Here is a 115,343-nt window from a genome sequence, read left to right on the forward strand (position 1 = left end):
GGCTCGCGTGGGCTTCTTCCCACCAGCGCCTGTCGCTGGGGTTGGACGTGTCCGTCAATCGACGAGGCCGTGGCGGGGCGAGCGCTGCGACGGCCTCGACGCGCGGTCCCTCCCGTCAGGCGGTGTTCCGTTCCCGGCGGCTGTTGGCCTCGTCCCTGATGATCGCGCTGGCGGTGGGCGTGGCCCTGCCGGCGACGGCCTCGTGGGGGCCGGTGGGCCGACGGATCGTGGCCCGCGAGAAGGTGGAGCCGCCGTTTAACGTGCGTCAGTACCCGTCGCCGCTGTCGGCGTTCCGCCATTACAAGAAGGACCTGGCGGAGCAGACGGTCATGACGGTGCGTGGGCTGCCGGCGCGCACGCGCGTGCGCTTGGCGGCGTTGGACGTGTACGACGGGACGACCTTTACGATGAGCGCCCCGAAGAGCCAGGTGTCCACCTCGGTCGCGGCCCAGTCGGATGGGCAGGCGTCGACGGTGAGCGTGCGTAACGGCTACGTGTCGGTTGGCTCGACGATTCCGCGTACTCGGTCGCAGGGCAGCGACGGCTCGTTCACGGCGACGATCGAGACCTCGGGCATTGTGGGCCCGTGGGTGCCGGTGGCCGGAGACGTCCGCTCGGTGACCTTCGGCGGGGAGAACGCTCGCGCACAGCAGGAGGGCCTGCGCTTTGACATGTGGGCGGATGCGGCGCTGACGACGGGCCTGCCCGCCCAGCCGCAGACGGTGACGATCAGCGCGGACTCGATCGTGACGCCGACGGATTCGCAGTTCGCGGGCGCGACGCCGGTGAAGTTCCATTCGGATACGGACGAGCCCTACCCGAGCGGCCTCGACACGTTCATGGCGAGCATTGTGGGCTCGGCGTCCTCGCCGATTGAGAAGGCGCGCGCGATCGAGCAGTACCTGCACAATGAGGGTTACTACTTGACGGAGAACACGGATCAGTCGCGCCCGGGTCATCACCTCAATCGACTGTCCGCGATGGTGTCGGATAGCGGCCAACTGATCGGCGACGACGAGCAGTATGCGGCCCTGATGGCGCTCATGCTGCACCAGCTGGGCTGGAACGCGCGCGTCGCGATCGGCGCGTACCCGTCGGGCGAGTCGGCGGACGCGAGTACGCTCGTGGGCACCGACATGCACGTGTGGGTCGAGATGGAGTTCGAGGGCATCGGCTGGGCCGTGTTCGATCCGACGCCGGATAAGGACCGGGTGCCGCAGGACAATTCGGAAAAGAAGAAGAATTCGCCGCGTCCCCAGGTGCTTCAGCCGCCGGAGCCGCCCGAGGAGCCCGTGGAGTTGCCGCCGGTGAACCGCGACCAGGATGTGGCCGCGAAGGAACCGCCGGGGGCGGGCATCCCGTGGCTGCTGATCGGCACCGTGTCCGGTTCGCTGCTCCTGCTGCTTGCGCCGTTCGCGCTGATTGCTGCGCTCAAGGCCAGGCGGACTCGCGTGCGCCGCAAGGCCTCGCCCGGCGTGGCCCTGGTGGGTTCGTGGGACGAGGTCGTGGATATGGCGATTGACGCGGGCGTGCGCGTGCGCGCCGACCAGACCCGCCAGGAGGCGGCGTGGGCGCTGGCCTCGTTCTGGAAGCTGCGCGAGGGGCAGGAAGAGGGAGCCGAGGCGCAGCGCGTGGCGTCCCAGGCTTCGACCTCGGCGCTGATCCCGGGGTGGACGCTGTTCCGTGAGCGCGTGCCGATGACGGTGGCGATCGCTCGCCGCGCGGACGTCGCTGATTTCGCGGCGGCGACGGGCGGCCAGAAGGAAGCGGAGTCCGCGTGGTCGGACGTCGATCAGCTCAAGCGGTCCCTGGCGTCTTCCGCGAGCCTGTGGGTGCGCCTGCGGCGTCGCTTCTCGCTGCGTTCGCTGCTGCGCACGTGGAGGCGCCCGCCGGCGGCCGGGAAGGAGTCGGTACGAGGCGTGGGTTCCTTGCTGGAGGACGGCGAGGATGCGGATGGTCCGCTGGAGAATCCGTCGAGCGGGAGGAGTAGGCCGTGACGCGTGGAGCGGTTGTGGGCGCCGGCCCGCACATTGAGGGGTTCCGGTGGATTCGTGCCCTCGGGTCGGGCGGATTCGCGGACGTGCACCTGTACCATCAGCAGGTTCCGTCGCGTGATGTCGCGATCAAGGTTGCTCGCCCGAATGTGGAGGGCGGCAACGAGGCGATCAGGTACGAGGCCGACGCGATGGCTCGCGTGTCGAGCCACCCGGCCATCGTCAACCTGTACGGCGTGGGGTCGCTGCCCGACGGCCGCCAGTTCCTCATCATGGAGTACTGCCCGGTTGCGAATATCGCGGATCAGGTGCGGGCTCGCCCGATGGATCTGGCGTCGGCGTTGGACATGATGATCCGCATTTCGTCGGGCGTGGAGATGCTGCACCGGTCGGGCTACGTGCATCGGGACATTAAGCCCGGCAACATCATGCTGGACTCGTACAAGGCGCCGGTGTTGACGGATTTCGGCGTGAGTGCGCGCATTGGCGAGGGCGCGGGCGGCAGCGTCGACGGTTTTTCGGTGCTGTGGGCGCCGCCCGAGCAGCACGATGGGAACTCGGTCGCGGAGCCGTCCCAGGACGTGTGGGCGTTGGCGTCGTCGCTGTGGACGCTGCTGGTGGGCCGCAGCCCCTTCGAGGATCCGATTGGGGATAACACGACGGTTGCGGTCGCGATGCGGGTGCGTTCAGGGCGCCTGCGCGGGGTTGCGCGCGCGGACGTGCCCGAGGAGCTCGACGAGGTGCTGCGCGCGGCGATGAGCGTGGATCCGGCCCGCAGGACCCGCTCCGCCCTGGCGTTTGCGCAGTCGCTCCAGGGTATTCAGCGCCTGGCGGGGCTTCCCGTGACGCCGATTGAGGTGCGCGATGCGCCGCACATGCCTCGGCCCTCGGTGCCGGGACCGGCGTCCCCGGCTGGCTTCCCGGTTCCGGTGCCCTCCCAGGGGGAGGGGACGAGGCCTCGGGGGGCGTCGGCCGCGCAGGACGTGACGATCCGCTCGGGTGTGGGTTTTGATTTTTCGGAGTCCGGCGTCGTGCCGATCGCGGACTCGTGGCATCATCCGCGCAACCTGTCGACGGGCCGCGCGGCGGAGACGTCCTTCGACGATGAGGAGGAGCGTGTCGTCCGGCGTCTGCCCGTTCCCGCGGTGATTGCCCTCGTGCTGGTGGGCGCGGTCGTGGTGGCGGGCCTCGTTGTCGCGATGCTGACGGGCGGCGGGCACTCGGTGCGTATCGACCCTACGGAAGCGCCGACGGCGAGCCAGGAGGATCCGAGTAAGCTCACGGTGCCTCCGGCGGCTCCCACGGGCCTGAGCGGCCGTGTGGAGGGCGATTCGATCGTGTGGACGTGGACGGCGCCCGCCGATTCGAACTACACGAGCGACCAGCTGATGTTCCAGTACCGCCTGGAGCGCCCGGGTGAGGCGCCGCTGGGCGCGTCGAGCCCGGTCGCGTCCGTGACGCTGCCCGCGACGCGCGGCGGCGACAATTGTTTGACGGTGCGCACGGTCGTGGCGTCTTCGGGCTTGCAGTCCCAGTCGATCAACGCCTGCGTGGCGGTGAATTGAGCGCTTAGCGGCCGCGGCCCGGCTTGCGCAGCCAGGACACGACGACGAGGCACCCGAGGAACGTGACGCACGCGAAGGCGATGCCTGCGATGGTCAGGTCGGCGCGGGTGCGGGCTTCGGCGCCAGAGGAGCGTTCGGTGACGGGCAGGATGGGGGGAGTATCGTTTCCGCTGGTGCCCGTCATGGGGTTGATGGGGCCGTCGACGTGGGCGTTTGCGGCGATGGTGACGGCCGCGTAGGGGTTGATCATGCCCCAGCCGATGGCGGTGGTCGATGCGATGGGGTTGGCGCGGCGTGCGGTGGCTTCGAGGCGCCACTTCCACATGGCCGGTGTCTCGTCGGGGTGCGCTGAGGCGACCAGCGCGGCGGCGCCCGCCGCGTAGGCGCTCGCGAAGGAGGAGCTGCCGGTGGTCTCGTTGTTGGCTTCGCCGGTCAGGCAGTCGCCGCCCGCGACGGCCGTGGTGAGCGCGGCGATGGAGGGCGCGGCGATGTCGACGTGGACGCCGGAGACTTGGCCGCCGTCGGGTACTCCGGCCGTGGCGCTGGTGACGGCGAGGACGTCGGGGATCGCGGCCGGGTAGCGCGGGACGGTGTCTTCGCCGTACTGCTGGACGATCTGGGAGTCGGCGTTGCCCGCCGATGCGACGACCAGGGAGCCGGCCGCGGTGGCGGCTGCGACGGCGGCGTCGAGGCGGGAGTCCGGGGTGGGCTGGGACTGCGGGACGACGATGATCTGGGCGCCTTGCGCGGCGGCCCATTCGATGCCCTGGGCGGTCTTGCCCGCGTCGAGGCCGGTGGGCCCCTGCTGGGGGTCCTCGTTGAAGGTGTCGTAGACGCGCACGGGCAGCAGGGCGACGCGCGGGGCGACGCCTTCGAGTGCGGATTGTTCGGGGAGCAGGCGCGAGGCGATGATGCCGGCGACCTGGGTGCCGTGACCGTAGGTGTCGGTGCGCCCGTCGCCGCCATTGACGAGGTCGAGGCCGGGCAGGACGACTGAACCGGAGGGGAAACGGGCCGAGTCTGCGCCGCCGTCGGTGGCGGGGTTGACGGGGGTGAAGTGTTTGCTGGTGGGGCTGATGCCGGAGTCGACGATGGCGACGGTGACGTGTTCGCCCTTGGTGATGTCCCAGACGCGCTCGAGGTCGATGCGTTTGTCGGCGCTCTGCGGGTAGGAGCTGATGAATTCGGTGCTGGACAGGCAGCCGCCGGAGTTCTTGCCGGCCGTGGGGGTGGGGGTAGGGGTGGCCGTGGGGGTAGGGGTGGGGGTCGGCGTGTCGGCGTGGCTGGGCACGGCGGCGCTGACGGTGAGGCAGGTGCCGGCCAGGAGGCAGGCGCCCGCGCGGAGGGCGCGACGGGTGCCGGTGGTGCGCGCGAGCGTCATGACTTGCCTCCGCTGGCGACCTCCCGGCGCGCGGCTCGGTTCGACAGCTCGACGCCGCTGGGGATCAGTTCGAGCCACTGTTCGGGCACGGTCTGGACGTAGTCGGTGCCCCAGCCGAGGCGCTGGAGGGTGTCTTTCTGGTCGTCGCCGAGGGAGTGGCGCAGGCCGAGGTCGGATACGAAGGTCAGGGGCGTCTCCGTTTGGCCGTTGGTGGATCCTTGGGCGAGGGTGCCGTAGCCGGATTTGACCAGGGCGGAGCCCGCCGAGTACGAGGCCGGGGTGGCGGCCGTCGGGTCGAGGTTCCAGGTGGAGCGGCGCGCGCCTTCCTGGGACATGACAGTCAGCGTGGCGTGGGCGGTGGTGGAGCTCTGTTGTGTGGTGACGGCGCCGGAGGAGTCGGACTTGCCCTGCTCGAGGGTGGCGCAGGGGACCTGGTCGCGCACGCGGACGACCTTGGGGTTGTCGTCGTCGGAGCCGGAGGTGGTGGAGTCGGAGTCGAAGGGGTAGAGGCCTTCGAGGGCCGCCCATTCCTTGGGGAAGGGGGAGGGTTCGACGTCGGTTTTGGCGATGGTGAAGGCCTGTGCGAAGGCGCCGGGTTGGATCGTCAGAGCGGTTTCGATGGTGCCGTTGGGGGCGAGGGGGCTGCCTTCGTAGAGCGCGGCGGCGAGGGGGGACAGCGGGTAGGCGTGGCCGGTGCTGACGAGCACGTAGTACGTGGTCGAGCCGGTGTCTTTGACCGCGATGATGCTGCCCTGGCGCAGGGAGTTGTTGTTCTGCGGGTAGGAATCCATGGGGCCGCCGGGATTCTCGACTGTCCAGGTGGCCAGGTCGGGTCCGTCGTCGAAGAGGGAGATCCAGTTCGGGTTGACGGAGATGGGGGAGGAGCCCAGGCGCAGGCGGGCGACGGTTTCTCCCGCGGCGGCGGGGATGCGGAACTTGGTGGAGCCGGAGACGATGTAGGAGTCGGTGCCTCCGACGGGGGCGACGTAGGCGCTGCGGGCGGCGCGCAGGCCGTTGCTCTTGAGCAGCGAGGAGTTGCCGATCCACGTGAAGGTGCGTTCGGCGATGGCGCAGCTCGTCCAGTCGGCGGTCATGTGGTTCTTGTCGGAGGGGACGTCCTCGGGCGCGTCGGCGATGCCCAGGGCTTGGCCTTGGCTGTACTTCGCCAGGTCGGCGTCGGAGATCTTCATGGTGCCTGTGGAGGAGTCGCCGAGGAGGCGCGCCGAGGTCCGGTTGGAGATCGGGTGCCACTGTCCGTCTTGGAGGTAGTAGCGGGCACCGGAGCTGGAGACGACGGCGAGGCCGGCGGATTGCTTGGTGTCGGCGCCGGGGTAGAGGAAGCGCAGGCCGACGCTCACGAGGAGCATGACGACGGCCAGGGCGGCTCCGATGAGGAAAGGACGAGTTGGGGCCTGGGGTTCGACTTCTTTTCCTTCGGGCGAGCCTGCGACGAAGGAGGTGATCAGGCGTCGGCGGTTGTAGCGCTGGGCCTCGAGAATGTCCTTATTGGATGCCATTTACATTCCCCACATGTACAGAGCGAAGGGCGGCACGGCGATGATGACGAGCGTGCTGATCGTGTCGGCGGTGCGCGAGAGCCAGGGGCGGGTCTTCGGGGTGACGACGTTGGTGGCCAGCACGAGGAGGCTGCCTGTCAGGGAGGTGACGAGCACGAGGAGCAGGGAGGTGGCCGACTGGAGGGCGGCGGCGTAGGCGGCCCACGCGAGGACGGCCATGCCGGAGAGGACTCCGATGAGGACCTCGACGCGCGAGCGGATGGAGCGGGTGGAGAGCATGAGGGCCGCTCCGATCAGGGCGGACAGTGCGATGCCCTGGGAGGTGGAGCACAGGATGGGCGTGAGAATGACCAGCGCGAGGCAGGTGCCGAGTCGGATGGACACGGACATGGACACGCCCATGGAGACGGACTTGTCGATATGCCGAGGGTCAATCTGGGCGGCCGCTGAGGGGCCGGTGACGCGCACGGGCGTCGAGGCCATGGCGAGCCACGGGATACTCAGGCAGGCGAGCAGGAGGAGCGCGGCGAGGAGGGCGCAGATGCGCTCGGGTTGAATGCCGAGGGTGCCGGACAGGAGGCCGAAGAGGCCGAGGGACACGCCGATGATGGCGGGTGTGAGGCCGCTGGCGCGCAGTCGGCCGGGCAGGACGAGGGAGCTGAGCGCCCCGACCGTGAGGGCGCCGCCTGCGGCGAGTGCGCCGTAGGCGGTCCACGGGCCGGCGGGTAGTGCGCCGGCGATTGAGCAGGCGAGGAGGACGGGCGCGCAGTTCGCGAGGACCGCGACGGCGGGCTTGTCGAGCCTGCGTGCGACGACGGCGGCGGTGCCGGTCAGGAGGAGCGCGCCGACCGCGCCGATGATGGGGTAGGCGATGGTGCGGATCTCGTTCAGTGAGGACACGACGCCGGAGAGTGAGGAGCCTTGGGATGCGCCGGATAGGAGCAGGACGCCGGCGAGGCCGACGAAGAGTGCGGAAGCGTAGGCGGAGAGCTGGAGGGAGTCAAGGGGTGTCCACGGGTCGACCGTGTTCTCTACGGCACTTCCCACGGCCTCGACCAGGTCGTCGAAGCGTTGATCGTCGCGTCCCTGGCCGGCGCGCTCGAGGGTGAGGGAGGCGCCCGCGCGTACGCCTTGGTCGCGCAGGCACAGGGACTGGTCGAGGACCTGTCCCGAAGAGGTTGACACCGTGAAGCCGGCGGATGCGCCGTAGACGTCCATTCGCCCGATGCTGCGCAGAATCGTGGGGATCAGCTCCGCCAGCGGAGACAGCTGCGGGACTGACAGGTCGACCGTTTGATCGTCGTAGGTGACCGTCAGTGGAGTGAGTGCAGTAGCGGTCTGCGTGCTCTGAACCATTGTCTCCTCCGGGTTGGGATGTTCATAGTCTGCCTGTTTGTGTTCGGCGGGGCAAACTGTCGGGCTCCTGGGACTTGGTAGAAGTTTGATGAGATTGTGTGGCGGAGGGTTAGACTTTTGGTGGGTTGTGTGGTTAGACTGACGTTGCAAGTAGGGCGTTCCCGTTGTGGGGGCGTTCTCCCATCGATGATCTGGGAGGAAATATGACCGATCAGAAGGCTCTAGAGGGTGCGCTGCTTAAGGGCGCGCAGACTATTGAGGACGCGCAGGGGCAGATTCAGTCTGAGCTGAGCTCGCTGCAGTCGAAGCTGGCTGGTATTGGCTCTGCGTGGCAGGGTGAGGCTGCGTCGGCGTTCCAGAAGGTGATGTCTCAGTGGGATGCTGAGGCTCGTAAGGTGACTGAGGCGCTCACGGAGCTGCATGCTGCGATGCGTTCGGCGGATGCGAAGTCGAAGGCGAACGAAGACGCGCAGGCCGCTGTGATGAACAAGTTCCAGTCGATGCTTGGCTGATTGAGAGTAGGGAAGGTTTTTTATCATGTCTGATATTCTGTACAACTACGGTCAGATTGAGCAGGCTGTTGCTGATATGGGTGCGGGTGTGAACTCGCTCAATGGCAAGCTTGAGGATATGGATTCGCAGCTGCGTCAGCTGCAGTCGTCCTGGGATGGTCAGGCGAAGCAGGCGTATGAGGTGTCTAAGGCGAAGTGGACTGATGGCATGAACGGGATCGTGGAGATCCTGCAGAGTGTGTCGGCTGCTGTGTCTGAGGCTCGTCAGTCTGCTGAGGCCACGGATTCGCGTAACGCTGCTGCTTTTGGTGGCTGAGTGAGTGTGTGATCGCTGCGGGGAGGGGCGTGTCCCCTCCCCGCGGTGGTTGTCTGGTGGGAGTTGCACGCACCGCGTGCGCTTCCAGAGTTTTGTTTGAGCGTTGTGAGTGCATGTGAGGTTGTGCCGTGGTTTCATATTATGATCGCCTGAAGGCGCTGAAGAACTTGAATGTCAAGCCGCTGGAGTCTGGGGACTTCCAGGAGGATTCCCGCTCGGGTAACGCCCATACGGCAGTTACCGAGGTAAAGGATAAAGGTGAGGACTTCCAGAACGACGCGAGCCGAGGCCAGTCGCAGACAAAGGTAGGCGCCGATGGGTGGATGAAGCGGTTTGTTGATGACTCGGATGAGCACATGAACAATATCGAGGCGTCGAAGGCTCATCACCTGTCGTTACGCGAGGCGATGAGCAACAGGATTGCAGAGTCGTCCAACCTCAGCGATAGTCTGCTTAACAGTTCAGATTATGCCAAGGCTCAGGAGAACCCGCCTCTGCGACTTACTGTTGATGGTGACGGATCGGTTGTGTATACCGACGGCCCTTCTTATCTGGCAGCGCTCGAGAGCCAGCGCTATGCCAAGCGTGAGGAGGCGGCTAAGGCGATCCTCGATCAGTTGAACCAGGAAGGGCACGAGGAAGCAGGCAGCTTCGACCAGTACAAAGAGGATTACGTGCCTGAGGCGTGGCAGCCGCAGCCGGAGCCGCAGCCTACGCCCACTCCTGGTGGCGGCGGCGGTGGCGGCTACGGTCGCCGTTCGGGCGGCGGGGGCGTTGGCGGCGGTGCCGTCGGTGCTGGCAGTGGTGTTTTGAGCGTTGGCTCTGCCACGGGGCTTTCGTCGGCTATCACAGAGTGGAAAGCTCCGGCGGCTGGGGAACCCGGAAGCCTCTCGAACCCGATTACGGATCCGTCGCAGCTCTCACACATCGACCTCACCACCACTCCCGTTAATCAGCGCATGACGCCCAACGGGCCTACGCCCGGCCATATGCCTGCCGACGTGCTCAACGCGAATGATCCCGCGTGGCGCGCGACTCCTCCGGTTGGTGGCAGCGTTGCTCGTATCGCGGGCGGCACACTCGTCGCGGGAACAGCAGCCGGCGTCGGCGGCCTGGCCGCCGCGCGCGGCGGCGGCTTCTCTGGAATCGGTGGGCTCGCCACCGGCTCCTCCGGCTCCGCGCTGCGCTCCGTGGCTCCCGCCGGTGGCGTGCTGCGTCCGTCGACGATGCCCGGCGGTGCCGCTGGCGTTGCCGGTCGCGGTGGTGTCGGTGGTGCCGGTATGCGTTCTGGCATGGCTCCCGTCGGTTCTTCCGGTTCCGGCGGCGCGGGCTCGCGTGGCGGTGCCGGTCTTGCTGGCCGTGGCGGCGTTGGTGCTGCTGGTCGTGGCGGCGTGGTGGGTACCGGCGCTCAGTCCGGTGCTCGTAGTGCTGGTGTTGCCGGTCGCGGTGGCGCTGCTGGTCGTGGCGGTGCCGCTGGTCGCGGTGGCGCTGGTGTCGCCGGTCGTGGCGCTGCTGGCCGCGGTGGCGTCTCCGGTGTCGTTGGTCGCGAGGGCGGCGCGGGTTCTGCTCGTGGTGGCGCGTCCGGGGTCGCCGGTCGCGGTGGTGCTGGTGTTGCCGGTCGTGGTGGTGCCGCTGGCCGCGGTGGTGCTGGTGCTGCTGGCCGCGGTGGTGCTGGTGCTGCTGGCCGTGGCGGTGCTGGTGCTGCTGGCCGCGGTGGTGCTGGTGTTGCCGGTCGCGGTGGTGCTGGTGTTGCCGGTCGCGGTGGCGCTGCTGGTCGCGGTGGTGTCTCCGGTGTCGTTGGACGTGAGGGCGGCGCGGGTTCTGCTCGTGGCGGCGCTGGTGTCGCTGGCCGCGGCGGTGCTGGTGCTGGTGGCCGTGGCGGTGCTGGTGTTGCCGGTCGCGGTGGTGCTGGTGGTCGTGGCGTGCTGGGCGGGGGTTCTTCTGCCGGTCGTGGTGAGAAGAAGAAGGAGACGCAGCGTCGTAATTACGATGTGGTGCGCATTGATGGCATCGAGGAGCAGTCGACGGGCCTGGTTGGCGGTGCTGCTGGCAGCGCCGATCAGCTGAAGCCTCTCTCGCGTGATTCGGGCGAGGATTGGTGAGCCTGTAGTCGTCTGAGAATCCACTGTGAGGGCCGCACCCGGTTGGGTGCGGCCCTCTGTGTTTGCGTGTGCGCGCGGATGTGATATCGGCGTGTTTGTGCGCAACGAGCGCTGAAGATGCGTCGCGGTGGTGAGATGGGTCCTGCTAGCTCCTCGGGCGCGTACATCGACGTGAGGAGGCTTCTTGGCTGTGGTTAGTGTCTGCGGCGCAGGGCTACGACCAGGGCTCCGGTGCCGACCAGGAGGAGGGTGGCGATGGCGGCGCCGATACCGATGAGCAGGCCCGTGGAAGAAGACTCCCCCCTCTGGGACTGGTCGCCCGACGCGGTGGCCGAGGCACCGGTGGCCGGGTCGGTCGTGGGCGCGGGGGTCACAGTGAAGGGGTTGATGGGCGGGTTCAGCTCGGTGAAAGGCCCGACCGTGCCATTAAGGTACCCGGTGAAGTAGTCTTCGGCGTCGCCTTCCATGAGCGGCTCATCGGTCGTGGGGATCGTGGCCCCGTCGTGAACGTCCCACACACAGGAAGAGCTGTGGCTAACAACAACAAGTTTGTTGAGGTCTTCTTTTGAGGGGTTCGCGTTGCAGTGAGCGTTGTTGAGTCCTTTGGCATCGAAGTCAAGGCGCTCAAAGAGAACGTTGTCAAAAGAAGTGGCGATCTGGTTGAGGTAGGCCATGGGCGGGCGCACCTGCATGTGCCCTGACTCGTCCAGGGAGTAGAACGCATGGCGCGCCTCACCCATGTAGTACGCTTCGATCTGACAATCGTCGTATTTTACCGCGGCCTCCACCTGGTAGTCGGGGCCGGTCCCGGACCAGAAGGTGGACACCAGGTCCTGGCACTCCTGCTCGCTCAGACTCCACCCGTTACCCCACTGTGAGAAAACCAGCTGCAGGTAGGCGTTGGGCTTGATGCCCTGCCCCGGAACGGTGTGCTCACCGAATTCGAAGCGGGCATCCATGTGGATGGTGCGACCGGGGAACAACGGGGTGTTGGGTGCGGACGTGGGTGGGGTGGAGGGCACCGGAACAGGCCCATCATCGGCCTGAGCGGGCAAGGCCGCCCCCGCCACACAGCACGCCACCGCAGCCAGGCCTGCCATCCATCGGGCCACGCGCCGACCCACACCCTTCATCACCATCATCGTTAGTCCTTCCGGTTGGTGTGTGCCAGCTGTCGTTGTTGGCGGGTTAGCCAACGGGGCTTGCGTGGATAGTTGCTGTGTTGATTCTGGGGACGCGGCGCGTGTGCTGTTACTTCTTGCGGCGCAGGGCTATGACCAGGGCGCCGGTGCCGACCAGGAGGAGGGCGGCGATGGCGGCGCCGATACCGATGAGCAGGCCCGTGGAAGAAGACTCCCCCCTCTGGGACTGGTCGCCCGACGCGGCGGCCGAGGCACCGGCGGCCGGATCGGTCGTGGGCGCGGGGGTGATAGTGAAGGGGTTAACGGGCGGGTTCAGCTCGGTGAAAGGCCCGACCGTGCCAGCGAGTTTGCCGGTGAAGTAGTCTTCGGCGTCGCCTTCCATGAGCGGCTCATCGGTCGTGGGGATCGTGGCCCCGTCATCGACATCCCACATACAGATGGACATGTGGGCGACGCCCAACAGCGTGTTGAGCTCTTCTTTCGAGGGGCTCGCGTTACAGTGAGCGTTGTTCATACTCGTGACGTAAAAGTCGAGGCGCTTGAAATATACATTGTCAAAAGAAGTGGCGATCTGGTTGAGGTAGGCCATGGGCGGGCGCACCTGCATGTGCCCCGACTCATCCAGGGAATAGAACGCATGACGCGCCTCACCCAGGTAGTACGCTTTGATCTGACAATCGTCGTATTTTACAGCGGCCTCCACCTGGTAGTCGGGGCCGGTCCCGGACCAGAAGGTGGACACCAGGTCCTGGCACTCCTGCTCGGTCAGGTTCCGCTCGTTACCCCACTCTGAGAACACCAGCGTCAGGTAGGCGGTAGGCGTGATGCCCTGCTGCCCCGGAACGATGTCCTCACCGAATTCGAAGCGGGCTCTCATGTATATGGTGCGACCGGGGAACAACGGGGTGTTGGGTGCGGCCGTGGGCGGAGTGGAGGGCACCGGAACAGGCCCATCGGCGTGAGCGGGCAAGGCCGCCCCCGCCACACAGCACGCCACCGCGGCCAGGCCTGCCATCCATCGGGCCACGCGCCGACCCACACCCTTCATCACCATCATCCTTAGTCCCCTCCCCTTCGTCGTCGATTGGATGCTACGCCCCGGAACCGCCGGGCTAGTACCGGTCCGTGGTGGCCGCGCTGTTACTTCCTGCGGCGCAGGGCCACCACCAGGGCCCCGGTGCCGACCAGGAGGAGGGCGGCGATGGCGGCGCCGATGCCGATGAACAGGCCCGTGGAAGAGTGCTCGCTCGTCTCGGACTGGTCGCCCGACGCGGTGGCCGAGACGCCGGTGGCCGGGTTGGTGGTGGGCGTGGGGGTGATGGTGAAGGGGTTGACGGGTGCGACAAGGTCGGTGAAGGGCCCGACGGTGCCAGCGAGGTAGGTGGTGAAGTAGTCTTCGACGTCGCCTTCCATGAGCGGCTCATCGGTCGTCGGCATCGTGACCCCGTCACCGACATCCCACATACAGGTGGACATGTGGGTGATGTTCAAGAGAACGTTGAGTCTGTCATTTGAGGGGTTCGCGTTGCAGTGAGCGTTGTTGAGTCCTTTGACGTCGAAGTCAAGGCGATCGAAGAGAAGGTCGTCAAAAGAAGTGGCGATCTGGTTGAGGTAGGCCATGGGCGGGCGCACCTGCATGTGCCCAGCCTCATCCAGGGAATAGAACGCATGACGCGCCTCACCCATGTAGTACGCTTCGATCTGACAATCGTCGTATTTTACCGCGGCCTCCACCTGGTAATCAGGGCCGGTCCCGGACCAGAACGTGGACACCAGGTCCTGGCACTCCTGCTCGGTCAGACTCCGCCCCTTACCCCAATCTGAGAACACCACCAACAGGTTGGCGGTGGGCTGGCTGCCCTGCTGCCCCGGAACGGTGCGCTCGCCGAAATGGAATTCGACCCTCATGTGGATGGGGCGACCGGGGAACAGTGGGGTAGTGGGCGCGGCCGTGGGCGGGGTGGAGGGGACCGGAACAGGCCCATCATCGGCGTGAGCGGGCAAGGCCGCCCCCGCCACACAGCACGCCACCGCAGCCAGGCCTGCCATCCATCGGGCCACGCGCCGACCCACACCCTTCATCACCATCATCCTTCGTCCCCTCCCCTTCGTCGTCGATTGGATGCTACGCCCTGGAACCGCCGGGCTAGTACCGGTACCTTTTCAACCTAGCGAGGTTCGCCCCGGAAGGGTGCTTGGCGAACTCGTCAAGGGCGGCCTGTTTGTCATCCGAGATATACACCGAGGGAATCTTCGCGGCCTCCTTATCCAACCAGGCCGCAGCATCGCCCTCATTCTTCATCAGCATGTCTATCGCTGTGCTGATCTTGTCAGCGAACGCTCTGGCATTTTTGGCCATCGCCTGAAGGGCAGCGACCTCTTCAGTGAGGTACTTTTCGTACTTGGTGGCGAAGGCCTTGGGACCGGATTCGGCGCTCCACTTACCCTCCGTCTGCAGCCTACTATTTGTATCCAGTAGCCCGGCGGCTTCCTCGAGTTTCGGGGCAATATCTTCGCGGAGGGCCTGTTCCCAGCTCCTCCACTTCGCGTAGTGCACCTGCATGTCGGGGGCGACAGCTTGCCCGTCATCGGTGTTGATCATGACCATGACTGCTCCTCTGAGTTGATGCGCCAGTGTAACAGGATCAGCCTACCAGATGGCAGGTGGGGCAGGAAACCCTCGACGATGACATTGCTGCTGGACTGAGCCGCCGCCTGACTCCTGGGACGGGCCACGCGCCGACCCACACGCGTTATCACCATCATCCTTAGTCCTCTCAATGACGCCAGCTAGACGATCACACAGAGCCCGGGCGTGCGCCGGTCAGCGACGCTGGCGCAGGTCGACAACGGAAATCAGGCGCTCGCCGAGCAGCAGCTGGCTGTTCAACGGCAGTTCCAGGGGCTGGCCGGGCACCAGCGTGTGGGTGCGCCCGTTGGGCGTGCGGGCGCGCGTCCCGTTCGCCGAGTTCATGTCAACGATGGAAATGCCGCTGGCGGTCGGCGTGATCCGCACGTGGGTGCGCGACAGGGAACGCGTCTGATCGTCGACGGGGATGGGCACGTCGCCGGGCGACACGGGCGAGGGGGCGCGTCCCAGCACGATTGTCCGGTCTACCGGAATCGACTGGCCGGTGTCCAGCAGCAGGCCGGTGTGCGGCCCGTTCGTGCTCGGGCCGGCGGCCGGCTTAGCGGCGGCAGGGCGGGGCGCCGAACGGGGGGCTCCCTGCGGCGGCGCGGCGACGGGGCGCTGGCGCGTCGGGGGCGTCGCGGGAGCGCCCTGAGGTCGGGCCGGGGCGGTGCGCGACGAGGCCTGAGCGGGCGCCGCGGGCGCGGCCGGCTGGGCGGGGCGCTGGCGCGTCGGGGGTGCCAGGGGAGCGCCCTGAGGGCGGGCGGGGGCAGTGTACGGCGAGGCCTGTGCGGGCGCCGCGGGCGCGGCCGGCTGGGCGGGTACCGCCGGCGTAATCGGGCGGCCCGGAGCCTGGGGCATGGCGCGCACCGGCCTGGGGGCCGCATCCTGCGGGGCCGCGAAGCGAGGCTGCGCCGCATCCTGCGATTCGCGCGTCATGCTGGACTCGACAGAAGGGGCAGCCGTGACGGACCCGAAGTTGGTGTATCCGCCGGTGCCGCGCGAGCGCGCGCTGCTGTACGGACTCACGGGGGCCGAGGCCTCGGCGTACTCATCGCGAGGAGCGAACGTCAAGCATTCGAGGGAACAGAGAGAAGCCATCCAGGAGCCGCGCTCGCCCCCCAGAAACACCGACACGAAGGGGACGGGCAGGACGATCGCGGACAGCGTCGTCACCAGAACATACCCGAAGGAGCGGCCCAGGGAAGGCGACATCATGGAAGATCCGGCGCTCACGAGCACCACCCCCGTCAGGGTGCAGCCGATCGAGCGTCCGCGGATCGCGATCATGATCGCTTGGACCGCCGCGTATTCCAACAGGATCGTGACGATGACCATGATGTTTCCGTGCGACAAGCTGGAAGCGACGAACGCAATCAGCGCGGCGCCCACGACGTCGACGAACAGCGCGGCGACGCGCTTCCCGGGCGACGCGGGGACGGGGACCAGGCCTGGTGAAGAGGACGTCATAGCACCTTCCGCCAAACTAAATCGAAGAGACCCGAGCCGTAGGTCGCGGCCGGCAGGAGTAGGGTCAGGGAAAGTCCCTGAATGATGTCGAGAATGCGGCCGACCAGCGCGGAAGGCTCGCGGCCCGCGCGAATCAGCGCGATGACCGGGGCGATGAACGCGAGGACGCTCAGGGATAGGGGAAGGGCAACATAGCGCGCCATCTCGAGGGTCGGCTCAGCGGCCTCGCCCGTGGAACGCAGGATGAACTCGCTCCACTCGGGCGCAAAAAAGATGGTCGCCCACATCGCGAGGGCCACGACACGGGGCCCGTAGTGGGTCAGGCGGTCGCGCTTAGCGCGCGCATTCGTGAGCAGCCCGATGATCGCGAGCAGGCACAGGGCCAGCGTCGCGTAGCCCGCGTAGGGCTTCTCCTCGTTGAGTGGCAGCTGGTAGGCGGTGATGACTCCCGACACGAAGGCGATGACGGTGGCGCTGGCCAGCATCGACAGGGAACGCGTGTTGGCCTCGCGCACGGTCTTCTTGACGCGGGCCTGGGTGATGCGCGACGGGGGAGCGATGACGGTCTGGCGGATCGTGGGGAGCCGCTTCATGACGAGAGGCAGGTCGAGGACCTGGTGGTCGGGAACCTGCAACGCCAGGTGTGGAGCCAGGGAGATGAAGATAATCGAGGCGGCAAACACGATCGGCGCAATGCGGACGGCTCCGAGCGCGCTGAAGGAGGAAATGGTCATGGTGGCCGCGATGAGCCCGAAGGCCTGGACGTTCACGCGCGCGCTGGCCCCGGGGCGGGTGAAGAGAACGAGGCCGGCCAGGACCAGGGCGGACCACGACACGATGAGGGGCAGGAAAGTCAGCGAACCGGGCAGGGGGGTGACGCCCACGCCGAGGCTGATGCCGGCCGCCGCGCAATACCCAAGGTGGGCGAACTCGCTTGTGGGGCCCTTGCGGGTCATGAGTGGAGCCGTCCACATCAGCGCGCACAGGAGACCGGAGGCCACCCTGAACCACGGCGAGGTCACGAGGGGTGGAAGGGCCTGGCCCACGTCGACGAATAGGGCCGCCGTCGGAGCAGCGACGCCGACAAGCGTCAGGATCAGGGCCGCGAACATAAAAGCGGAGGACGCCATCGCGGGCTGGAAGCGCCGGCTATTCGAGGCCTGGTGATCGTCCGCGATAGCCTGGGCCGACTCCTGCGACCCGACGATCGTCACGACCGAGCCGGAGGGAATATCCCGGCCAATCACGTCGCTGGGGTCGACCGCGCGCCCACCCCCGAGGGTAAGCCGTGCTTGGAGGCTGGTGAGGTCGACCTCGATGAGTGCGAGCAGGCCCGCAATGGTCATTCCAACGGGGAGAACGTAGTCCTCACGCCGGGAACCGCCGACAACCGTAATGGATGCCTGTGCACCTGCCACGCGCTCCTCCTCTCGTCGCCTATCGGTTCGCGCCTTCAGACAGTATTGTGTCACCTGACGTGCGCTTGGCAAAAGTTCAGTCGTTGCACGTTAGGATAGCGGGGACTACTGCTTGCCGCGTGCGGCTACATAGGGAGGAACGATGGCTGACTCTGAGGATCTCTTGGAGGGCGTACCGGAGATGCCGGAGGGGAAGATCCCCATCCAGGCGCCGCCGAACCAGGCGGAGGCCGCCGGCATCGGTAACGTGCTCGCCATGGTGATCCCCATGATGGGGTCGATGGGCGTCATGGTGTTCATGGCGATCTCTCAGGCGACCTCCGGGGACGGCCAAGCCAAGAACCCCACCATGATGATGATGGCCGGCGGCATGGTCTTCGCGATGGTCGCCATGGTCGGCTTCAACGTCTACCGCCAGGTTTCCCAGCACCGCCAGAAGGTCAAGACTCTGCGCGGCGAATACCTGTCCTACCTGGCCGAAACCCGCCAGACGGTTCGTAACGTCGCCGACCGTCAGAGGGCGTTCGTGAACTGGGCTCTCCCCGCGCCCGAGGCCCTGGTGGCGATCGCGGATCAGGGCGAGCGCGTGTGGGAACGCGAGCCGGGTATCGAGATGCTCAACGCCCGCGTCGGCGTGTCCGAGCAGGGCCTGTCGATGGAGCTCATCGCCCCCGACCTGCCCCCCATGGCCACCCCCGACATCGTCTGCCTGTCCGCGATGACCCGCTTCATCGAGACGCACCGCAACCTCGACTCCGTCGCCTTCGGCATTCCCCTTGAGGACTATTCGCACATCGAGCTGGCCGGCCGCCACGAGGACGCGATCGGTGTCGCGCGGCTCATTATGACGCACCTGGCGACCTTCGTGAGCCCCACCTACCTGCGTATCGCGGTCCTGTGCTCGTCGGAGCGCCTCGCCGAATGGGACTGGGTCAAGTGGCTTCCCCACGCCGGCTCCACCGTCGAATCCGACGCTGTGGGTCCCGCCCGCATGGTCGTCACCGAGGTCGCGGACCTGCTCGACCTCCTCGGCCCCGACATCGTCGATCGCCCCGGCTTCTCCCCGCGCGACGACCTCACCCCGTGGCCGCACGTGCTCCTCGTGTGCGACGGAGCGGAGCTGCCCGCCACGACCCAGCTCGGCTCCCCGGAGGGTGCCGTCGGCGTCACCGTCATCAACCTCCATGACAAGTGGGGGGCCCTGACCAGCCCCTCGACCGTGCGACTGCTCATCCATCCTGCTGTCAAGGGCGAGAACCGGGGTGCCCTCGAAGTCAACCTGTTCAGCCACCAGGCCATCGTCGGCGAATGGGAACACGTTGGGCAGGCGCAGGCCGAGTCCATCGCCCGGCGCCTCACCCCCTTCGCCGCGCAAGACAAGAGCAAGGACACCGACGCGCCGGTGGGGCGCTCCGACGTCAAGCGCACCGTCGACCTCATGGAACTCCTCCACCTCGGCGATATCCGCGACTTCGACCCCGAGAAGGCGTGGGTGCGACGCGAAGGCAGGAACCGCCTGCGCGTCCCCTTCGGCGTCACCCCCGAAGGTATCCCGGTCCTCATCGACATCAAGGAAGCCGCCCAGCAGGGCATGGGCCCGCACGGCCTGCTCATTGGTGCGACCGGTTCGGGTAAATCAGAGGTGCTGCGCACCCTCGTCCTCGCCCTCGCGCTGACGCACTCGCCGGAGCAGCTCAACCTGGTCCTCGTCGACTTCAAGGGCGGCGCGACCTTCGCGGGCATGTCGAGCCTGCCCCACGTGTCGGCCATGATCTCCAACCTCGAGTCCGAGCTCTCCCTCGTGGACCGCATGCAGGACGCCCTCAAGGGCGAAATGGTGCGCCGCCAGGAAGTCCTGCGCGACGCCGGCAACTACGCGAACGTCACGGATTACGAGGCCGACCGCATGGCGGGTAAGCACAACTTCCCCCCGATGCCCGCCCTTTTCCTGATCCTCGACGAGTTCTCCGAGCTCCTCACCGCCAAGCCCGAATTCGCGGACCTCTTCGTCGCGATCGGTCGTCTGGGCCGTTCGCTGTCCATCCACCTGCTCCTCGCCTCGCAGAGGCTCGAGACGTCCAGGATGAAGGGCCTGGAGTCCCACCTGTCCTACCGCGTGGGCCTCAAGACCTTCTCCGCCAGCGAATCCCGCGAAGTCCTGGGCGTCCCCGACGCCTACGAGCTCCCCTCCCTGCCCGGCTCCGGCTACCTGATGCCCGGCACCGACGAGCTCATCCGATTCCGCGCCTCCTACGTCGCGGCACCCCCGCCCCCGCGTACCGTCTCCTCGACGCAGGCCGCCACGGCGGGCACCCCCGACCGTCAGATCAAGGTCCTGCCCTTCACCCTGGCCCCCGTCCTGACACGCGACGAGCCCGACAACGCCCCCGCCTCGACCGGTCAGGCCATGGTTCTGCCCGAGGACGCCCAGTGGGCGGACATGACCGAGATGGACATCGCGGTCGCGAAGATGGCCGGCAAGGGCATGCCCGCCCACCAGGTGTGGCTACCCCCGCTCGAAGAGCCCGACACCTTCGACCAGCTCATGCCCGACCTCGCCCCGGTCGAGGGCCTCGGCTTCGTGTCCATGCAGTGGCGCGAGCGCGGCACCCTCGTCTTCCCGATGGGCACCAAGGACCTCCCGCTCGAGCAGCGCCGCGACGTCCTCACCTTCGACCTGTCTGGCGCCGCCGGTAACTTCGCGGTCGTCGGCGGCCCGCTCACCGGTAAGTCGATGGTGCTCAGGTCCTTCGTCATGTCCCTGTCGCTCATCTACACGCCGCAGGAAGTCCAGTTCTACATCATCGACCTCGGCGGCGGTACCTTCGCGTCCTTCGTCGATGCGCCCCACGTCGCGGGCGTCGCGACGCGCGACACGCACGAGATCCTCACGCGAATGATCGCCGAAATCCGCGGCATCATCGAGGATCGCGAGCGGTACTTCCGCGACAACAAGATCGACTCCATCGAAACGTACCGTCGCGGTCGCGCCGAAGGACGCTACGACGACGGATACGGCGACGTCTTCCTCGTCATCGACAACTGGGCCTCTCTGAAGGCCGACTTCGACGACCTCGACATGACGATCGGCATGATGCTGAGCCGCGCCCTGACCTTCGGCGTCCACCTCGTGACGTCCACGTCCCGCTGGAGCGACTTCCGCATGCAGGTCGCCGACATGCTCGGCTCGAAGCTCGAGCTCAAGATCGGTGACTTCCGAGACTCGGAGATCGACCGCAACATCCAGAAGCAGATCCCGAACGCGCGCCCCGGCCGCGGCGTTGAGGTCACGAAGCATCACGTCCTCATCGGCCTGCCTCGCGCCGACGGCGAACCGGATCCGACGACCGTCACCGAAGGCATCGGGCGCACGCTCGAAATGATCCGCGCGGCCCTGCCCGCCGGCCCCGGCCCCAAGCTGCGCCTGCTCCCGACCCGCATCACGGCCGACGAGATCGCGCAGCTGCCCGGCGCGCTCGCCCCGGCGGAAGGCCCCGCTCCCGCGCTCATGCTCGGCGTCGAAGAATCGCGCCTGGGCCCCTACCGCCTCGACCCCAACGTCGAACAGCACCTCTACCTGTTTGGCGACTCGAAGTCCGGCAAGACCACCTTCCTGCGCTCCCTCGCGAAGGAAATCATGGCGCGCAACACCCCCGAGCAGGCCAAGATCGTCTCCGTCGACCTGCGCAGGGCCTCGCTGGGCCTCGTGCCCTCCGAGTACTCGGCCGGCTACCTCACACGCATCGAGGACGTCGCCAGCGACATCCGCGAGCTCGCCGAGTTCCTCAAGATGCGACTGCCCGGCGACGACGTGACCGCCGAGCAGCTCACCAACCGCTCCTGGTGGAAGGGCCCCGAGGTCTGGATCCTCGTCGACGACTACGACCTGGTCGTCACCTCCGAAGGCAATCCGCTGATGCCCCTCCAGCCGCTCCTCTCCCAGGCGGGTGACGTTGGCCTCCATTTGGTCATCACGAGGCGCATGGGCGGCGTGTCGCGTGCCCTCTACGAGCGCATCCTCCAGACGCTCATCGACCTGGGCACGACAGGCATCCTGTTGTCCGGTAACCCTGACGAGGGTCAGGTTATCGGCCGCGTGAAGCCGGTCCGCGCAGAGCCCGGTCGAGCGATCGTCGTCTCGCGCGACGCGGGCGTCTTCCGGGCCCAGCTGGCCTACTCGGATCCCGTCCGCTAGTGCGTAACTATGCGTTGAGCGCGTGTAGAATATTCGCGTAACGCGTTATCCCACGCGCTCAACGCAGCGAGAAAGACGAAGGTAGATGGCTCTGGGTGAACATGCGGAGCGCCCCGCCCTTCGGTGGGGCGCGTCGACTGATATCGGTCCGGTCCGCGCAGAAAACGAGGACTCCTGGCTGGCGGTCTCGCCCGTCTTCGCGGTCGCCGATGGAATGGGCGGCCACCTCGGCGGCGCCCAGGCCTCGTCCCGGGCCGTCATCACGCTCCAGGAGTTCCTGAGCCCCGGTCGGCTCGGCAACCGGCCCGTCGACCTCGTCGATCTCTCCGTCGCCATCGACGCCGCCGCCACCTCGGTCGCGGCTCTCGCACCCGCCGACAACCCGATGAGCGCCCCGGGAACCACCCTGTCCGGCCTCATGGTTCTGCGCACCACCGAGGGGCCCTACTGGCTGTCCTTCAACGTCGGCGACTCGCGCGCCTACGTCGTGGGAGGCGGCGGCATCCGCCAGCTCACCCACGACCACTCCGCCCTGCAGGAGGCGCGCGACCTCGCGGCCACCTCCGGCGCGCCCCGCGTCATCCCTCCCGCCAACGTTGTCACCAAGGCGCTGGGTGCCGGACAGTCAGGAAGTGTGAAAGCCGACTACACGATCATGCCGCTCGAAGAAGGCGACCGTGCGGTCATCTGTACAGACGGGGTGCACGGCGTCCTCCAAGACGCGCAGATTCACGCCATTGTCGCCGTCGGTGACGGCCCGCAGGGGAGCGCCGACGCACTCGTTCAGGCCAGCCTCGAGACCGGAACTCGTGACAATACGACGGCCGTTGTAGTTTACGCAGGAACCGAATCACGAGTAACATTGACATCGAATGTCCTGAATCGCATGATTCAACCAGTACGTCCGGCGTCGATCCAGACCGCACGCCGGGTCCCTCGTAGAGAAGGCAGTAACTGATGCTTCAGATTGGACGCTTCCTGTGCCGCGGACAGGGCGCGATGCTCGTCACCGGACCGCTCGGTGCGGCGTTGGTTCCGCTGGACTTCGCGGACTCCGCCGCCGACGTCGTGTGGGGCCGTGCCGACACGCAGGCGTGGCTCTCCCATGTGCAGGCCGAGCGGGGCGACGTCCTGCTGCTCGACTGCGCGGGCGAGCAGCCCTACCTGACGGTCCTCGGCAACATCCAGTTGCGCATGCGCGCCGCCGGGCAAATCACCGAGCAGGTGTGGACCGACCCGATCTGGGCCTGGCCCTTCAACCCCGGCGAGTGGCAGACCTTCGAGGCGACCATCATCGAAGGCGACGAGGTCACGTGGATGGTTCCCGCCGCCGACCGTGTCGAGGCCGCCGAGATTCGCATCGGTCGCGCCCTGGACGAGGTCGAGGCCCTGGCCTCCATGCCCGTCGACACGATGGGCTTCCTCATCAACCCCGACATTCCCGACCACGAGCGCCGCGCCCGCCGCGAGGCCCGCGAGGAGCTGCCCGAGCCGTCGCTGCACACCTCCTCCGTCGACCTGGCGGCCGTCGAGGCCCAGTTCCTCGCGGCCACCAGCAACGGCCCCGTGTCCCTGACCCCCTCCACTCGGGCCGCGACCCACTCCGGGGACGAGGCCGCGAAGGCTCCCGCGGAAACCCTCACGGAGGAAGCTCCCGAGCCGGTTGAGGAGACCACCGAGCGGGACGCCGAGCAGCCCTCGGGCGAACTCTACGTTGTCGCCGACGCGGAAGAGCCGCCGGTTGACACCGCCGAGTCCGCCGAGCGCGCGGGTGGCTTCGGCGAGTCCGGCGCCCCGGCCTCGTCCGAGGCTGAGAAGCAGCCCGCGGCCGAGCCCGAACCCGAGATGGCACCCGAGCCGCCCGCCGCCCCCGAGGCGATGAGCGCCGAGGGCCTGGCTGACCTGGGTGCCGAGACGGACACTGAGGCCACGATCCTGCGCCTCGCCCCCGTCAACTCCGGGCCCGCCGCGCCCGTCGCTTTCCTCATCCACGGCGGCACCGTGCCCGTCGAGGTGTCCCGCGACGTCGTCATCGGCCGCGACCCCGACGCGCGCGCCCTCACCGGCCGCCCCGTTGCCACCGTGCTGCGCGTCCCCAGCCCGGCCACCGAGATCTCGCGTTCCCACTGCGCCGTCATGATGACGACGCCCGGCTCGTGGGCCCTCATGGACCTGGGCAGCGCCAACGGCACGGTCCTGCGCCACGCGGACGGCTCCTTCCAGGACGTCACCCCCATGGTGACGATCGCCCTGAACGACGGCGACCTCATCGACGTCGGCGAGGGAACCACCATCGAGTTCCGCGTGCGCTGAACGATTCTTCCGACGGACGTGGGGTGGGCCTTCGGGCCTGCCCCACGTCCGTTTCTTGTAGACTCGTGACCACTTGGAAGTCGCGAGCGCGGGCGCTGGTCGCATCCGGGAGGACGCTTGAGAGAGGAAGTGATGTCGTGAAGAGTCGCGTGCGGATGATCGTCGTTCTCGTGTGTGTTTTTGTTGTGCTGCCGGTGGTGGGTGGCCTCGTGTATCTGTCGAGGATCAGTGCTGAGGCGGCTGCGCGCTACTACGCCGAGGCGATCGCTCAGGGGCGCTTCGAGGACGCGATGGCGGTTGAGAGCGCCGACGCCGACGCCGATCCCAATGTCGGGCGTGGCGACGCCGTCGACCTGCGGCGACTCCAGCGCTCGTCGAGTACTCCAGCGATGAGCGTGACCGGTGTGTGGGTGCACACTAACCCGGATGGCAACGGGCGGCAGGGGGTCAATATCGAGTTCTCAATGAACGGCGCCACGACGACCCGCGTCATCTACATGGAGCGCTCGGGTCTGCCCAAGCCGCACTTTGGCTCGTGGAGGGTCGTTTCCAGTGCGGCGCGTAAGGTCACTGTGTCCGCGGACGGGTACGCCTCAGACCTGTCGATTGCTGGAGTGTCGCTCGGGGACGTCGGAGCGACCAAGGGGAGTACTCGGATCTTTCCTCCCGTGACTGACGACTTGTGGCACTACGCTGGAGGCGGCGGCGTCGTGTACGCGTATCCCGGTGTCTACGACATGAGCGTGAGCCGAATCAGTGAGTATACCGACTATGTCGTCGACTCTGTCCCGGGGGCTACGACGATCAATATGTTCGATGATCAGCTAGCCCACCATATCGACATCTCCCTGAACGAAGAAACGAAGGCCTGGCAGCAGGAGCAATTCGTGCCTCTTCTGGAATCGTGCATTCGCGGGGAAAGCCCAGAGCAGGCCATGTGTCCCGATCTTAACGTTGCGGATGTTGAGTCAATTGACGTAGGGGAGGTCAGTGACAGCTTGCCGGGGAGCTTGGCTGCCTACAATATCGTGGTGATCACGCGGGAGCACCGTATCTGGTTGGACGTGAGTGGCGCGGTCTGCTTCGACGAGGCCGGCCAGCGATACATCGTCTTCACGATCGATCGACAGAGGGCCGAAGATCGAGGCAGCCGGTAGGAGGCCGGGCGGGCCTCGTCGCCTTCTCGACTCTCGCAGGTCTCGTGGGGCGGGCCTTCGGGCCCACCCCACGTCCGTCTGTCAGCCCCACGTCCGTTTCTAGTAGACTCTTCTTTGTTGACCACTTGGAAGTCGCGAGCGCGGGCGCTGGCCGCATCCGGGAGGACGCCTGAGAGAGGAAGTGATGTCGTGAAGAGTCGCGTGCGGACCATCGTCGTCCTCGTGTGTGTTTTTGTTGTGCTGCCGGTGGTGGGTGGCCTCGTGTATCTGTCGAGGATCAGTGCTGAGGCGGCTGCACGCTACTACGCCGAGGCGATCGCCCAGGGGCGCTTCGAGGACGCGATGGGCGTGGAGACTGCCGAATTGCTGTCGGAGGTCGGGGAGGAGGTGCCCGATCTGCGTCGAAGCCAGCCGTCGTCTCTCGCGAGCGTGACGGGTGTGATCGCGATCGGCGATCCTGACGGCGACGGCAAGCAGGACGTGTGGGTTGAGATGAGTATTGACGGGCGTAGCTTCCGGCACATCATCTCTTTGGAGCGTTCGGGTTTGCCTCGTCCTCACGTGGGTTCGTGGCGGGTGTCCGAGGGGCTCGCTCAATTCGACCATGTCACCCTGGAGGGCTATGCCTCAGACGTCAGTGTCGGCGGGGTGTCACTTGGCCCTGTGGGGACGACGAGCAGTGACGGTGTCGCTATTCCTGCGGGGGTGTCGGCCGATGGTGTGGTGCCCCAGCACGTTAATGCGACGACTGTCTATGCGTACCCGGGTGTCTATGAGGTTGCGGTCGATAAGGTGAGTGAGCATACGGATGTGCTCATTAATTCCGAGGTTGGTGCCTCGTCGATTGAGTTGGCCGGGTACGGATCGGATCAGACGATCAGCATCATGCCTGACGATGAGACGCGCGCGTGGTTTGAGGGTGCCTTCGACTCGCTCGGGCGGTCATGTTTTGGATCGGAAGCAGCGCAGGGTGCACTGTGTCCCACTTTCGACTTTTCGGGTACTGTGACCGATGAACTGGCGGAGGAGAAGGTTTGGTGGGAGCCCAATGGTCTAGACGGTTCGGAAACGTTCTGGATTGAGACTGACGCCGATGTTGTTGCCGTCGAGCTGGCGGGTGCGCTGTGCTTCGACGAGGCGGGCGATGCTCGTGTCGTGTTCAGGGTCGGCGAGGAGTCTCACTACCCTTCGAACCGGTGAGTGGGCGCGTTGTGGCGCCCGTAGTGTTGTCGTAATGAGAGAAGAGGCTATGCCATGAAGAATCGCGTGCGGACCATCGTCGTCCTCGTGTGTGTTTTTGTTGTGCTGCCGGTGGTGGGTGGCCTCGTGTATTCGTTCAGCGTGAGCGCGGAGGCGGCTGTGCGCTACTACGCCGAGGCGATCGCGCAGGGGCGCTTCGAGGACGCGATGGGCGTGGAGACTGCCGAATTGCTGTCGGAGGTCGGGGAGGTGCCCGATCTGCGCCGTGGCCGCGTGTCGGAGCCCAGTAGCGTGGTGAGCGTTCGGGTGTACGACGAGCGTGATGTACGGGGGCGTCAAGGGGCGAGCATTGATTTGTCCGTCAACGGGCGCACGATCACGCGCGAGATTTACCTGGAGCGTGTGGGTGTGCCCAGGCCGCACGTGGGCATGTGGCGCGTCGTCTCGGGCGCCGCGCACGTGGAGACGGTGCGGGCGTATGGCTACGCTTCCGATGTGAGTGTGGGAGGAGTGTCGTTGGGGGCGCTGGGCGCCTCCGGCGATGGCGGCGCAACCTTCCCGGTTGCCGCCTCGACGGATGGCCTGTGGCACGCGGGTTCTGGCGGCGCGGTCGTCTACGCCTACCCCGGCATCTACGATGTGTCGGTTGCCAAGGTCAGTGAGCATACTCAGGTGGCCGTTGACTCTGTCTCTGGGGCCTCGACTCTCAGTGTTCTCTCCGAGTCGAGAGAGCATCAGATCGATGTCACGCAGGATGAGAGCACTCGCGCCTGGCATGAGGATCAGCTCGGATCCGTCGCCAGCTCGTGCGTCCTGGGTGACGTGCCCGAGGGGGCCGTGTGTTCCAACATGTCGGTTGCGGGAGCCGAGCGGGTGGACGTGGAGGCCCCGACGCGCGACTCCGGTGATCTCCTCGAAGTGGCGGTTGCCGCGTATCGAAACGACGAGGGCATCGACGCTTTCATCGCGCACAGTCGGGTGTGCTTCGACGAAGAAGGCGAACCGCATATCGTCGTGATCCGTCCCTGAGGGGCTATCGGTTGACGACCTGCGCGGTTGGCAGGTGGCCGGGCGGGCCTCGTCGCCTTCTCGGCTCTCGCAGCTCTCGTGGGGCGGGCCTTCGGGCCTGCCCCACGTCCGTCTGTCAGCCCCCGGTCGTCTGCCCGCCCCGGTCGTCTGCCCGCCCCGGTCGTCTGCCCGCCCCGGTCGTCTGCCCGCCCCACGTCCGTCTGCCCGCCCCCGGCCGACCGAACGCCGCCCCCGCCGACGCCTGTGTGGCGACAGAGTGTACTTGATGGCCATCAGTGATCAATGGGGCTCACTGTGCAAGCTGCTAGTTGCGACCTCTGCCTTCTTGTCACTCGGATGCGTAGCATGTCGGTCCGCATCTTGACAGAATCGGACCGTCTATTGAATAACCGGCCAAAGCGAGTTAGTCTATACCAAGAGGTCAGTGTCTGAAACGAGTTAGCCATGTGGCTGGCACTGACTATATGTGAAAGGTGGCTTCAAGATGCCGGGTTGGGCAATTGATAATTGTGACGCGAAAATAGATGCAATCGTTGTGGCGTCGATTGATCGTTATATGGCTGCTCTCGGTTATGATAAGCGTGGTGGCTATTATGTGGCGGATATGTCTGATGATGATGGTGATCAGGCATATATCTATGTTGTTCGTCCGAATGGCAAGGGTGAAGGGGGTGGGGCGGTTGAAACGGTCGGTAATATATATGTGTCATCAGTGGAGCGTCATCGCTATAAGGATGACTTCGCGTATATCCGGACTACTGTTCGTAAGGCCTGTTCCCCGCTACATGATTCCTTGCCTGCAGTGGGTGATATGGAGAAACTATGTAAGCAAATAGATACGATTCGTGTTACGCTGAATATGTCTTCGTCGGGGCAGCAGGGGACGATATCTTCTTATGTATCTTCCATTGAGGGATTGGCAAACCTGATTAGAGATGGTCAATATGCGGCTATCACGACTAGTGTTGTATTCCGGGTTCGCTCTGTCATCTCCTCGATAGGTGCCGTGGTTGCCTCGTTGCAGTCGATTGCACAGTCGGAGAAGGATGTTATCGAGGCATTTCAAAAGAATCTCGGGCCTGCAATGGATAAGCTAGCGGCTGAGCTGCCGCGCAAAAAGGCTAGTATTACGCTAGCTGGCGTGTTGTCGGTTGTGACCTGGGGAATTGAGGCTGTAGAGGCGGTTTCCTCGAAAAATGTTGCGGGAGGGTTAAAAGCTGGTGTTACAGCTATTCAAGGAATATATGCCTTTAAATTTCAAGAGAGTAAGGGTAATGCTCAAGCGACCGGCCTTGGGCAAGGGCGCGATGCGGGGGCTCGTGCGGTCAACGAATCTATCGTGAGTGGTAAGAAGAGTCTGAATCAGGCTCTCCGCGATGCTGAAGATAAGCTTGCAGAGCGTGTCAATGACTTGGGGAAAACAATTAATTCCCAGATGGAGTGCTTTGATATCGAGCCAAGACCCATATTGATGAAAGCAAATGCGCTCGAAGTCTCTTGTAGCGGGGTTAGATCTGTAGCAGATGACGCGCTCCCGCATCTTGCAGGCAAGCTTCGTGCGGTTGCGGGCGAAATGTCTGGATTGAATGCTAGTCTCGTTTTCTCGAGGCATCGCAGCATCGGTCGGGCTCCAAATGGAGTTGCGCCCGAGTTTAGTAAGATGGCTACTTTCGTTGTCGACGCTCTCAAGGCGCTCGCTTATGACCTGGAAACGTTCGGCTACTCCCTCCACGATTACGTGAGTGACCTCGAGCATACTGAGGGGAAGGCTGCCTCGCGACTGCTTGGAGTTGCTCCAAAATATCCGGGGCTATAGTCTTAGGGCATAGCAGTTTCTGCAGCAGTAGTGCTGTTGGGGCGCTGGTTTTGGGTTGCTTTCAGATGCTTGGTTTTGAGGATCGTGCACCGATCAAGGTTGGCTAGGGGGTGGGTTCGTCCCTGGCGTGCGTAGCGCGCTCGATCGGGCCTTGTTCTACCGTGGTGTGTCCTGATTGTCTACGGATGACTTGTGCTGATGCGCTGCCGGAGCCTGCCTAGGTGGGCGCTCTAGGCTCGATTCTCGCACTCTGACCGGCTCTCGCAGCTCTCGTGGGGTGGGCCTTCGGGCCCGCCCCACGTCCGTCTGTCCGCCCACGTCCGTCTGTCCGCCCCCGGTCGGCCGAACGCCGCGCCCGCCGGCGCCTGTGTGACAGCCTCGCCGATACCCCTGACCAGCCCGCTTGACGCCCACTTCCGCCCGAGGGCACGATACCCGACAAGCAACCACGGCCTCGTCAATGTAAGGACAATCATAACGGGGTGTGTCTTGAAGTGACCTTAGTCCCTTGATGCGTGTATCCTTGCCTGTGGTAGCGGCCCGGCGTCGGGCCAATCATCGCAAAAACGGAAGTTGAGGACCACGATGGTCAAGTATGTGTACGACTTCTCCGAGGGCGACAAGTCCATGAAGGACCTCCTCGGAGGAAAGGGAGCGAACCTCGCCGAGATGACGAAGCTCGGCCTGCCCGTTCCCCCCGGCTTCACGATCACCACCGAGGCGTGCCGCGCATACCTCAAGGAATCGACCGTCCCCGAATCGCTTGCCACCGAGGTCACCCGCGCGCTGCGCGGCGTCGAAGACCAGATGGGCCGCCACCTCGGCGACCCCACCGACCCGCTCCTCGTCTCCGTGCGAAGCGGCGCCAAGTTCTCCATGCCCGGCATGATGGAAACCGTCCTCAACATCGGCCTCAACGATGAGTCCGTTCTCGGCCTCGCGGCCGTTAGCGGTAACGAGCGCTTCGCGTGGGACTCCTACCGCCGCCTCATCCAGATGTTCGGCAAGACCGTCCTCGACATCGACGGCGACCTCTTCTCCGACGCCCTCGACGCCCTCAAGGCCGAGCGCGGCGTCAAGGGCGACACCGAGCTGACTGCCGAGGATCTCAAGGGCCTCGTCGACACCTTCAAGGGCATCGTCAAGGAGCAGACCGGCAACGACTTCCCCCAGGACCCCCGCACCCAGATGGACATGGGCATCGAAGCCGTCTTCCGCTCCTGGAACACCGAGCGCGCCCGCATCTACCGCCGCCGCGAGCGCATCCCCCACGACCTGGGCACCGCCGTCAACATCTGCACCATGGTATTCGGCAACATGGGCGAAAACTCCGGCACCGGCGTGTGCTTCACCCGCGACCCCTCCTCCGGCCACTCCGGCGTCTACGGCGACTACCTGGAGAACGCCCAGGGCGAAGACGTCGTCGCCGGCATCCGCAACACGCTGGCCCTGTCCGACCTCGAGCGCATCAACAAGCCCGTCTACGACGAGCTGCGCGCCATCATGCGCAAGCTCGAGACCCACTACCGCGACATGTGCGACATCGAGTTCACGATTGAGCGCGGCAAGCTGTGGATGCTCCAGACCCGCGTCGGCAAGCGCACCGCCGCCGCCGCGTTCCGCATCGCCACCCAGCTCCTCGGCGAAAAGCTCATCACCCGCGACGAGGCCCTGGGCCGCGTCACCGGCGACCAGCTCACCCAGCTGATGTTCCCCCAGTTCGACGCGAAGGCCGACAAGGACCTCATCGCTCGCGGCATGGCCGCCTCCCCGGGTGCCGCCGTCGGCAAGATCGCCTTCAACAACGCGCAGGCTGTCGAGGCCGCCAGCGAAGGCGTCAAGACCGTCCTCGTGCGCCGCGAAACCAACCCCGACGACCTGCCCGGCATGGTCGCCGCCGAAGGCGTCCTCACCGCGCGCGGCGGTAAGACCTCGCACGCCGCCGTCGTCGCCCGCGGCATGGGCAAGACCTGCGTGTGTGGCGCCGAGTCCCTCGTCATCGACGAAGCTGCCGGCACCGTCACCATCGGTGACCTCGTCCTGACCGCCGACGACACCATCGCCATCGACGGCCAGACCGGCGAAATCTTCCGCGGCGAGGTCGCCGTCACCGACTCGCCCGTCACCACCTACCTTGCCGAGGGCCTCAAGGCCGGCCTCGCCGCCGCCGGCGAGGATGCGGGCACCCGCGAGCTCGTCGAGGCCGTCGACAAGCTCCTGTCCCACGCCGACAAGGTCCGCCGCCTGCGCGTGCGCGCCAACGCCGACACCCCCCTCGACTCCAAGCGCGCCATCGCCTTCGGCGCCGAGGGCATCGGCCTGTGCCGCACCGAGCACATGTTCCTGGGCGAGCGCCGCCCGCTCGTCGAGCGCGCCATCCTCTCCGCCCCCGAGTCCGACGAGCGCCAGGCCGCCTTCGACGAGCTCGAGAAGCTGCAGAAGCAGGACTTCCTCGAGATGCTCGAGGTCATGGACGGCAAGTCGATGACCGTGCGCCTCATCGACCCGCCGCTCCACGAGTTCATGCCCGCCCTCATCGAGCTGGAGACCAAGGTCGCCGTCGGCAAGGCCACCGGCACCCTCGACCCTGCCGACGAGGCCATGCTCGTCGAGGTTCGCCGCATGCACGAGCAGAACCCCATGCTGGGCCTGCGCGGCGTGCGCCTGGGCATCTACCTGCCCGGCCTGTTCGCCCTGCAGATGCGCGCCCTGTGCGAGGCGGCCGCGCAGCTCGTGGGCCGCGGCCTCGACCCGCGCCCCGAGATCATGGTCCCGCTCGTCGGCTCCGTGCGTGAACTCCAGCTCGTGCGCGAAGAGGCCGAAGGCATCATCGCCTCCGTCGCCGCCGCCCGCGGCGTCGACCTGTCCGGCGTCTCCATCGGCGCCATGATCGAGCTGCCGCGCGCCGCCATGACGGCCGAGGACCTCGCCGAGGAAGCCGACTTCTTCTCCTTCGGCACCAACGACCTGACGCAGACCGTGTGGGGCTTCTCGCGCGACGACGTCGAAGGCGTGTTCTTCCCGCAGTACATCGAGGCCGGCATCTTCGGCGTTTCCCCCTTCGAGTCCATCGACGTCCACGGCGTGGGCACCCTGGTCTCCGAGGGCGTGCGCCGCGCCCGCTCCACCAAGCCGAACATCAAGCTCGGCGTGTGCGGCGAGCACGGTGGCGACCCGGCGTCGATCCACTTCTTCCACGGCGTGGGCCTGGACTACGTGTCCTGCTCCCCGTTCCGCGTCCCCGTCGCACGCCTCGAGGCTGGCCGCGCCGCGGTCGAGGACCACGTGGACATGACCGCCTGATCCGCCAGGCGGGTGGCACCGCTGTGCTGCGTGCCTCCCGCCGAGCGTAACGACGAGGCCGTGGCCGGGAAACCGGTCGCGGCCTCGCCACGTTGTGGAGTGGTTCCCCAACAATGTCGCACGTAATTCCCCTGCGGCTTGTTCAAATATTGAATTGGCATCGTTGGAATTGCAACGTTTGTGGGCTATCTCGAAAAATGACCGAGTTAAATTACGTGCGAAATTTGTTTAGGGGCTCTCGATGGCGCGTGTCGGCGCCGCAGGCCCTCCGGACCGTCGGGTGCGTTCCAATCGGTGGGCGCGCGCCAATCGGCGTGTTCTTCCGTTTGAAATACCGGAGTGGTTCCCCAACAATGTCGCATGCAATTCCCCTGCCCATATTTCAAGTTTTGAAATCGGATCGTTGATATTCTGCGGTTTTTGAGCTCTCTTTGATTGTTGCTCGGGGGAATTGCATGCGAAATATGTCAGGGTTGAGTGTAGCTGCCGTCTGCGGGAGCCTCGGCCTGGCCCTCCGGACCATTGGGCTCCCTCCACGCCGGTGGGTTCTTCCGTTTGAAATACCGGAGTGGTTCCCCAACAACGTCGCATGCAATTCCCCTGTGGCTTGTTCAAACATTGAATTTACATCGTTGGAATTGCAACGTTTGTGGCCTATCTCGAAAAATGACCGAGTTAAATTTCCTGCGACTTTTGGAGGGGTGGTTACCGCCGTCGCTCTCTGATCCCTTTATCGGCCGTGGACGCTGAGCTGTCCCGGGTGTTGCGGAGACTGTCTTAGACCCGATTGGAGGTTTGGGATGTCTGGTCAGTGTCTGGGAGCGAGGTGGCGGTATCGGGCGCTGCGTGCGCCTCGTTGTGGCTCGATGGAAGATGCATGTTGCCTGATCTGTCGCCCTTTTATGGCACCGCGTCAGCAAGCGACAATCCTGGGCCCTTAGTCCCTCAATGGGGCTATGTCCCCGCGCTAGACACCGTCACGGCATGGTCACAATTTAGGACAACCTAAACGGACTACTTTTCACCTGGGCCAGATGTGGTTACGCTGATTGGTAGACATTCCATCGTGGCGCCCTCGTGCGCCGACTCGTCAGGAGGCAAGCGGTGACAGTGCTTCGCGCTCACGCACACAGTATTCGCGCTCACGCACACAGTATTGGTCAGCGACTCAGTCGCGTTCTTATCGTCGCCGTGATGGCGGCCCTCGCTCTGGCCGTCGTCGCCGCTCCCTCGCGCGCCGCGGATCAGACGTGGAGCGATGTTTCGACCACGATCAACGGCCTCATCGACGAAGGCGTCTCCACCTTCAAGGCAGGCGACGCGCAGGGTGGCAAGGACAAGATCAACGACGCCTACTACAAGCACTACGAGATCACCGGCATGGAGAAGCAGGTCATGGCTCGCATCTCCGGTGCGCGCGTCTCGCAGGTGGAGATGGAGTTCTCCCTCCTCAAGAAGGCCATGACCGACGGCGACAGCGCTGGCGTCGACAGCCACGCCACGACCCTCAAGCAGTACATGGTCGAAGACGGCGCCTCCCTGGACGGCGTGGCCCCCGGTACCGCCGCCCAGGCCTCGTCGGACGATTACAGCCCCGGCGCGTGGGGTGAGGTCGCCAAGACCATCAACGGCATCCTTCAGGACGGCGCCAACGCCTACAAGGGCGGCGACGCCAAGGCCGGCAAGGACAAGGTCAACGAGGCCTACTACAAGCACTACGAGATCACCGGCATGGAGAAGCAGGTCATGAGCCGCATCTCCGGCTCGCGCGTCTCCCAGGTGGAGATGGAATTCTCCCTCCTCAAGAAGGCCATGACCGACGATGACTCGGTGGCCGTCGACCAGCATCTCGCGACGCTGACGAACTACATCCGCGAGGACGCCAACACCCTCGACGGCTACACCGGCAAGGCGGCCGACAACGCCACCGATGGCTCGGGCACCTCCCCGTGGATCGCCCAGTTCTTGCCCTCCCTCCTCGTCATCCTGCGCGAGGGCATGGAGGCGATCCTGGTCGTCGCCGCGGTCCTGGCCTACCTGGCCAAGGCCGGCCACAAGAAGAAGACCCCGATCGTGTGGGGCGGCGTGGCACTCGCCTTCGCCCTGTCCGTCGGCCTGGCCTTCCTCTTCAGCTATGTCACCTCCCTGGCGGGCGCCAACCAGGAGCTCCTCGAGGGCTTCGCGGCGCTTTTCGCGGTCGTCATGCTGATCTGGGTCTCCAACTGGATGATTAACAAGTCCTCCAACAAGGCCTGGGACGAGTACATCAAGAAGCAGACGGACGCCTCGCTGAGCAGCGGCTCCCTGCTGGGCCTGGCGTTCATCTCCTTCCTCGCGGTCCTGCGCGAGGGTGCGGAGACGATCCTCTTCTACGTCCCGATCGTCGCCGCTGCGGGCGACAAGGTTCACTACGTGTGGATCGGCCTGGCGGTCGGCCTCGTGGCCCTGGTCATCATCTACCTGCTCATCCAGTTCGCGGCGGTCCGCATCCCGCTGCGCCCCTTCTTCACCATTACCTCGCTGCTGATGGCCTTCATGGCCTTCACGTTCACGGGTTCTGGTATCGGGGAGCTTCAGGAGGCGGACGTCGTGTCCCTGACGCCCATCTCCGGCTTCCCCACTATTGACCTCTTGGGGATTTACCCCCGAGTGGAGAACCTGGCCGCGCAAGCCATCGTTCTCGCCATCATCGTCGGTCTCTATTTCTTCGGAAAAGCTCGCCTCGCCCGCGAGGCCGCCGCCCAGTCGCGGGCGCAGGACTGACTCCTCTCGAGCGACACCGACGTTTTATCCAACCAACACGCACAGGAGATCATCACATGAAGCGTTCTCTGTTCCGCGTCGGCGCGGCCCTGGCCACGCTGGCCCTCGCAGGCACCCTGGCGGCCTGCTCCAACAACTCCTCCTCGTCCTCCACTGACAAGCCCGCCGCCTCGTCGTCGGCCGCGGCTGACCCTGCCGCCCCCGCCCCCGGCGAGGACGCTGGCTTCGAAGAGCAGCCCCTCGGCGACGACGTCCACGTCGGCCCCCTCGTGGTGGGCGGCGTCTACTTCCAGCCCGTCGACATGGAGCCCGAGGTCGGCACCCCGGCCGCCGAGTCCTCGATGCACATCGAGGCTGACGTCTCCGCGGCCGCCGACAACAAGCTCGGTTACGGCGCGGGCGACTTCGTGCCCGGTCTGACCGTGGACTACTCGATCGCGGACAAGTCCGGTAACGTCGTTCAGCAGGGCACGCTCATGCCGATGAACGCGTCCGACGGCCCGCACTACGGCCTGAACCTGCCCAAGCTGGATGCGGGCACCTACGACGTGACCTTCACGATCAAGCCTCCCAGCGGCTGGCTGCTGCACACCGACAAGACCACGGGCGTCGAGGGCCGCTTCTGGACTGAGCCGCTCGTCGCCGAGTTCCCGGATTGGCAGTGGGATCCCACGGCCGTGTCCTGGTGATCGACTCGCACGCTTCGTGGGGCCGAGGCAGTGGTTCCTGTGTCGGACCGCTGGCCTCGGCCCCCGCCCCGTGGGGGGACTAGACTTGACACCGGAATCGTGAGACTTCGGTGAACCTTTATTTCGGGAGGAAAGCCAATGCTTCAGCAGATGAGCGAAGCAACCTTGACGCTGCTGTTGACGATGCTCGCGCTCGGCGCCGTCATCCGCTTCATGCCGGCCACGGGCCGCGGCCGCCGAGGAAAGAAGGCCCGCTCGCGGGCGGTCTGGTTCGGTATCGCGTTGGGCCTGGTGTCCTCGTTGGCGCTGACGGCCGTCAATGTCGAAGCCCCCAAGCTGATCAACCGCCAGACGGTCGGCCTGATCACCCTCCCGATCGCGATTGTGCTGGCGCTCGTCTTCCTCGCGCTCGTTGCCGTGCGCTCGCGCCGCATGCGCTCCCTCCTGCCCGGCGACGCCGACGACGAGGCCCGGGCGGCCTCGTCGATGGAAACCGCGCTGCCCGGTGATGTCCTCGTGCGTATCGTCGGTGCCCTGTTCATCGCCGTCTCGCTCTTCCGAGCCGTGCCCACCGCCATGAATCAGGCGCTCCTGATGATGTCGGGCGGTGTTGAAATCTACTCGACTCAGGTTGTCCTCGCGATCCTCGGCTACGTCCTGGCGTGGCTGCTCGTGAGCTTCCTGGCGTGGGTGTCCTACCGGATGTGTGCGTGGAATAACCGCGTGTGGCCTGCGGGCGTGATTCTGGTGTCCCTGCTGGTCGACTATGCGCTGCTGATCGTCCGCATCATGAAGGCCAAGCACTGGATCACGATTCCCAAGTCGTCGTGGGATGTTATCTCCTGGTTCATCAACCACGAGGCCGTCTTCACGATCGTGGCCGCGCTGGCCCTGTGCGCGGTCGTCGTGTTGACGTGGCGCGCGTCCCGCGCGATCCCGACCGTCGGGGCTAACCCGGCTGAGGGCCGCCTGGGCCGTGCGCGCTCGCGGCTGTACAAGTCCATGGCGGGCACCGCCGCGATCGGCTACCTGTGCGGCGCCCTGCTGATCACGGTCGGCGTGGCCTACGGCAGCCAGGAGGTTGAGCTCTCCCCGCCCGAGTCCTTCAGCGTCGTCGACGACCAGGTGAGCCTCAACCTGGCCGACATTTCGGACGGCCACCTGCACCGCTATGAGTACACGACCTCGGGCGGCGTCAAGGTGCGTTTCATCGTCATCCAAAAGTCCGGCTCCTCCTTCGGCGTGGGCCTGGACGCGTGCGATATCTGCGGTCCCACCGGCTACTACGAGAAGGACGGCAAGGTCATCTGCAAGCTGTGTGAAGTGGCGATGAACATCGCGACCATCGGCTTTAAGGGCGGCTGTAACCCGATCCCCATCGACTACAAGGTCTCCAACGGCACGCTGACGGTTCCGATCTCTGCGCTCGAGGCCTCGGCCTCGGTCTTCGTGAAGTAAGGGGTCCGCATGTTTTTCCGAATGCTCCGCGGCGCCCTCACGAGGCGCGGCAACCGCCACCTGATGATCGCCCTGACCGTCGCGCTGGGCGCCTGCGTGGCCACATCTATGCTCTCCGTCATGTTCAACGTGGGCGACAAGGTCAACCAGGAACTTAAGTCCTACGGCGCGAACATCGTTGTGCGCCCCCAGGGTGCGGCCGTCCTCGATGACCTCTACAACACGGGCGAGGCCGCCGAGGCCCGCTCGTACCTGCGTGAGGACGAGCTGGGCAACATCAAGACGATTTTTTGGACCTACAACATCCTCGACTTCGCGCCGCTGCTGAACGTGTCCGCGACCGACGCGAGCGGCGAGCACGTGCCAACGACCGGCACCTGGTTCAGCCACCACCTCGAGCTGGCCACCGGCGAGAGCGTCGAGACGGGCCTGGACAGGCTCCGCGGATGGTGGGGGCTGGAGGGCGCGTGGCCGGCGGACGACGACGCGGACGGAGCGGTCGTTGGGACGACCTACGCTGCCGCGCACGGGCTGGCCGTCGGCGACTCCTTCACGCTCACCCGCGAGGGGATCACGCGCGACTTCACGGTGCGCGGCATCATCACCAGCGGCGACGACGCTGACCGCGGCGTGTTTATTCAGCTGGCGCAGGCGCAGGCGCTCATCGGGCGTGAGGGGGCAGTCGGCAGCGTCGAGGTCTCCGCCCTCACCACGCCGGATAACGACCTGGCCCGCAAGGCCGCGAAAAACCCGAACTCGCTGACGGTGAAGGAAAAAGAAACCTGGTACTGCACGGCCTACGTCTCCTCGATCGCCTACCAGATCGAGGAAGTCATGACGGACTCCGTGGCCCGCCCGGTCCGCCAGGTCGCCCAGTCCGAGGGCACGATCCTGGAGAAGACCCAGCTGCTCATGGTCCTCGTGACCGTGCTGGCGCTCATCGCCTCAGCCCTGGCCATTGCGAACCTGGTGACCGCGGGCGTCATGGAGCGCTCCAGCGAAATCGGCCTCATGAAGGCCGTGGGTGCCAAAGATAAACAGATCATCGCGCTGTTCCTGACCGAGACGATCATCGTGGGATTGGTCGGCGGCGTGCTCGGCTACGGCGGCGGCCTCGCGCTGGCGCAGGCGATCGGGTACATGGTGTTCCACTCCTCGATCGCGTTTGCGCCGGTCGTCGTCGGTCTCGTCGCCGTCCTCGTCATCCTCGTCGTCCTGGGAGCCTCCATCCCGGCGATCCGCTACCTGCTGCGCCTCAACGCGGCTGAAGTCCTGCACGGAAGGTGATGCCCATGTCCAGACGAGCAATGTTCTGGCGGATGGTTATCTCCTCCATCCTGCGCCGCCGCTCCCGCGTCCTCATCGCGGTCCTCGCCGTCGCCATCGGTGCGACGACCCTGTCCGGCCTCGTCACGATCGCGGTCGACGTGCCCGCGCAGATGGCCCGCGAGATCCGTTCCTACGGAGCCAACCTCGTCGTCACCCCCGCCGGCGACGTGCCCATCACGGACGAGGCCGTGACCGCCGCGACCGCTCAGGTGCCCGCGAGTGCTTTGGTCGGGTCTGCGTCCTTCGACTACGAGACCGTCACGATCAATGACCAGCCGTTCGTGGCGGGCGGAGCCGACCTGGCGGCCGTGCACGCCATGAACCCGTATTGGTACGTGGATGGGGAGTGGCCCGAGGCCTCGGGCCAGATCCTCGTGGGCGAGCAGGTCGCCTCGACGATCGACGTGAAGGCCGGTGACACGATCACGGTCAGCCAGCTGGACGCCTCCGCGTCCTCGAAGGCCGCCGCGCAGTCCGGGGCGCAGGCCTCGGGCCTGAAGGTCGATCCGCGCACCGTCACCTTGACCGTGTCCGGCATCCTCAAGACCGGCGGCAACGAAGACGGCTACGTGTACATGTCCCCCCAGGACATGAGCGCGCTGACCGGGCAGACCGACACCGTGTCGCTCGCCGAGTACTCGATCGCCCTGGAGGGCGACCAGCTCAGCGCCATCGCCGACGCGATGAACGCCGCGAACCCCGACATTCACGCTCAAACCGTGCGCCGCCTCGCTCAGTCCGACACGGGCGTGCTCGCGATGCTGCGTTCCCTGCTCGTCGTCATCACCGTCATCGTGCTCGCCCTGACCATGATCGGCGTGTCCACGACGATGATCGCCGTCGTCACCGAGCGACGCAACGAGATCGGCCTGCGCAAGGCCCTGGGAGCAACCGCGCGATCCATCACCCGCGAGTTCATGGGCGAGGGCGTCATGCTCGGGCTCATCGGAGGCGTCCTGGGTGCCGGGGCCGGCTACGGCCTCGCCGTCCTCATCTCCACCTCCGTCTTCCACCGCTCCATCTCGCTGCACCCCGTGATCCTCCTGGGCACGGTCGCCTGCTCGATCCTCATCGCCGTCCTCGCCTGCCTCCCGCCCGTGCGTCGCGCACTGGCCGTCGACCCCGCGCTCGTCCTGCGCGGAGAATGAGAACCACCATGACAACCCCCGACACCACCCCCACTGCCGCTGCCGACGCGCCCGAGGCCGCCCAGGCCTCGTCGGCCCCCACTGACGCCCTGCTGACCCTCGACGGGGTCTCCAAGATCTACGGCGACCTGCACGCCCTCGACAACGTGTCCCTCGCGATCCCGCGCGGCCAGTGGGTGTCCATCGTCGGCCCGTCGGGCTCCGGCAAGACCACACTCATGAACATCGTCGGCGCCATGGACACCGCCACCAAGGGCACCGTCATGCTGGACGGGCACGACATCTCCGACCTGACCGCCGACGAGCTCACCGAGGTGCGCTGCCGCACCATCGGCCTCGTCTTCCAGCAGTTCCACCTCATCGGCCACCTCACGGCCCTCGAGAACGTCATGGTCGCCCAGTACTACCATTCGATGCCCGACGAGAAGGAAGCCCTCGAGGCCCTCGACCGCGTCGGCCTGGCCGATCGCGCCACCCACCTGCCCCGCCAGCTCTCCGGCGGCGAACAGCAGCGCGTGTGCGTGGCCCGCGCCCTCATCAACTACCCCAAGCTGCTGCTGGCCGACGAACCCACCGGCAACCTCGACGAGACCAATGAGGAGATCGTCCTCGACCTGTTCAACCAGCTCCACCAGGACGGCACGACCCTCATGGTCGTCACCCACGACGCGCTCGTCGCCGAACAGGGCCAGCGCGAAATCCGACTCGATCACGGCAAGGTCGTGAAGGAAACCTGGCACGACCACAACTTCGAACAGCGCGCCTCGGGGCTCGTTCTCCCCGGTCGCGACAGCGACGCGCGCAGCGGAAAGGACAAGGTGCGATGACCGCCCGCAACACTCTTCACGCGCGCTCCCGATGGGCCGCCCCGGCCTCGTTCGCGGTCCTCGGCGCGCTCGGCGCCACTATCCTGGGTGCCTGCCAGCCCTCCACCGGCCTAGACATGAGCAAGCCCATGAGCGATGGCACGTGGACCGCCCAGTCCAACCCCGACGACCAGGGCTCCATCGGCACCATCACCATCACCGTCGAGGGCGGGCGCATCACCGCCACCTCCTACGAGACGACCCTCGCGAACGGCACCGACAAGGGCGCCGACTACGGCAAGAACTCCGCCGGCGAAGTCTTCAACCAGGACTACTACAAGAAGGCGCAGGCCGCCGTCGCCTCCTACCAGGAGTACTCCGACAACCTCACGCAGGTCGGCGACCCCGCCAAGGTCGACGTCATCACCGGCGCCACCGTCGCCCACCAGCAGTTCGTGCAGGCCGCGATCCGCGCCATCGCCGCCTCCCAGGGCGTCTCGGCCGAGGCGGCCGACGACATCACCATCCCCGGCCTGGACGAGTCCACGAAGGACGGCGGCCTCGACGACTCCGACAGCTGAGCCCGTGGGCCCTGCGGGTTCCGTGGGCTCTGCGGGTTCCGTGGGCCCTGTGCGCTCTGCGAGCGTCTCGGGGGACGAGGCCGTGGCCGAGGCTCCGGGTCCCGCCCGCGGGGCGGGCGGTGGGGATGCCGTTGCGGGGGATTCTCCGGCGCAGGCTCATGCACAGGCAGGCCCTCAGCACGTTGCGGATGCTCGGGCCGGGGATGGTGCCCCCACGTGGCGCTCCTCGTTCCCCGCGATGGGCACCCGCGTCGACATTATCGGGTGGGGCGGTGACGGCATGGCGATCGTCAACGCCCTCGTGGGCGTCGTTGCCCGCCACGAGGACCTGTGGAGCGCGTTCCGGCCCTCTTCCGAGGTGTCGCGGCTGAACGCCGCTGTCCGCGATGCCGCGTGCTGTCACGATGCGGACGGTGGCGAGGCGTTGCCGGCCACCGGTGACGCGTGCTGTCACGACGCGGACGGCGGCGAGGCGTTGCGGGCGACCGATGATGCGTGCTGTCACGACGCGGACGGTGGCGAGGCGTTGCCGGCGACCGGTGACGCGTGCACAGACGCCGCTCGTCGCGCCGCCTCCTCGCCCGCCTGCGTGACAGCTTCCGCTTCGATCACAGACGCGCCGGATACTCCGCTTCGCCACTCGCAACCATCCCGCGAAGGAACCGCTGACGCGGGGGGCGGCCCCGGCCTCGTCGTGAGCGAAGAAACCGACCAGCTGCTGCGCGGCGCTCTGGCGCTTGCCGAGGCGACCGGGGGAGCGTTCAACCCGATGATCGGGCCGCTTGTCGCCGCGTGGGATGTCAAGGCGATGCGGGCGGCGTTCGTCGCGGGCGCGGCGCTGCCGCCCGCGCCCTCCGTGGCTGCTGTGGAGGCGGCGGTGCGGTCCGCGTCGTGGGGCTTGCTGTCGCGCGTCGGCGAGCGGCGGTGGACTCTGCGGGCACCCGCCGGCGCCGCAATCGGCAGTGGGGCCCGCGGTCTTCCTGTTGACGCCCGCGACCTTCCTGTCGACGCCCGCGGTCTTCCTGTCGACGCCCGCGGCCTTCCTGTTGACGTTCGTCGCCTTCCTGTCGACGCCCGCGGCTACGTTAGTGGCGACGGACAACCCTATGACGCCTCGCATGAGAATCAGGCCGCAGGCGCCTCCTCCGAGGGCGCTCGCGTGTCCGCGACGGATGGCCGAGGGCATCGTGATGGAGTGCCGTGCCCCAGCCTCGACCTGGGGGGCGTCGCGAAGGGGTACACCGCTGACGCGTGCCGCGACCTGGCGGTGTCCATGGGGGCGCGCGGAGTTCTTGTGTCGGTGGGGACGTCGTCGGTGTCGGTGTTCGGGACTCGCGCCGACGGGTCCCCTTGGCGCGCCGGCCTGCGTGACCCGAACGGCGCGCCCACGGCGATTGCTGGCGTCGTGGAACTTCCCGTGGGTGATATGGCGTCCCTGTCGACGTCCGGAGACAACCTGGGACCGATGGGTGGAGTGGCGCGCGTCGAAACGTGGGATGCGAGCGCTGGTGGTCTCTGTTCGGGCGCGGATAACCCTCGTGGCACTCGTCCTGTCGTTGCTGCCGCTGAGGCCGCCGGGGGCGGCACTAGCAGTGCCGCCACTCGTGACGCACAGCGAGCTTCCACGCGTGAAATAGTGCGTGAAACGGGTGTTTGTGGCGTGGGTATTGCTCCCTCGCGCGCGTCTGTCACTGGCGCTGGTATACAAGCCGTTGCTCATATGCCGAGTTTGTCAGGTCTGTCCGCGCCTGCCCCTCTTCCCATGGTTGAAGGGGGTGTTGTCGGTGGGGGAGGGCAGGCCTCGTCCCTGCGTGAAACAACCCATGAAACACCCGTGTGCGCGGCCGAAACTGCCACGTCCTCGCGCGCCGATGCTCGTGCTCATGCCACCGTTGTTGCTGCCGAGCCGGGCGCGCCCGGTGGGGGAGGGCAGGCCTCGTCCCTGCGTGAAACAACCGGCGAAACATCCGCGTGCGCGGCCGATGCTACCGCGTCCTCGCGCGCCGATGGGGCGGCGCCCTCCTCGCGCCTGCTGGACCACCACATCATCGACCCGCGGACGGGCTACCCGGCGCGCGTGGGCGTGCGGCAGGTCAGTGTCGTGGCCACATCGGGGGTGCTCGCGGAGGCGCTGTCGACGGCGCTCCTGGTCGACCCGACCGTGGACCTTGACGCGGTCGTCGCTGCCTGGTCGCGGGCGACCGGAACGCCTGCCCGGGCGCGCGTCGTCGGCCTGGCGCGCGCGGCGTAGGGGTGAAGCGGCGTGACCGCCGCATGTGGATTGAGTTGGGGCGTATGGCGGTTGAGACCATCGGGGGCGTGAGTAGTCGCTGCCGAGTCTTTGCGTGCCTATCTCGATTACTGCGTCATGCGTCGGGAAGCTCTGCACCAGTTAGGGAGCATTACACCAGTTAGGGAGCATTACACTACCTGGGAAGTGGTGTAATACCTGGCTAAATGGTGTAACACCACTTAGGAACAAGCGCATATGCGGAGAATGTTGCCAGCTGGCCGATGCTGACCGCCGATTGCGCTTGGAGAACTTGCAGATGAGTGTGAGAGCGGACGTTATCCACAACCCCTCGGAGCAGCTTGCCTCTATCCACAGGTTCGTTCTCTGGTCGTGACTTGGCACGCTGTCTTGCCGATGATGGAGATATGAATGCTCAATCGCTGACTGTTATCAGGTCTTCGACGAATGGACGGCCTTCAGTAGGTGATCTGTCGTCGGGCAACGTGATTCGTATCCAGCGTGGCCGCTACGTCAGGATCCATCGGTCCGGGCCACCGATGACGTACTGGGAGTTATGGGCTCTCGTCGCTAGGGCTCGATTACTTGTCGTGAGTGACAGTAGCTCCGGCTCCCCGGTATTCGTAGGCCCTAGTTCATTCGTTGCGCGGTCGATACCACTGTGGGAGGCAAATCCCGATGTTGTGATTTGGTGCCCGTCACGGCATGGGCGGCGCTCAATGCCGGCGGTCACCATGCAAACGGTGACTATTCCTGCGACGTTCGTGTGTTCGACAGTGAAGAAACCGTGTGAACACAGCGTCGAGATCGTTGATCGGTTGCGATGTGAATCGGTCGTTGAGGCGGCAGTTCGCATGGCTTGTTATTCGGAACGTCTCAGCGGATTCGTGGCAATTTGCATGGCATTGCACTACGAGTCTCGGTTTGTAGTGCTATCCCAGCAAGAAAGTAGGCAACGAGCGCAACGCGTTCGGAGCAAGATGCTTGAATGCTTGGAGCTGTATCGGCAGCAGAAGGAATGCGTCCCCTACAGGCGGGCACAGCGCTTGATAGCCGCCGCTGACCCCGGGTGTGACAACCCAGCCGAGGCTGCTCTTCTGTGGGTTCTCAAGTCGGTGAGTTCCTTCGAAGTTGTGACCCAGTTCGAGATAGTCATCAATGGGCGCCGTTACTTTGCGGACATCGCGATTCCGGGACTCATGATCATCTTCGAGTTCGATGGCATCGGAAAGCTGGGCAAGGATGATGCCGAGTTTGCGCGGGCGAAGCGTGACTGGATCCAGCGAGAAAATGATTTGCGCTCTGCGGGGTGGACGATATACCGGGTCTCTTGGAGGGACTACGAAGACTTCGCTGCGTTACGTGCGTGGGCAATTCAGCTGCTTCGTCCGCATCAAGTTGCCATCCCTGAGTGTGCCGAGGCGTTGTGGGCTTTGCCGACTGCTGCCTGTGATGGTCCGAGCCGGCGTTTTCATGTCCACGCGCGATGAGTGCTGCACTAGTTAGGGAGCATTACACCAGTTAGGGAGCATTACACTACCTGGGAAGTGGTGTAATACCTGGCTAAATGGTGTAACACCACTTAGGAACAAGCTGGAACGAGGATGGTGGGCCTGGCTGCGGTGCCCGTGGGCTGTGGCGGGGCCTGGCCGGACAACGAGTCGACGCGCCGAGCGAAGCTCGCGGCGCGGACGGCTCGTGGGCGGGCCGCCGCCCACGAGCACGCCAAGCAGCCCAGCCCCACAGCAAGACCCGACGGCGCCCGGAACACCCGTGGGGCCCACAGCAACACCGGGATTCAGGCCGAACGCCCCGCGAGCAGCGTCGCCAGGTGGACGCCCCCACGGCCCGCCAGCTGCGCCGCCTGGGTGCGGCACGAGAAGCCGTCCGCCAGGTACACGGCGTCCGGCTGGGCCGACAGGGATGGCAGCAGCGAATGCGAGGCGACCGCGACCGACAGGTCGTAGTGGCCCGCCTCCATGCCGAAATTCCCGGCCAGGCCACAGCACCCCTCGAGCCGCGTGACGCGCGCACCCAGCGACTCGAGCAGCGCCTGGTCCGTGTCCCACCCCATGACGGAGTAGTGGTGGCAGTGCGGCTGCGCGACGATCTCGACGCCCTCCAGGCTCGGCAGGTTGCGCGACGATTCCGGCACGGCCGACAGCACCTCGGCGAGGGTGTGCGTCGCGCCCGACACGAGCATCGAGCGCGGATCCTCGGGCAGCAGGTCCACCAGGTCGTCGCGCAGCACCGCCGTGCACGAGGGCTCGACGCCGACGATCGGGATCCCCGACGCTGCGAAAGGCGCAAGAACTCCCAGCAACGACGCCAAGTGCTTCTTCGCCCCGCTCAGCTGACCCGTCGTAATCCACGTCAGGCCGCAGCACGCGTCGGGCGCGACGATGGGCGCAAACCCGTTCGCTTCGAGCACGTCAACGACCGCGCGCGCCCCCGCGCCGTCCAGGGTCTGACTAAACGAGTCCGCCCACACGAGCGCATACGGCCGCCCGCCGGGGTCGCGCGGGCCGCCAAGGACCGGGGAGCCCACCGTCGACGAGGTAGTGGCAGCCTCGCGCTCGCGGGTGGAGTCGCACGAGGTCGGGGCGCCGCCGCGCGCGCGGGCAGAGTCGGACGAGGCCAGGGCGGCGCCGCGCTCGCGGGTATCGGTTGCGGCCGCGGAAGTTGCGGCCGCGGGAGCCGCAGTGCTGGAAGTCGCAGTGAAAGAAGATGCTGCGTCGCCAGCTGGGACGCAACCCGCCAGCAGGTTGCGGCGGCGAGCCCACGCGGTGACGGTGCCGGACTGGAGGGCGGGCATGCCTCGGCGAGGGTCGAGCCCGATGATACGGAAGGCCAGCGACCGCAGGGGGGCCACTGACATGATGGCGTTAGCGACGGCCGCCAGGCCGGGCACGCGCGCGGTGACGCGGGTGAGGCGCGGCAGCCAGCCGAGCGTGTAATGGCTGAGGGGGCGCAGGCGCCCCCGGTAGGTGCGGAAGAGCGCTTCAGAGCGGTAGCGGGCCATGTCGACGCCGGCGGGACAGTCGGCGGAGCAGGCCTTGCAGGCCAGGCACAGGTCAAGGGCCTCGAGGACTTCGGGGGAGTTGATGGCCTGAACGAGCTGCGAGTTCGCGGCCTCCTGGAGGATGCGAGCGCGCCCTCGGGTCACGTCCTTCTCGTCGCGGGTGGCCAGATAGGACGGGCACATGAATGTGCCGGGCACTCCGGCGCGGCACTTGCCCACGCCCGTGCAGCGGTGGACGGCCGCCGTGAAGTCGCCGCCGTCGTGGGTGAATGCGAAGCCGCCTTCGGCGGGCATGGGGTGTGCGGCGACGCGGCGCAGGTTCGCATCGAGGGGGTCAACGCCGGGCTGGAGCTCGAGCTGGCCGCCAGCAACGGCGAGTGGGCCGGACAGGTCGGATGGGCGAGAGGAGCCGGCGATGGCAGCATCGTCGGATGCGCGAGCGGAACCCGCGGAACCATCAGCACGCTGGGGCGTCGGTGTATCGGCAGCGCCGCTGCTCGTGGCCGGGCCAGCAGCGCCGACCGCGCGAGCGTCGGACCCGCGAGCGGAACCGTCGCCGCCGAGGGGAGCGGGATTACTGCCGGGGGCCTCGCCGTACCTGCCATTGGAACCGGCTCCGCCACCGACCCGCGACCCACCCAGACGAGCCCGAGCGCGGGAGGTGGCGTCGGCCTCGTCCATGGGGGCGGCGAGCACCCCGGGGTTGAGGAGGTTACCGGGGTCGAAGACGTGCTTGACGCGGGCGAACAGGTCGAGCATCTCGGGGGAGTACATGAAGCGCAGGAGCTCGCCGCGGGCGCGCCCGTCGCCGTGCTCGCCGGAGACGGAGCCGCCGTGGGCAGCGCAGATGCGGGCCGCGGACTGCAGGAACGCGCGCGAGTGGGTGACGCCTTCGGGGGTTTCGAGTGGCATGGCGAGGCGCACGTGCACGCAGCCGTCGCCGAAGTGCCCGTACAGGAGCCCGTCGATGTCGAACTCCTCCATGAGGGCGGTGAAGTCGCGCAGGTACGCGCCGAGGTTGTCGGGTGGGACGGCTGCATCCTCGAAGCCGGGCCAGGCTTGCTGGTCGCCGCCGCCCGCGCCGTCCGGCGGGGTGCGACCGCCCAGGCCCGCACCGTCGGCGCGGATCCTCCACAGGGCCGAGGCCTGGGCCCCGGGCGGGTACACGACCGTGTCGACGGCGGCGGAGGCGGCGCACAGGGCGCGTGCGCGTTCCAGGGAGGCGGTGACGTCTTCGCCGGGGGCTCCGACTTCGACGAGGAGCCAGCCTTCGCCCTCGGGCAGGGCGGGGACGGCGCCGGGGCCCTTGTGTGCGCGCACGACGTCGACGAGGCGCCGGTCCATGCCCTCCACCGCGAGGGGCGAGTGGGCCAGCAGCGCGGGCACGTCGTCGGCGGCCTCGATCATGGAGCGGTAGCCGAGGGCGGCGAGCACAGGCGCGTCGGGCAGCGGCACGAGGCGCACTGTGACGGACAGGATGAGGACGAGGGTGCCCTCGGTGCCGGTGAGCATGGCGGCGAGGTTGCGCCCGCCCTCGGGGGTGAGGTGTTCGAGGGAGTAGCCGGAGACCTGGCGCTTGAAGCGGCCGAGCTGCGTGCGGATCGGGGCCAGGTGGGAGTCGATGAGCGAGGCCAGCCCGGGCACGTCGCGAAGCGCCGAATCGTGCGAGGTCGTGGCCGTGAAGCGGCGCCCGCGCCCGTCCACGCAGTCGAGGGCGACGATGTTGTCGGAGGTGCGCCCCCAGGCGGTCGCGTGCGGGCCGCAGGCGTTGTTGGCGACCATGCCGGCGATTGTCGCGCGGTTCTGGGAGGAAGGGTCGGGGCCAAAACGCAGGCCGTGCTTCGCGGCGGCGGCCTGGAGGGTGGAGCCGACGCAGCCGGGTTCGACGGTGGCGGTGCGGGCCTCGGGGTCGATGGCGAGGACGCGGTTCATGTGCCGCGAGAAATCGAGGACGAGGCCGGGGCCGATCGCGTTGGACGCGCACGAGGTGCCGCCGCCTCGGGCGGTGAGGGGGACGCCGTGGGCGCGGGCGAGGTCGAAGGCCGCGAGGGCCTGCTCGGGCGTGCGCGGGAATGCGACGGCCAGGGGCACGATGCGCGTGAGGCCGGCGTCGGAGGAGTAGCGCGCTCGCGTGCCGACGGAGGCGTCGACGTCAATGAGTGCGCGCAGGTCAGACAGGAAGCTGTCGCTCATAGGGCCAGTGTGTCACGGTCGTGCCGCGCAAGTCGGCCCTTCCCGCTGTGCGGATGATCGCGCGGCGGTTATTAGGCCGGTTCGGGATCGTCGCGGAACATCCTGGGGAAAGGTGTCACGGGGACGGGAATGCGCTCGATAGGCGGAAAATGAGGGTTGACCGGCTGTGAAATATTTGGGTATGTCCGCGGCGCCGTCCTGGCCTCGAGGCAGAAGGGGGACAGTTCGAGGCGCGTCTCCTCGGACGCCGGAACGCGTGGTTCTGGCGCCGAGTATTCAACGATGTGCAGGTTCTTTCTGCCCATTGTTCCTCGCCTCGTCTGTCGATTGCTGTGTGTCGCGCAGTAGTCTAACCGGCTGGAAGGTTGCCTGTTGCTCGATTCGCGCGAATCACATCCCATCGTACACGATCTGGCCTTTTGGCGAGGCGGAATCGGAGTGGTTGTTCGGCATGTGTCAGTGGGTGTCGGACGCCCGGTGCTGCCTCTCGTGGGGCGTCGTATCCCTCGCATCGGGCGTTGCGTGGGATTGGAAGGTGGGGGCATGTTCTGTGGGGTGGTGGGCGCTAGCGGTTCGATTGTTGAGGCTGGGCGGCCGTGCGGGGCGAGCTGTGCGGGGCGAGCTGTGCGGGGTGGGGTGGGTGGTCGGATGGGGGCGTGGTGCCTATGTGGGGCTGTGTGTCGGGTGATGATGGGGTCGATGCCGTTCGTTCGGGGCTTGGGTGTGGGGGCTGGGTGCGCAGTGGGGCTCTTCGCTGTGATCGTGGTGGTCCGGCACGCTCTTTTACCGTCTTGAAGGCGTTTGCGTGTGGCGCATGTGACAGGCCGGGCTGTGTGTGAAGTGCTGCTGAGGTGCCATATGATTACGTGGTATCTATCCCATTGTCCCTGTGTCCTCTGTGTTTCTTTTGGAACGTATGAAACAATGGCCACGAGCGCCCCATACATGTGAAGGAAAGAGCGATGGCCCTGTTTGAGTTCGAGGATGGACACCTCGTCCCCGCTCAATTCGGATACCCGGTTGCGCAAGACCTGGGTCCTGATCTGGTGGACGCGATTTGCCAACAGGTCTTACAGATTGTGTCCCGTCCCCTGTTCCCGGTGACGTGGCGTGACATGACCGGACAGGACGACGAGGAGACACCGCGCCTGACGGCCCTCGACGTGACGGGCCAGATCGTCTCCGTCGAGATCCTGAAGCTCCTGGACTCCGAGACCCTCATTACCTCGCTGTCGCGGCTGGCGGTCGTCGCCTCCCTGTCGTGGTCGGACCTGGCGGCGGAGTATCCCTCGGGCCCCGAGGGCTTCCGCGCGGGGTGGGCCCAGTTCCGCGATTCGATGCCTCCGGCCGTGGGCCCGGGTCCCCGACTCATTATGGTCGCGGGCGAGATCGACCCCTCCGTGCGTCCCGCCCTGTCGATCCTGGCGACTTCCGGCGTCGAAGTGCACCTCATGAACCTGCGTCAGATGTCCAACGGTCGTCTCTTCCTGGACGTCAACGCGGTGGGCCCGCGCCTGTACGGGCACGCTCCGCAGCTGCTCGGCTCCGCTTCCGCCGCCCCGGCGCTCCCCGCTGCCGCGCCGGTCGAATCCGAGACCCCCGCCGAGGCTGACGAGCTCGACGACTCCCAGGTCGCCGCCGAGCAGTCGGAAGACGGCGCCGATTCAGACGCGCAGGACCGGGCCGAGGACGGCGCGGACACGCCGACCACGCGTCCCACCCCGAAGGTGGCTCCCCACCTGCGCGACGTGTTCAGCTACTCCGTGGACGAGGAACCCCCGGCCCCCTGGAAGCCCGCGGGCGAGGAGGAGAACGCCCAGGACACGGAGGACGAGGTCGTGGACGCCTCCGAGGAGAACGCCGAGCTGGGCGATGCCCCCGCCGGTGACGACCAGCGCGACGCCGAGCAAGGCGAGCAGGACCGCGCCGATGGCGAGCGTGGCGAGGACGCGCGCGAGGCCGACGTTCCCGAGGACCGCGACGACGCCGAGCACGACAACGACGCGCATGGTGACGATGAGACCGAGGCGCCCGAGACCGAGGCAGGCGCCGACGACTCCCGTGAGGAGGATGCCAGCGACGAGGAGAACGCCGAGCAAGGCGAGCAGGACCGCGCCGATGGTGAGCGTGGCGAGGACGCGCGCGAGGGCATGGAATCCGAGCACCGCGACGACGCCGATCATGCCGAAGACGAGCGCGGCAATGCCGAGCCTGAAAACGCCGAAGGCGAGCGAGTCGGCGGTGAGCCCGCCGACCACGCAGACGCAGAGCGCGACGGCGACGAGTGGGGCGACCATGGCCGCCCCGAGGAACGCGCCGTGAATGACAGTGATAAGAATGACAATGAGGAGGAGCAGCACGTGACCCAGGATGAGACGCCGCGCTGGGAGCGCCCCGCCCACCTGGGCAGTCGCGCGTCGCGCCGCACACAGGCCGAACCCGCCGAGCTCAACGACGGGGGAGCGACCGACGCGGCCACGGCCTCGTTCGTGGATCGCGCGGAGGAATCCCCCGAGGTCGTCGCCGCCCGCGACGAGGGCGTGCCCGTCCTCGGGCGCGACGAGGCCGGCCTGCGCACCCTCGCCCAGATCCTCGGCCAGGACACGCCCCTCGTGGCGCGCGGCGAGCTCGGGCTGCCGGATGACCTCGTCCTGGCGGCCAGCGGCGCCATCTCCGGCGCCGGCCTGACCTACCCGTCGCTCGAGACGATGCTGACCGCGCGCGGCATGGGCCACATCGACGCCTGGACCCTCGTGCGCATCGGCGACCGCCTGGGCCCAACCCTGGCCGAAGCCCTCGACGAGGTCAACCGCGAGATCGTCCGCGAATACGCGCACGCGCCCCGCGAGCGCCGCGCCGCGAGACACTGACACGCGCGACACGACGGGGGCGGCCCGGGATCGACGAATCCCGGGCCGCCCCCGTTGCATGCGCCGGTGACGCCGAGGCCAGAGGGGGCCGCACGAACGCCCCCGGATGGCCTCGCGCGGCGCCCGGAAGACGCGACGCTAGCCGACGAAGGCCTCTAGCCAGCCGCGCATCGTCGCGTAAACCTGCTCGCGCACGGGCGCGTCGGACAGGACCAGGTCGTGCTTGCCGGGGAATCGGGCGATCGTGACCAGGTCGGACAGGCCGAGGCTGCGCTGGGCGATGACGACCGGGTCCAAGACGGTGTCGGAGGTGAAGACGCGTTCGCACCACTCCTCGTCGACATAAGCGGAGGTGGACACCATGGAGAGCACGGGGCACTCCAGGTGCACGTCCTTCTCGACCGTTTCGTGTCCCGCCATGATGGCGTCGAGCCAGGAGGCGGGCACCGGGTAGGACTCGGGGCGCTTCCACTCCTGAATGATCGGCCAGCCCGCGACGGACGGGTCGTCGGCGGACAGGCCCTCGGGGATCGGCAGTCCGGAGGTGGCGCGCCCGGCGAGCGAACGCCCGTAGTGGCCGGTCCCGCCCGAGGGGACCTCCCACATGGGGTTGCGCGACGCGATGCGCCCGATGACGGGGGCCATCGCCCCGCGCCAGGCGGCCATCGACTGCATCTCGAGCCACGCCGAGTTCAACATCAGGCCGGCCAGGACGCCGGGGTGGCGGTGCGCCCACAGGGTCGCGATGAGGCCGCCCGTCGAGTGTCCCGCGAGGACGATGGGCTCGTCGTCGCGTTCGGAGCGGATGATCTCGATGGCCTCGCCGATCTCCTCGTCGTACACGGACAGGTCGTCCGTGTACCCGATGGTCTGGTGGGGGCGCAGCGACCGTCCGTATTTGCGCATGTCGAGCGCGTAGAACGCCGCCCCCGCCTCGCGCAGCCGATCCGCCATCTCGGTCTGGAAGAAGTAGTCGTTGCGTCCGTGCAGGTACAGGACGGTCAGGCGGGGGCTTTCGGGTGGGCGTGCGCGCACGAGGGTCGCGACGCAGGGGCCTTCCGCGTCGTCGATCAGCTCGATTGTGCGAGACTCGTAGCCGTCGCCCAGGATGTCGGCTCGCCACTGGGGCCCGGGTGGGCCGGCCTCGCCCCAGGGGGCCATGACGTCGCGCTCGGGGGTCGAATCGTCCGACGAGGCCTGGGGGGCCACCCCGGAAAAGTCGGGTAGGCCGGTCGTGTCGGGGGTGAGCTCGCCGCCGGGCGTGGGATTGCTGGTAACGCTCATTGGGTCAGCATAACGCGCGAGGCCGCCCCGGCCTCGTTGATGAGGAGGAGAAACCGGGGCGGCCTCGCGGAGAAAGCGGCGCTGATCAGGCGAAGGAGGATGCGCGCGAGGGGATGCGCTCGTTGAGGAACTCGTTGAGCAGGGCGGTGAGCTGGTCGTGTTCGATGAGGAAGCCGTCGTGCCCGTGGTCGGAGTGGATCTCGCGATAGAACGCGCCAGGAATGCCGGAGGCCATCTGCCAGACCTGCTCGGGGAAGAAAAGCCGGTCGGAGTCGACGGCGACGACGAGGGTGCGGGCGGTGACGGCCTTGAGCGCCTGAACGACGCCGCCGCGGTCGCGCCCCACGTCGTGGGAGAGCATCGTGCGGCACAGCGTCACGTAGGAGCCGGCGTCGAAGCGGCGCACGATCTTCTCGCCGTGGTAGTCCAGGTAGGACTCCACCGCCAGGCGGCCGCCGTGCAGGGGATCCTCGTCGTTCTGGGGGATGCGGCCGAAGCGCTCGTCGAGCTCGGAGGGGGAGCGGTAGGTGGTGTGCGCGATCTGGCGGGCCAGCGCCAGGCCGGCACAGGGGCCGGGGCCCGCGTAGTAATCGCCGCCGCGCCACGCGGGATCCAGCTCGATGGCGCGGATCTGCGTGTGCGTCCACGCGGCCTGGTCGGCGGTCGTCTGGGCGCCGGAGGCTACGACGACGAGGCGGCGCACGCGCTCCGGGTAGGTGACCGCCCACTCGATCGCGCGGTGGCCGCCCAGGGACGTGCCGATGACGATGTCCCACGTGTGGACGCCGAGGAGGTCGGACAGGAGGGCCTCGGCGCGGACCTGATCGCGCGTGGAGATGACGGGGAAGCGCGAGCCCCAGGGCACCCCGTCCGGCGCGAGCGAGGCCGGTCCGGTCGACCCCTGACAGCCGCCCAGCACGTTCGCGGCCACCACGAAGTAACGCTGCGTGTCGATGATGCGTCCCGGCCCCACGATCTGGTCCCACCAGCCGGGGGTCGGCTGGCCGGGCGCCGTCTCGCCGTACACGTGGGCGTCGCCGGTCAGCGCGTGCAGGATGAGGACCGCGTTGGAGCCGGCCTCGTCCAGCTCTCCCCACGTCTCGTAGGCGAGCGTCACGGAGGGCAGGATCTCCCCGTTTTCCAGGCGCTGGGCGCCCAGGTTCGCGAACTTGCGGAAGGCGACCGGGTCGCCCTCGCGCCAAGCACCGGAGGTGGGGGCGGGGGGCAGGTTGTGGCGGCTCATGATGTCCTTCTTTCGCGTGAGCGGTGACGTGAGAGCGGGAGGGGCGCGGCGGCCTCGGCGCATGAGGAGAGTGTGTATCTCGCCGAGGCCGCCGACGGCGGGTGTTCAGGCGGTGGCCGCGCGGGCCGCGTCAAAGCCGAGCTGCAGGTCGGCGAGGATGTCCTTAATGTTCTCCAGGCCGATCGACAGGCGCACCGTGCCGGGCGCCACGCCGGCCTTGGCCAGCTCCTCCTCGGTCAGCTGCGAGTGGGTCGTCGAGGCCGGGTGGATGACCAGGGACTTCGCGTCGCCGATGTTGGCGACCACGGGCAGGAGCTGCACGCCGTCCGCGAAGGCCCGGCCGGCCTCGTACCCGCCCTTGATGACGAAGGAGAGCAGGCCGCCCGTGCCCAGCGGCGCGTACTTCTTGCCCAGCTCGTAGTAGGGGGAGGATTCCAGGCCCGCGTAGTTGACGGACTCGACGTCCGGGTGTGCCTCCAGGAAGCGGGCGACCTCCAGCGCGTTGGAGACGTGGCGCTCGATGCGCAGGGAGAGGGTCTCGATGCCCTGGGAGATGAGGAAGGCGTTGAAGGGGGAGGTGACGGCGCCCAGGTCGCGGTTGATGAGCGTCTGGATGCGCAGCAGGAACGCCAGGTTCGCGCCCAGCGCGCCGCCGACGCCCAGGTCACGGGCGTAGACGAGGCCGTGGTAGGACTCGTCCGGCGTGTTATAGAGGGGGAAACGCTCGGGCTGGGAGGCAAAGTCGAAGTTGCCCGAGTCAACGATCGCGCCCGCGATCGAGGTGCCGTGGCCGCCCAGGTACTTGGTAGCGGAATGGACGACGATGTCGGCGCCCCACTCGATCGGGCGCACCAGGTAGGGGGTGGCGACCGTGTTATCGACGATGAGGGGCACGCCGACCTCGTGGGCGACCGCCGCGATGGGCTCGATGTCGAGGATATCGCCCTGTGGGTTGGGGATGGTCTCACCGTAGAAGGCGACCGTCTGGTCATCGGCGAGCGCGCGCCAGGCCTCGGGGTCGAGCGGGTCGGCGACGAAGCGCGCCTCGATGCCCAGTCGGCCCAGCGTGTTCTTCAGCAGGGTGACGCTGCCGCCGTACAGGGAGGGGGAGGCGACGATGTTGTTGCCTGCGACCGCCAGGGCGAGGATCGACAGGGCGGTCGCGGATTGGCCGGAGGAGACGAGGAGGCCGCCGACGCCGCCCTCGAGTGCCGCGATGCGCGCGGCGACGCCGTCGGTCGTCGGGTTGGTCAGGCGCGTGTAGATGGGGCCCAGTTCCTGCAGGGCGAAGCGGCTCGCGGCCTGCGCGGTGTCCTCGAAGGCGTAGGAGGAGGTTTGGTAGATGGGGAGGGCGGTCGCGCCGGTGGCGGGGTCGAGGTCGTATCCGGCGTGAATCTGCTTGGTTTCGAAGGACCAGTCGTTGGCGGTCATGTAGCGGCTCCTTGGGTTGGGGGTGTGTCGTCTCTGATTCCCCTCTGGCGGGCCGCTGATGCGGTGATAAGAACATGCGTCGAGGCGCGTCCCGCTGTTGGGGGACTGCGCGGCAGTCGCTGGTGCTGACGCGCAGTCAGCGGCACATTCGACGGTTCATGTCTCCATTCTTTGTCATGGGCGAGGCCGGGGCGCGCTGGTCCCGGATGGTGGACTTGTGTAACAGCCGGGGCGAGGAGCCGGCATGTGTGAGCAGACTCATAGTGATGGTTGAAAGTGGGATAACGAGGCCGGTAATTGCGCGGTAATCATGGTGCTGATGTTACTAATGTTGTAAATGATGCATGTGTGAAAGTTGGGTTTTATGGTGCGTTTGTTGCCAAGCGTGACGAAAGTGGATAGGCTTTTTCCCAGTACGCGCCCGCGGGCGCACCTGTTCACGCAACGGAATGAGACGACGATGAGACGACGCGGAACCATCCGCCTGGGCCTGACGGCACTCGCCGCCAGCGCCCTGCTGGTCCTGCCCCAGATGGCGCAAGCGGCTCCCTCCGAAGAGGAGATCGCTGCCGCCCAGGCCGCCGAAGAGGCCGCAAAAATGAGCGTCGCCGAAATCGAGGTCAAGCTGGCGGAAGTCAACGCGAGCGCCGCCACGGCCACGCAGAACGCGCAGATGGCCGGCGAGGACCTCAACGAGGCCAAGCTCGCCCTGGATGAGGCGACCAAGACCGCGGACAAGGCCTCGTCCGACGCCGACGCCGCCGAAGCCGCCTTCGAGGAGGGCAAGCAGCAGATCGCCTCCGTCGCCCAGACCGCCTACCGAGGCGGCGGTGGCACGCTCGACTCGCTCGCCCCCTACCTCGATTCCGATGGACTGCGCAGCGTCGAAACCAAGCAGGCCGGCATCAACTCATTCTCCTCCTCCGCCGAGGCGAAGATGCAGAACGTCGCAGCCCTCGAGCAGGTCGCCAAGGTCACCCGCGACGCGGCAAGCGCCGCGCGCGACAGCCAGCAGGCCGCCACCGACGAGGTCCAGGCGCGCACCGACGCCGCCAACAAGGCGGCCTCCGACGCGCAGAACCGCGCCTCCATCGTCGCGGCCCAGCGCGACTCCTACGTGCAGGAGCTCGCCACCAAGCAGAACACCACGGTCGACCTGATCAACCAGCGCGAGGCCGCCCTCGAGGCCGAACGTCAAGAGGCCGCCCGCGTCGCCGCCGAACAGGCCGCCGCCGCGCTCGAGGCGCAGCGCCAGGCAGACGCCGCCGCCGAAGCACAGCGCCAGGCCGACGCCGCCGCGCAGGCCGCCGCTCAGGCCCCCGCGCCTTCCTCTTCCGACAGCGGCTCGTCGTGGGATAACGACGATGACGACGACTACGTCGCACCCTCCTCCTCCAACGAGGAACCCAGCTACTCCTACGAGGAGCCCAGCTACTCCTACGAGGAACCCTCCTACTCCTACGGTGGAGCCTCCACCGCCATCGCAACCGCGCAGAGCTACCTCGGCGTGCCCTACGTGTGGGGCGGCGAGTCCTACGGCGGCGTCGACTGCTCCGGCCTGACGATGCTCGCGTGGGGCAGCGCGGGCGTGGATCTGCCTCACCTCTCGCGCGCCCAATACGGCTACGGGACGCACGTGCCGATCGGTTCCATGGAAGCCGGCGACCTGATCTTCTGGTCCTCCAACGGCACACAGTCCGGCATCTACCACGTCGCCATCTACCTGGGCGGCGGCCAGATGATCGAGGCTCCCACCTTCGGCGTGCCCGTGCGCATCACCGGCGTGTACAGCTGGGGATCCATCATGCCTTACGCCGTCAGGCTCTGAGCTTTCCAGCAAGGCGGGCGGGGGTCGCGCAGTCGCGCGGCCCCCGCCTCGTCATCCCAGCAGCGCAACCGCCCCCTGGACGCCGCTGCCCGCCCTGGCCTCGTCCTCGGATAGCATGAAGGCATGGAGAACTCAGCCCTTCAGAGCGACCGACACGAACCCGGCGCCACGTCGGCCGACGAAGAGGTGTCCGTCCCGCTTGACAACTCCACCAAGCGCGCATTCCGGGTCTTTGTCGGACTTATCCTGATCGTCGTGTACGGGCTGTTCTGGCGATTCGGCCTGCGCGGCTCGTGGGGACAATGGTCGATGCGCGCGCAGATGGCGGCCGCCGTCATCCCCACCTTCTTCATCCTCCTGTGGGTCCCCGTGGTCTGGGCCTCGCTTCGGTGGATGCTCCGCGACTTCATCAGGGCCCAGAAGTCTCCCCTCCTCGCTAAGCACGCGAAGGAGCCTCGCCCCTTCGCCGCCGCCTTCTCCTTTGTCTTCACTGCCGGCATCCTCGCGTTCGTCGCCTCCCGGGCATGGGGAAGCTACGGCCTCGCGGTCCAGGACTGGTGGGACGGGCCGACCCGACACGAGAACGTGAGCTGCCAGAACGTGCGCGAAGAGGAGGACGAGACCTTCCTGAAGCGCGCAAACAAGACCTACGTCATCTTCGACCTGGTGGGCGCCGACGGATACTCTCAGCACTTTGAGCTCAGGCTGTCCGACCTAGAGAAGGAGATGGAACGCGAGGATAGCCCCTACATCACCATCATGACCCTGTGCGAGGCGCAGGCCCCCGGCTTCGGCGTCTCCGTCTACGAGCGCACGGGCACCGTCGCCGAGGCCTGGCGACGCGACTAGGGGACGCGGCGCGAGCGCGGGGGGTCGCGGCGGTGCTCGCTCCCGGCCCGTCTGGTTGAGTCGCGCTGTTCGGGGGCGGGCCGCTCCCGCTGATTGATACTGCCTCGGGGACAGGGGTGAGGGTTGGGCTATTGTGGCCGCATGGCAACGACCTCGGATACGGCTGCGCAGACGGCCCGCGGTAACGGGATGAATTGGCTCTTCACCTCAAAGAATCTGACACCTGCGCAGCGGCGTTTGAAGCGAGTCATCATCGGCATCTGGGTCATCCTGGCATACGGCGTGGTGTGTGTCTTGGTGGGGAATGACCCGTGGACGATATGGAGGCTGTACGGAGGCCTTGCCGCCCTTGGGGTGCCGCTCCTGGTTCTCGTGTTCTGGTTCCCGGTTGTCTGGGCCTCGTTGCGGTGGCTCGCGCGAGTGGCCTGGAGGTGCGTCGTTCCGTCGTCGTCGGGCAGGCGCGGCGGCGTGTTGTCGCTCCTCGCTCCACTCCTTGGGCTCGGGGCGGCCACGTCGATCCTGTGGGCGGTCGGGTACGCCTCGCTGTATTACCTGACCCCCTACGTCCAGGATTGGCGTTTGGGAACGGTGCGCCACGAGGCCGTCACGTGTCGGGATTTCCGGGTGGACAACAGCATTGCGAACTACGGCAGAGGTAACGCTAGGGTGATGTACGAGTTCGAGTTGGTCAGCTCGGACGGCTCGTCGTGGAAATACAGGGAAGAAAAGAAGTGGATGGATCACAGGGTGGAGGCCGGCGAACAGCCCTACGCGACGGTGATAGAGGCGTGCCGCTCAGAGGGTGCGGAGATCGGGATCGTCGTGTACCCCCACTCGGGAACCATTATCGAGGCGTGGAGGAATCACTGACGCTGCTCACTTCACGCCGGTGCTCGCTCCCGGCCCGTCTGGTTGAGTCACGTTGTTCGGGGGCGGGCCGCTCCCGCTGATTGACACTGCCTGGGGGACAGGGGTGAGGATTGGGCTATTGTTGTCGCATGGCAACGACCTCGGATACGGCTGCGCAGACGGCCCCCGGTAATGTGATGAATAAGCTCTTCACCTCGAAGAATCTGACGCCCGCGCAGAGGCGCATGAGGTGGGTGATCATCGGTATCTGGGTCATCCAGGCGTACATCGTGGTGTGTGTCTTGGTGGGGGTCGACCCGTGGACGATATGGAGGCTGTACGCGGGCCTTGCCGGCCTTGGGGTGCCGCTCCTGGTTCTCGTGTTCTGGTTCCCGGTTGTCTGGGCGTCGTTGCGGTGGCTCGCGCGGGTGGTCTGGAGGTGCGTCGTTCCGTCGTCGTCGGGCAGGCGCGGAGGAGTTCTGTCGCTCCTCGCTCCGCTCCTTGGGCTCGGGGCGGCCACGTCGATCCTATGGGCGTTTGGGTACGCCTCGCTGTATTTCCTGACCCCCTACGTCCAGGATTGGCGTTCGGGAACGGTGCGCCACGAGGCCGTCACGTGCCGTGATTTCGACGTGGACAACAGCGTCACGAACTCCGGCAACGGTCACGCCAGGGCACAGTACGTGTTCGAGTTGGTCAGCTCTGACGGCTCGTCGTGGGAGTACAGGGAACGCAAGAGCTGGATGGATGACAGGGTGGAGGCGGGCGAACAGCCCTACGCGACGGTCATTGACGCGTGCCGCTCAGAGGGTGCGGAGATCGGGATCGTCGTGTATCCGCACTCGGGAACCATTATCGAGGCGTGGAGGAATCACTGACGCTGCTCACTTCACGCCGGTGCGAGGCGGGGGCCAAGGGTGCCGCTGGATCGCGCGCTGGGAGATACGATTGGCGAGTGACATATCGACGAGTCAGCATCGGGAGAAGCCGCGTCGGGGGATGCCTGCGCGGGTGAAGCGACGCGGGCGAGTTCTTCGAGCGGGGCGGCGGGCAGTTCCCAGGGTGAGATGAGCGGTTGCGGTGGCCGCGTGGCCCTTCCGCTTCGTGTTCTCCCTGCGCGCGGCGGACGTGGGGTGGGGGAGTGTGGGCTGGTTTGCTGCCCTGACTGTTCCGTTTCTTGTCACCGCTCTCGTGACGGGCGGCGTCGCGTGGCGGGGCTACTCGTATGCCGCTCCAGCCCTGGCCGACAGCCGGTCGGGGCCGGTTCGCTACGAGTCGGTGAGCTGCGACGGGATGTATCGGGCCGTCAAGCACACCAACGATGATGCTGGCGACATCGAGTACGTCTCCATGACGCTGACGAGCCCCGACGGGCTTGACCTTCCGGTGCGCGTCGCGTCGGCCGAGTTTGACCGTGGACTTCGCGCCCACGACGAGCCCTACGTCACGGTGATGGATGCATGTCGCGCCGAGGGGATGAAGATTGGGATCTCCGTGTATCAACACACGGGCATCGTCGTCGATGCTTGGAAAACAAACTGATGGTCTGGTAAGTTGGGCGAGTTGTGACGAAAGGACACGGCGATGGCAGACATCGACATTAATACAGACTCGTGGCGGACTCACGCGGGTGATACTGCTGGTATCGGCAAGACGGTGGAGCAGGGTGGAAGCGCGTACATGGCCGCCTTGGACGGCAACGTCTTCGGAGTCTTCACGCCCTTGATTCTTCCGGCCTACACGGCGGTGTCACAAATCTTCGCCCAACGTAACACCGAATTCGGTCAGCGTGTTCAAAAGGGGGCCGAGCTCCTCAAGAATGCCGCCAATGACTTCGATCGAAATGAGCAAACCTTGCAGGAGCGTTTCAACTCGATCGGTCAGCAGATTGGGGAACACTGATGGTATCTTCCGTTGAGATTGCCAAGCCAAAGTCAAACTGTGAGGCGGATTGGCTCAAAGATGCCGGCATTGTCGGCGATATTCGGGACCTCTGGAAGTCGAAGTCAGCTCTCGACGCGACGCTTAACAGTATTGGAGTCGTCGCTGACCTGGTTGATGCGGCGGTGAATCCGATCAAGACGGGGGTGTCGTGGGCCGTCAACTGGATCATCTCCCACATTGCTCCGCTGCCGGACATGCTCCAGCAGTTCACGGGCGACCCCGAGAAGGTAGAGGCCGCTGCCCTCACCTGGGAACGCATCGGGGACCAGTGGACGCAAGCCGCAGCGGAGCTTGAAGCAGCGGTCGCGGCGGGGCTCGACGCCCAGGTCTGCCGTACCCTCAGTGCCTACAAAGTTCAGATTGGAAGCGTCATCGAGACCTTTCGGTCGTTGGGCGACGCATGCAAGATCGTTGCGACATGCCTCAATATTTTGTCCGCCATGGTCAAGATCGTCTACGATCTCACCCGCGAGGCCATCGGTGACCTGATCGGTACTTTCGTTCAGTCGGTGGCGGAAGCCGTGGGCACCGTCGGGCTCGCAGTCCCCGCCATCATCGCTCAGATCTCCGCGACCGTGTCAAAGTGGGTCACTCGTATCACGACGAAGGGCAAGCAGGTCCTCAATGGGTTCCAGGAGGCTCTGAAATCCTTCACGAAGCTGGATGGTGTCCTTGAGAAGCTCGGCGGTGCGCTCAAGAAGCTCTTTTCTCATGTCGGTGACGTTCCCGATAAGGTTCATGATGCGTGGAAGGCCGGAAAGCATAAGGTTGACGACCTCGCGGATGGCGTTGAGGATGCGTGGAAGGCCGGAAAGCATAAGGTTGACGACCTCGCGGATGGCGTTGAGGATGCGTGGAAGGCAGGAAAGCATAAGGTTGACGACCTCGCGGATGGCGTTGAGGATGCGTGGAAATCTGGAAAACGTAAGATCGGTGATTTCGTCGACGACCCGAAGGCTGCCCTGAAGGCAGGCGCGGATAAGATCGGTGATCTCGCCGAGGATGCGTGGAAGGCAGGAAAGCATAAGGTTGACGACTTCACGGATGGCGTGAAAGATGCCTGGGCGACTGGCAAACGCGGAGTTGGCGAATTTATCGACGACCCGAGAGCCGCGATGAAAGCCGGAGGCGAGAAGGCCCATGAGTTTTACAGCTCAACCGTTAGGAAGCCGATTGACTACATGGGGAAACCGTCGGAGTATGCCGAGGAAGTCGGCAAACAGTGGGGAGAAAAGGCCACTCGCTTCATATATCGAGGCCAATCCGCTGAGCGACTCGAAAAGCTTGACGAATTCTTTGCGCGCGGCGATCGCGCCATCCCCTTCAAAAAGGCGCGAGACGCGCTGAGTGACGTCAATGATTACAAGGAGCTCTGGAAAAAGACTACGGAAGTCTACGGACAGTCGGGTCTGCCCTCGCAGAACAAAGAGGACTAGCATGCCTGCCCGTGCGCCCCGCAGGCGGGGCGCACGGGCAGCGTCAACAGGGCTATAGGACAAGACGTGTTGGTCGTGGCTCGGTCCCAGGCATCGTCGAGGGCGGTGTCGTTGGGCTAGCGTGCTCGCGCCGCAGCTCCTCAGACAGGATGTGCCCCATCGTGAAGATTTCACCTGATTGGGAGCATTCGACCCGTGAGGGAGCGTGGCACCAGGGGTAATGGTGCGGGTTTTGCATCATTGGAAGCCTCCCTTCGGCGTGTCGGCGGCGTGTCGTCTCAAAGCTCGGCCAGGCCCTGCCTCCGCCCATCAATGTCGCACGTAATTCCCATGCGATTAGTTCAAATGTTGAATTCACATCGTTGGAATTGCAACGTTTTCGGGTGGTCTCAAAAAGTGACCGAGGGAAATTACGTGCGAAACTTGTCTGGAGGTTGTCGGGTCGCCGCTCGCGGGTGCCGTGTCTAGGCCCGTGTCTCGAAGCGCGCCCGTGCTCTCCGACCCTCCGCCCTCTACCCCTGGGTGTATTTCGGGCTGACGATGGGGGTTTTGCAGCATTAGAAGCCTCCCTTCGGCGTGTCGCCGGCGTGTCGCGCCTCTATTGGTGCAATTCCCCCCGTTTGGTGGCGCCCTCGACGTGGGGTGAGCTCGACCGTGCACCTCTCTACAGTGCAATTACCCCGTTTGGTGGCGGTGAGGTCGAGGTTTGAGGCAGTGTGGCACCCAAAGCGCAGACCACTTCGGCGAACTGCCCACTGACGCGGAGTGTCCGCACCTGGCCACGCGTTCGCCCGCACATCAGGCACGTGGGGGCATTCACGCCCACGATGAAACAACCACCTACAACACCGGTCGTTTCGCACCAGCAAGCCGAAAAGTCGTCACAAAACCAACGCGTTTTATCCTTCCTTCACGTTGGCTCCCACCACCTCCAAGACCGATTGTTCCGCATCAGCAAGCAGAAAAGTCACCACAAAATCAACACGTTTTGTCCTTTAACCCACGCGTTTTGTCCTTTCACCCCGTCAACAACGCGGTGGGGCCGCGCAGACCAAGTCTGCGCGGCCCCACCGTTACGTATCGGCTCAGTGCCCGCCCTCGTGCTCCTTGAGGCGCTCGTAAGAGCGACGAATCTCGGCCTCCGCTTCTTCGCGGCCGACCCAGTGCGCGCCCTCGACGCTCTTGCCGGGCTCGAGATCCTTGTAGACCTCAAAGAAATGCTGGATCTCCAGGCGGTGGAACTCCGAGACGTCGTCGATCTCGGTGCGCCACGACGCGCGCTGATCCGACGCGGGAACGCACAGGACCTTATCGTCGCCGCCCTTCTCGTCGCGCATGCGGAACATGCCGAGCGCGCGGCAGCGGATCACGCAGCCGGGGAACGTGGGCTCCTCGAGAAGCACCAGCGCGTCCAGCGGATCCCCGTCCTCGCCCAGGGTGTCGTCAATGAACCCATAGTCGTCCGGGTAGCGCGTCGACGTGAAGAGCATGCGGTCCAGGCGGATGCGACCCGTCTCGTGATCGATCTCGTACTTGTTCCGATTCCCCTTGGGAATCTCGATGGTGACGTCAAACTCCATGTTCGAGCCTTCCATGTCAGCCCCGAAACTCGGGGGTCCGGTTGGTTGAGTCGGCGCATGGACGGGTACTGTAGCTACCGAGGTAACCACGAAGGGACATCCATGCATCGCACGTCTATGGGGCCAATTGTAAGCGCAAGCACCGCACTTGTGGCGACTGTCGCTTTTGCCTGCGCGGGCTGTACCACGAACGGCCCCACGCCCGCTGCCGCCCCGACCGCACCCGCGCTCGAGCCCGCCACCGCGTCCGTGCCCGCCCAGGCCTCGGGCAACCCGGTGAGCGCCGCCGACGTGCAGGCGCTGTGGGCCCCCGTCGCCGCCGCTGCCGCCGAAGGCGGATACGTCGCGTGGGGCACCGTCGTCGACGCCCAGACCGGCGAAGTCCTCCTCGACGCGGACGCCTCCGTCGCCCACACGACCGCCTCCACCACGAAGACCCTCGCGGCCTTCTCCGCACTCACCCACCTCGACCCGACCGTGACCCTGGCGACCAGCGCCCTCCTGGGCGGCGACAACCAGACCCTCTACCTCGACTCCGAGGGCGACCTTCTCCTGGGGGCGGGCACCAGCGAAGACACCGACGTGTCGGGCCGCGCCGGGCTCCAAACACTCGCCAACGATACGGCCGCCGCCCTCGCCCAGCGCGGTGTCACCTCCGTGACCCTGAACTGGAGGGGCACCCTCTTCGACGGCGCCTCCCACCTGTCCTCCTGGGACGCCCAGGAGGTCGGCAGCTACGAGGGCCACGTCGGCCCCATGGCGATCGACGCCGGGCGCACCTTCGAAGGCGCGAACGACTTCTACGCGGACGCCCCCGGCCACGTCGCCCAGGTCTTCGCCTCGGCACTGACCTCCGCGGGAGTGAGCGTCAGCCTCGGCGAGGCCGGGGAACCCCCCGCGGGCGCCTCCCCCCTCGCCTCCGTCTCCTCCGCGCCGATGGGGGAGCAGCTACGCTGGATGCTCGCCCACTCGGACAACACGCTCGCCGACCAATACTGCCGCTTCGCCGCGCGCGCGGCCGGCGCCCCCACCACCTACGAGGGCGCCACCTCGACCATCGAGTCCACCCTGACCTCGGCGGGCATCCCCACTGACGGCCTGTTCCTCGAGGACTGCTCGGGTCTGTCCAGTAACGACAAAATCAGCGCCAACACGCTCGTTGGCGTCCTCAAGGCCTCGTATACGGGGCAGGGAACAGGTGCGGACACGATTCGTCTCCTGCCCTGGGCGGGCCTGGTCGGCACGCTCTCCCAACGCATGAACGAGGCGCCGGCCGCCGGCAACGTTCAGGCAAAGACGGGCTCCCTCCAAGAAGTCACCTCCCTGTCGGGTTCGGTCCGAACGCGCAGCGGCCGCCTCCTCCTCGTCTCGATCGGCAACGACCAGGTCACCGACGGCGCCTACGCCACGCGCGGCTACCTGGACGCCTTCGAGGAAGGCCTGGCCGGGCTAAACTAACCCCATGGATATGCCGTTTGGCCCGCGCGACGTCGCGGGAGTCCTCGCTTCGATGTCCTACGCGGGCCCGTCGGCCTCGCGCGTAGGCGCCTCCGCTGTCGTGGCGCGTCTACGCCGGTCGGTGGCGTGGTCGGACCGCCGACTCGCGGAGCTGTCTACCCTGCCCCAGGCCTCCGCGACGGTCGCCCAGTCTCAGACGCTCGTCGTCGACCGGCGCGGGCTGATCCGTCGGGTCGGCGCGATCCTGGACCGCTTCGAAGACACGCGCACGCCCAAGGTCCTGGCCGCCGAAACCATCGTGCTGCGCGCCCTCGCCAAAGCCGCGACGGGCATCTGGGACGTGACCGCCGCGCGCCGCATCCTCGTGGCCCCCAACGTCCTCGCGGACGCCCAGCGCTACGCCCTGGACCAGACGGACTGGTGTCGCTGGGTGTCCCTGTGCACGGGCCTGCGCGGCGTCCACCTCACCCACGCCCCCCACCTCGTGCCTCACGTCGCGGAGCTGATGCGCGCCCTGCCCGAACGCAGCGACGAACTCGTGCGCATCGTCCTCCTCCTGGACGCGCTGCCTACCGCCGAAATGGAGGTCCTCACGCCCAAAGACCTGCCGTCCATCCAATGGCTGCGCGCCCATCGCGCCCACGCCGGGGGAGTCGCCCTGGTGCGCGCGTGCGCGGCCGCGGGCATGCCGCTGGCCGGCGTCGAGGCCCTCCAAGCCCAGACCGAGGGCTTCGCCCGCACGGTCGTGCGCGAGGGCGCGGTCGCTGCCCTGCTCTCCGACGTCGAGGCGCTGCCCACCGCCAGCGAGTACGCTTCGCCCACGACGTGGCTCGCGCGTGTGCGCTGACGCCTCGCGCCTCGTGGGCGCCAACCCCCGAGGCCACCTGCGCGCCTGCTCGCTCGCGGTACGCGAGAGCCTGCGCGCATTCATCGACGAGGCCGGGGTGCCTCCCGCCCTCGTCGTCGGCCTGTCGGGGGGAGCGGATTCCCTGGCGCTGGCGCTGACCGTCATCGACGTCGCCGACCGCCTCGGCATTCCGGTCGTCACCGTGACCGTCGATCACGGCCTGCGGGAGGGGAGCGGGCTCGAGGCTCGCCGCGTCGCTGACCTGGCCGCCTCCTGGGGGGCGCGAGCCCTCGTCGACACCGTGACGGTCGACGGGCGCGGAGGCCCCGAGGGGGCAGCGCGTGACGCCCGGCGAGCCGCCCTGCGCGCGGTCGCACGGCGAGAGTGTGCCCCGATCCTCCTCGGCCACACCATGGACGACCAGGCCGAGACGGTCCTCCTGCGCCTCGCGCGAGGCTCCGGGCCCTCGTCCCTGCGGGCCATCGCCCCGATCTCGCGCGACGCCGACGGCGTCACGTGGCTGCGCCCCCTCCTCGGGCTGCGCCGAGGGGACACGGAGGGCGCCTGCGCCCAGGCGGGCCTGACCCCCGTCCACGACCCGACTAACGACGTCGACGGCCCGTGGCGCGCCGCCGACGGGAGCGCCCTGCGCCGCAGCGCCGTGCGCCAGCGCGCCATCCCCGCCCTGGCCGCGGCCCTCGGCGTCGACCCGGTGCCCGCCCTCGCCCGCACGGCCGCCCTCTGCGCCGCAGACGACGACGCCCTCAACGACTGGGCGCGTACCCTGACCGCGCTCGCGTCCGACGAGCAGGCGCTCGCGGGAGGCGCGCCCCACGTCGACGAAGGCAAGCGGGCGGACGAGCCGGCCGGGGCCTCGTCCCTGCGGATCGCCGACCTGGCGGGCGCCCCCCGAGCGGTGCGCACGCGCGCGCTGCGCGAGGCGGCCCAACGCGCGGGCATCCGCGGCCTGTCGGGGACGCACCTGGATGCCCTCGACGACCTGGTCGTCGCGTGGCGAGGGCAGGGCGAGATCCCGCTGCCCGGCGGCGGCGCGCGCCGAGTCGGGCGCGCTGGCGGGGCGCGCATCGTCCTCGCGGCGCGCGGGCGTGAGCCGACGGTGTTGCGCTCACAGTGAGAATCCATGCCTTCCTGGCACAACCACGCGGTTATATGGCACGCTTATAGTGCAACCGCTCGCGGAGCACCGATACGAAAAGAGGACACGGTGGACGCCACCGACATGGGAAACGATCTGAAAGAAATCCTCGTCACCGCCGAGGACATGGACCGTAGGCTCGGCGAGATGGCCGAGCAGATTGACCGCGACTACGCGGGCAAGGAACTGCTCATCGTCGGTGTCCTGCGTGGCGCCGTCATGGTGATGGCCGACCTGTCCCGCAAGCTGCACACGCCCCTCGAGATGGACTGGATGGCCGTCTCCTCCTACGGCTCGGGCACGAAGAGCTCGGGCGTCGTGCGCATCCTCAAGGACCTCGACCAGGACGTCGCCGGGCGCCACGTCCTGATCGTCGAGGACATCATCGACTCGGGCCTGACGCTGTCGTGGCTGCAGGCCAACCTCATTGGACGCGGAGCCGCCTCCGTCACCATCGCGACCGCGCTGCGTAAGCCTGCCGCCGCGAAGGTTGACATCGACGTGACCTACGTGGGCTTCGATATTCCCGACGAGTTCGTCGTCGGCTACGGCCTCGATTACGCGGAAAAATACCGCAACCTACCCTTCGTGGGGACGCTCCAGCCCCACGCCTACGCCAACTAACAACTCCGGAACCTGATAAGGGACATACGTGAACGACAAGACGAAGAATAAGCGCCCGAGTTTGGCGTGGGTGACGATTCCGCTCGTCATCCTGCTCGCGGGCGGATGGTTCCTCTGGCAGGCGTTCCAGCCTCGCTCGATTTCCACGTCCGAGGGTATGGCGCTCATCTCGGGGACCACCGTCGAGAAGGTCGTCCTCAACGAGGGCACCCAGCAGGTGAACCTGACGCTGAGCGAGGACTACCACCACGAGAGCACGGGCGTGGGCGACCCCTCCGCGAACCTCGGGAAGAACGTCTACTTCACGTACTCCTACGTTCAGACGAAGGACATTTTGGACACGGTGGCGGCCCAGGCGCCTTCCAAGGGCTGGAACGCGGTGCGTCCCCAGTCCAGCGCCCTGGGCGCCATGTTCCAGCTGATCGTCCCGCTCCTGATCCTCATGGGCGCCTTCTACTTCATCATGCGCTCCATGTCGGGCTCGCGGATGATGGGCGGCTTCACCCAGTCCCGCGCCAAGGAATTCAACCAGGAACGCCCGGACGTGACCTTCGCGGACGTGGCCGGTGAGGACGAGGCCGTGGAGGAGCTCGAGGAGATCCGCGAGTTCCTGGCGTCCCCGGACAAGTTCCACAAGGTGGGCGCGCGCATCCCGCGCGGCGTCCTGCTCTACGGGCCTCCCGGGACCGGTAAGACCCTGCTCGCCAAGGCTGTGGCCGGCGAGGCGAAGGCCCCCTTCTTCTCGATCTCCGGTTCGGAGTTCATGGAGCTCTACGTCGGCGTGGGCGCCTCGCGCGTGCGCGAGCTCTTCGAGCGCGCCAAGAAGAACGCGCCGGCCATCATTTTCGTCGACGAGATCGACGCGGTGGGTCGCCACCGCGGCAGCGGCATCGGCGGCGGTAACGACGAGCGCGAGCAGACGCTCAACCAGCTCCTCGTCGAGATGGATGGCTTCGACGAGCGCGCCAACATCATCCTCATCGCGGCGACCAACCGCCCCGACATCCTGGATCCGGCGCTGCTGCGCCCGGGCCGATTCGACCGCCAGATCGCCGTCGAGGCCCCGGACCTGAAGGGCCGCGAGGCGATCCTGAAGGTACACGCGCAGGGCAAGCCCCTCACGCAGCAGGTGGACCTGCGCCAGATCGCCAAGCGCACGCCCGGCTTCACGGGCGCGGACCTGGCGAACGTCCTCAACGAGGCGGCGCTGCTCACCGCGCGCTCGAACATGCAGTTCATCGACGAGCGAGCCATCGACGAGGCCATCGACCGCGTCATCGCCGGACCGCAGAAGCGCACCCGCGTCATGAACGATCACGACAAGGCCGTGACCGCCTACCACGAGGCCGGCCACGCCCTGGCCGCCGCGGCGTTGAACTACACGGACCCGGTCACGAAGGTGACGATCCTGCCGCGCGGGCGCGCCCTGGGCTACACGATGGTCATGCCCACCGAGGACCGCTTCAACAAGACCCGCAACCAGCTCCTCGACGACCTGGTGTACGGCATGGGCGGCCGCGTCGCCGAGGAGATCGTGTTCCGCGACCCCTCGACCGGCCCCGCCAACGACATCCAGCAGGCCACGAAGACGGCCCGCGCGATGGTCACCGACTACGGCATGAGCGACCGCATCGGCATGGTCAAGCTCGGCGACGCCGACACCGAGGCCTTCGGTCACGGCTCGGGTGAGGGCCCGCGCGCCTTCTCCGACGAGACCGCAGCGATCATCGACGAGGAGGTTCGCCGCCTCCTGGACAACGCGATGCGCGAGGCGTGGCGCATTCTCTCAGAAAACCGCGCGGTTTTGGACACCCTGGCGTCCCGCCTCCTGGAGGAGGAGACCCTCGACGAGGCGCAGCTCGCGGAGATCTTCAAGGACGTCGTCAAGGCGCCCGAGCGTCCCGTGTGGAACTACCAGTCGGACGCGGCCGTCCCCGGCGCCCTCATGGGCAACCCGGTCGGCGTGAACTCCGCCGAGTCCTCGGCGACCGACGCCGTTGCGGCCCCCGACCTGGACACACCGGCTAACGAGAACGAGGAGCAGGCGTGACCTACGATGCCGCAGCCGTGGAGAAGGCCTCGCGCGACCTGCTGGTCGCGATCGGCGAGGACCCCGAGCGTGAGGGCCTGATCGGTACTCCTGACCGCATGGCGCGCGCGTGGCGCGAGATGTGCTCCGGCCTCTTCGAGGACCCCCGCGAGCACCTGCGCACGCAGTTTCATGCGGGCACGGACGAGCTGGTGCTGGTCCGCGACATTACTTTCCACTCGGTGTGCGAGCATCACCTGCTGCCCTTCTACGGCCGCGCGCACGTGGGCTATATTCCGCGCGGCGGCGTCGTCACGGGCCTGTCGAAGCTCGCGCGCCTCGTCGAGGGCTATGCGCGGCGCCCCCAGGTGCAGGAGCGCCTGACCGCGCAGATCGCCGACGCCATTGACGAGGTCCTCGATCCTCAGGGCGTCATCGTCGTCATCGAGGCGGAGCACATGTGCATGTCGATGCGCGGCATCTCCAAGCCGGGCTCGTCGACCGTGACGAGCGCGCTGCGTGGCATCATGAGCGACGGCGCGACCCGCGCGGAGATGATGGCCCTCGTCCTGTCGGGGAGCCGCTGACGTGTCCGTCCTGCCTCTGCCCCCCGCCCCGGCCTCGTCCGTGACTCCCGCGCCCCCGACGCTGCCCGGGTCCCTGACGCTGCCCGCCTCGCGCGCGGCTATCATGGGCATCCTCAATGTCACCCCCGATTCCTTCTCGGATGGGGGTCGCTACGCGGATGCGCCCGCGGCGCTCGCGCACGCGCGCGCGATGGTGGCCGCCGGCGCTGACCTGATCGACGTGGGCGGGGAGTCGACGCGGCCGAATTCGACGCGCATCAGCGCGGACGAGGAGTGGGGGCGCATCGGGGCAATCGTCGAAGCGTTGGCCGGTGACGGCATCATCGTGTCCGTGGACACGCTGCACGCGTCGACGGCCCGCGCGGCGGCCGAGGCGGGCGCGGCGATCATCAACGACGTGAGCGGCGGGCGCTGGGATCCGCAGATGAACGACACGGTTGCGGCTTCGGGCTGCGCCTACGTGGTGCAACACTACCGGGCGCTGCCGGGAATGCCGGGGGAGTCCTTCGACTACGGGGAGGACCTGGTGGGCACGCTCGTCGAGCGTCTGAGTTCGCAGGTTGGCGCCGCACGTGATGCGGGTGTGACAGCTGATAAAATTGTTATCGACCCGGGCCTCGGCTTCTCGCTCACGAACGACCAGTGCTGGCAGATCCTGTCCGAACTGCCGCGCCTTGCCTCCTGTGGGTACCCTGTACTCATCGGAGCGTCGCGTAAGCGCTTCGTCAAGGCCCTCGGCGGCGACGTGGACACCAACAGCGCAGCCATCGCCGCCCACAGCGTCCGAGCGGGCGCGTGGGCCGTGCGGGTCCACGACGTCGCGGCCACCGTCGCGGCCATCGCTCGAAAGGAGAACGACGTTGAGTAGCAGACGCGTCATCATCGCCCTCAAGGGACTGGGGGCGATGGCCAACCACGGCGTTTACGACTTCGAGCGCACTCAGGAACAGCGCTTCAGTGCCGACGTCGTCATGTGGGTCGAGACCGCGGGCACGACCGACGACATCGCGGCCACCGTCTCCTACGCCGACATCGCCGACGAAACAATGGCGATCCTGACCGGCAACCCCGTCGACCTGATCGAAACCCTGGCCGAAACCATCGCCTCGCGCGTCATGAGCCACGAGGGCGTGGTCGGCACGGAGGTCACCGTCCACAAGCCCGACGCTCCCATCGGCCACCCCTTCTCCGACGTGTCCGTGACCGTGCGCGCCGGCGAGACCGAGGCCCTGCCCCTCTCCCTGTCCCTCAAGGGCATTTACGAGGCCGAGGACGGCTCCGTGCTCACCGGCGAGATCGAGGCCTACGGCCGCGCCCAGGCGCCCAGCCCCGCGCAGCAGAAGCGGTCGGCGCCCTCTCGCAGGCGCCGAGGGGAACACGCTGCGCCACGCGAGGAGGATTCCTCCCGCCCCGCGCACCTGCGCGCCCGCCGCGTCGTGCTGGCTATCGGCGGCAACCTCGGCGACGTCCCCGTCACCCTCATGCACACGGTCGAGGCCCTGTCCTACATGGAGGGCTTCCAGATCGAGGACGTCTCCCCGATCATGCGCACCAAGCCCGTCCTGGCCCCCGGCCAGGCACCCCAGCCCGACTACTGGAACGCCGTCGTCGTGGGCTCGGCCATCGCCACCCCCGACGAGCTTTTCGCCCAGACCAGCCGGATTGAGCGCGAGCTCGGCCGCGAACGCCACGAGCGTTGGGGGGCTCGCAGCGTCGACATCGACATCATCCAGGTCGAAGGCCTGGCCTCCTCCGACCCCGTGCTCACGCTGCCGCACCCGCGCGCCAAGGACCGCGCCTTCGTGCTGGCCCCCTGGCTCCTGTGCGAGCCGGACGCGGTCCTTGAGGGCGTCGGGCGCGTGTGCGACCTGCTGGCCACCACGCCCGACCGAGAGGGCATTATTGACGCCGTCGACGACTGGCTCGAAGACCCGGCCGCCGTCATGGCCGACTCCGACCAGCTCCTCGCCCAGCGCGCCGAGAAGGCCAGCGCGGACATGCGCGAGCTCCTCGAGACCCTGACCGGCGAGATCAGCCAGGTCACCGACCTGGTTGGCCGCCCCGGCGTCCCCTTCGGCGAGGCCCCCGCGCCCGCCGCGCAGGACGCGAGCCCCGCGCACGCGCAGGAGGACGCCGCACGGGAGGACGCCCCCGCCGGCGCCGAACCCGCCGCCTGGAGCAGCCTGCACACCCCGTGGTCCTTCGCCGAGGTCGACGCGCACAGCGCCCACTCGGCGGGCGCCGACGCCCCCGCGGACGGCGCGGCCGACGTCGAGTATGACGAGGCTGAGGACTCCCGGCCGCCCATTCCCCAGCCCGAGACGCCCGCGCAGCGAGCCCTGCGGGTCGCCGAGGCGGCCGAGGCGCCCGTCGCCTTCACCGACGTCGATGACGCCGAGACCGGCGCCGTCGAGGTCGTCGCCGAGTTCCCGGACATCGACCCCGCCCCGGAGACCGACTCTACCCCGCAGACCGAACCCGCCCCGGACGCCCAGGCCCCGACAGACGAGGACGAGCCCGCGAGCGAGACGCCCGCTCACGCGCAGGCGACCCCGGCCTCGTCCCGCCCCGCGTGGCACCCCGTCTCTTCCGTGCCCGCGGACTCCCCGGCCGGGCGAATGACCCGCAAGATCGGTTCGGGCACCTACACGCCCAGCGGCGAAGAGAAGCCCCGGTGGGCGCCCGTCTTCCAGCAGAAACGTCCCGATTCGCGCGCCGACATCAAGCTGCCCGACTGGAACTTCTCCGTGAGCGCCGCCCACGACGTGCGCGTCGTCGACGACCGCAGCGGCCTGGCCCACGAGCAAGAGCCCCCCAAGCCGACCGTGCACGCCGACGGCCGCTCCACGATCCTGGCCCCCGGGCTGCCCGACAACACCCCCGTCGGCCCTATCCCGGACGACGAGGCCACCCAGACCGGCATCCTGCGTCGCGTCGTCGTGCGGCCCACGATGACCGGAGCGATCCCCATCGTCAAGAGGCACTAAATGAAACCGCTGGCGATCACCTGGGTGCTGCTGGTCGGCGTCGTATGCGCCGTCATGAGCTTCCTCGGATTCTTCGCGCACATGCGCGCGGGCGGCACCCCCATGATCGTCACTCCCGGCCCCGCCGTCGTCTTCGCCCTGGCCACCGCCGCGCTGATCTGGTCCGGCCTGGCCGTGCGTCGCCTGCGCGCCGGGAAAGACACGTGGATCGATGCGATCGGCGCCATGCGCGTCGCCGTGTTCGCGCGCACCTCGGCGCTGGTGGGAGCCGGCCTGACCGGTATCCTCATCGGAGTCATGGTCGTGTCCCTCATGCAGCTGGAGGCCCCCGCGATGGTCGCTAACTCGCTGGGCTCGGGCATCAGTTCCCTCGTCGGCCTCGTGTGGGTGATCGTTGCGGTCGCCATCGAGCGATGGTGCGTGATCGACCCCGACGACGACCCTCCGAGCTCTCACAAACGCAACGCGGCCGCGTGAACCGGCGGCGCGCGTCGGCTTGTTGGCGCGAATGTGTCGCCCGCCCCGAGCGTTAGGCGCAGCCCGACGCCGCGGCCCGGTATCGTGGAGGCGTGGCTGACCAGCGTAAGAATTCCCCGAAGCGTTCCTCCTCCCGGCGTTCGTCGCCCTCAGGCGCACCCGGGCGCGCGGCAGAGCGCACATCGCGCGCGGCAGACCGCACATCGCGCGCGGCAGACCGCACATCGCGGGCGGCGGGCAGCAGGGCCGCGTCCGCGTCGCAGCGCGCGGGTCAGCGCCCCGCGTCGTCGAAGGTGCGAGGCGCTACGAGGTCAACCTCGGGTGGCGGAACGCGCCCCCCGGTCAACCTGTGGCCGAGGCGCATCATCACGGGCCTGGGCCTGCTCCTCATCATTGCCCTCATCGTGTGGGGTATCGTCGCGCTCGTGCGTGCCGTCATTGGCGCCATCAGCCCCGACCCCGCGCCGCAGTCCAGCCCGCAGTCCGTCCAATCCGGCGCGGTCGACGCCTCGGGCTACACACTCAAGGGCGGCCAGGAGGCCACGGCCGACGGCCTGCTCACGAACGGCACTCAGATCGATATCCCCGCCTGCCTCGAGCGCGACATCAGGGTGAGTGCCAAGGCGTCCGAGGCCTCGTCGGGCTCCGCGATGCCAGTGACCCTGACCCTCGAGAACCGCGGCTCGGTGGCCTGTTCGACATCCCTGGCGAGTTTCTCCCTGCAGGTCAGTACGGGCGACCAGCTGGTGTACAATTCCGCGCGGTGCGAGCAGGATCAACAGTCCTCCACGACGCTGCTGCTGCGCCCAAACGGCACGTGGACGGGATCGTTGAGCTGGGATGGCTACGTGTACACGGACGGGTGCACGCCGCCCGCGGGTGGGGCCAGCGCAGCCGCGGCGGGAACCTACAAGGTGGTCGTCACCATGGGTGGGCGCGAGGTCGGCTCGACGGTCGTTGACGTGACGCCCGCTCCCGTGCCCCAGTCGGGTGGGCAGTCCGGCGCCCAGTCGGGGGCCCAGTCGGGCGAGCGGCGCACGCGCTAGCCAGGCCGGGGTGCGCGTCGTGGCGCCAGGGCCTCGCGTTACCAGCCGACGACTCCCGCGCCGACCGCCTGCGCCTGGTGGGCCAGGTTTTCGGCGATGAGCTGGGCGCGGTAGTGGCCGACGCCGTCGATGACCTCGATGTCCTCGATCGACGCTTCGCGCAGCTGCGTGAGGGTGGAGAAGTGCGCGGAGACGGCCTTGATGGCGTTCCAGGACAGGTGGGGGACCAGGGAGAGGGCGCGCACGCCCCGGGGCGTGATTTCGCGGTCCAGGTCCGCGACCTCGTACACGTCCAGGCCGAGGATGTTCGCGATGGCGGTCAGGTCCACGATTCGCTCGGAGCCCAGCGAGGACAGTTCGGCCTCGACGCGTGCGACGTCCTCGGGGTCGTGGATGTAGTCGCGCATGACGAGGGCGCGTTCGGAGGCTGAGCCGCGCACGAGGTCCTCGACTTGCAGGGCGAGCAGGCGCCCCTCGGAGCCGAGCTCCTCCAGGTATTCGGTGATTTCGGAGGTGATGCGCCGGATCATCTCCATGCGCTGCATGACGGTGGCGACGTCGCGCACGGTCGCGCTGTCGCGCATTTCGAGGATGGTGAGGGTCTGGAGGACCTCGTCGAGGCGCTGGCTGTAGCGGTCCAGGGTGTCCACGGCCAGGTTGGCGCGCGACAGGAGGGCCTCGGGTTCTTCGACGAGGCGGTGTTCGGTTCCCACGTAGATGGAGATCATGCGCATGGACGCGGAGAGCGACAGGACGGGCAGGTGCGTCTGGCGCGCGGTGCGTTGGGCGGTGCGGTGACGCATGCCGGATTCGTCGGTGGGGATCGTGGGGTCGGGGAAGAGTTGGACGTTTGCCTTACGGATGCGCCACAGGTCGGGGTCGATGATGACGGCGCCGTCCATCTTGCAGAGCTCGCGCAGGCGCGCGGCCGTGAAGGCGATGTCGAGGTCGAAGCCGCCCGAGCACATGGCCTGCACCTCGGGCGTGAAGCCGAGGACGATCAGCGCGCCCGTGTGGGAGCGCTGGATTCGTTCCAGACCCTCGCGTAGAGGCGTGCCGGGCGCGACTGCGCGCAGTGCTTCTCGAAGGATCGCTGCGTCGGACGTCAATGTGCTTCCCTCCCAATCGAGTAGGTTCGGTCTCTATTATTGCGAGTCCGTGGGGAATGCGACGCGAATCGCCGTCGCTAAATCAGAGACAGTGAACACGGTGATGCCCTCGACGCCGGCGAGGTCCTCGCTGCCCTGGGCTGGGACGATGGCGCTGGCGAAGCCCAGGCGGGCGGCTTCGGCGAGGCGGCGCTGGGTGCCCGTGCAGGCCCGGACCTCGCCGGTGAGGGAGATTTCCCCGACCGCGACGAGGTCGGGGCGCGGGGGAGTGCCCTTCAGGGAGGACACGATGGAGATGGCCATCGCCAGGTCGATGGCGGGTTCGACGGTGCGCGCCCCGCCCACGGTGGACACGTAGACGTCCGCGCCCGAGGTGTCAGCCCCGATGCGGGCCTGGAGGACCGCCAGGATCATGGCAACGCGCGCGTGGTCGACGCCCGACGTGGTGCGCCGGGGGGAGCCCCCGGAGGAGGGGGCGACGAGGGACTGGATCTCGGTGGGCAGCGGGCGCCTGCCCTCGAGGGAGACCGCTGCACAGGTGCCGGGCACGCCACGCGTCGTGCGCGATAGGAACAGCCCGGAAGGGTCGGCCAGGCCATAGATCCCCGAGTCCGTCAGCTCGAAGCAGCCGACCTCGTCGGTGGGGCCGTAGCGGTTTTTCACCGCGCGCAGCAGGCGCAGCCGCGAGTGGCGGTCGCCCTCGAACTGGCAGACGACGTCCACGAGGTGTTCGAGGACGCGCGGGCCCGCGATACCACCATCCTTGGTGACGTGGCCGACCAGGAGGGTCGGCAGGTCGGATTCCTTGGCGACCCGGATGAGGGAAGCGGCGACCGCGCGCACCTGGGCGACGCCGCCCGCCCCGCCCTCGACCTGGGCGGAGGAGATCGTCTGCACCGAGTCGACGATGAGGAGGGAAGGCGATGCCTGCTGCACGTGCCCGAGGACGACGCCGAGCTCCGTCTCATCCGCGATCAACAGGTTCGGCTCCAACGCGCCGATGCGTTCCGCGCGCCCGCGCACCTGCGCCGCCGACTCCTCGCCCGTCACGTACAGGACGGGTCCGCGCCCACCGGCCGCCGCCGTGCGCGCCGCCTTCGCGGCCACGTCCAGCAGCAGCGTCGACTTACCGACGCCGGGCTCGCCCGCCAAGAGAATGACAGCGCCGGGAACGATGCCGCCGCCGAGGACCCTGTCCAGCTCGCCCACGCCCGTCGAGCGCGACGAGGCCCGTTCCCCGTCCACCTCGCCGATCGGCAGGGCGGGGCGACGCGGGACAGTCGCGGACGCGCGCGGCCCACCCGAGGCCTGGCCCGCCTGGTCGACCGTGCCCCACGCCCCGCACTCGCGGCACTGACCCACCCACTTGGGGGAGGTCCACCCGCAGTCGGAGCAACGGTAGGTGATCTTCTCTTTCGCCATGCCCCCACGGTAACGCGCCGCACCCACATCTGCGTCCCGCGCGAGGTGCACGACTCTCTCCTCCGGTTGAGAACGCCTCATCATATGTGACGGAGGGGGCTCCACGTCAAGGTGCGGTGCCCTGACCATCCCGAGGGGTCAGGCGCTCGCGGATTTTGGTGATGAGTCGTTTGGCGCCCCAGTGGGGTGGGCGCGACGTGGGGTCGGCGCGGCGCAGGAGCGAGGGCGTGTGGTAGTGCCACTCGTCTTCGGATTCGCCGACGATGCGTGCGCTCAGGCGTGCTGATCCGAAGAGCTGGCCCGTCGTGGTGGCTTCGAGGAGGACGCCGCCCTGGTCGGTGACGTCCACCCACACGTGTGGCCCGGGCCCCGGGACGAAGGAAGCGGGTCCGGGGAAGAGGATGTCGACGGCGCGCGGGTCGGGCGCCTCGGCGTGGACGCGTCCCTGCACGGTGACGACGACGGGGACGCGCGTACCCGAGGGGAGTTCGATGAAGTCTTTGTGCCAGTGTTCCTGCCGGTTCCCTCCCCAGGGGAGGCGGAGCTCCTCGAGGGGCCCGGGGGTTGGTCGTGCGGGCGCGATCATGGATTCGTGGGCGTAGGGCCCGGCCTCCGAGGCCGGAATGTCGGCGTGGAATCCGCCCATCTCGTCGCCCCACATGCCGGCTTCTTCGACGGCTGGGCTCCAGGGCACGTGGGCGCTCATCGACGCCATCGTCTCACCGTTCGTGTCGGGGTGCAGGCCGGTCAGGACGCCGGTGAGGCCCCAGTGGAGGACGTGCGTCGTGCACACGAGGGTGTCGGTTGTCGCCAGATCGACGACGCCCCACGCGTTGACCGTCACGCCGGACTGGGAGAGCGCGGACCCGAGCATGCAGCGCAGCGCGCGGCGGTCCGTCGCGTCGGCCAGGGCGCGGCGCCGATTGGGGTTAGGCTTGTGTTGTTGACACTTCGTTAAGCGGGTGTGTGTGCCTGCGGAGAGTGAGGTGCCTGTTATGGGAACTCGTCGTCGTTTTACGCCGGAGTATCGTCGTGATGTTGCGAGCCTGGTGTTGGATACGGGGTCTTCGATCGCGTCTGTGGCCCGGGATTTAGGGCTGGGTGAATCGGTGGTGGGCCGGTGGGTCAAACTCGAGCGCGAGCGGCGTCAAGCCGTGCGTGAGGGTCGTCCAGATCCACGCGAGCTGGAAGCTGAGATCACGGCATTGCGCCGGAGGGTGCGCGAGCTGGAGAAGGAGAACGAGTTCTTGGGAAAAGCCAGCGCCTTCTTCGCGTCTCGGCACCAAAACACCAGCGCTTTGAACTGATGGACGCGCAGAAGGCTTCCTACTCGATTACCTTGATGGCCAGCGTTCTAGGGGTCACGCGCGCGGGCTATTACGCGTGGAAAAACCGTGCACCCCAGCGGGGCAAGCGCGCATCGGCGCGTCGGCGTTTGGATGAGGCGGTGGCCTGGGAACACGAGGTGTCGGGTGGCACCTATGGGGCTCCTCGCATCCGCCATGCTCTGGCGCGCGCGGGCGTGGATGTGGGGGTGCGTGCGGTCGCCGCGTCGATGCGCCGCCAGGGCCTGACAGGCCTGAACACGCACCCACGCCCGGCCAAGCGCGGCGGGCGCGGACCTGTGGCCCATGAGGATCACTGCGCCCGCCAGTGGGATCAAGGCGCCCTGGACCGGGTGTGGATCACGGATTTGACCTACCTGCGGTGCGCCCAAGGCTGGGTCTACCTGTGCGCCGTGCGTGATGCGCACTCGCGTAGAGTCCTGGGATACGCCATGGGTGAGCAGCAAAGCACCGACCTGGTCATCACCGCGCTCGACATGGCCGCCACCACCCGTGGCGGCTTCCCCACTGGGGTCGTGCTCCACGCTGATCGGGGAACACAGTTCACCTCCGAGAAGCTGGCAGCCTACATGCGCGCCGTGAAAGGAAGAGTGTCGATGGGGCGGGCCGGAGTGTGCTGGGATAACGCCATGGCCGAATCCTTTTGGGCCACCCTCAAAACCGAGTACTACTACCGGCGTACCTTCACCACCCGCGACCAGGTCTACACCGGGGTCGCCACCTGGATCGAAGACTTCTACAACCGCCGCCGCATCCACACCAGCCTCGGCGGCAAATCCCCCATCGAATACGAACTACACCAAGCGGCCTGGACAAAAGCCGCATAAACAAACCGTCAACAACTTGCGCACAACCCCAGATCGATTGGTCGGACGGGAACCCAGCCATGGCCTCGTGCAAAGGTGCGTTGGAAGATCGTCGCGAGCGTCGAGAAGTCGCCCGGGTTGCCGAGTCCTCCCCAGTGCCACAGCCCGTTCGTCTCCGCGTTCCAGTGCGCGAGGACGCGCGAGTTTCCCTCTTCGTCGACGGCTTCGATGCGGGCGCCGGGCAGGAGGGTCATGGGTTCGCTCGAGTGCCACCAGGGGGCCGAGGCGGCGCCGGGCGGGTCCTGTCGGGTGAGGGTGGCCTCGATGTCGGGCAGGACGTCGAAGTGCAGGAGATAGACGCACGATGGGCCCTCCTCGTCCCAGGGTGCGTCCGTAGCCGGGGGGAGGCCCTGCGCGTTGGGGGACGGGCCCGTGAAGGAGGCGAGGGTGCCGGACTCGCAGAGCCAGCCCAGGTCCATGAGCTGGAGGATCGCGGACGCGGTGGGGCGGCGCGGGAGGGCGTCTACCGGGAGGAAGAATCCTTGGGCGTAGGCTCTGCAGAATCCGCCTTCCGTCGCGTTGGTCAGGTAGGCGCGGGCGCGGCGCGGCGTCAGGAGTTGGACGTAGCGGGTGGGCGCGTGGGGGATTTCGGTCAGGGACCGGTCCTGGTCACGAGGCCGTGGCCGGGTGGGGGAGTCGGGCATGGGCGTGGGGCGCGTCAGGGCCTGTTGGCGAAGTACTCCAACAGGTGCGAGTCGCCGGAGACGATGATTTCGTCGTCCGCGTTGATGCGCGTCGAGGCGTTCGCGTATTCGAACCGCTGCTTGGGGCGGCGAATGGCCAGGACGTTGACGCCGTAGCGGCCGCGCAGGTCCAGTTCCTCCAGCGAGAAGCCGTGCACTTCTTTGGGTGGGCGAAGCTTCATGATGGAAAAACCGTCTTTTTCCATCTCGATGTAGTCGACCATGCGTCCGCCGACGAGGTGCGCGGTGCGTTTTCCCGCGTCCAGGTCGGGGTAGACGACGTGGTGGGCGCCGACGCGGCGCAGGATGCGCCCGTGCTGGGAGGAGGTTGCCTTGACCCAGATGGAGGAGATGCCCATGTCGACGAGGTTGGCGGTGATGAGCACGGCGGCCTCGAGGGAGGAGCCTACGCCGACGACGGCGCTGCGGAATTCGCGCGCGCCCAGCTGCTCGAGCGCGTCCTTGGAGGTGGCGTCAGCTTCGACCAGGGGGAAGCGACCCGCGAAGGCTTGCACGCGCGCGGGGTTCTTTTCGACGGCCAGGATCTCGTAGCCGAGCTGGTCCTGTGTGACCGCGACGGCGGACCCGAAGCGGCCCAGTCCGATGACGAGTGTGCCCGACTGGAGGTCTTTTGACTCACGTTCTTCTGTCATGCCTCCATTGTTCCCTCCCGTGGTGCTGCGCGCGAACGGTGTGAGGGTGAGGCGTGGGCGTCTCACCTGTCGGCGTGGGCCCGGTGCGGTGGCGATAGATGCTGATGAATAAGAGGCTTGTTCGTGTCAGTGGGCGTCGGTATTGCGAAGCGCTGTGGGATATCTGAGGGGAAATGTGCCAAAAGGTTAGACTTTTGGTGGGTTGTGTGGTTAGACTGACGTTGCAAGTAGGGCGTTCCCGTTGTGGGGGCGTTCTCCCATCGATGATCTGGGAGGAAATATGACCGATCAGAAGGCTCTAGAGGGTGCGCTGCTTAAGGGCGCGCAGACTATTGAGGACGCACAGGGGCAGATTCAGTCTGAGCTGAGCTCGCTGCAGTCGAAGCTGGCTGGTATTGGCTCTGCGTGGCAGGGTGAGGCTGCGTCGGCGTTCCAGAAGGTGATGTCTCAGTGGGATGCTGAGGCTCGTAAGGTGACTGAGGCGCTCACGGAGCTGCATGCTGCGATGCGTTCGGCGGATGCGAAGTCGAAGGCGAACGAAGACGCGCAGGCCGCTGTGATGAACAAGTTCCAGTCGATGCTTGGCTGATTGAGAGTAGGGAAGGTTTTTTATCATGTCTGATATTCTGTACAACTACGGTCAGATTGAGCAGGCTGTTGCTGATATGGGTGCGGGTGTGAACTCGCTCAATGGCAAGCTTGAGGATATGGATTCGCAGCTGCGTCAGCTGCAGTCGTCCTGGGATGGTCAGGCGAAGCAGGCGTATGAGGTGTCTAAGGCGAAGTGGACTGATGGCATGAACGGGATCGTGGAGATCCTGCAGAGTGTGTCGGCTGCTGTGTCTGAGGCTCGTCAGTCTGCTGAGGCCACGGATTCGCGTAACGCTGCTGCTTTTGGTGGCTGAGTGAGTGTGTGATCGCTGCGGGGAGGGGCGTGTCCCCTCCCCGCGGTGGTTGTCTGGTGGGAGCTGCACGCACCGCGTGCGGTTCCCACGCTCGTATACGAGCGTTATTGACTGTATGTGAGGTTGTATCGTGTTATCAACGGACAATTACGATCGCGTTAAAGAACTTCTTCAGCTGAGTGTGAAGCCCGAAGGCTCGCAGGATACCGAGGAAAGAACGATGTCCTCGGATGTTCACACCTCTGTGGATGAAGCTAAGGGGACGTCTGAGGAGTTTCAACGAGACAAGAGTGTCGGCCAGTCGCAGACCAAGGAAGGTGCCGACGGGTGGATGGCTAGCTTCGGTGTGGAGTCGAAGCGACACTTGGAAACGATTAGGAGCTCGAAAGCGCACCACGAGACGCTGCGTATCAAGATGGCCGATCTCGTTCAGCAGGGCGCTTCCCTGAGCCCAACGTTGATTGAGCCCCTGCTCGAAAGCCTGCGCCATTCCAGTGAGCTTGTGACGATTCCGGTCGACATGAGAGGAATGTTCGGCGGCGCAGTCGAGGCGACGGGGCGGGCCTACATCTCAGCTCTTGAGAAGGTTAAGAATGAGGAACGAGAACAGGCAGCGAAGGCGATCCTAGACCAGCTCAATTCCGTTGGTAATGAGCACGCGTCTAACATTCAGACGTCCATTCCTGACCCGCCTGTGCCAAATCCCGATGATGACGATAAGCCCGGGCCGGTTCCGCCGGTTCCGCCTAAGCCCAGGCGGCCCGTGGATCCCACTCCGCGCCCGGGTGGGGGTGGCGCTGGCAACGTTGTGACTGGCGGAGTGTCGGGTCTGACCGGTGGCGGTTCTGGCCTGAGTGGGTGGGTGCGTCCCTCGGGTGACGAGCTGGGTAGTATCTCCAATCCGATTACGGATCCGGATGATCTGTCACACATCGATCTGGCCAGGACTCCGATTAATGCGCGCATGACGCCCAACGGGCCGGTTGGCGGCCATATGCCGGCCGATGTGCTCAATATTGATGACCCCGCTTGGCGTGCTGTGCCGCCGTCGAGCGGCGGGGCGGCTCGTATCGTGGGCGGTACGCTCGTCGCCGGGTCGGCTGCGGGTGCGGCCGGTGGCTTCCTCGGTCGTGGTGGCGGTTACGGCGGCATTGCCGGAATGACGCCTGGTGCTGCGCTGCGTCCGTCCGCTCCCGCCGGTGGTGTGCTGCGTTCCCCGTCGTTGTCCGGCGGCGGCGCTGGTGCCGTGGGTCGCGGCGGCGTTGGTGCCGTGGGTCGCGGCGGCGTGGTGGGTACCGGCGGTCAGTCCGGTGCTCGTAGCGCTGGCGTGGCAGGTCGTGGCGGTGCTGGTGTCGCCGGTCGCGGTGGTGCTGGTGTCGCCGGTCGCGGTGGTGCTGGTGTCGCCGGTCGCGGCGGTGCTGCTGGCCGCGGTGGTGTCTCCGGTGTCCTTGGCCGCGAGGGCGGCGCGGGCTCTGCTCGTGGCGGTGCTGGTGCTGCTGGCCGTGGCGGTGCTGGTGCTGCTGGCCGCGGTGGTGTCTCCGGTGCCCTTGGTCGCGAGGGCGGCGCGGGTTCTGCTCGTGGCGGTGCTGGTGTCGCTGGCCGCGGTGGTGCTGGTGTCGCTGGTCGCGGCGGTGCTGCTGGCCGCGGTGGTGCTGGTGTTGCCGGTCGCGGTGGTGCTGGCACTGCTGGTCGCGGTGGCGTCTCCGGTGTCGTTGGTCGCGAGGCCGGTGCGGGTTCTGGCCGTGGCGGCGCTGGTGTCGCTGGCCGCGGCGGTGCTGGTGCCGGTGGTCGTGGCGGTGCTGCCGGTCGCGGTGGTGCTGGTGGTCGTGGCGTGCTGGGCGGGGGTTCTTCTGCCGGTCGTGGCGAGAAGAAGAAGGAGACGCAGCGTCGCAATTACGATGTGGTACGCATTGACGGCATCGAGGAGCAGTCGACGGGCCTGGTCGGTGGTGCTGCTGGCAGCGCCGATCAGCTCAAGCCTCTCTCACGTGATTCGGGCGAGGACTGGTGAGCCTGTCGTCGCCTGAGAATCCACAGTGAGGGCCGCACCCGGTTGGGTGCGGCCCTCGGTGTTTGCGTGTGCGCGCGGATGTGATATCGGCGTGTTTGCGCGCAACGAGCGTCGAAGACGCATCGCGGTGGTGAGATGGGTCCTGCTGCCTCCTCGGGCGTGTACAGCGACGTGAGGAAGCGTCCCTGTGTTGGTTAGTGTCTGCGGCGCAGGGCCACCACCAGGGCCCCGGCGCCCACCAGGAGGAGGGCGGCGATGGCGGCGCCGATGCCGATGAGTAGGCCCGTGGAGTCGCTCTGCCCGTCAGTGGAGTCCCCTGCGGTCGAGGAGCCTGCGGCTGGTGGGGTCGTGGGTTCTGGAGTGGGCAGGGTGAAGGGGTTGACTGGTGCGACCAGGTCCGTGAACGCCCCCACCGTGCCCTCCTTGTACGTGGTGAAGAATTCGTCGGCGTCGCCTTCGAGGAGCGGCTCATCCGTGATGGGAATGACGGTCCCCTGCCTGGATTGCCAGACACAGCCGTTACTGTGTGCGTTGGCCACGAGCGGCTCGTCAATGACTGAGTAGCTCGTCTCAAAATTGCACTGACCGTTAACCATAGAAGGCGCATAATAGCTAAGCTCCGTGATGGTCCCCTTTTCGAAGCTGTCGGCCATCTGCTGGAAGTATTCCATGGGGGCGCGCAGCTGGAGGTGACCGGACTCGTCCATGGAATAGAAGGCGTGACGCGCCTCCCGATAATACGTCGCTTCTAGGTCACAGCTAACTGGGGAGAGGGAAGCTTTCGACTTGAAATCGGGGTGAGAACCCGACCAGAACGTGTCGGCGATAGCCTGGCAATCCTCCACCTGAAAATCATTATCCAGCCCCCAGGGGGACAGCCTAATCGTCACCTCAACGGTGTCGAGCGTGTCGGTGCCCGACCCGTCCAGCCCGTACCGGATGCTGATGTTCATCTTGATTTCGTTGCCGGGCATGAGGGTGCCCGGCTCGGGCGCGGTCGGCGTCGCGCTGGCGATCCGCACCGGCGTATCATCTGCCCGCGCGGGGACACTCCCCACGCACAGGCACGCCACCGCCACCAGGGCGCACGCCGCCCACCGGGCCACCCGGCCTCGGGTTGTTGTCTGCGTTGTCATGGGGTGCCTCTCGGTTCGCGTACTTGATCGCCGGCGGTGGCGTGGTGTTCGGCGTGTGGCTAGTGTCTGCGGCGCAGGGCCACCACCAGGGCGGCGGTGCCGACCAGGAGGAGGGTGGCGATGGCGGCGCCGATACCGATGAGCAGGCCCGTCGAGGAGGACCTGCCCGGCTCGGACCGGTCTCCCGACGCGGCGGCCGAGGCGCCGGTGGAAGGGTCGGTCGTGGGTTCTGGAGTGGGCAGGGTGAAGGGGTTGACTGGTGCGACCAGGTCCGTGAACGCCCCCACCGTGCCTTGCTTATACGTGGTGAAGGATTCGTCGGCGTCGCCTTCGAGGAGCGGCTCATCCGTGATGGGAATGACGGTCCCCTGGTCGCTTTGCCAGACACAGCCGTTACTGTGCGAGTTGCCCACGAGCGGCTCGTCAATGACTGAGTAGCTCGTCTCAAAATTGCAGTGACCGTTAACCATCGAAGGCGCATAATAGCTAAGCTCCGTGATGGTCCCCTTTTCGAAGCTGTCGGCCATCTGCTGGAAGTATTCCATCGGGGCGCGCAGCTGGAGATGACCGGACTCATCCATGGAATAGAAGGCGTGACGCGCCTCCCGATAATACGTCGCTTCTAGGCTGCAGCTAATTGGGGAGAAGGAAGCTTTCGACTTGAAATCGGGGTGAGAACCCGACCAGAACGTGTCAGCGATAGCCTGACAATCCTCCACCTGAAAATGCTGACCTAGTTCTCCGAGGGACAGCATGATCCTCACCTCAACGGTGTCGAGCATGTCGGTGCCGGACCCGTCCAGCCCGTACCGGATGCTAATGCTCATCCAGATTTCGTTGCCGGGCATGAGGGTGCCCGGCTCGGGCGCGGTCGGCGTCGCGCTGGCGATCCGCACCGGCGTATCATCCGCCCGCGCGGGGGCGCCCCCCACGCACAGGCACGCCACCGCCACCAGTGCGCACGCCACCCACGCGCCCAGGCGCCTCGTCACCACTGCCATTACTGTCCTCCCGTTCATGGAATGATTGACCGGCCCCGGGGTCCTAGTAGAACAGGTCCGGGGGGATGGGCAGGGCCCCAAATTCCGAATCCAACAGGCGCCGCTTCTCCTCCGATATGTACATCGACGGGATCCCGGCCACCTCCTGGTTCAGTTTCGTGGCCGCGTTCTCATCCCCCGCCTCAAGATTACTCAACGCCTTTTTGACAGCTTTCGCGAACTTGTCGACGTTTTCGATCATTCCTTCCAGGGCGGTCTTCTCCTGCTGCCAGTAGCTGGCGTAGACCCTCTGGAACGCGACCGGACCCTCCTCCCTGCCCCACTTCGCCTCCGTCTGCCTCCGACTGAGCTCGTCACAGAGATCGGCCGCCTTCTTGAGTTTGTTGATGACGCACTCATCGCCCTCGGTCAGCTCCCTAATCCAGCGCTGCCACTTCTCTTTACTCACCTCAAGGTCTTCAGCCACGATGCTCTCCCTCGTCCACGAATACAGTAGGAACACGACAAGCCTACCAGACGGCAAAAGGGCGGCGCATCAACCTCAGAAAAGACGGGGAACGACGCACTCGTCGCCGCTCTCGCGCGCCCCGCGCGCGCCGCGCGCGAGGGGAGGCGCCCGGACTGGGCGGCGGCATTTAGCCGATGATCGGCTGCTCCTCGGGCATGCGAATGACGCGGGAACGCTCGCGCAGGGCCAGGGCGGCGGCCACCGTCATCGAGCCCGTGCGCCCGGCGAACATGAGGGCGATGAGCACGTACTTCGCTCCCACGGGCAGAGTGGGTGTGACGCCCGTGGACAGGCCCACCGTGGCGAACGCGGACACAGTCTCGAACAGAATGACGTCCAGCGAATGATCTGTCATCGACAGCAGGAGGACGACGGAGATCGCGACCATGGCCAGACCCAGGAGGGAGACGGCGACCGCCAGGCGCACGGTCGAGGTGGGGATACGCCGGCCGAAGGTCTCGATGTCGCGGTCGCCTCGGGCCTCGGCGATGACGGCCAGGACCAGCACCGCGAAGGTCGTCACCTTCACGCCACCCGCCGTGGATGCAGAGCCGCCGCCGATCATCATGAGGATGTCCTGCACGAAGTGGGTCTGCGACTGCATCGCCCCCACGTCCAAGGCAGACAGGCCCGAGGACCGCGAATTCACGCCCGCCAGCATGGCGTTGAGGATCTTCGACGGGGTGTCAATGGAACCCAGCGTCGCCGGGTTATGCCACTCGGTGAGCGCCAGGGCGAGGGCGCCGACGAACGCCAAGATCAGGTAGGTGGCCAGCGTCAGCTTCGTGTGCAGGCGCCAGCGGCGCGGGCTGCGCAGATTCTTCGCGACGTCCATGATGACGGGGAAGCCGATCGCGCCCACGGTCGTACCCAAGATGATGGGGATCAGCATCCACCAGTCCGTGACGTGCGGGGCGAGACCCTCGGGCAAGATCACGAAGCCAGCGTTGTTGAACACGGAGATAGCCATGAAAACGGCGTCCCATACCGCGCCCGCGGGATCGATGCCCATCGCGAGGAAGCGGGGCAGGAACATCATGGCCAGGAGTGCCTGCATCGTCAGGGAGGTCGCGATGACGGCCTTGAGGAGGGTGGAGATCTGCCCCATGGCGCCGGTCCCGGTTTCCTGCGTGGCGAGCATGCGCTGGGTCAGGCCCAGGTGGCGGGACACGGCGAAGGCGAGGATCGAGGCGAGCGTCATGACGCCCAGGCCGCCGACGACGATGCCCGCCGCGATGACGGCCTGCCCGAAAGGCGACCAGTAGGTGGCAGTATCGACGGTGGTGAGACCTGTCACGCAAACGGCGGAGACGGCCGTGAAGAGCACGTCGACGAAAGGCGCGGACGTGTCGGTTGCGGACGCGATGGGCAGCATGAGCAGGAGGGTGATGACCCCGATGATGAGCGCGAAGGTACTCAGAGCCAGGCGCGCCGGCGAATAACGGGCCTGGCGCGACAGCCACGCGCGCACGCGCTGGGCGCGCGAGCTGGGGACCTGGGGGTGAGGCCCGCTCGGACCACCCGGGACCTGCCGCACGATGGGGGAGGGCTGAGGGGTCAGGGCCTCCGCTGAAATCGCGTGGGACGAGGCCGTGGCGCGCCCGCGGATCAAAGACCTCGTCGCGCCGGACTCAGTGCGCAGGCGAGGCTTTCCTGCTCGCGGCGTGCGCCCCTTGCGTGCCCGTCCCATCGATGCTCCTTAACGACTCTGCAACAAAACTGGATAAAGTTGCAGTTTCCATGCGGTTGGGCAGTAGTATATTTCGTGAGGCTACGTAAGCGGTGAACGAACGGGTTTAGCGCGCCTCGCGAGCATACTGGGAGTCATTAATGGAACAGCAGTCGGCGCCGCGCTTTATGACTGTCACGGAAGTGGCGGACATCATGCGCGTCTCTAAGATGACTGTGTACCGGTTGATTCACAGTGGCGAAATGCCCGCGATCCGCGTCGGAAAGAGCTTCCGAGTCCCCGAGGCCGCGGTCGCCCAGATGATCCAGGCCGGTATGGCGGATCACTCCGGTGGCCAGGCTCGCGTCATTGGCGGGTAGTATAGGCACGATGTGCCCGCTCCGGGCACCCATCATCAACCAGCGGTAGTACCTCTGCCGCCCACACTACGAGGGAGGAACCCCATGGGCTCCGTCATCAAGAAGCGCCGTAAGCGCATGGCGAAGAAGAAGCACCGCAAGCTCCTGCGTAAGACGCGTCACCAGCGTCGCAACAAGAAGTGAGCGAGTGGAGGCCCGGCCATCTGGTCGGGCCTCTCGTGTGCCCAGGCCCCTATACTTGTGGCTTATGGACCGCACCATCATTCACGTCATGCGCCACGGCGAAGTGGCCAACCCCGACGGCGTCTTGTACGGCAGGCTTCCCGGTTTTGGGCTGACGGAGCTCGGGCATCAGATGGCCGCGCGCGCCGCACAGTACCTGGTGGAATCGGGTGCGGATATCGCTCGCGTCATCTCCTCGCCGCTGCTGCGCGCACAGCTGACGGCGGCGCCGACCGCAGCGGCCTACGGGCTGAGCATCGCCTCGGATCCCCACCTCATCGAATCCGACAACGTGTTCGAGGGGCTCCCGGTCAACTCTCATCGCGCGATGCTGGCCAACCCCAAGTACTACAAGTACTACTGCAACCCACTGCGTCCCTCGTGGGGCGAACCCTACCGCGACGTCGCATCCCGCATGAGCGCGGCCCTGTCCTCGGCGCTGCGCGAGGCTCGGGGGCGCGAGGCGCTGGTCGTGTCCCATCAGAACCCGATCGTGACGCTGACGCGCTTCGTGAACGGCCAGCCGCTGGCGCACTCGCCCAAGTCGCGGCACTGCTCGCTGGCCTCCATCACGTCCTTCATCTTCTCGGGTGCCACGCTCGTGGGGACCTCCTACGCGGAGCCCGCCGCGGACCTGGTCGCCCTGGCGAAGGACATGACGCCGGGCGACTCTGCCGCCGACCTGCGCCGTTAGCTGTCGGACCCGGTCGCGTCCCCGTCTGAGGCGTCCTCGCCCCGCTCGCGCTTGCGTCGCTCCTCCTCGCGGCGCTTGCGCTGAATGTCGCGCTCGAGGCGGAAGAGGAACTCGGGGTCGTCGTCCGGCGCCGAGGGGCGGGAGGGGGTGTGAGGGCGCGCCTGCTGCGTCTTTTCCGCGCGCGACACCCAGCGCAGCACGAGCCATACGATCGGGCCGATCGCCGCGATCGTCGCCGTGAAGAGGATGATGAGCAGCCAGATCGGCTTGGGGAGCTTGCCGGGCATCTCATCTTCGGGCGTGCGGTGCCAGTCCGCGGCCGCGTAGATGGTGAGCGCGAGCATTGCGACGAAGAAGAGGATCCTGGCCATGCCCCTAGTCTACGGGCGTGGGGTGCCTCACGCGCTCGCGTTCACTCCCGGGGCAATCCTCGATCAGTTGCGCGTGATCCTGGGCAGGTTCGCGTAGGAGGCGGCCGCCCCCGGCGCGAGGACCGCCGCGGCCCCCGCCCGCATGCCGTCCGCCACGGCCTCGTCGAAGGGCTTGCCGAGCGTCAGCGCCGCAGCCAGCGCCCCCACGCACGCGTCCCCTGCCCCCGTGGTGTCCACGGCCTCACCGAGCGTGATCGCGGGGCTGTGGCGGGCCTCGGCCCCCGATGCCCACGCCGCGCCCTGCGCGCCCAGCGTCACGACGACGTGGCGCGGACCCATGCCTCGTAGCGCCCGTGCCACGCCGATCGCCTCGGTCGGCGTCGCCGGCGCCGGCATGCCCAGCGTCAGCCCGGCCTCCGTCTCGTTGACCACCAGGATGTCGACGCGCGACAGCGTTGCCGGGTCGGTTGCGCGCGCGGGCGCCAGGTTGAGCAGGACCCGCGCGCCAAAGGAATGAGCCCACTCGATGGCCGCCGCGTTGGCCGCAGGGGGAATCTCGGCCTGGAGGACGACGATGTCGGAGGGGGCGGGGAACAACGAGGCCTTGGCGTGGGCGATCGATGACGCGCGGTTCGCGCCCGCGTCCAGGATGATCGTGTTCTCCCCGCTGGCGGCAACCGTGATGAGCGCGGTTCCCGACGGGGAGTCGACCTCGCGCAGGTGGGTGACGCCCACGCCGTGGGCCGCGAGATGCGTGCGCAGGCTGTGGCCCGCCAGGTCGGTGCCCACCGCCCCGACGAAGAGGGTGGGGATGCCGGAGCGGGCGGCCGCGGCCGCCTGGTTGGCTCCCTTTCCGCCGAGGCCGTAGGTCAGGGATGAGCTGGAGAGGGTCTCTCCGGGGGTTGGGAAACGGTCGACGGTGACCGTCACGTCCTGATTGATGGAACCGACAACGATGACGCGTGCCATGGACTCTCCTATGTGATGGATGCTTCATTGTGCCATGTCACAGGCTTCGTTGACAACTATCGGGGTGCGACGTTCGGCGAGTTTTCAAGGATTAAGTGCAACTTAATTCGTCAGCCAGTTTCCTGCAATACTACTAAAGTGACGCTTTATGGTGAACTATCGGCCGTGCGCACACTCCGATTCCTCGTCTCCACACGCCCGGCAGCCCCCTCCTGCCGCGTCGACACCATCCCCTCCCAGGTCATCCAGGCGGGGGCCACGGCCTCGGCCTCCACGCGCACGGCCGCACCCAACAAGGAACGCGCGGCCAGCCCCGCGAGCGTCCTCCTGTCCCTCCTGGGCATCTACGCGCTCGGCACCGTCTCCCTCCAGGGCTTCAACCTCGTCTACCTGCGCGTCGCCGCCGATATCGGCGCCGGCGACGCCTCCGGCCTCATCACCGCCATCCCCGGCATCGTCCTCGGCGTCGCATGCTTCCTGTACGGCACCCTCGGCGACTTCATCCCCCTGCGCCGCATCGTCGACGTCGGCGTCGCCCTCATCGTCGCGGGCTCCCTCCTCGGATTCGCCTTCTCCTCCTCCCTGACCGGCATCATCATCGCCCGGGCGCTCCAAACCCTAGGCTACCAGGCCGCCGCCTCCGCCTACATGATCCTCGCCACCGGCATCGCCGACCCCAAGCGCCGCAGCCTCTACGTCGGCCTCATGTGCGCCGCCTTCCAAGGAGGAACCGCCATCGGTATGCTCTCCGGGGGCCTCCTCGCCGACGCCAACTGGGCGCTCCTCCTCCTCATCCCCCTCGGCGGCCTCGCCTTCGTGCCCATCATGGGACGGCGCGTTCCCGCCCGCGCCCACACCGGGCGCGTTGACGTCGTCGGCCTCGCGATCTTCTCCGCCCTGGCACTCCTGCTCACACTGGCCGCCTCCAACCCCTGCTGGTGGCTCATCGGCGGCCTCATCCTCGGCGCCGCCGCCTTCTGGCGCTACATCGGCCGCGCCCGCGCGCCCTTCATCACCCGCTCCTTCTTCACCAACGTCCCCTGGGCGCGCTCCGTCAGCCTCATCGTCATCGTCTACTGCATGAACTTCACCGTCGCGCCCCTCATGAACGGCATCGGCGCCGCCTACTACGCGATCACCCCCGCGCAGGTCTCCGTGCGACTCCTGCCCGCCTACTGCGTCGCCCTGACCACCGCCATGAGCTCCGGCGCCGTCATGGCCCGCATCGGCCGCGGCGCCACCGTGCGCGGCTGCGTCGGACTGATCCTCGCCGGGACCGCGCTGCTCGCCCTGTGCATGAGCGCCGGGCCCTGGGTCATCACCGCCTCCATGTGCCTCATCTACGCCGGCTTCGGAGCCCTCTTCACCCCCATCTACGACACCGTCTTCGCCACCGTCGCCCCCGGGCAAAACGGCCGCGCCGTCGCCATGAACGACCTGGCCATGCAGGGCAGCGCCGCCATCGGCATCGGCGTCTTCACCCCCTGGCTCGCCACCGGTTCCTTCCACGCCGTCGCCCTCGTGTGCGTCGGCGCGGCCGCCACCGGCATCGCCGGGGACTGGGCGCACGAATACCTCTACCGCCTCGGCCGCTGAGCGGCTCCCCGGGCGCGGGGCCGTGCGCGGATAGCCGACGGCGAGGCCGTTCGCAGTCTGTGAGCGCGAGGTCGCCCGACGCAGGCTGTGAGCGCGAGGCCGCCGCGCGTCGTTCGGGCCTCACGCAGCCCGCCCCGGGCGTGCGCCGCGCCCAGCGCACCCCGCCCAGGCCTCGTCCTGCCTCGTCCCTACGACAGGACCAGCGCCAGCGCCGCGAGAAGCGCCCACGCCAGCGTCGAGAACCCCGTATTACGCAGCACCGCGATCAGCGCGCGCCCCGAGGCCCCCGTCAACACCGGCAGACTCACGCCCGCCGCCCATCCGGCCGCGCCCACGCCCAGCGCGCACGTCGCCAGCGGGTGCAACCCAATGGCCACGCCCACAACCGCGATCAGCGCGACCGGAACCCACACGCACGCCGCAAACACCCAGCGCGACGCCCGATCCCCGAGACGCACCGCAGCCGTCATCTTGCCGGACGCGCGATCCGTTGGAATATCGCGAATATTATTCGCCATCAGCAGGGCCACCGACAGCAGCCCCAGCGCCGACGCGCTCACCCACAGCCACCACGGCGCCGACTGCACCTGCGTCCACGACGTGCCCACGCACGCCAGCAAGCCGAAAAACACGAAGACCATCAGCTCGGACAGGCCGATGCCCATGTACGCGTACGGGTGCTTCCCACCCGTGTAGAACCACGCCGCCACCACGGCCGCGGCGCCCGCAGCGATCAGCCACCACGTGCCCGAGATCGCGACCAGCGCCACGCCAGCGACGCCCGCCAACGCGAAACAACCCAGCGCGGCCCCCAGAACGGTCCTCGGCTTGGCGAGGCCACCTCCCGTCAGACGCGCCGGCCCCTGACGGTTATCGTCCGTACCGCGAATCCCATCCGAATAGTCGTTCGCATAATTGACCCCCACCTGCAGGGCCAGCGCCACCACGAGCGCCAAGCACGCCCGCCCCGCGTCAAACCCGCCCAAGTAATGCGCGGCCGCCGACCCGACAATCACGGGTGCGGCGGCAGCGGGCAAGGTGCGCAGGCGAGCGCCTTCAATCCAATCCGTCACGGTAGCCATGGCCACCAGTGTAGTTGCAGGAAGGCCCCCGCCGGGAAACGGGCTAGCGCACCCACTCCCGTTCGGTGCCCGAGGCCTCGCTCGCGGACTGTGCGGCGGCGGCGCGGTCGATCTTGTCGAAGCCCAGGTACGGCAGCTCCTCCACTGCGACGACGCGGCGCGGCGCCTGCGCGCGCCCAATGCGAGCGGCCGCGTGCTCGCGGACCGCCGAGCCGAGCTCCGCCATCTCCAGCGAATCCGACGGCATCTGCTTCGGGACGACCAACGCCGTCACGATCTGGCCCCACTTCTCATCGGGAGTGCCCAGGATCCACGCGTCCGAAATGCCCTCGTAGGAGCGCACCGCGCGGCGCAGGGGCCCCGGCGCAATCGACAGGCCGCCCGAGGTGATGACGTCGTCCGCGCGCCCGCTCACTTCCACCTTGCCCGAGGCCCGGATGATGCCCATGTCTCCCGAAACCAGCCAGCGGTGGCCGCCCTCCTCGAAGAAGGGGCTCTCCGCTTCCAAGTAGCGCGTCATCAGGGTCGGGCCGTTGAACGCCAGGCGCGTGCGCCCGTCCCAGTCGACTGCACGGATTGTCACGCCGGGCATCGGCTCGCCGTCGTACACGCAGCCGCCCGACGTCTCCGTCATGCCGTAGGTGGTGCGCACCTTCAGGCCCTCGTCCAGGGCGCGTTGGAGCAGGTTCTGGCTGATCGCCGCGCCGCCCACGAGGATCGCCGACAGGGAACGCAGGGCGTCTATGACCTGGTCGCCCGCATCGAGGCACTGCACGAGCTGCGTGGGCACGAGTGAGAGGTAGCCCGGCATCTGGTCTTGGGTGACGCCCGCGATCGCGGGCAGGAGCGCCGCCGGGTCGAAGCCCTGCGTCGTGTCCACGACCTGCGGGTTCGTTCCTGCGACCGCGGCGCGCAGGAGAACCATCGCGCCGGCGATGTGGTGCGTGGGCAGCGCCAGGATCCAGCGGCCCGGGCCGTCCAGTGCCAGCTCCGTGGCCTTCGCGGAGGCGATGAGGGCGTCGGTCGAGAGGCCGACCAGTCGAGGCTTGCCGACGCTGGAACCCGATGTCGCGATGACGAGGTCGACGCCGTCGAGGAAGTGCGGATCGTTGGTGATTCGATCGGCGAGGCCGGGGTAGTCCTCCTCGGGGAACGCCTGCTCGGGCGTCGCCGCGGACCCGCGCAGCGTGGCCGGGGGGACCAGGGCGGGGTCGCGCAGGAAGACGACGGTGTGCGGCGCCGGGTGATTCGGGTCGGCCTGTCGCTCCTCGTAGAGCTCAACGAGCTTGTGGATCGAGGCATTCGCCAGGGCGACGGCGTTGATCGCCGTGCCGCCGGGGACAACTAGAATTCGCGGCGCAACCATGGTGAGCCTCCCAAGTTCGACAGCAAACGCGGATATAACAAGCATAAGGGCTTGCGTTCGTGCTGGTGGTGAGCCGCTTCGCGGCAATGATCACGTTTGGCGCGTGAATCCTTGATCGTGTGGTCATTTTTTATGTGGCATACTGCTCAGCTGAAATTTCAATCGTCTACTTTCGTGAGTCTGCTCGAGGTTATAGGATGGCGACGATGCTCAAGAAACTTTCCACTAAAACCAGGTGGGCGATCGGCGCGGCGTGCGCCCTCGTCCTCGTTGTTGTCTGCGCCGTCATCGTCTACGCGGCGAACTACTCCGGCCGCGTGCTGCCCGGCACCACCGTCGCCGGGACCGCCGTCAACGGCATGACCCGCGACCAGGTCATCGCCGCCGTCACCTCGCGCGCCGACGCCACGAACGTGACCCTCACCGTCGAAGGCAAGGCCACCACGGCCTCGCTCAACGAAGCCGGTATCACGGTCGACGCCGAGGCCACCGCCGACGAGGCCATGAAGGGATCCACCTCCCTGCCCGCCTTCGTCGGTGCCCTCTTCTCCGAGCGCACCGTGGAGCCCGTGACCACCGTCTCCGACGACTCCATCAAGAAACTCGCGGCGACCGTCAACTCCACCCTGACCTCGGAGATGAAGGACGCGCAGGTCATCGTTGCGCCCGACGGTGAGTCCTTCACCGTCACGCGCGCGCAGAACGGCAACGGCATCGCGCCCGACGAGGTCGCCGCCGCCGTCAAACAGGCCGGTGCCACCCTGACCTCCGTCAGCCAGGACGTCTCCGTCTCCCAGATGGAGCCCTCTATCACCACCGAGGACGCACAGGCCGCCGCCGACAAGGCCAACGCCCTGCTCGATACCGAGATCGAAATCTCCGACGGCATCGACACCTTCTACGCCGAGCGCTCCGACAAAGTCCAGTGGTTCGAATTCCTCACCAAGGACGACGGGAGCCTCGACGAGCCCAGCATCAGCACCGTCAAGGTCGCCGACTGGGTCAACGCCCTGGCGGCCACCACCGACGTCAAGCCCGAAAACCGCGTCGAAAACGTGGACTCCTCCGGCAACGTGCTGACCACCGCCCGCGAAGGCAAGAAGGGCCTGAAGACCAACAACACCGAAGAGATCACGAAGGGCGTCGTCGCCGCGATGAGCGACGGCACCCCCTATGAGGGCCTCTTCCACTACGACGACGTCGAGCCCGGCTCCGAGACCAAGCAGGTTGCCGAAGGCACCGAAAACCTGGTCTATCAGGCCGCCGAGGGCGAGAAGTGGGTCGACATCAACCTTTCTGACGCCTCCGTCACCGCCTATGTTGGCGGCAAGGTTGCGGGCGGTCCGTTCTACATGGTGCCCGGCGCCCCCGACACGCCCACCGTCACTGGCACGTTCCACGTCTATCTCAAGTACGACGTGCAGACCATGCGCGGCGAGAACGCCGACGGTAGCAAGTACGAGACCGAAGGTGTCCCGTGGGTCACCTACTTCACCGGCTCCTACGCGATGCACGGCGCCCCCTGGCGTTCCTCCTTCGGGTGGAGCGGCTATGGCGGCTCCCACGGCTGCGTGAATATGCCCGTTGATGCCGCGAAGTTCATCTATGACTGGACCGACATGGGCGACACGGTGGTCGTTCACTACTGATAGCCCATGCTCGAGCATCGGGGGCGGGCCGGAACCGAGAGGTTCCGGCCCGCCCGCTGTTTGGTGGTGGTTGCGTCTAGGTTCTCGTGGTGGGTGCGACGGATCGTGGTGAAGGAGTTCGTTGTGGTGGCCTGGTGTGGTTTCCCAACAATGTCGCACGTAATTTCCATGTAAACCTTTTGAATCTTGAAATCGCATCGTTGGAATTGCAACGTTTGTGGGGTGTGTTAAAAACTGACCGCCGGGAATTACGTGCGAGATTTATGGGGACACCATAGGGCGCTAGTGTCGGCGTGTCGTTGCAATTGCCCGGCTGGCGGCTGCGCGGCCTGCGAACTTGGTGCGGGCCCTGAGACGCGGTAGTCTGCGGATGGCTGACAGTAAGCCGCTAGTGACATGCGGCTAGCGGCTGCATACGTAGGTTCCCCGACTCTCGGCAGGTGCTCCATGTTCTTCTCTCGCGATGCTCTGAACCCCGCAGGCAACGGCCTGGGCCCCGACGAGTGGTGGAAGGGCGCCGTCGTCTACCAGATCTACCCGCGCTCCTTCAAGGATTCCAACGGGGACGGCTTCGGTGACCTCGAAGGCATCCGACAGAAACTGGACTACCTGAAGAACCTGGGCGTGGACGTCCTGTGGCTCTCGCCGATCTACACCTCCCCGCAGGCGGACAACGGCTACGACATCGCCGACTACTACGACATCGATCCCATGTTCGGGACGCTCGCGGACTTCGATGCCCTGCTGGACGGCGTCCACGAGAGGGGCATGCGCCTCGTCATGGACCTGGTCGTCAACCACTCTTCCGACGAGAACCCGTGGTTCGTCGAGTCGCGCTCCTCCCGGGATAACCCGAAGCGCGACTGGTACATCTGGCGTGACCCTCGCCCCGGGTGCGTGGGAGGCGAGGCCGGGGCACAGCCCAACAACTGGGGGTCCTTCTTCTCCGGCTCGGCCTGGGCGTGGGACGAGGCCACGGGACAGTACTACCTGCATCTTTTCGACAAGAAGCAGCCCGACCTGAACTGGGATAACCCCGAGGTCCGCGCCGCCATCTACGAGATGATGAACTGGTGGCTCGACCGCGGCGTTGACGGATTCCGTATGGACGTCATCAACCTGATCTCGAAGGATCCGGGCCTGCCTGACGGCGTCGTCTATCCGGGGCGCGCGTGGGGCGAGGGTTACCCGCACTTTTCCGAAGGCCCGCACCTGCACGAATACCTGGCCGAGATGCGCCGCGAGGTGTTCGACGGCCGCGCCGGCACTATGACGGTCGGCGAAACTCCGGGCGTGCGCCGCGACAACGTCCTGCTGTTCACGGACCCGGCCCGGCGCGAGCTCGACATGGTGTTCCAATTCGACCACGTCGACCTCGGCCTCGAAGCGGGGAAGTTCCACCCGCGCCCGCTGCGCCCCGGCGAGCTCGCCGACTGCCTGAGCGCCTGGCAGGAAGCGCAGGGCGAGGTCGGGTGGAATAGCCTCTACCTGGATAATCATGACCAGCCGCGCGCCGTCAGCCGTTTCGGCGACGAATCGCACCGCTACGCCTCGGCGACCGCCTTGGCCACCGCGCTGCACATGCTGCGTGGCACCCCCTACGTGTACCAGGGCGAGGAGCTCGGCATGACCAACGGGGCGTTCCATGGCCTCGACGATTTCCGTGATGTTGAAGCGCTGCGCTACTACCGCGAGGCCGTGGCGGCGGGGGAGCGCCCCGAGGCCGTCCTGGCAGGTATGCGCGCGATCGGGCGCGACAACGCGCGCACGCCCGTCCAGTGGGACGCGAGCGAGCACGCCGGCTTCACGGAGGGGGACCCGTGGATTGGCGTCACCCCGAACTACCGGGAGATCAACGCCGCCTCCCAGGTCGGTGATCCCTCTTCCGTGTACGCCTACTATCGCGCGCTTGCGGACGTCCGCCACGGCCTGCCCGTCATCGCGGTTGGCGCATACGAGCGCATCGCGACCCCCTCGACCGCTATTTTCGCCTACCGGCGCACCCTCGGCGAGGCCGTGGCAACGGTCCTCGTCAACCTTTCCTCACAGCCCGCGTCCCTCGGCGAGGCGGCGCGTGGGGTGGCAGGCGAGCTGCTTCTTTCTAACCGCGACCTGCCCGAGGCCGAGCGGGGAGTCCCGGCAGTCCTCGAGCCGTGGGAGGCGCGCGTTTACCTCGCGTGAGGGGCGCGTGGCCCCTGGGTGCTGGCGTATGTTCGTGTACACGTCATGAATCATTTATCCAGAGTGCACTCCAGCGTGGGCGTTGCACCGTCGTAAGCGAAGTCGATGCGGCATTCGAAGGAGGTCCCTTGGGGGAATTTCTTGCCGGCGTTGGGGTCGGTGGGGCCTGTACCTACTGTGAGGGTGAAGCGCGTATTCTCCAGTGGGCCGATGAAGGGAGGGTCGTTGACCAGGTCCAGTGGTTCAGTGGAGAATGCGAGGGCTCCGCAGGTGCGTTGTCGCGCGGGGTCTGGCGTGCCGGTGCGGCAAGATGCCGCGAAGGCTTCGCTTTCGGTTTGGATCCATTGGGTGAGCTTCTCGCTCGGCTCAATTGTGAAGGGGCTGGTCCACATGTTGGTGCGGATTTCCCCTGCCCCATCGGCCAGGGGGTGCTCGTAGTTGAGCGTCCAGTAGTCGGGGTTCTTGGGGGTGGCTTCCACGCGGTAGCTGCCGGGAAGGAGGAGGTAGGAACCCCGCGGGTTGCTGACCAGGATGTCGCCGACGCGAATGCTGCGCAGGCCGTCCGTGTCGATCACCGTGGTCATCGATCCATACGAAAAGGTGTCGATCTTCCACATGCCGAGCTGACCGTTCCTCCTCGTGGTCTCTTTGAAATAGGAACTGAAGGAGTAGGAGTCGCTTGCGCGGTCGTTGAATCGAACCGTACCCTCGATCTCCGTCCATATGCCCTCGTTCTCCGTCGAGTTGTTGGGAACTGCGCGCCCCTCAAAAGTGACTTTCGAGGGGGCGTGCGCGTGTGCGGCATCCGTGAGGAAGTCATGCGAGTTTTTGTCGTCGAAAAGGGTCACGAGTTCGGGGAAGTATCTCACGGCGTCGTTGTACTTTCCGTCTTTGACGAGGTCCATGTAGCGGTTCCATGCATCCAAGGCGGTCAGGTCGGACAGGTACACGTAGTTCGACCAGTATCCCCCTCCTGCGATGGCGGCCACGAGGCCCACGCACGAGGCGGCGGCAACCCAGCGCTTGCGCTGTGGTGTGTTGTTCATTGGTGGCTCCGTCGACGAGTCGTTCGTTCTTGTTTCAGTGCGTGTCATGGATTCTCCCAGGGCGTGCAACATCGAAAGGTAGCAAGCGGACGATCGGTGGCGCAAGCACCTGACAGCCGCTCAGGCTTTCAGTAGTAGTAGGGGCAGTCCTCCCAGCGGGGTGCGCGGTACTCGAGGAAGGCGTCGCGCCCCTCCTGGGCCTTGGTGGTGTGGTGGGTTACTGAGGGTGCTGTCGTTCGATAGTATATGGAGCGGTCAGGTTTTTTGCTCCTACGTGAGAGAGGCGTTATGACGGCGAAGAAGCTTTATCACCGCCTGTACGCGCGTGTGGTGCGCGCGCGGCTGCGTTGGTCTGCGTCGCCGCCGGTATTTTTTGCGCGTAAGCGGTACTGGCTCTCAACGATGGTGGCTGTTGCTGTTGTGATCGGCGCGGTCGCCTCGGTGCTCGCGTGGCGCTCGCACGTTGAGCGGGCGAACCGGGAACTGGACGCGCAGGCTCTGGCCGGTGCGACCAGCGTGGTGAACGCCTACTGCGATGCGATCCTAAAGGGAAACGTTGACGAGGCAGCCGCGATGGATGGCCTCGCCAATTCCACCGACCCGGAGTGGATGCTCACCGATGCGGGTGAGGATTTCAGGGTTTCGGCGGGTACTCATATGTCTCTGGCAGTGTCTGAGGGGACGCTCTCGCCGGACAGACTCACTGCGACCTTCGAGGTCACGGGTACTGATAACTTCGGGAGGGGCACGCCTGAGCATATCGAGATGGTGGCGCGCCGTGAGAGCCTGGATGCGCCGTGGATGATCGCTACGAGCATGGCACAGACTGTGACGGTCGAGTTGCCCGCCGCCACGACCGAGGTTCTTTTCAACGGCGTTACCATCGCTTCCTTTGACCCCGTGGCGGAGTGGCCGGTCAAAGGACGGGCCCTCACGTTGACCCTCTACCCGGGGGAGTATGAGATCGGCGCGCGCTCATTCAGTAGCGAGGCGCGCCTGAGCTCGTTGCCTGGCAAGCTTCAGCAGCTCTATCGAGATGACGAGTACGGCGCAGTCCGGTCTCGGTTCGACGTTGAGCTGTCGAGTACCGGCGCCACGACGGTGAGGCCCTTCACTTTCGATGGCACTGTCTTGCGAGCGGAAACAGAGATCGAGCTCGTGGAGCTCATCACGCAGTGTATCGACACGCAGGGAAGCTCATCGCACCTGTGCCCCGACGCGACCACAAACGCTCCACCGAGAGTCAAGCAGGTTGACCTTCGTCACGAAGTCGGGTACTACGACATTCGCGTGACCATTGATTCTCCGACGACCTTCACGATTGAGAGGCTGCGTGTCCCGAACCCAGCGCCCGGCACAGCCGAGTCATACACGGGCAGCGGCACCATGTCCTACGACGAGAACGGCAACGAAGCGATCACCGGGATCACCCTCGTCCCGAGCGAGGCCTGACTCTCCCGCAGATGCCGACTAGCCCACGGTCGGGGCGGCTGGACCCAGGTCGGCGCGGCGCCGGGGCCGTCAGAACTATCGGCGTCGTTTGCCCACCGTGCATGAGGCGTCGGGTGAGTCTGAGGTATCAGGGAAGCTGATGTCACAGGTAACGTAAACAGTCGAGATATGGTAGCCCTCTTTGAGGATGGTCTCGCCCATGTCGACGTAGAACCCGAACCAAGTCGGATGCACTTCGAAGCTGATGAGGTCAACAGGTGGGAGGGCGGGGGCATCAGAGCGCAGTGCCAGGACACCGCATTTCTGCACATCAGCAGGATTGAGGGAAGGCATGGAAGAGCTGAAACTGGTCCGGCAGTCCATCATGAAAGCCTGGGCTGCCCCGTTGGCCCAATCCTTCAGCTCGTCGCTGGCGACCACCTCGAACGAGGGCGGACCGGCCGTGCGTAGTTCCCCCACGTTGTCGCCGAGCGGGTAGGTAAAGTCGACTTTCCAGTAGGGTTCGTGATCCGCGTGCGCCTCCATGCGATACCGTCCCGCAAAGAGGAGATGCCGCGCGTCGGGGTCAGAGATGGCCACGTCACCCACGCGCACGTCGCGCATGCCGGAGAAAGAAACGCTTTGAATCGCCGTGTCAAAACTTGCTTGCCACATGCCAAGCGAGCCGTTTCTTCTCTCGGTACTTCTCAATGAGAAGGAAAGAGTATCGGGCTCCGAGGAATCGTCGTAGACGAAGGTGGTGTCAAACCATTCAGACGTTGAGCGTGAGGTATGCGTGCTGACCTCGCTGACCTCGCTAACCCCGCTGACCTGCGGTGCGCCGACGTGGGAACGATCTATCAGCAGTTCGGTGGAAAAACCCTCCGTGAGGAACGGGTTGCTCCCGTCCGTGAGTGAAAAAGCCTCCTCGTACTGGCCGTCCGCGATAAGCGAGGCGAAGTGAGCGGCCGCGTCCTGCGCGCTCACGTCGGACAGGTACACGTAGTTCGACCAGTAGCCCGCCCCGGACGCGGCGGCCACGAGGCCCACGCACGAGGCGGCGGCAACCCAGCGCTTGCGCCGTGACGGGCGCGATGGAGACTCCGTCGACGAGTCATTCCTTGCTGTTTCAGTGCGTGTCATGGATCCTCCCCGAGTGTGCAACATCGAAAGGTAGCAAGTGGACGATCGGTGACGCAAGTAGCCGACAGCCTCAGGTCCTCAGTAGTAGTAGGGGTAGTCCTCCCAGCGGGGTGCGCGGTGCTCGAGGAAGGCGTCGCGCCCCTCCTGGGCCTCGGCCGTCATGTACGCCAAGCGCGTGGCCTCGCCCGCGAAGACCTGCTGGCCGGCCAGACCGTCATCCGCCAGGTTGAAGGCGAACTTCAGCATGCGGATGGCCTGCGGGGACTTCGTCGCGATGGTCGCCGCCCACTCCAGCGCGGTCTCCTCCAACTGCGCGTGCGGCACCGCGCGGTTGATGACGCCCCAACGCTCGGCAGTCTCAGCGTCGTAGCGCTCGGCCAGGAAAAAGATCTCACGCGCCCGCTTATCCCCGGCCTGACGGGCCAAAAGCGCGGAGCCGTAGCCGGCATCGAAAGACCCCACGTTCGCGTCCGTCTGCATGAAGGCCGCGTGCTCGATCGAGGCCACCGACAGGTCCGCCACCACGTTCAGCGAATGCCCGCCGCCCGCCGCCCAGCCGGGAACCGCCGCGATGACGACCTTCGGCATCGTGCGGATCAGGCGCTGGACCTCCAGGATGTGCAGGCGCCCGGCGCGCGCCGGGTCGATCTGCTCGCGGCGCTGGGCGGTTGCGGCCTCGGGGTCCGCGCCCTCGACCTCGTAGCGGTACCCGTCCCGGCCTCGGACCCTCTGGTCGCCGCCCGAGCAGAACGAATAGCCGCCGTCGCGCGCCGACGGCCCGTTGCCCGTCAGAATGACGGCCGCGACCGAGGAAGTCTGGCGCGCGTGGTCGAGCGCGCGGAACAGCTCGTCGACCGTGCCCGGGCGGAAGGCGTTGCGAATGTCGGGGCGATCGAAGGCGATGCGCACCACCGGCATGTCCGCGCCCTCGGGGCGTCCATCCGCCTCGGGTCCGCGCGAAATACCGCGGTGATACGTGATGTCGGAAAAGTCGAAGCCCTCGACCTCGCGCCAGCGGGTCGGGTCGAAGGTGTCGGAGACGAAGGGCAGAGCACTCATGCCTCGGATTCTAATCGACGAGGCCGGGGCGGGGAAGGCGCGAGGAAGCCCGGGTCCGCGCGTCGAGCGGGCGTCGTATCCGCCGTGACCTCGCGGCGTATCGGGCGGAGGAACCCGCAAGCTAACCGCACGGAATGAGGCGTGTCGGAAAGGGGAAAGGGCTTACGTTGACTAGTCACATTTGATGTGATGTATCATATAGCGCTATTTGCCAGGCGTTTGGTAAGGGGGAAGAGTCTGTCACTTCTTGATGGTTAGCGCAAAAGGGCCGTACAAGTGTCAGTGAGAACGAGTTGAGGATAAGCGCAGGTTGCGCGACAATGTTACCGACATGTAAGGAGGGGCCAATGAACGCATCGCAGCAGGCGGCGCTCATGCGCATCCCCATGCGCACGCTGAGCCGTCAAACGCGGTACGCCCTCGAAGGCGTCGACGACATCTTGGTGTACAAGGTAGCGATGACCACACGCTTCCGTGGCGTGACTCGCCGCGAGGGACTCCTTCTGCACGGCCACGCCGGATGGGGCGAAGCGGCCCCCTTCTGGAACTACGACGACGCCGAGTCCTCGCGCTGGCTGGCCGCCGCCCTCGAGTCGGCGCGCCGCTTCCCGCCGGTGCCCCGGCGTAAGTACGTGCCCGTCAACGTCACGATTCCCGTGATCGCCCCCGAGGATGCCTACGAGCGTGTCAAAGCCTCGGGCGGGTGCGCGACCGCGAAAATCAAGGTCGCCGAACCCGGCGTGAGCATCTCGCGCGACTGTGCGCGCATCGCCGCCGTCGCCGACGCGCTGCGTCAAACCGTCGGCGGGCAAGCCACGATCCGCCTGGACGCCAACGGCGCCTGGGAAGTGGACGAGGCACGCGCCGTGATCCCCGCCCTCGTCGAGGCGGCCGGAGTGGTTCCCATCGAATACGTCGAACAACCCTGCCTGACGGTGGACGAACTGGCCCAGGTGCGCCGCAGCGTCGACGTGCCCATCGCCGCCGACGAGTCCATCCGCCGCGCCGAAGACCCCTTGGAGGTGGCCCGCAAGGAGGCCGCCGACGTCGTCATCATCAAGGTCGCGCCCCTGGGCGGCGTCCGCTCCGCCCTGCGGGTCGCCCGCAAGAGCGGCCTCGGCGTCGTCGTCTCCTCCGCGCTCGAAACCTCCGTGGGCCTGTCCGTGGGCGTCGCCGCCGCCGCGGCGGTCCCCGGCATTCCGCGCGCCGCGGGGCTGGCCACGGCCTCGTTGCTCGTCGCAGACGTTACCACCCCGCTCGTGCCCGAACGCGGCCGGCTGCCCGTGGGGCGCCTCGAGCCTGACCTGGAGCTCATTGACCGGAGCCCCGGCGACTCTGACCTCGCGTCCCGGTGGGGGATGCGCCTCGAAGGCATGGCTGAGCACCTGGGGGCGGGCGCCCGGTAGGCTGGGCGCATGCCCTCCGTCGATACCGCACGCGCGATCCTGTCCACCCTGGACGCCCTGGGCGTCACCCACGTCCTGTACTGCCCCGGCTCGCGCAGCGCACCCTTCGCCTACGCCCTCGAATCGGGGGCCTTCGGAGGGCAGGCGCGAGCCGTCCTCGACGAGCGTGGCGCCGGCTTCGCCGCCGTCGGCCTGGCCCGCACCGGCGCGCTGCCCGTCGTCATCGTCACCTCTGGAACCGCCGTCGCCGAACTGGCACCCGCCGTCCTGGAGGCCTCCCACGCCCGCCTGCCCCTCCTCGTCGTGAGCGCCGACCGGCCCGGCGAGCTCCGAGGCGTCGGCGCCTCGCAGGCGACCGACCAGGCCCGCCTCTTCAACACCCACGCCCGAGCCTGCGTCGACCTGGAGCCGCAGGAACCCTCGCCTCGCCTGGTCGGCCAACTCTCGCGCGCGCTCGCCGCCGCCACCGGCGCCCCCACGGGCACGCCCGGCCCGGTCCAACTCAACGTCGCCTTCCGCGACCCCCTCACGCCCCAGGCGCCCGCCCCCAGTGAAGGCGGCCTCACCGGCGACGAGGCCCCGGCCTCGTTCGTCCCACGCCCGACCCGGGTGCTCCCCGCCCGCCCCGCCCCCTCGCGATGGGAGGACATCGTCGGCCAGGCTCGCGCCGGCCTCATCGTCGCGGGCGAGGGCGCCTCGCCGCGGGCCGCACACTGGTCGCGGGCCTCGGGCTTCCCTCTCCTGGCCGAACCAGCCTCCGGGGCGTGGGCCCTCGGCGGCGTCACCCCCTTCGAGCAGGCCATCGTCTCCTCCGACCTCGCGCGCCAGGTCGACACCGTCGTCGTCACCGGGCGCCCGACCCTGTCGCGCCCCATCCACGCGCTCCTCGCACGCCCCGACGTGCGCGTCGTCGTCGCGGACCCCTGCGCGCCCTGGGTGGACATCTCGGGCAACGCGACCACGGTCGTCGCCGACCTTCAAGCCCCCGAGGGCCCGGTGCCGGGCCGCCTGGCCGACTGGTCGATGAGCGTCCAGGCCCTCTCCACAGGCGCCGGGGCGCGCATCGACCAGATCCTCGCCCGCGAGTCCGGGCGCACGATGATCGATCTGGCGCGCGCCGTCGCCTCCGCCACGTCCGGCCCGCTCGTGCTCGGCGCTTCCAACCCCGTGCGCGCCTTCGACCTGGGCGTCGCCTCCCTGTCCGGGCGCCTCGTGTACTCCAATCGAGGCCAGGCCGGCATCGACGGGACCGTCGCCACCGCGGTCGGCGTGGCCCTTGGGCTCGGCGCCGTCGCCCACCCTGACGAGGCCTCGGCCCCCGGATCCCCTCGGGGCGGGAAAGCAGCGGAGCCGGCCCATGCCCCGCGCGTCACCGTCGTCATGGGTGACCTGACGCTGTGCCACGACGCATCCTCCCTCGCGCTCGCCGCGGCCACGGGAGCCCAGCTCGACATCGTCCTCGCCGACGACTCCGGCGGCGGCATCTTCGCCACCCTCGAACACGGGCGCGCCACCACCCCCGAGGCCTACGACCGCTGGTTCGGCGTCGCCCAAAACGTCAACTACGAGGCGCTCGCCGCCGCCTACGGCGTCGGTTTCGCGCGCGCCACCCACCCGCGCGAACTCGCCGCAATCCTCGCAGCCCCCGCGGCGGGACCCCGCCTCATCCACGCGCCCGTCGAACGGGCCGCGCACCTGTACACGGCCCTGCGCGGCGCGGCATGTTGACGGGCGCGGCGAACTGACGGGTGCGGCTTGCCGGTGGGCGCGGCATGTTGACGGGTGCGGCGAACTGACGGGTGCGGCGTGCCGGTGGGTGCGGCGTGTTGACGGGCGTGGCGAACTGACGGGTGCGGCGTGCCGGTGGGCGCGGCGTGTTGACGGGTGCGGCGTGCCGGTGGGTGCGGTCACGGTTTTCAGGGAACTCACAGGGAGCTTCCAGTGCGCCTTGGAGGAAACGACGCATACTGGTGAACAACTTATGAACTGACACCAGAGGACACCATGAACGAGTCTCAGATTCCCGCCTCCGGCGCCGCGGCGGCGCCCGACATTCCGCCCGCAACCCCGGCGACGGAGAACCCCGCCCCCTCCGCACAGGACACCCCAGCGGCCGACGGCACCTACTCCGCTCCCACGGGCGAACCCTACGGCGGATACGCGGCCCCGGCCTCGTCCGAGGCGGTCGCTCCCACGGTCATCGTGACCAAGAAGGGCCCGGGCTGGGGAGCGCTCCTGGGCGCGATGCTCCTGACGGTCGGCCTGACCCTGGGTGCGCTCTTCTACGTGCGCCCCGCGATGCTGCGAGCCTCCACGCCGACGAACCTCAACGGCGGCACCGTCGCAACCGTCCCCGCCTCCTCCGACGCCACCGACTGGACCGCCGTCGCCTCCGCCGTCTCCCCGGCCGTCGTCACCATCCAGGCGCAAGGCGCCTCGTCCGGCAGTACTGGCTCCGGCGTCATCTACGACGCCCAGGGCGACATCGTCACCAACTACCACGTCATCTCCTCCGTGCTCACCGGCGGGCAAATCCAAGTCACCCTGGCGGACGGGCGACTCTACGCCGCGCGCATCGTCGGCCACGACAAGACGACGGACCTGGCGGTCATCCGCCTCGACAACCCGCCCGAGGACCTGACCGTCGCCCGCTTCGCGACCTCCTCAACCCTCCAGGTCGGCGCACCCGTCATGGCGATCGGCGCGCCACTGGGCCTGTCCAACACGGTCACGACCGGCATCGTCTCCGCCTTGAACCGCCCCGTCGAGGTGTCCATGGACGAGGACTCCACCTCCCAGGACCAGACGCAGGCGTCCTCCGACCTGGTCATCACCAACGCCATCCAGATCGACGCCTCGATCAACCCCGGCAATTCCGGCGGCCCGCTCTTCGACGCGACCGGCGCCGTCGTCGGCATCAACTCCTCGATCAAGTCCCTGGCGACCTCCTCCGACGGGCAGGCCGGCTCCATCGGCCTGGGCTTCGCGATCCCCTCCGACCTGGTCGTCTCTGTTGCCGACCAGCTGATCGCCTCCGGCTCAGCCTCCCACGGTATGCTCGGCGTCACCGTCAAAGCCGCCACCGCCACCGTCGGCTCCGACACCTACGTCGGCGCCGAAATCCAGGAGGTCACCTCCGGGTCGGGGGCCGCCATCGCCGGACTGCGAGTCGGGGACGTGATCCTCACCGTCGAAGGGCAGGAAGTCACCAGCCCGAAACAGCTCGTCGGCTACGTGCGCCGCTACCGCGCCGGCGACACCGTCACCATGACGATCGAGCGTGATGGCGCCACACAGGACGTGTCGGTCACGATCCAGTAAAGGGGGTGTGGCCTGTGGCGGCGAGTGCGTCCGTTGAGGCGTGACGTGAGTGCCCGTGGCGGCGAGTGTGCCCGTGGCGGCGAGAGCGTCCGTTGAGGCGTGACGTGAGTGCCCGTGGCGGCGTGTGTGCCCGTGGCGGCGTGACGTGAGTGCCGCGCGCTGACCAGGCCCGCCGCCCCTGCGAGGGGCGGCGGGCCTGTGCGCGTGAAGAACGAGGGCAATGCTGAGGAGTGGTTGGATGGGGAGGCCGCGAAGATTCCAGCGGTGTACATCTCTAAGGCCAAACAGGCCGGGCCTCTGCATCCGCGATGAGGGGAGGAATGGTGGCGCTTCATAGTCGGCTGTGGGTGGAGGCGTGTTGTGCCGCCTGATCCGTGAGTTCTCGACCCGGGGACCATCGATCACCTCCGCCGCAACGCGGCCATGGCCTTGTGCGATCACCCAGCATCCACACCAGCCTCGGCGGCAAATCCCCCACCGAATGCGAACTACACCAAGCGGCCTGGACGGCAGTCGAATAAACAAACCGTCAACGACTTGCGCACAGGCCCGGGCCTCCAAATCGACGAGCAGATCACACCGGTCGCAACGCTGCCTCGAAGCAGAGCAGCAGCGGGTCGTGCAGAGACACCGCCCTAGCTGCTGGAAGGCCGATAGGGTGCAAGTTCGCTTATCAGCAAGGGCCTCGATCTCTACCCGCAACCCCTGACCAGCACCCGGTCCCCCAGACTCAACTTGGAAGAGCCTTATTAAGCTATCCGGATGTTGGTTACCTATCCGGATGTTGGGGCGGGGTGTGGCCTGTGGCGTTGCATGTGGATAGGAACCGCGTATCTGGATAGGAACCGCGTATCTGGATAGGAACGACTGATCTGGATAGGTTATTTCGCTATCCGGATGTTGGTTACCTATCCGGATGTTGGTAACCTATCCGGATGTTGCTTACCTATCCGGATGTTGGGGCGGGGTGTGGCCTGTGGCGTTGCATGTGGATAGGAACCGCGTATCTGGATAGGAACGACTTATCTGGATAGGAACGACGTATCTGGATAGGTTATTAAGCTATCCGGATGTTGGTTACCTATCCGGATGTTGGTAACCTATCCGGATGTTGCTTACCTATCCGGATGTTGGGGCGGGGTGTGGCCTGTGGCGTTGCATGTGGATAGGAACCGCGTATCTGGATAGGAACCGCGTATCTGGATAGGAACGACGTATCTGGATAGGTTATTTAGCTATCCGGATGTTGGTTACCTATCCGCGTGATGGCCGAATCTGCTGCGTCTGGGAGCCTGTCAATCTCTCTGGGCTCAGGCTTGTGTTGTAGGCACTTCGTTGAGGGGGTGCGCGTGCCTGCGGAACGTGGGGCGCCCGTGACGAGAGCTCGTCGTCGTTTGACACCTAAGTATCGTCGTGATGGTGTGAGGCCGGTGCCGGACATGGGCTCGACGATCGCATTTATGGCTGGGGATTGAGGGCTGGGCGAATCGGCGGTGAGCGGGTAGATCGCACTCGAACGCGACAGACCCCCAGACGACGACCGAGCGTCCCGCCGGCCTCAGACCCCGAGGGCGTCCAGGAGCGGACGCATCTTCGCTTCCGTCTCGGTCAACTCCAAGTCGGGGTCTGAATCCGGCATGATGCCGGCCCCGGCAAACAGGCGCAGGCGCGTCCCCGACGCCAGCCCGCAGCGCAGGGCGATCGCGAACTCGCCGTCGCCCGCCGTGTCCACCCAGCCCACCGGCCCCGAGTAGCGGCCGCGCTCGGTGTCCTCCAGCTCCTCAATGAGGCGCATCGCGGCGTCGCGCGGAGTGCCGCACACTGCCGCCGTCGGATGCAGCGCGGCCACCAGGTCCAGCAGGTGCGCCGCCCCCAAACGTGCGTGAATGTCAGTCGCCAGGTGCACGACGTTGGGAAGCGACAGCAGGAACGGGCCCTGCGCGCGCACGTCCAGGCACAGGCGCTCCAGGATGGAGGACACCGACTCCGACGCCAACTCGTGCTCGCGCAGGTCCTTCGCACTCGACGCCAAGGCCTGCCCCTCGCCGGGCTTACACGTGCCAGCCAGGACGCGCGACGACGCGGTCCCGCAGGCGGCAGCGATCAGCATCTCCGGAGACGCCCCCACGAGCGAATCCACGCAAAACCGCCACGTCGACGGATACAGGTCGGTCAGGCGCTCCAGCAGGAAACGCTCATCGAAGCCCCGCGAGCACCGGATCGTCATGTCGCGCGCCATCACGGCCTTGTCGGCGGCGCCCTCGCGCAGGCGAGCCGCCATCGAGCGCACCGAATCGCGCCACTGGGTTCGCGACATCGACCCCTGCCCGAACGTCAGAGACTCCGGCACGCGGGGAGCGGGCCTCGCCTCGACCAGGGCAGCATCAACCGCCGCCAACGGATCCGGGGCCTGCCCGATGCCCGCCGTGATCGCCCAACGCGCCCCGGCCTCGTCGATCAGAGTCAGCGCCGGCACGAAGGCCACCGAGCGGGCGGGGGACCGGAACGCGAAGGACGCGAACAGGACGGGGGAGGGGGCGCCGCCGGTGGGGGACGAGGCCGTGGTGGCCTCCCCGGGGCGATGCGCGCCAGCGTATGGGGTGGGGGACGAGGCCGTGGTGGCCTCGCCGGTGCGTGCTGCGCCAGCGTACAGGACGGGGGAAGGAGCGTCGCCGGTGGCGGCTTGTCCGGGGCGATGCGCGCCAGCGGTCGGGGCGGAAGATGAGACGGGGGCAGCCTCCCACGCGCGGCGCACCTGCGCGATCACGTCCGGGGTTGCGGATTCGAGCGTCAGCGCCCGCCCGAGGCCCACCATCTGGCGGCGCTCACCCAACCACGCCGCGCCACCCGACGGCGGAAGCAGGGACGTCAGTGAGCAAGTAGACCCCGGGTGCTCGGGGGGTAGAACCAACGCCCGAAAAACAAGGCGTGAGCAACCAAAGTCGTCATGCATGGGTCCAATGGTAGGAGCAGGGGCGGCGGCGCGCGAAAAGACGTGGGAGGATTAACGCATGACAGAAGCCCCACGCGCCGACCTCACCAAGGTCCCCGAAGAGATTGCAACGATGTTCGACTCCGTCGCCACGCGTTACGACATGATGGACACGCTGATGACGGGCGGTTTGAACCATGTCTGGATGACCGCGCTGCGCAAGGCAGTCGCCCCCCACCCCGGCGAACGCATCCTCGACCTGGCCGCCGGCACCGGCGCGTCGGCCGCCTCCCTGGCCAAGGGTGGCGCCGAAGTCGTCGCCTGCGACCTGTCGGAGGGCATGATCGAGGTCGGACGCGAACGCCACCCCGAGCTCGAATTCGTCCACGGTAACGCCATGGACCTCGACTTCGAAGACGGCTCCTTCGACGCGGTCACCATCTCCTGGGGCCTGCGCAACATTCCCGATCCCGCGCTCGCGCTGCGCGAAATGGCCCGCGTCGTGCGTCCCCGTGGGCGCCTCGTGATCCTGGAGTTCTCCACCCCGCCCTCGCGCGCGTTCCGCAGCCTGTACAACGTCTACCAGAAGACGGTCATGCCGACGATGGCGCGCCTGGCCTCCACGAACGACGGGGCCTACGACTACCTCGTCGAGTCGATCCGCCAGTGGCCCGCGCAGGAGGAGATCGCGCGCATGGTGGCCGCCAATGGCTGGAGCGAGGTCGAATACCGCAACCTGACCGGCGGCATCGCCTGCATGCACCGCGCCGTCAAGCCGCTCCCGTAGTGTGACCAACGACGAGGCCGGGGCCCCTCCCGTGGGGTCCCGGCCTCTCGCGTTGGGTGCCGAAAGCGCGGCGCGCCCTCGGGGCTGGGTGGGCTCAGTGCCCGCGCGCTGGGTTATATTGCTGTGCAGTGCTGGTTGTTGGTGCGCGCGCCGCGGGTTTTCTGGGCGCCGAGCCTTGCGGTTCCTCTGGCGTCCTGCGCGCCGGTGGGGCCTTCGCGGCTGGTGTTGTTCGGTGCGTTGCTCTGATGCCCAGGTATGGCTCTCAACCAGTAATTTCGCATGCAATTTCCCCGCAACTCTTTCAAATCTTGAAATCAGATCGTTGGAATTGCAACGTTTTCAGACTTTATTGAAACTTCATCCAATCGAATTGCATGCGACTTTTCTAAGGCCATGCCTCGCTGCCGCCCGCGGGTGCCGTGGCTAGGCCCGTGTCTCGAAGCGCGCCCGTGCTCTCCAGTTCGAGTAACCGCTTGCGTGACAAGTGTTGCGAGTACGAGTAGGTGGGCGGGAATGAGGTCGGAAGGGCTTCGGCGCGAGCCCGTCCCGAGCGGGTGCGTCGGCCTCGTTTCGCGGCGGCCAGCCCTCGTCAGCGCTCGTGGAGGCGAGGTTGCCGCCAACATTTACGACAGGGAAACGTTGCGCAAATGGGGGTGGAGGGCGTGGCCCGCCCCGGCCTCGTTGCCCCAAAAGACGCCAAAAAGTGCGCTCGGTCGCCGAGGTGAGGGTGACCTAGCTAGGCTGGCACGCGGAATGAGGTGATGTGCACACCTCATCCGCCTTGCACACTCGCGCGGATGCACCCGCGCGCCCACACAACGGAGGAATGCCGTGGCATCCACCATGCCTAGCGACATGAGCGCTGACGTCGTCGTCGTCGGCGCAGGCCCGGGCGGGTCCTCCACCGCCTACCACCTGGCCAGAGCTGGCCTCGACGTCATCCTCCTCGAAAAAAGCCCCTTCCCGCGCGACAAAATCTGCGGCGACGGGCTCACCCCGGCCGCCGTCCACGAACTCATCGCGATGGGCGTGGACACCACCGGCTGGATGCGAAACCGCGGCCTGACCGTCATCGGTGGCGGCCACACCGTCCACATGGACTGGCCCGACCAGAAATCCCTGCCCGGCTACGGCATGACACGAGCCCGCGTGGACCTCGACCACGTGCTCGCGCGCCGCGCCGTCGAAGCCGGTGCCCGCCTCTACGAGGGCGTCACCGTCACGGGCGCGATCCAGGACGGCTCCGGCCGCGTCGTCGGCGTGACCGCCAAAACTGGCCGGGGCAAGGACGCCACCACCATCGAAGTGCGCGCCTCCATCACGGTTGACGCTGGGGGAGTGGCCGCCCGACTGGCCACCGGCCTCGGCCTCGAAAAGAAGATGAACCGCCCCATGGGTGTCGCAGCGCGTGCCTACTTCGCGAGCCCCCGCGGCGACGAAGAATGGATGGAATCCCACCTCGAACTATGGAGCGGGACCCCCGGCGCCTCCGACCTGCTGCCCGGCTACGGCTGGATCTTCCCCATGGGCGAGGGCATCGTCAACGTCGGCCTCGGCTCCGTCGCCTCGCGCGCCGGCGCCACCAACCTGCCCTACCGCGAGGTCTTCAAGGCCTGGACCGCGAACCTGCCCGAGGAATGGGGCTTCACCCCCGACAACCAAATCGGCCAGCTTCGCTCCGCCGCCCTGCCCATGAGCTTCAACCGCAAGCCCCACTACACCCAGGGCCTCGTCCTCGTCGGCGACGCCGGCGGCATGGTCTCCCCCTACAACGGCGAAGGCATCGCCCCCGCCATGAAGGCCGGACGCTACGCCGCCTCCTGCATCGCCCAGGCCCTGGCCCGCTCCCACCGCGCCGGCATCGACCGCGCCATGAGCGAATACCCCCACATGCTTCGCGACGAATACGGCGGCTACTACCAGCTCGGCCGCATCTTCGTCGCGCTCATCGAAAACCCGACGATCATGCGCACCTGCACGAACGTCGGGCTGCCCATCCCGCGCCTCATGACGCTCGTCCACAAACTCCTGTCGGACGGGTACGAGAGGACCGGAGGGGACTTCGACGACCAACTCATCACCATGCTGACCAAGGTGGTGCGCCCCGCATGACCACCATCACCCATAACCGGGAGGAACGATGACGAATCCCTACGTGCCGCTGCTCATCATGTCGGCAGCCGCCCTCGTACTGGCTTTCGGAGGCCTGGTCGCCTCCGCGATCCTGGGCCCCACCAAGAAGTCCACAACCAAGGCCGACAACTACGAGTGCGGCATCCAGCCGACCAGCGCTCACCTCACCGAGGGCCGCTTCCCGGTGCGCTACTACCTGGTCGCCATGACCTTCATCATCTTCGACATTGAAGTTGTGTTCATGTACCCGTGGGCCGTCAGCTTCAACCAGCTCGGCCTCTTCGGCCTGATCGTGATGATGAGCTTCCTGGTCACCCTCTGCGTCCCCTACGCCTACGAATGGCGACGCGGCGGCCTGGACTACTAATAGAGAAGTAAGGAAAGACAAGTGGGACTTGAAGAATCCCTGCCCGCGGGCATCGCGCTGACCAGCGTCGAAAAGGTCCTCGGGCTCGCACGCAAGTACAGCCAGTGGCCCGTCACCATGGGCCTGGCGTGCTGCGCCATCGAAATGATGGCCGCCGGTACCCCCCGTTTCGACATGGCGCGCTTCGGCCTCGAGGTCTTCCGCGCCTCGCCGCGTCACTCCGACATGATGATCGTGTCGGGGCGCGTGTCGCACAAGATGGCCCCCATCATCCGCCGCGTCTACGACTCGATGCCCGAACCCAAGTGGGTCATCTCCATGGGTGCCTGCGCGTCCTCCGGCGGCGTCTTCAACAACTACGCCGTCGTCCAAGGCTGCGACCACATCGTCCCCGTCGACGTGTACCTGCCCGGATGCCCTCCCCGCCCCGAGGCCCTCATCCACGCGGTCCTCGTCCTGCGTGAGCAGATCGGCAAGGAACCCCTCGGCGTCCACCGCCGCGAAATCGCGCGCCGCGCCGAGCAGGCCGCCCTCGAGGCGACCCCCACCCACCAGATGAAGGGACTCCTCGCATGAGCGACCTTTCCACCCCCGAGGAAAACGCGCCCGCCGAGGTCGCCCCGGCCTCGTCCCAGCGCGGTTTCGCCCTCCCCGAGCCCATCGCACACCGCGAGGGCCTCTTCGGCGCGGGCACCGACTCCTCCACCTCCGGCTTCGCC

The 115,343-nt window shown here is 67.0% G+C and carries 92 protein-coding genes (2 of these 92 cut by a window edge); 60 read left to right on the top strand and 32 right to left on the bottom strand.

Features of this window, described 5'->3' with window-relative positions:
• A protein-coding gene (locus QU663_RS01415) for a transglutaminaseTgpA domain-containing protein (RefSeq protein WP_021612451.1) crosses the window boundary here: on the top strand, positions 1–1,997 show its 3' portion. The gene continues 574 nt to the left of window position 1, outside the view; only the last 1,997 of its 2,571 coding nucleotides appear in the window; its start codon lies beyond the left edge, outside the window; its stop codon occupies positions 1,995–1,997.
• On the top strand, positions 1,994–3,559 hold the full coding sequence (locus tag QU663_RS01420) for a serine/threonine-protein kinase (protein WP_034481926.1): 1,566 nt from the start codon (positions 1,994–1,996) through the stop codon (positions 3,557–3,559). The genes QU663_RS01415 and QU663_RS01420 overlap by 4 nt, the downstream gene beginning before the upstream one ends.
• A 4-nt stretch (positions 3,560–3,563) precedes the next feature.
• Here the strand turns inward: QU663_RS01420 and QU663_RS01425 are convergent, their stop codons facing one another.
• The 3 genes from QU663_RS01425 to QU663_RS01435 are packed head-to-tail and all read right to left on the bottom strand — an operon-like array spanning position 3,564 to position 7,813.
• Positions 3,564–4,940, bottom strand: coding sequence for a S8 family serine peptidase (locus QU663_RS01425; RefSeq protein WP_304990637.1), 1,377 nt, complete (start codon positions 4,938–4,940; stop codon positions 3,564–3,566).
• Positions 4,937–6,457, bottom strand: coding sequence for a type VII secretion protein EccB (locus QU663_RS01430; protein WP_021612166.1), 1,521 nt, complete (start codon positions 6,455–6,457; stop codon positions 4,937–4,939). The genes QU663_RS01425 and QU663_RS01430 overlap by 4 nt, the downstream gene beginning before the upstream one ends.
• Positions 6,458–7,813 carry an EsaB/YukD family protein gene (locus tag QU663_RS01435; RefSeq protein WP_021612165.1) on the bottom strand — a complete coding sequence of 452 codons (1,356 nt, stop codon included), beginning with the start codon at positions 7,811–7,813 and terminating at the stop codon, positions 6,458–6,460.
• Between the two features lie 203 nt (positions 7,814–8,016).
• Here QU663_RS01435 and QU663_RS01440 point away from each other — a divergent pair, with 203 nt between their 5' ends.
• The 3 genes from QU663_RS01440 to QU663_RS01450 all read left to right on the top strand — a co-directional run bounded on the left by QU663_RS01440 (position 8,017) and on the right by QU663_RS01450 (position 10,708).
• Positions 8,017–8,325, top strand: a complete 309-nt coding sequence (locus QU663_RS01440; protein ID WP_021610694.1) for a WXG100 family type VII secretion target — start codon at positions 8,017–8,019, stop codon at positions 8,323–8,325.
• A gap of 25 nt (positions 8,326–8,350) precedes the next feature.
• Positions 8,351–8,641, top strand: a complete 291-nt coding sequence (locus tag QU663_RS01445; protein ID WP_021610693.1) for a WXG100 family type VII secretion target — start codon at positions 8,351–8,353, stop codon at positions 8,639–8,641.
• A gap of 1,236 nt (positions 8,642–9,877) precedes the next feature.
• On the top strand, positions 9,878–10,708 hold the full coding sequence (locus QU663_RS01450) for a hypothetical protein (protein ID WP_304990638.1): 831 nt from the start codon (positions 9,878–9,880) through the stop codon (positions 10,706–10,708).
• Positions 10,709–10,937: 229 nt separating this feature from the next.
• On the opposite strand, the gene QU663_RS01455 is transcribed toward QU663_RS01450, so the two are convergent.
• From QU663_RS01455 to QU663_RS01480, 6 genes are all read right to left on the bottom strand, one after another.
• The gene (locus QU663_RS01455) at positions 10,938–11,885 is read right to left on the bottom strand and encodes a hypothetical protein (protein WP_296493445.1); all 948 of its coding nucleotides are present in this window, start codon (positions 11,883–11,885) and stop codon (positions 10,938–10,940) included.
• A 109-nt stretch (positions 11,886–11,994) separates the two neighbouring features.
• Positions 11,995–12,942: a hypothetical protein gene (locus tag QU663_RS01460; RefSeq protein ID WP_304990639.1), complete on the bottom strand. Its 948-nt coding sequence runs from the start codon at positions 12,940–12,942 to the stop codon at positions 11,995–11,997.
• Positions 12,943–13,025: 83 nt separating this feature from the next.
• Positions 13,026–13,976: a hypothetical protein gene (locus tag QU663_RS01465; protein ID WP_304990640.1), complete on the bottom strand. Its 951-nt coding sequence runs from the start codon at positions 13,974–13,976 to the stop codon at positions 13,026–13,028.
• Positions 13,977–14,031: 55 nt separating this feature from the next.
• Positions 14,032–14,493 carry a hypothetical protein gene (locus QU663_RS01470; RefSeq protein WP_304990641.1) on the bottom strand — a complete coding sequence of 154 codons (462 nt, stop codon included), beginning with the start codon at positions 14,491–14,493 and terminating at the stop codon, positions 14,032–14,034.
• Between the two features lie 216 nt (positions 14,494–14,709).
• Positions 14,710–15,984, bottom strand: coding sequence for an FHA domain-containing protein (locus QU663_RS01475; protein ID WP_296493436.1), 1,275 nt, complete (start codon positions 15,982–15,984; stop codon positions 14,710–14,712).
• Complete coding sequence (locus QU663_RS01480) at positions 15,981–17,402, bottom strand: hypothetical protein (protein ID WP_034480495.1); 1,422 nt, start codon at positions 17,400–17,402, stop codon at positions 15,981–15,983. The genes QU663_RS01475 and QU663_RS01480 overlap by 4 nt, the downstream gene beginning before the upstream one ends.
• A gap of 142 nt (positions 17,403–17,544) precedes the next feature.
• On the opposite strand from QU663_RS01480, the gene QU663_RS01485 reads away from it, so the two are divergent.
• From QU663_RS01485 to QU663_RS01565, 17 genes are all read left to right on the top strand, one after another.
• Positions 17,545–21,597 (top strand): type VII secretion protein EccC, encoded by a 4,053-nt coding sequence (locus QU663_RS01485; RefSeq protein WP_021611102.1) that lies wholly within the window; start codon positions 17,545–17,547, stop codon positions 21,595–21,597.
• Between the two features lie 85 nt (positions 21,598–21,682).
• Positions 21,683–22,555, top strand: coding sequence for a PP2C family serine/threonine-protein phosphatase (locus QU663_RS01490; RefSeq protein ID WP_021611101.1), 873 nt, complete (start codon positions 21,683–21,685; stop codon positions 22,553–22,555).
• The gene (locus tag QU663_RS01495; protein WP_021611100.1) at positions 22,555–23,910 is read left to right on the top strand and encodes an FHA domain-containing protein; all 1,356 of its coding nucleotides are present in this window, start codon (positions 22,555–22,557) and stop codon (positions 23,908–23,910) included. Before QU663_RS01490 ends, QU663_RS01495 begins: the two co-directional genes overlap by 1 nt.
• Positions 23,911–24,047: 137 nt before the next feature.
• Entirely contained in the window at positions 24,048–25,067 is a 1,020-nt protein-coding gene (locus tag QU663_RS01500) for a hypothetical protein (protein ID WP_304990642.1), read from the top strand.
• Between the two features lie 189 nt (positions 25,068–25,256).
• The gene (locus tag QU663_RS01505; protein ID WP_304990643.1) at positions 25,257–26,267 is read left to right on the top strand and encodes a hypothetical protein; all 1,011 of its coding nucleotides are present in this window, start codon (positions 25,257–25,259) and stop codon (positions 26,265–26,267) included.
• A 54-nt stretch (positions 26,268–26,321) separates the two neighbouring features.
• Complete coding sequence (locus QU663_RS01510) at positions 26,322–27,296, top strand: hypothetical protein (protein ID WP_021611097.1); 975 nt, start codon at positions 26,322–26,324, stop codon at positions 27,294–27,296.
• 466 nt (positions 27,297–27,762) lie between these two features.
• Positions 27,763–29,112, top strand: coding sequence for a hypothetical protein (locus QU663_RS01515; RefSeq protein WP_156912120.1), 1,350 nt, complete (start codon positions 27,763–27,765; stop codon positions 29,110–29,112).
• Positions 29,113–29,697: 585 nt separating this feature from the next.
• Positions 29,698–32,415 (top strand): pyruvate, phosphate dikinase, encoded by a 2,718-nt coding sequence (ppdK, locus tag QU663_RS01520; RefSeq protein ID WP_021611095.1) that lies wholly within the window; start codon positions 29,698–29,700, stop codon positions 32,413–32,415.
• Positions 32,416–33,609: 1,194 nt separating this feature from the next.
• A complete protein-coding gene (locus tag QU663_RS01525; RefSeq protein ID WP_021611092.1) occupies positions 33,610–35,178 on the top strand; it encodes an FTR1 family protein in 1,569 nt (522 codons plus the stop codon).
• A gap of 56 nt (positions 35,179–35,234) precedes the next feature.
• Positions 35,235–35,867: an iron transporter gene (locus tag QU663_RS01530; RefSeq protein WP_021611091.1), complete on the top strand. Its 633-nt coding sequence runs from the start codon at positions 35,235–35,237 to the stop codon at positions 35,865–35,867.
• Positions 35,868–36,005: 138 nt separating this feature from the next.
• The gene (locus tag QU663_RS01535; protein WP_021611090.1) at positions 36,006–37,325 is read left to right on the top strand and encodes a DUF2318 domain-containing protein; all 1,320 of its coding nucleotides are present in this window, start codon (positions 36,006–36,008) and stop codon (positions 37,323–37,325) included.
• 9 nt (positions 37,326–37,334) lie between these two features.
• Positions 37,335–38,612, top strand: coding sequence for an ABC transporter permease (locus QU663_RS01540; RefSeq protein WP_021611089.1), 1,278 nt, complete (start codon positions 37,335–37,337; stop codon positions 38,610–38,612).
• A gap of 5 nt (positions 38,613–38,617) precedes the next feature.
• Positions 38,618–39,802: an ABC transporter permease gene (locus tag QU663_RS01545; protein ID WP_051267734.1), complete on the top strand. Its 1,185-nt coding sequence runs from the start codon at positions 38,618–38,620 to the stop codon at positions 39,800–39,802.
• Between the two features lie 8 nt (positions 39,803–39,810).
• Positions 39,811–40,629, top strand: a complete 819-nt coding sequence (locus tag QU663_RS01550; protein ID WP_156912119.1) for an ABC transporter ATP-binding protein — start codon at positions 39,811–39,813, stop codon at positions 40,627–40,629.
• Complete coding sequence (locus QU663_RS01555; RefSeq protein ID WP_009056751.1) at positions 40,626–41,189, top strand: hypothetical protein; 564 nt, start codon at positions 40,626–40,628, stop codon at positions 41,187–41,189. Before QU663_RS01550 ends, QU663_RS01555 begins: the two co-directional genes overlap by 4 nt.
• A 49-nt stretch (positions 41,190–41,238) precedes the next feature.
• Entirely contained in the window at positions 41,239–43,440 is a 2,202-nt protein-coding gene (locus tag QU663_RS01560) for an FAD:protein FMN transferase (protein WP_304990644.1), read from the top strand.
• Positions 43,441–44,573: 1,133 nt separating this feature from the next.
• Complete coding sequence (locus QU663_RS01565) at positions 44,574–44,930, top strand: hypothetical protein (RefSeq protein ID WP_232210943.1); 357 nt, start codon at positions 44,574–44,576, stop codon at positions 44,928–44,930.
• A 308-nt stretch (positions 44,931–45,238) separates the two neighbouring features.
• On the opposite strand, the gene QU663_RS01570 is transcribed toward QU663_RS01565, so the two are convergent.
• Entirely contained in the window at positions 45,239–48,655 is a 3,417-nt protein-coding gene (locus QU663_RS01570; protein ID WP_304990645.1) for an FAD-binding and (Fe-S)-binding domain-containing protein, read from the bottom strand.
• Positions 48,656–49,617: 962 nt separating this feature from the next.
• On the opposite strand from QU663_RS01570, the gene QU663_RS01575 reads away from it, so the two are divergent.
• The gene (locus tag QU663_RS01575; protein ID WP_021612039.1) at positions 49,618–51,525 is read left to right on the top strand and encodes a hypothetical protein; all 1,908 of its coding nucleotides are present in this window, start codon (positions 49,618–49,620) and stop codon (positions 51,523–51,525) included.
• 138 nt (positions 51,526–51,663) lie between these two features.
• On the opposite strand, the gene QU663_RS01580 is transcribed toward QU663_RS01575, so the two are convergent.
• The 3 genes from QU663_RS01580 to QU663_RS01590 form a co-directional block, all read right to left on the bottom strand.
• Positions 51,664–52,809, bottom strand: coding sequence for an alpha/beta hydrolase (locus QU663_RS01580; protein ID WP_021612038.1), 1,146 nt, complete (start codon positions 52,807–52,809; stop codon positions 51,664–51,666).
• A gap of 85 nt (positions 52,810–52,894) precedes the next feature.
• On the bottom strand, positions 52,895–54,052 hold the full coding sequence (locus tag QU663_RS01585) for a homoserine O-acetyltransferase (protein ID WP_021612037.1): 1,158 nt from the start codon (positions 54,050–54,052) through the stop codon (positions 52,895–52,897).
• A gap of 105 nt (positions 54,053–54,157) precedes the next feature.
• Positions 54,158–55,483: an O-acetylhomoserine aminocarboxypropyltransferase/cysteine synthase family protein gene (locus QU663_RS01590; protein ID WP_021612036.1), complete on the bottom strand. Its 1,326-nt coding sequence runs from the start codon at positions 55,481–55,483 to the stop codon at positions 54,158–54,160.
• 460 nt (positions 55,484–55,943) lie between these two features.
• On the opposite strand from QU663_RS01590, the gene QU663_RS01595 reads away from it, so the two are divergent.
• The 7 genes from QU663_RS01595 to QU663_RS01625 all read left to right on the top strand — a co-directional run bounded on the left by QU663_RS01595 (position 55,944) and on the right by QU663_RS01625 (position 62,389).
• Complete coding sequence (locus tag QU663_RS01595) at positions 55,944–57,311, top strand: NlpC/P60 family protein (protein ID WP_304990646.1); 1,368 nt, start codon at positions 55,944–55,946, stop codon at positions 57,309–57,311.
• Between the two features lie 123 nt (positions 57,312–57,434).
• Positions 57,435–58,160 carry a hypothetical protein gene (locus QU663_RS01600; protein WP_021612191.1) on the top strand — a complete coding sequence of 242 codons (726 nt, stop codon included), beginning with the start codon at positions 57,435–57,437 and terminating at the stop codon, positions 58,158–58,160.
• A gap of 141 nt (positions 58,161–58,301) precedes the next feature.
• Complete coding sequence (locus QU663_RS01605) at positions 58,302–59,030, top strand: hypothetical protein (RefSeq protein ID WP_021612190.1); 729 nt, start codon at positions 58,302–58,304, stop codon at positions 59,028–59,030.
• 128 nt (positions 59,031–59,158) lie between these two features.
• Positions 59,159–59,887, top strand: a complete 729-nt coding sequence (locus QU663_RS01610) for a hypothetical protein (RefSeq protein WP_296493373.1) — start codon at positions 59,159–59,161, stop codon at positions 59,885–59,887.
• A 202-nt stretch (positions 59,888–60,089) separates the two neighbouring features.
• Positions 60,090–60,551, top strand: a complete 462-nt coding sequence (locus tag QU663_RS01615; protein ID WP_021612188.1) for a hypothetical protein — start codon at positions 60,090–60,092, stop codon at positions 60,549–60,551.
• 42 nt (positions 60,552–60,593) lie between these two features.
• Positions 60,594–60,911: a hypothetical protein gene (locus QU663_RS01620; protein WP_021612187.1), complete on the top strand. Its 318-nt coding sequence runs from the start codon at positions 60,594–60,596 to the stop codon at positions 60,909–60,911.
• Complete coding sequence (locus tag QU663_RS01625) at positions 60,911–62,389, top strand: hypothetical protein (protein ID WP_296493369.1); 1,479 nt, start codon at positions 60,911–60,913, stop codon at positions 62,387–62,389. Before QU663_RS01620 ends, QU663_RS01625 begins: the two co-directional genes overlap by 1 nt.
• A gap of 1,085 nt (positions 62,390–63,474) precedes the next feature.
• Here QU663_RS01625 and QU663_RS01630 read toward each other — a convergent pair.
• Positions 63,475–63,969, bottom strand: a complete 495-nt coding sequence (locus QU663_RS01630; protein WP_034481636.1) for an inorganic diphosphatase — start codon at positions 63,967–63,969, stop codon at positions 63,475–63,477.
• A 102-nt stretch (positions 63,970–64,071) separates the two neighbouring features.
• Here QU663_RS01630 and dacB point away from each other — a divergent pair, with 102 nt between their 5' ends.
• The 10 genes from dacB to QU663_RS01680 all read left to right on the top strand — a co-directional run bounded on the left by dacB (position 64,072) and on the right by QU663_RS01680 (position 75,180).
• Complete coding sequence (dacB, locus tag QU663_RS01635) at positions 64,072–65,427, top strand: D-alanyl-D-alanine carboxypeptidase/D-alanyl-D-alanine-endopeptidase (protein ID WP_370465130.1); 1,356 nt, start codon at positions 64,072–64,074, stop codon at positions 65,425–65,427.
• A gap of 4 nt (positions 65,428–65,431) precedes the next feature.
• Positions 65,432–66,274: a hypothetical protein gene (locus tag QU663_RS01640; RefSeq protein ID WP_296493367.1), complete on the top strand. Its 843-nt coding sequence runs from the start codon at positions 65,432–65,434 to the stop codon at positions 66,272–66,274.
• Positions 66,264–67,409 (top strand): tRNA lysidine(34) synthetase TilS, encoded by a 1,146-nt coding sequence (tilS, locus tag QU663_RS01645; protein ID WP_304990647.1) that lies wholly within the window; start codon positions 66,264–66,266, stop codon positions 67,407–67,409. The genes QU663_RS01640 and tilS overlap by 11 nt, the downstream gene beginning before the upstream one ends.
• A 105-nt stretch (positions 67,410–67,514) precedes the next feature.
• A complete protein-coding gene (hpt, locus tag QU663_RS01650; RefSeq protein WP_021611714.1) occupies positions 67,515–68,054 on the top strand; it encodes a hypoxanthine phosphoribosyltransferase in 540 nt (179 codons plus the stop codon).
• A 28-nt stretch (positions 68,055–68,082) separates the two neighbouring features.
• Positions 68,083–70,104, top strand: a complete 2,022-nt coding sequence (gene ftsH, locus QU663_RS01655; protein ID WP_021611715.1) for an ATP-dependent zinc metalloprotease FtsH — start codon at positions 68,083–68,085, stop codon at positions 70,102–70,104.
• Positions 70,101–70,670 (top strand): GTP cyclohydrolase I FolE, encoded by a 570-nt coding sequence (folE, locus tag QU663_RS01660; protein WP_009058008.1) that lies wholly within the window; start codon positions 70,101–70,103, stop codon positions 70,668–70,670. Before ftsH ends, folE begins: the two co-directional genes overlap by 4 nt.
• 1 nt (position 70,671) lies before the next feature.
• Positions 70,672–71,538, top strand: a complete 867-nt coding sequence (folP, locus tag QU663_RS01665) for a dihydropteroate synthase (RefSeq protein WP_034481113.1) — start codon at positions 70,672–70,674, stop codon at positions 71,536–71,538.
• Positions 71,531–73,657 carry a 2-amino-4-hydroxy-6-hydroxymethyldihydropteridine diphosphokinase gene (gene folK, locus QU663_RS01670; RefSeq protein WP_304990648.1) on the top strand — a complete coding sequence of 709 codons (2,127 nt, stop codon included), beginning with the start codon at positions 71,531–71,533 and terminating at the stop codon, positions 73,655–73,657. Before folP ends, folK begins: the two co-directional genes overlap by 8 nt.
• The gene (locus QU663_RS01675) at positions 73,658–74,134 is read left to right on the top strand and encodes a DUF3180 domain-containing protein (RefSeq protein WP_021612465.1); all 477 of its coding nucleotides are present in this window, start codon (positions 73,658–73,660) and stop codon (positions 74,132–74,134) included. It abuts the gene before it with no gap.
• A 92-nt stretch (positions 74,135–74,226) separates the two neighbouring features.
• On the top strand, positions 74,227–75,180 hold the full coding sequence (locus QU663_RS01680) for a hypothetical protein (protein WP_034481954.1): 954 nt from the start codon (positions 74,227–74,229) through the stop codon (positions 75,178–75,180).
• A 38-nt stretch (positions 75,181–75,218) separates the two neighbouring features.
• On the opposite strand, the gene disA is transcribed toward QU663_RS01680, so the two are convergent.
• From disA to QU663_RS01695, 3 genes are all read right to left on the bottom strand, one after another.
• Complete coding sequence (gene disA / locus QU663_RS01685) at positions 75,219–76,289, bottom strand: DNA integrity scanning diadenylate cyclase DisA (protein ID WP_021612467.1); 1,071 nt, start codon at positions 76,287–76,289, stop codon at positions 75,219–75,221.
• Positions 76,290–76,325: 36 nt separating this feature from the next.
• The gene (radA, locus tag QU663_RS01690) at positions 76,326–77,711 is read right to left on the bottom strand and encodes a DNA repair protein RadA (RefSeq protein WP_034481956.1); all 1,386 of its coding nucleotides are present in this window, start codon (positions 77,709–77,711) and stop codon (positions 76,326–76,328) included.
• A 106-nt stretch (positions 77,712–77,817) separates the two neighbouring features.
• Entirely contained in the window at positions 77,818–78,585 is a 768-nt protein-coding gene (locus tag QU663_RS01695) for a hypothetical protein (protein ID WP_021612469.1), read from the bottom strand.
• Positions 78,586–78,706: 121 nt separating this feature from the next.
• Here QU663_RS01695 and QU663_RS01700 point away from each other — a divergent pair, with 121 nt between their 5' ends.
• Entirely contained in the window at positions 78,707–79,018 is a 312-nt protein-coding gene (locus QU663_RS01700) for a transposase (protein ID WP_304990649.1), read from the top strand.
• Positions 78,916–79,884 carry an IS3 family transposase gene (locus tag QU663_RS01705; protein ID WP_304990698.1) on the top strand — a complete coding sequence of 323 codons (969 nt, stop codon included), beginning with the start codon at positions 78,916–78,918 and terminating at the stop codon, positions 79,882–79,884. Before QU663_RS01700 ends, QU663_RS01705 begins: the two co-directional genes overlap by 103 nt.
• Before the next feature lie 8 nt (positions 79,885–79,892).
• On the opposite strand, the gene QU663_RS01710 is transcribed toward QU663_RS01705, so the two are convergent.
• Positions 79,893–80,567 (bottom strand): hypothetical protein, encoded by a 675-nt coding sequence (locus QU663_RS01710; protein ID WP_021611700.1) that lies wholly within the window; start codon positions 80,565–80,567, stop codon positions 79,893–79,895.
• Between the two features lie 14 nt (positions 80,568–80,581).
• The gene (locus QU663_RS01715) at positions 80,582–81,259 is read right to left on the bottom strand and encodes a TrkA family potassium uptake protein (RefSeq protein ID WP_009056570.1); all 678 of its coding nucleotides are present in this window, start codon (positions 81,257–81,259) and stop codon (positions 80,582–80,584) included.
• A gap of 280 nt (positions 81,260–81,539) precedes the next feature.
• Between QU663_RS01715 and QU663_RS01720 the strand changes: the two genes are divergently transcribed.
• Positions 81,540–81,848, top strand: a complete 309-nt coding sequence (locus QU663_RS01720) for a WXG100 family type VII secretion target (RefSeq protein WP_021610694.1) — start codon at positions 81,540–81,542, stop codon at positions 81,846–81,848.
• 25 nt (positions 81,849–81,873) lie between these two features.
• The gene (locus tag QU663_RS01725) at positions 81,874–82,164 is read left to right on the top strand and encodes a WXG100 family type VII secretion target (RefSeq protein WP_021610693.1); all 291 of its coding nucleotides are present in this window, start codon (positions 81,874–81,876) and stop codon (positions 82,162–82,164) included.
• A gap of 136 nt (positions 82,165–82,300) precedes the next feature.
• Here QU663_RS01725 and QU663_RS01730 read toward each other — a convergent pair whose 3' ends face one another.
• Positions 82,301–82,654 carry a hypothetical protein gene (locus tag QU663_RS01730; RefSeq protein WP_296491720.1) on the bottom strand — a complete coding sequence of 118 codons (354 nt, stop codon included), beginning with the start codon at positions 82,652–82,654 and terminating at the stop codon, positions 82,301–82,303.
• 679 nt (positions 82,655–83,333) lie between these two features.
• On the opposite strand from QU663_RS01730, the gene QU663_RS01735 reads away from it, so the two are divergent.
• Positions 83,334–84,191, top strand: coding sequence for a hypothetical protein (locus tag QU663_RS01735; RefSeq protein WP_304990650.1), 858 nt, complete (start codon positions 83,334–83,336; stop codon positions 84,189–84,191).
• Between the two features lie 178 nt (positions 84,192–84,369).
• On the opposite strand, the gene QU663_RS01740 is transcribed toward QU663_RS01735, so the two are convergent.
• From QU663_RS01740 to QU663_RS01755, 4 genes are all read right to left on the bottom strand, one after another.
• Positions 84,370–85,311: a hypothetical protein gene (locus tag QU663_RS01740; protein ID WP_021612729.1), complete on the bottom strand. Its 942-nt coding sequence runs from the start codon at positions 85,309–85,311 to the stop codon at positions 84,370–84,372.
• A gap of 59 nt (positions 85,312–85,370) precedes the next feature.
• Positions 85,371–86,312 (bottom strand): hypothetical protein, encoded by a 942-nt coding sequence (locus QU663_RS01745; RefSeq protein ID WP_304990651.1) that lies wholly within the window; start codon positions 86,310–86,312, stop codon positions 85,371–85,373.
• A 43-nt stretch (positions 86,313–86,355) separates the two neighbouring features.
• Positions 86,356–86,778, bottom strand: a complete 423-nt coding sequence (locus QU663_RS01750; RefSeq protein ID WP_156912157.1) for a hypothetical protein — start codon at positions 86,776–86,778, stop codon at positions 86,356–86,358.
• Positions 86,779–86,947: 169 nt separating this feature from the next.
• Positions 86,948–88,510: a TrkH family potassium uptake protein gene (locus tag QU663_RS01755; RefSeq protein WP_034482306.1), complete on the bottom strand. Its 1,563-nt coding sequence runs from the start codon at positions 88,508–88,510 to the stop codon at positions 86,948–86,950.
• A gap of 140 nt (positions 88,511–88,650) precedes the next feature.
• On the opposite strand from QU663_RS01755, the gene QU663_RS01760 reads away from it, so the two are divergent.
• The 3 genes from QU663_RS01760 to QU663_RS01770 all read left to right on the top strand — a co-directional run bounded on the left by QU663_RS01760 (position 88,651) and on the right by QU663_RS01770 (position 89,785).
• On the top strand, positions 88,651–88,869 hold the full coding sequence (locus QU663_RS01760) for a helix-turn-helix domain-containing protein (protein ID WP_009055484.1): 219 nt from the start codon (positions 88,651–88,653) through the stop codon (positions 88,867–88,869).
• 84 nt (positions 88,870–88,953) lie between these two features.
• Positions 88,954–89,052 carry a 30S ribosomal protein bS22 gene (locus QU663_RS01765; RefSeq protein WP_003792170.1) on the top strand — a complete coding sequence of 33 codons (99 nt, stop codon included), beginning with the start codon at positions 88,954–88,956 and terminating at the stop codon, positions 89,050–89,052.
• A 64-nt stretch (positions 89,053–89,116) separates the two neighbouring features.
• Positions 89,117–89,785, top strand: a complete 669-nt coding sequence (locus tag QU663_RS01770) for a histidine phosphatase family protein (RefSeq protein ID WP_021612723.1) — start codon at positions 89,117–89,119, stop codon at positions 89,783–89,785.
• On the opposite strand, the gene QU663_RS01775 is transcribed toward QU663_RS01770, so the two are convergent.
• Positions 89,782–90,156: a hypothetical protein gene (locus QU663_RS01775; protein WP_021612722.1), complete on the bottom strand. Its 375-nt coding sequence runs from the start codon at positions 90,154–90,156 to the stop codon at positions 89,782–89,784. The two genes, QU663_RS01770 and QU663_RS01775, sit on opposite strands and share 4 nt — an antisense overlap.
• A 63-nt stretch (positions 90,157–90,219) precedes the next feature.
• On the bottom strand, positions 90,220–91,125 hold the full coding sequence (locus QU663_RS01780) for a ribokinase (protein ID WP_021612721.1): 906 nt from the start codon (positions 91,123–91,125) through the stop codon (positions 90,220–90,222).
• Positions 91,126–91,290: 165 nt separating this feature from the next.
• Between QU663_RS01780 and QU663_RS01785 the strand changes: the two genes are divergently transcribed.
• Positions 91,291–92,721: an MFS transporter gene (locus QU663_RS01785; protein ID WP_021612720.1), complete on the top strand. Its 1,431-nt coding sequence runs from the start codon at positions 91,291–91,293 to the stop codon at positions 92,719–92,721.
• Between the two features lie 188 nt (positions 92,722–92,909).
• Here the strand turns inward: QU663_RS01785 and QU663_RS01790 are convergent, their stop codons facing one another.
• Positions 92,910–93,803 carry a 1,4-dihydroxy-2-naphthoate polyprenyltransferase gene (locus QU663_RS01790; RefSeq protein ID WP_021611397.1) on the bottom strand — a complete coding sequence of 298 codons (894 nt, stop codon included), beginning with the start codon at positions 93,801–93,803 and terminating at the stop codon, positions 92,910–92,912.
• A 43-nt stretch (positions 93,804–93,846) separates the two neighbouring features.
• On the bottom strand, positions 93,847–95,169 hold the full coding sequence (locus QU663_RS01795; protein WP_198010209.1) for an AMP-binding protein: 1,323 nt from the start codon (positions 95,167–95,169) through the stop codon (positions 93,847–93,849).
• 206 nt (positions 95,170–95,375) lie between these two features.
• Between QU663_RS01795 and QU663_RS01800 the strand changes: the two genes are divergently transcribed.
• Both QU663_RS01800 and QU663_RS01805 read left to right on the top strand, forming a co-directional pair.
• Positions 95,376–96,818: a L,D-transpeptidase family protein gene (locus QU663_RS01800; protein WP_034480787.1), complete on the top strand. Its 1,443-nt coding sequence runs from the start codon at positions 95,376–95,378 to the stop codon at positions 96,816–96,818.
• A 447-nt stretch (positions 96,819–97,265) separates the two neighbouring features.
• Positions 97,266–98,999, top strand: a complete 1,734-nt coding sequence (locus tag QU663_RS01805) for an alpha-glucosidase (protein ID WP_021611615.1) — start codon at positions 97,266–97,268, stop codon at positions 98,997–98,999.
• Positions 99,000–99,049: 50 nt separating this feature from the next.
• On the opposite strand, the gene QU663_RS01810 is transcribed toward QU663_RS01805, so the two are convergent.
• Positions 99,050–100,045 (bottom strand): hypothetical protein, encoded by a 996-nt coding sequence (locus QU663_RS01810; RefSeq protein WP_021611616.1) that lies wholly within the window; start codon positions 100,043–100,045, stop codon positions 99,050–99,052.
• Between the two features lie 288 nt (positions 100,046–100,333).
• On the opposite strand from QU663_RS01810, the gene QU663_RS01815 reads away from it, so the two are divergent.
• A complete protein-coding gene (locus QU663_RS01815; RefSeq protein ID WP_021611617.1) occupies positions 100,334–101,497 on the top strand; it encodes a hypothetical protein in 1,164 nt (387 codons plus the stop codon).
• A gap of 75 nt (positions 101,498–101,572) precedes the next feature.
• On the opposite strand, the gene QU663_RS01820 is transcribed toward QU663_RS01815, so the two are convergent.
• Positions 101,573–102,619 carry a hypothetical protein gene (locus tag QU663_RS01820; protein WP_156912134.1) on the bottom strand — a complete coding sequence of 349 codons (1,047 nt, stop codon included), beginning with the start codon at positions 102,617–102,619 and terminating at the stop codon, positions 101,573–101,575.
• A 78-nt stretch (positions 102,620–102,697) separates the two neighbouring features.
• Complete coding sequence (locus QU663_RS01825; RefSeq protein WP_021611619.1) at positions 102,698–103,678, bottom strand: 1,4-dihydroxy-2-naphthoyl-CoA synthase; 981 nt, start codon at positions 103,676–103,678, stop codon at positions 102,698–102,700.
• 347 nt (positions 103,679–104,025) lie between these two features.
• Between QU663_RS01825 and QU663_RS01830 the strand changes: the two genes are divergently transcribed.
• The 3 genes from QU663_RS01830 to QU663_RS01840 all read left to right on the top strand — a co-directional run bounded on the left by QU663_RS01830 (position 104,026) and on the right by QU663_RS01840 (position 108,405).
• Entirely contained in the window at positions 104,026–105,084 is a 1,059-nt protein-coding gene (locus QU663_RS01830) for an o-succinylbenzoate synthase (protein WP_021611620.1), read from the top strand.
• Between the two features lie 9 nt (positions 105,085–105,093).
• Entirely contained in the window at positions 105,094–106,812 is a 1,719-nt protein-coding gene (gene menD, locus QU663_RS01835) for a 2-succinyl-5-enolpyruvyl-6-hydroxy-3-cyclohexene-1-carboxylic-acid synthase (RefSeq protein ID WP_304990652.1), read from the top strand.
• 276 nt (positions 106,813–107,088) lie between these two features.
• Positions 107,089–108,405 (top strand): S1C family serine protease, encoded by a 1,317-nt coding sequence (locus QU663_RS01840; RefSeq protein WP_021610646.1) that lies wholly within the window; start codon positions 107,089–107,091, stop codon positions 108,403–108,405.
• 1,558 nt (positions 108,406–109,963) lie between these two features.
• Here QU663_RS01840 and QU663_RS01845 read toward each other — a convergent pair.
• Positions 109,964–111,220, bottom strand: a complete 1,257-nt coding sequence (locus QU663_RS01845; RefSeq protein WP_021611164.1) for an isochorismate synthase MenF — start codon at positions 111,218–111,220, stop codon at positions 109,964–109,966.
• Between the two features lie 196 nt (positions 111,221–111,416).
• Between QU663_RS01845 and QU663_RS01850 the strand changes: the two genes are divergently transcribed.
• The 5 genes from QU663_RS01850 to QU663_RS01870 all read left to right on the top strand — a co-directional run.
• Complete coding sequence (locus QU663_RS01850; RefSeq protein WP_021611163.1) at positions 111,417–112,124, top strand: class I SAM-dependent methyltransferase; 708 nt, start codon at positions 111,417–111,419, stop codon at positions 112,122–112,124.
• An 831-nt stretch (positions 112,125–112,955) separates the two neighbouring features.
• The gene (locus tag QU663_RS01855) at positions 112,956–114,236 is read left to right on the top strand and encodes a geranylgeranyl reductase family protein (RefSeq protein WP_034480542.1); all 1,281 of its coding nucleotides are present in this window, start codon (positions 112,956–112,958) and stop codon (positions 114,234–114,236) included.
• A 28-nt stretch (positions 114,237–114,264) separates the two neighbouring features.
• A complete protein-coding gene (locus QU663_RS01860; protein WP_021611159.1) occupies positions 114,265–114,624 on the top strand; it encodes an NADH-quinone oxidoreductase subunit A in 360 nt (119 codons plus the stop codon).
• A gap of 21 nt (positions 114,625–114,645) precedes the next feature.
• Positions 114,646–115,200, top strand: a complete 555-nt coding sequence (locus QU663_RS01865; protein ID WP_009055546.1) for an NADH-quinone oxidoreductase subunit B — start codon at positions 114,646–114,648, stop codon at positions 115,198–115,200.
• On the top strand, positions 115,197–115,343 hold the start of the coding sequence (locus tag QU663_RS01870) for an NADH-quinone oxidoreductase subunit C (protein WP_021611158.1). Its footprint extends 591 nt past the window's final position; 147 of the gene's 738 nt are visible here — the first part of the coding sequence; the start codon lies at positions 115,197–115,199; the stop codon falls past the right edge of the window. The genes QU663_RS01865 and QU663_RS01870 overlap by 4 nt, the downstream gene beginning before the upstream one ends.

The sequence above is a fragment of the Schaalia sp. HMT-172 genome (assembly GCF_030644365.1).
In the GTDB taxonomy this organism is placed as follows: domain Bacteria; phylum Actinomycetota; class Actinomycetes; order Actinomycetales; family Actinomycetaceae; genus Pauljensenia.

Bases quoted from the DNA above. Each gene is read 5' to 3' on its own strand.
- QU663_RS01605 (WP_021612190.1), top strand. From the start codon at position 58,302: ATGGCAACGACCTCGGATACGGCTGCGCAGACGGCCCGCGGTAACGGG.
- hpt (WP_021611714.1), top strand. From the start codon at position 67,515: ATGGGAAACGATCTGAAAGAAATCCTCGTCACCGCCGAGGACATGGAC.
- QU663_RS01840 (WP_021610646.1), top strand. From the start codon at position 107,089: ATGAACGAGTCTCAGATTCCCGCCTCCGGCGCCGCGGCGGCGCCCGAC.
- QU663_RS01475 (WP_296493436.1), bottom strand. From the start codon at position 15,984: ATGACGTCCTCTTCACCAGGCCTGGTCCCCGTCCCCGCGTCGCCCGGG.
- QU663_RS01760 (WP_009055484.1), top strand. From the start codon at position 88,651: ATGGAACAGCAGTCGGCGCCGCGCTTTATGACTGTCACGGAAGTGGCG.
- QU663_RS01630 (WP_034481636.1), bottom strand. From the start codon at position 63,969: ATGGAGTTTGACGTCACCATCGAGATTCCCAAGGGGAATCGGAACAAG.
- QU663_RS01860 (WP_021611159.1), top strand. From the start codon at position 114,265: ATGACGAATCCCTACGTGCCGCTGCTCATCATGTCGGCAGCCGCCCTC.
- QU663_RS01545 (WP_051267734.1), top strand. From the start codon at position 38,618: ATGTCCAGACGAGCAATGTTCTGGCGGATGGTTATCTCCTCCATCCTG.
- QU663_RS01495 (WP_021611100.1), top strand. From the start codon at position 22,555: ATGCTTCAGATTGGACGCTTCCTGTGCCGCGGACAGGGCGCGATGCTC.
- menD (WP_304990652.1), top strand. From the start codon at position 105,094: ATGCCCTCCGTCGATACCGCACGCGCGATCCTGTCCACCCTGGACGCC.
- ppdK (WP_021611095.1), top strand. From the start codon at position 29,698: ATGGTCAAGTATGTGTACGACTTCTCCGAGGGCGACAAGTCCATGAAG.
- QU663_RS01590 (WP_021612036.1), bottom strand. From the start codon at position 55,483: ATGACCGCCAACGACTGGTCCTTCGAAACCAAGCAGATTCACGCCGGA.
- QU663_RS01720 (WP_021610694.1), top strand. From the start codon at position 81,540: ATGACCGATCAGAAGGCTCTAGAGGGTGCGCTGCTTAAGGGCGCGCAG.
- QU663_RS01440 (WP_021610694.1), top strand. From the start codon at position 8,017: ATGACCGATCAGAAGGCTCTAGAGGGTGCGCTGCTTAAGGGCGCGCAG.
- QU663_RS01570 (WP_304990645.1), bottom strand. From the start codon at position 48,655: ATGAGCGACAGCTTCCTGTCTGACCTGCGCGCACTCATTGACGTCGAC.
- QU663_RS01845 (WP_021611164.1), bottom strand. From the start codon at position 111,220: ATGGTGGGCCTCGGGCGGGCGCTGACGCTCGAATCCGCAACCCCGGAC.
- QU663_RS01830 (WP_021611620.1), top strand. From the start codon at position 104,026: ATGAACGCATCGCAGCAGGCGGCGCTCATGCGCATCCCCATGCGCACG.
- QU663_RS01725 (WP_021610693.1), top strand. From the start codon at position 81,874: ATGTCTGATATTCTGTACAACTACGGTCAGATTGAGCAGGCTGTTGCT.
- QU663_RS01640 (WP_296493367.1), top strand. From the start codon at position 65,432: ATGGATATGCCGTTTGGCCCGCGCGACGTCGCGGGAGTCCTCGCTTCG.
- QU663_RS01470 (WP_304990641.1), bottom strand. From the start codon at position 14,493: ATGGTCATGATCAACACCGATGACGGGCAAGCTGTCGCCCCCGACATG.
- QU663_RS01455 (WP_296493445.1), bottom strand. From the start codon at position 11,885: ATGATGGTGATGAAGGGTGTGGGTCGGCGCGTGGCCCGATGGATGGCA.
- QU663_RS01510 (WP_021611097.1), top strand. From the start codon at position 26,322: ATGAAGAATCGCGTGCGGACCATCGTCGTCCTCGTGTGTGTTTTTGTT.
- QU663_RS01715 (WP_009056570.1), bottom strand. From the start codon at position 81,259: ATGACAGAAGAACGTGAGTCAAAAGACCTCCAGTCGGGCACACTCGTC.
- QU663_RS01430 (WP_021612166.1), bottom strand. From the start codon at position 6,457: ATGGCATCCAATAAGGACATTCTCGAGGCCCAGCGCTACAACCGCCGA.
- QU663_RS01580 (WP_021612038.1), bottom strand. From the start codon at position 52,809: ATGAGCGTTACCAGCAATCCCACGCCCGGCGGCGAGCTCACCCCCGAC.
- QU663_RS01425 (WP_304990637.1), bottom strand. From the start codon at position 4,940: ATGACGCTCGCGCGCACCACCGGCACCCGTCGCGCCCTCCGCGCGGGC.
- QU663_RS01820 (WP_156912134.1), bottom strand. From the start codon at position 102,619: ATGACACGCACTGAAACAGCAAGGAATGACTCGTCGACGGAGTCTCCA.
- QU663_RS01790 (WP_021611397.1), bottom strand. From the start codon at position 93,803: ATGGCTACCGTGACGGATTGGATTGAAGGCGCTCGCCTGCGCACCTTG.
- QU663_RS01485 (WP_021611102.1), top strand. From the start codon at position 17,545: ATGGCTGACTCTGAGGATCTCTTGGAGGGCGTACCGGAGATGCCGGAG.
- QU663_RS01755 (WP_034482306.1), bottom strand. From the start codon at position 88,510: ATGGGACGGGCACGCAAGGGGCGCACGCCGCGAGCAGGAAAGCCTCGC.
- QU663_RS01700 (WP_304990649.1), top strand. From the start codon at position 78,707: ATGGGAACTCGTCGTCGTTTTACGCCGGAGTATCGTCGTGATGTTGCG.
- radA (WP_034481956.1), bottom strand. From the start codon at position 77,711: ATGGCGAAAGAGAAGATCACCTACCGTTGCTCCGACTGCGGGTGGACC.
- QU663_RS01555 (WP_009056751.1), top strand. From the start codon at position 40,626: ATGACCGCCCGCAACACTCTTCACGCGCGCTCCCGATGGGCCGCCCCG.
- QU663_RS01765 (WP_003792170.1), top strand. From the start codon at position 88,954: ATGGGCTCCGTCATCAAGAAGCGCCGTAAGCGCATGGCGAAGAAGAAG.
- dacB (WP_370465130.1), top strand. From the start codon at position 64,072: ATGCATCGCACGTCTATGGGGCCAATTGTAAGCGCAAGCACCGCACTT.
- QU663_RS01730 (WP_296491720.1), bottom strand. From the start codon at position 82,654: ATGGCGCAGGCTTTCGAGCAGGGGCTCAATCAACGTTGGGCTCAGGGA.
- QU663_RS01810 (WP_021611616.1), bottom strand. From the start codon at position 100,045: ATGAACAACACACCACAGCGCAAGCGCTGGGTTGCCGCCGCCTCGTGC.
- QU663_RS01795 (WP_198010209.1), bottom strand. From the start codon at position 95,169: ATGGTTGCGCCGCGAATTCTAGTTGTCCCCGGCGGCACGGCGATCAAC.
- QU663_RS01490 (WP_021611101.1), top strand. From the start codon at position 21,683: ATGGCTCTGGGTGAACATGCGGAGCGCCCCGCCCTTCGGTGGGGCGCG.
- QU663_RS01850 (WP_021611163.1), top strand. From the start codon at position 111,417: ATGACAGAAGCCCCACGCGCCGACCTCACCAAGGTCCCCGAAGAGATT.
- QU663_RS01780 (WP_021612721.1), bottom strand. From the start codon at position 91,125: ATGGCACGCGTCATCGTTGTCGGTTCCATCAATCAGGACGTGACGGTC.
- QU663_RS01770 (WP_021612723.1), top strand. From the start codon at position 89,117: ATGGACCGCACCATCATTCACGTCATGCGCCACGGCGAAGTGGCCAAC.
- QU663_RS01460 (WP_304990639.1), bottom strand. From the start codon at position 12,942: ATGATGGTGATGAAGGGTGTGGGTCGGCGCGTGGCCCGATGGATGGCA.
- QU663_RS01525 (WP_021611092.1), top strand. From the start codon at position 33,610: ATGGCGGCCCTCGCTCTGGCCGTCGTCGCCGCTCCCTCGCGCGCCGCG.
- QU663_RS01445 (WP_021610693.1), top strand. From the start codon at position 8,351: ATGTCTGATATTCTGTACAACTACGGTCAGATTGAGCAGGCTGTTGCT.
- QU663_RS01550 (WP_156912119.1), top strand. From the start codon at position 39,811: ATGACAACCCCCGACACCACCCCCACTGCCGCTGCCGACGCGCCCGAG.
- QU663_RS01595 (WP_304990646.1), top strand. From the start codon at position 55,944: ATGAGACGACGCGGAACCATCCGCCTGGGCCTGACGGCACTCGCCGCC.
- QU663_RS01825 (WP_021611619.1), bottom strand. From the start codon at position 103,678: ATGAGTGCTCTGCCCTTCGTCTCCGACACCTTCGACCCGACCCGCTGG.
- QU663_RS01435 (WP_021612165.1), bottom strand. From the start codon at position 7,813: ATGGTTCAGAGCACGCAGACCGCTACTGCACTCACTCCACTGACGGTC.
- QU663_RS01530 (WP_021611091.1), top strand. From the start codon at position 35,235: ATGAAGCGTTCTCTGTTCCGCGTCGGCGCGGCCCTGGCCACGCTGGCC.
- QU663_RS01710 (WP_021611700.1), bottom strand. From the start codon at position 80,567: ATGCCCGACTCCCCCACCCGGCCACGGCCTCGTGACCAGGACCGGTCC.
- QU663_RS01585 (WP_021612037.1), bottom strand. From the start codon at position 54,052: ATGAGCCGCCACAACCTGCCCCCCGCCCCCACCTCCGGTGCTTGGCGC.
- QU663_RS01695 (WP_021612469.1), bottom strand. From the start codon at position 78,585: ATGCTCGGGTCCGCGCTCTCCCAGTCCGGCGTGACGGTCAACGCGTGG.
- QU663_RS01620 (WP_021612187.1), top strand. From the start codon at position 60,594: ATGGCAGACATCGACATTAATACAGACTCGTGGCGGACTCACGCGGGT.
- QU663_RS01600 (WP_021612191.1), top strand. From the start codon at position 57,435: ATGGAGAACTCAGCCCTTCAGAGCGACCGACACGAACCCGGCGCCACG.
- QU663_RS01535 (WP_021611090.1), top strand. From the start codon at position 36,006: ATGCTTCAGCAGATGAGCGAAGCAACCTTGACGCTGCTGTTGACGATG.
- QU663_RS01800 (WP_034480787.1), top strand. From the start codon at position 95,376: ATGCTCAAGAAACTTTCCACTAAAACCAGGTGGGCGATCGGCGCGGCG.
- QU663_RS01675 (WP_021612465.1), top strand. From the start codon at position 73,658: ATGAAACCGCTGGCGATCACCTGGGTGCTGCTGGTCGGCGTCGTATGC.
- QU663_RS01745 (WP_304990651.1), bottom strand. From the start codon at position 86,312: ATGGCAGTGGTGACGAGGCGCCTGGGCGCGTGGGTGGCGTGCGCACTG.
- QU663_RS01540 (WP_021611089.1), top strand. From the start codon at position 37,335: ATGTTTTTCCGAATGCTCCGCGGCGCCCTCACGAGGCGCGGCAACCGC.
- QU663_RS01625 (WP_296493369.1), top strand. From the start codon at position 60,911: ATGGTATCTTCCGTTGAGATTGCCAAGCCAAAGTCAAACTGTGAGGCG.
- QU663_RS01775 (WP_021612722.1), bottom strand. From the start codon at position 90,156: ATGGCCAGGATCCTCTTCTTCGTCGCAATGCTCGCGCTCACCATCTAC.
- QU663_RS01805 (WP_021611615.1), top strand. From the start codon at position 97,266: ATGTTCTTCTCTCGCGATGCTCTGAACCCCGCAGGCAACGGCCTGGGC.
- QU663_RS01610 (WP_296493373.1), top strand. From the start codon at position 59,159: ATGGCAACGACCTCGGATACGGCTGCGCAGACGGCCCCCGGTAATGTG.
- QU663_RS01815 (WP_021611617.1), top strand. From the start codon at position 100,334: ATGACGGCGAAGAAGCTTTATCACCGCCTGTACGCGCGTGTGGTGCGC.
- QU663_RS01740 (WP_021612729.1), bottom strand. From the start codon at position 85,311: ATGACAACGCAGACAACAACCCGAGGCCGGGTGGCCCGGTGGGCGGCG.
- QU663_RS01575 (WP_021612039.1), top strand. From the start codon at position 49,618: ATGGCCCTGTTTGAGTTCGAGGATGGACACCTCGTCCCCGCTCAATTC.
- QU663_RS01465 (WP_304990640.1), bottom strand. From the start codon at position 13,976: ATGATGGTGATGAAGGGTGTGGGTCGGCGCGTGGCCCGATGGATGGCA.